Genomic DNA, 110,192 nt, shown 5'->3' with positions numbered 1-110,192 from the left:
GCGAAGGCGAAGCCCGGCGTGATGAAGATGCGCGTGTCGCCCGTGGCCTCGCCGCTCTTGGCCCACGACTCGAGCGTGCGCACCGTGGTCGTGCCCACGGCGACCACGCGACCGCCGCGTGCCTTGCATTCGGCGATGGCGCGCTGCGTGGCCTCGGGCACTTCGTAGCGCTCGGCGTGCATCGTGTGCTCGGCGATGTTCTCGGTCTTCACCGGCTGGAAGGTGCCGGCGCCCACGTGCAGCGTGACGTTGGCGCGCTGCACGCCGCGCGCTTCGAGCTCGGCCAGCAGGCCTTCGTCGAAATGCAATGCGGCCGTGGGCGCGGCCACGGCGCCGGGCACGCGTGCGAACACGGTCTGGTAGCGGCTCTCGTCGTCGGCCGAGTCGGTGTGCGTGATGTAGGGCGGCAGCGGCACATGGCCACAGCGCTGCATCAGCGCGTACGGGTCTTCGCCGGCATCGCTCTCGAAGCCGAAGCGGAACAGCGCGCCGTCTTCCTCGGGCCAGCGGCCCAGCAGCGTGGCGCGAAAGCCGCCGACCATCTCGAGCGTGGTGCCCACGGGCGGCTTCTTGCTGACCTTCATGTGCGCGACCACCTCGTGGCCCTGCAGCACGCGCTCGACCAGCAGCTCGAGCTTGCCGCCGGTCGGCTTCTCGCCGAACAGGCGCGCCTTGACCACGCGCGTGTCGTTGAAGACCAGCAGGTCGCCCGCGCGCAGCAGCGAGGGCAGTTCCTTGAAGATGCGGTCGGCCGGGGAGTTGCCGGTGCCGTCGAGCAGACGGGAGGCGGTGCGTTCGGTGGCCGGGTGTTGTGCCACCAGCTCGGGCGGCAGATGGAAATCGAAATCGGAAAGCGTGAAGGCGCGCATGGTGCTTGAGGGCCGGACGGGCCCGTGCCAAGGAGGCATGGGAAAGAGAAAAAGGCGGAGAGCGGCGATTGTCCCATGGCCCGGAATCACGGGCGCCGCCGGGGGTTGCCGAGGCAGAATCGACGCATGGTCGATTCTTCCGTCGCGCGTGTCACGCCGTCCCCCGCCCCTCCTTCCGAAGGCGAGCTCTTCAAGAAGATCCTCGGCGGCGCCTGGATGGGCCTGCACCCCGACATCCGCCGGCGCTTCGACAAGAACCCCCTGCCGGGCAAGGCGCTGCACTACCTGGGCGCGCTCAGCGAGCTGCGCTGCTCGCGCTTCGGCAAGCTGCTGGGGCACCTCACGCAGCCGATGATCCAGGGCGCGCTGATCCCCTACAGCGACAGCCACTTCCCGGTCGAGATCCAGGTCTACGCCCGGCCCGACGACCCGGCCATCTACAAGCAGCGCATCTACCGCCTGCACGGCCGCAAGCCGATCCAGTTCACCAGCTTCATGCGCGAGAGCGAGCGCGGCGAGGTGCTGGAGTACGTGGGCATGGGGCTGGGCATGAAGCTGGTGCTGAGCGTGGAGCCCAGCGGCAGCCTGCATTTCCAGAGCGACGGCTATTTCTGGGAGGTGTTCGGCTGGCGCATTCCGCTGCCGGGCCTGTTCACGCCGGGCAAGACCTTCCTCTGGCACCACAACGAGACGCCCGAGCGCTTCAACATCCGCATCGAAATCCGCCACTGCCTCATGGGCACCACCTTCACGCAGGTCGGCGTGTTCGAGGAAGTGCCGGAGCCGCAGGCGGTGTCCGCATGATCGACACGCACCTGCTGGCCCTGCAGCTCATGGCGGCGCAAGGCGCGCTGGGCGCCTTCGACACGATCTACCACCACGAAGGCACCGAGGCCCTGCCACGCCGCGGCACGGCGGGGCGCGAGCTGGCGATCCATGCCACGCGCTCGTCGATCTATTGCGCGCTGTTCCTCGGCCTGTCGGCGTGGGCCTGGCACGGCGCGTGGGCATGGGTGCTGCTCGTGGTGTTCGGCGTCGAGATCGTGCTCACGCTGTGGGACTTCGTGGTCGAAGACGGCAGCCGCCTGCTGCCGCCCACCGAACGCGTGACGCACACGGTGCTGGCCATCAACGCCGGCGCGTTCATCGCGCTGCTGGCGATGAGCGCGGTCGGCTGGGCAGCGCAACCGACGGCGATGGTGTGGCAGCCGCACGGCTGGCTCAGCGCCTTCCTGGCGTTGTGCGGCGTGGGCGTGGGTATCTCGGGCCTGCGCGACGGCTTCGCGGCGCGCGCCTTGTTCAAGCAGCAGAAGCAGGCGCAGGTGCGCGACGCCCAGGCACCGGTGCGCTTCGGCACGACACCGCAGCAGGTGCTGGTGACGGGCGGCACCGGCTTCATCGGCCAGATCCTCGTGCGCCACCTGCTGGCCGACGGCCATGCGGTGACGGTGTGGACGCGCGACGCGCGCGGCGCCGCCTGGGGCTTCGGCGGTGCGGTGCGCTGCGTGCAGTCGCTCGACCAGATTCCCGCCGCGGACGCGATCGACGTGGTCGTCAACCTCGCGGGCGCACGCATCCTCGGCCAGCGCTGGAGCGCGCGGCGCCAGCAACAGCTGCTGCAAAGCCGCGAAGGCCTGACGCAGCAGCTCGTCGCCTGGATCGCCACGCGCCCGCGCAAGCCGTGGCTGCTGCTCTCGGGCTCGGCCATCGGCTACTACGGCGTGCACCCGCAGGGCGACGCCACCGAGCTCACCGAAGACGCACCGCCGCAGGACATCTTCATGTCGACGCTGTGCCAGCGCTGGGAGCGCGCCGCGCACGCGGCGGTGGCGCACGGCGTTCGCGTGGCCTGCCTGCGCTTCGGTTTCGTGCTGGGCCACCAGGGCTCGCTGCCGCAGCTGCTGATGCCGGTGCAGCTGGGCATGGGCGGGCGCCTGGGCAGCGGGCGGCAGTGGCTGTCGTGGGTGCATGTGCACGACCTGATCCGCGCCATCGCGCATGTGTGGACGGTGACGGAGTCCGCCACCGACCCTGTCGCCGCGCAGGCCTTCAACGTCACCGCGCCGGGCGCAGTGAGCCAGGAGGCCTTCACCCGCGTCGCCGCCGGCGTGCTGCACCGCCCCTGCTGGATGCCCACGCCCGCCGCGCCCGTGAAGCTGCTGCTCGGCGAGCAGGCCGACCTGCTGCTCGAAGGCCAGCGCGTGGTGCCGGCGCAGTTGCTGCGCAGCGGCTTCCAGTTCATGTTCCCCGATGCCCGCAGCGCCTTGACGGACCTTTGCCGTCCACGCTAGAAGCCTTGTCCGTGCCCGCCAAGAAAGAACCGACTCCCCCCGCCGCACCGGCGCAACCGCCCGGCACCGGCCTGAGCCTCGTGCAGCGCGCGCTGCGCAAGCTCGGCCTCGTGCGCGACATCGACTTCGCGCTCTACCTGCCGATGCGCTACGAGGACGAGACGCGCATCGTGCGCCTGGTCGACACGCGCGACGGCGACATGGCGCAGGTCGAGGGTGTGGTCACCGAGTGCGAGGTGGTGTACCGCCCGCGCCGCCAGCTCATCGCCACCATCGACGACGGCTCCGACACCTGCCAGCTGCGTTTCTTCAACTTCTATCCGTCGCAGCAAAAGCAGCTCGCGGTGGGCGCCAAGGTGCGCGTGCGCGGCGAGATGCGCGGTGGTTTCGTGGGGCGGCAGATCATGCACCCGACCGTCAAGGCGGCCGGCACGGCGCTGCCCAACGCGCTCACGCCGGTGTACTCGACCGTGGCCGGGCTCGCGCAGCCGGTGCTGCGGCGCGAGGTGCGCTCGGGCCTGGCGCGCGCGCTGCTCGACGAGACGATTCCGGTGCAGATCGGCCTGCGCGGCGCGTGGGATCTGCGCAGCGCGCTGAGCTTCCTGCACTACCCGACGCCCGACGTGTCGATCGCCGCGCTCGAAGACCACAGCCACCCGGCGTGGCAGCGCATCAAGGCCGAGGAGCTGCTGGCGCAGCAGCTCTCGCAGCTGCAGGCGCGGCTGGAGCGCGCGGCGCAGCGCGCGCCGGTGCTGCCTGCGTCCACCGACGCGGCGGCGAGTTCGCTGCATGCGCAGTTGCTCGCCGTGCTGCCCTTCGGCCTCACCGACGCGCAGCAGCGCGTGGGCGAGGAGATCACGGCCGACCTGCACCGCCAGATCCCGATGCACCGCCTGCTGCAGGGCGACGTGGGCTCGGGCAAGACCGTGGTCGCGGCGCTGGCCGCGGCGCGCTGCATCGACGCGGGCTTCCAGTGCGCGCTGATGGCGCCCACCGAAATCCTCGCGGCCCAGCACTTCGGCAAGCTGGTCGGCTGGCTCGATCCGCTGCTGGCCGAGCGCGGCCTGCGCGTGGCCTGGCTCACGGGCAGCCAGAAGAAAAAGGAACGCGACGAGATGTCGGCCGCCGTCGAAAGCGGCGAGGCCGCGCTGGTCATCGGCACGCACGCGGTCATCTCCGAAAAGGTGCGCTTCAAGAACCTGGCGCTGGCCATCATCGACGAGCAGCACCGCTTCGGCGTCGCGCAGCGCCTGGCCTTGCGCGGCAAGGCGGGCGGCGACCTCGAACCGCACCTGCTGATGATGAGCGCCACGCCGATTCCCCGCACGCTCGCGATGAGCTACTACGCCGACCTCGATGTGTCGACGCTCGACGAGCTGCCGCCCGGCCGCACGCCCATCGTCACCAAGCTGGTGGCCGACCACCGGCGCGACGAGGTCATCGACCGCATCCAGGCGCAGATTTCACAAGGCCGGCAGGTCTACTGGGTCTGCCCGCTGATCGAAGAGAGCGAAGCGGTCGACCTGCGCAACGCCACCGAAACGCGCGACGAACTCGCCGGCACGCTGGGCGACGCCGTGCATGTCGGCCTGCTGCATTCACGCATGCCCACGGCCGAGAAGCAGGCGGTGATGGCCGCCTTCACCGCCAACGAGATCCAGGTGCTCGTGAGCACCACGGTGATCGAAGTGGGTGTGGACGTGCCCAACGCCTCGCTGATGGTGATCGAGCATGCCGAGCGCTTCGGCCTCTCGCAGCTGCACCAGCTGCGCGGGCGCGTGGGGCGCGGCGCGGCGGCCTCGGCCTGCGTGCTGCTCTATGCGCCGGGCGACAGCGGCCGCGTGGGCGAGGCGGCGCGTGCGCGGCTCAAGGCCATGGCCGAGACCGGCGATGGCTTCGAGATCGCGCGGCGCGACCTGGAGATTCGCGGGCCCGGCGAGTTCCTGGGCGCGCGCCAGTCGGGCGCGCCGCTGCTGCGCTTTGCCGACCTCGCGACCGACACGCTGCTGCTCGACTGGGCGCGCGAACTCGCGCCGGTGATGCTGCAGAAGCACCCCGAGCTGGCGCAACGCCACATCGACCGCTGGCTCGGCACGAAAGCCGAATACCTCAAGGCTTGAGCAGGTCGAGCAGCCGGTCGAGCCCGCCCTCGTCGATCGACAGCATGGCGGCCTCGCACACCAGGGGCTTGGCGTGGTAGGCCACCGACAGCCCGGCCACGCGCATCATCGGCAGGTCGTTCGCGCCGTCGCCCACGGCGATGGCCCGGGCCGGCGGGATGCCCATCGCGCGGCAGCATTCGAGCAGCTTGTCCTTCTTGGCTTCGCCGTCGCAGATGTCGCCCCAGGGCTGGGGCAGCATGCGCCCGGTGAGCCGGCCGTCTTCGATCTCCAGCACGTTGGAGCGCGTGTCGTCCAGCTTCAATCGATCGCGCAGCCGGTCGGTGAAGAAGGTGAAGCCGCCGCTCAGCAGCACCACGCGCAGGCCGGCCTGCTTGCACGCGCCGATCAGCGTCTCGGCGCCAGGGTTCAGGTGCAGGCGCTGGTCGTACACGGCCTGCAGCGCCGACAGTGGCACGCCGCGCAGCAGGGCCACGCGCCGACGCAGGCTGTCCTTGTAGTCGGTGATCTCGCCGCGCATCGTGGCCTCGGTGATGGCCGCGACCTCGGGGCCGCAGCCCGCGATGTCGGCGATCTCGTCGACCGTCTCGATGTCGATCAGCGTCGAGTCCATGTCGAAGGCGATCAGCTTGAAGTCCGACAGCCGCAGGGGAGGAAGAGTGAGCGTGGTGGTCATGGGGTGGGGCTTCCCGCGTTCCAGTGCTGCGTGCCGAGCCAGTCGACGAACTGCCGTGCCAGCGCGGCCACCGGCCCTTCGGTGCGGTACAGCGCGTAGACGCCCGAGGCCGGCAGGCGCGGTTCGGGAAACACCAGGCGCAGCCGGTCGGCGCGGATGTCTTCCTCGAGCAGGCACCAGGGCGCCAGCGCGAGCCCCAGGTCGTTCATGGCGGCCTGCATGCAAAGAAACTGGTGATCGAACACGGGGCCCGGCAGCTGGGGCGGCACGCGCACGCCGGCCAGCTCGAACCAGCGCGGCCAGTTCTCCACTTCGCCGGCGGCCTGCAGCAGCGGGTGGCCCAGGCAGTCGGCCATGCTGGCGATGCGGTGCCGTTCGATGAAGCGCGGCGACGCCACGGCCACGAGGTGGTCGTCCAGGCAGCGCACGCAGGTGTGGTCGGGGCGTTGCATGGGGATGCGGCGGATCAGCACGTCGCTGCCGGCCTCGGCCTGGTCGAAGAACTGGCGGCCCAGGGTCGACAGCTGCACGTCGGTCTGCGGCGCCAGGGCCTGGAAGCCGGCCAGCCGCGGGATGAGCCACTTCATCGCCAGCGAGGGCGTGGTGCACACGCGCAGGCTGGCGCGCTGGTGGGGTGACTTCAGCGCGGCCGTGGCGCTGGCGATGCGGTCCAGGCTGGCCTGCACCTCGGCGAAGTAGTCGCGCGCATGCGGCAGCAGCGTCGCGCCGCGGGCCTCGCGCGCGAACAGCGGCTGGCCCAGGTAGTCCTCCAGCAGGCGGATCTGCTGGCTGACGGCGCTGTGCGTGATGCTGAGTTCGTCGGCGGCCGCGGTGAAGTTGGCATGGCGCGCCGCCGCTTCGAAGGCGCGCAGCGCCTTCAAAGGGGGGAGGCGTCGGGTCACCACATGCGACCCTTGGCGAGCGGGCTTGTCTTCCTCATGTTCTTTTCGTGTTCGGTTGCGTGCCGCCCGGGGTTGGAGGCCGGCGCGCATCGTAGACCGGGAAGCCTGCAGAAAAACTAACCGGCCGCCTTAAAAAATACGGCTGGTGGCGCGCAGGGGGCGCACCTAGCATCGCGCTTCCTTCCACCCTGAACAAGAGACATGGCTTCCATCACCATCGACAACGTCGTGAAGCAGTTCGCCAACCAGACGGTGCTGCAGAACCTGTCGCTGCATGTGCCCGATGGCGCCTTCTACACCCTGCTGGGCCCCAGCGGCTGCGGCAAGACGACCCTGCTGCGCTGCATCGCGGGCTTCAACGAGCCCGACGGCGGCCGCATTCTTTTCGACAAGGACGACGTGACGCGCGTGTCCACCCACCACCGCGACATCGGCATGGTGTTCCAGGACTACGCGCTGTTCCCCGACAAGACGGCCTTCGACAACGTGGCCTACGGCCTGCGCGCGCGCAAGGTGCCCAAGGCCGAGATCGCCCGGCGCGTCAACGAGGCGCTGGACAAGGTGAGCCTGCTCGCGCTGGCCGACCGCTACCCGGCGCAGATGAGCGGCGGCCAGCGCCAGCGCGTGGCGCTGGCGCGCGCGCTGGTGATCCGCCCGCGCGTGCTGCTGATGGACGAGCCGCTGTCCAACCTCGACGCGAAGATGCGCCTGCAGATGCGCGACGTGATCCTGGACCTGGTGCGCGAGGCCGGCATCACCACCGTGTTCGTCACGCACGACCAGGAAGAGGCGCTGGCCATGTCCGACCGCATCGCCATCATGGACCGCGGCAGCATCGCGCAGCTGGGCACGCCCGAAGAGCTGTACGGCACGCCGGTGAACGCCTACGTGGCGGACTTCATCGGCTCGGCCAACGTGATCCCGGTGCCGGCCGAGTCCGCTGGCGGGGCCGCGTCGCACGTGCGCTACCAGCTGTGCGGCCAGCAACTGGACGGCAAGCAGGGGGGCGCCGCGCTGGGCGCGCAGGGCATCCTCATCGCGCGCCCCGAGGCGCTGTCGCTGATGGCGCCCGCGCCCCATGTGCCCAACGCCATCGCGGGCGAGGTGCTGCGCCGCCAGTACCTGGGCTTCAAGACCGCCTACCGTATCCGGCTGCACGACCAGTCGGAGATCCGCGTCGAGCTGCACGCCGGCAACATGGTGGCCGACTTCCAGGCCGGCGATGCGGTGCAGGTGCTGGTGCCGGCCGACAGCCGCGTCGTCGCCGCCTGAACGGATACGCACGCCATGAAAATCAACTGGTGGCCCTGGGGTTTCCTGACCCTGCTCAGCCTCGTGCTGCTGCTGTTCTTCGTGTTCTACCCGCTGGGCACGCTGTTCGTGAACAGCGTGCGCGACGAGTCGGGCGCGTTCTCGCTGTCCGGCTTCATCACCTTGCTGCAGGACAGCGAATACCTGCTCGCGTTCCGCAACACGCTGGTGCTCGGCGTGTCGGTCACGGCCTGCACCGTGGCCGTGGGCGTGCCCTTCGCGTACATGGTGGCGCGCTACGACTTCCCGCTGAAGAACCTGGTGGCGGTGCTGCCGATCATGACCATCGTGATCCCCGAGATCATCGTGGGCCAGTCGTGGCTGCTGCTGCTGGGCAACAACGGGCTGGTGACCAACCTGCTCGCCGGCGCGGGCATCACGCTGCCGACCTTCTACGGCTGGACCGGCATGGTGTTCTCCATGACGCTGGTCTACTACACCTACATCTACCTGGGCGTGCTGGCCGCGCTGCGCGGCTTCGACGGCCAGCTCGAAGAGGCCGGCCTGAGCCTGGGCACTTCGCCGCTGGTGACCAAGCTGCGCGTGCTGGTGCCGGTGATCCTGCCGGCGGTGCTCGTCAATGCGCTGGTGGTGTTCACGCTGGTGGTGGGCAACTTCGCGCTGTCGGTGGTGCTGGGCAGCAGCGTGCCGCTGCTGTCGGTCATGACGTACAACGCCTTCGTCGGCGAGATGGGCGGCAGCCCCACGCTGCAAAGCGCGATGTCGGTGGTGTCCATCGGCATCGTGGCCATCGTGCTGTTCTTCCAGAAGCGCGTGGTCGAACGCAAGATCTACACGATGACGCAGGGCCGCGCGCCCGCCGTGGTGCGCGTGCGCTCGGGCGCGGCGGTGTTCTACACGCTCAGCGTGGGCGTGATCATCGTGCTGTCGATGCTGCCGCTGCTCATCGTCTTCGTGGGCGCCTTCACCGAGACCAGCGGGCCCGTGATGCGCTGGGGCCAGTGGTCGCTGTCCAGCCTGGAGCGCGCGCTGCGCGGTGCGCCCGAGCCGATCATCAACTCGCTGAAGTTCGCCTCGATGGCCACCGTGGTGGGCGTGGCCTTCGCGGTGCTCGTGAGCTACCTGACGATCAAGAAGCGCAATCCCTTCACGCAGCTGCTGGACTACATCGTGGTGCTGCCGCTGACCATCTCGGGCACGGTGCTGGGCATTGCGCTGGTGCAGACCTTCAACACCGGCTGGCTGGTGCTGGCGGGCACCTCGGGGATCATGGTGCTGTGCTACACGGTGCGCCGCCTGCCCTTCGCGGTGCGCAATGCGTCATCGACGCTGTTCAACATCTCGGACTCCATCGAAGAGGCCTCGATCAGCCTGGGCGTGTCGCCGCTGAAGACCTTCTTCAAGGTGCTGCTGCCGGCCATGAAGGCCTCGATCATCTCGGCCGCCATCCTGATGTGGGTGACCACGATCTCGGAGCTGTCGGCCTCCATCGTGGTCTACACGGGCGGCCTGGAGACCATGCCGATCGCCATCTTCCGCCAGGTCGACGGCGGGCGCCTGGGCCTGGCCTCGGCCTACGGCGCGGCGCTGGTCAGCGTGATCCTGCTGCCCATCGTGGTGGCGATCAAGGTGTTCCGCATCAACCTCTTCTCCAGCAAATGACCCACCCATTCACTTCAACCTGCGAGGTTTTCATGTCCTTCAAGTCCCTGGCGAAATGCGCGTTCGCGACCCTGGCCCTCACGGCGGGCATCGCGGGTGCGCAGACGGTGGTGCTCTATTCGTCCAACAACACCGAGACCGTCGAGACCGCGCTGGCCGTGGTCAAGAAGAAGGCGCCCGGGCTCACGGTGCAGCAGGTCACGGGCGGCACCGGCACGCTGATGAAGCGCATCCAGGCCGAGGCCAAGAACCCGCGCGGCGACGTGCTGTGGAGCGGCGGCTTCGGCACGCTGGGCGCCTACAAGGACCAGATGGCGCCCTACAAGTCGCCCGACCTCGCGGCCGTGCCCGCGGCCTTCCGCGGCCCGAACGACCTGTGGGTCGGCACCAACGTGCACGTCATGGTGATGATGGTCAACGAGCGCCAGCTCAAGGGCGTGCCCGCGCCCAAGACCTGGTCGGACCTGATGCGCCCCGAGTGGAAGGGAAAGTTCGCCATCACCGACCCGAGCAAGAGCGCCACGGCCTACATGCTGGTGTACGGCCTGCTCAAGCAGTTCGGCCGCGACGGCCTGGGCAAGCTGGCGGCCAACGCGGTCGTCACCGCGTCGTCGGGCAGCACCTACAAGGGCGTGGCCGCCGGCGAGTACCCGGTGGGCCTGACCATCGAGTACGCGGCGCAGGAGTACGTGGCGGGCGGCCAGAAGGAGATCAAGCTGGTCTATCCCACCGAGGGCAGCTACCTGGCGCCCGAAGGCATGTTCATCGTGAAGGGCGCGAAGAACATGGACGCCGCCGTCGCGCTCTACAACGGCCTGCTGAGCAAGGAGGCGCAGCAGGAGCTGCTGGTGAAGAACTTCCGCCGTCCGGTGCGCAGCGACATCGCGGTGTCCAAGCTCACCTCGCTGCCCGACCTGAGCGCCATCAAGGTCTTCCCGCTCGACCAGGAAGCGGCCTCGGCGGAGTACGAGCAGCTCGTGGCGCTGTGGAACCTGGCGGTGAAGGCGCGGTGACAAGTACGGCGAAGGCGCCTTCGACGCCGGTCAGCGCCTTCGATCTGTTCAAGATCGGCATCGGCCCCTCGAGCTCGCACACGGTCGGGCCGATGATCGCGGCGCGGCAGTTCGCCTGCCTGCTGCAAGCGCAAGGCCTGCTGCCGCAGGTGGCCGCGCTGGTGACGCAGCTGTACGGCTCGCTGAGTGCCACCGGCCGCGGCCACGGCACCGACCGCGCCGTGCTGCTCGGGCTCGCAGGCCACCGGCCGGACCGGATCGATCCCGACACCATCGAGCCTGCCATCGCCACCATCCGGCGCGAGCGGCAGTTGCGCCTGCTCGGCACGCACGCCGTGGCCTTCGACGAGAAGGAGCACCTGCTCTTCCTGCGCAAGAGCCTGCCCCGGCATCCGAACGGCCTGCGCTTCATCGCGCTGGACGCGCAGGGCCAGACCCTGGCCGAGGCGGATTACTTTTCAGTGGGCGGCGGCTTCGTCGTCGATGCGCAGGGCGAGAGCGTGCGCAACGAAGCCGGCGTGCAGCGCCCGGCGCCGGCCGCCTTGCCCTTTGCCTTCGACACCGGCGCGGAACTGCTCGCGCAATGCCGCGCACAGGGCCTGTCGATCGCCGCGCTGATGATGGCCAACGAAGCGCAATGGCGGCCGCAGGCCGAGGTGCGGTCGGAGCTGCTGCAGGTGTGGGACGCCATGGCCGGCGCCGTGCGCCGCGGCTGCGCGAGCACCGGCACCCTGCCCGGGCGCATGCAGGTGCGGCGGCGCGCGGCCGACCTGTTCGCTCAGCTGCAGGGCAGCGGCACCGCGCAGGCCGCGCCCGACCCGCTCGCGGCGATGGACTGGGTCAACCTGTACGCCATGGCCGTCAACGAAGAGAACGCGGCCGGCGGGCGCGTGGTCACCGCGCCCACCAACGGTGCGGCGGGCGTGATCCCGGCGGTGCTGCACTACCACCAGCGCTTCTTTCCCGGCGCGGGCGACGAGGCCGTGGTCGAGTTCTTGCTCACCGCCGCGGCCATCGGCATCCTCTACAAGAAGAACGGCTCGCTCTCGGGCGCCGAGGTCGGCTGCCAGGGCGAGGTCGGCGTCGCCTGTTCGATGGCGGCCGGCGCGCTCGCCGCGGTGATGGGCGGCACGCCGGGCCAGGTCGAGAACGCGGCCGAGATCGGCATGGAACACAACCTGGGCATGACCTGCGACCCGGTCAGCGGGCTGGTTCAGATCCCGTGCATCGAGCGCAACGCGATGGGCGCGGTGAAGGCCATCAACGCGGCGCGCATGGCCCTGCGCGGCGACGGCTCGCACTTCGTGTCGCTGGACAAGGTCATCCAGACCATGATGCAGACCGGCGCGGACATGAAGACCAAGTACAAGGAAACCTCGCGCGGCGGCCTCGCCGTGAACATCGTCGAGTGCTGACCGCCGCGCGGTCGGTCACACCTTCTCAGCCCGCAGGCCGGCGCGTGAACGCGAGGATCAGCCCGAAGCCGACCATCATGCTGCCGCTGATGCGGTTGAACCAGCGCATCGCGCGGCTGCCATCGGCCAGGCGGCGCATGCGCGCGCCGAGCAGTGCATACAGCGCGATCGCGACCAGCTCGAACACCAGGAAGGTCACGCCCAGCAGCACGTAGCTCGACGCGTACGCACCGGGCACCACGAACTGCGGGAAGAAGGCGGTGAACACCAGGATGGCTTTCGGGTTGCCGGCCGCCACCGTGAACTCCTGGCGCACCAGCGCGCGCATCGACGGCGGGGCTGCTTCGTGCGCCTGCACCTGCGCGGTCGGTGCCGGCGCGCGCAGCAGCCGGACGCCGATCCACACGAGGTACGCGGCGCCGATGTACTTGATGACGTCGAAGGCCAGCTCCGACGCCACCAGCACCGCGCCCATGCCCAGGCCCGCGATGGCGATCATGACCGCGAAGGCCACCAGCCGGCCGCTCGCCGCGATCACGGCCGGCGACACGCCGTGCTTCGCGCCGTTGGTGACCGACAGCAGGTTGTTGGGGCCGAACGCCATGTTGATGGCGAAGCAGGCGGGCAGGAACAGCAGGTAGGCGGACAGGGTCATGGCGCATCCGGCGGTGGGGGTGGCGGGGTGACCATTATTTCAGCAGTCCGGGGTGGCGCGCCGCTCTGGCCGCGGTGCTCGTTTGCCCTCGCGCACAACCCACGAATCACGGAGGCACCGCTGTACGGCGTTGGCTGGTGCGTCCTTCGTCTCGCGGGTTTGCACCAATTTCATGACGAATATGGTGGGGCATCATTCGATTAATTGTTCAACAAAACATCAATCTAAGCTCAACCAAGATCGATCGGTTGAGACCTGGATACATGGTCGTGTTGACCAATTGCCGAGGCTCACGGCAACCGGCCGCGAGGCTTTCCTTGTCTGCACACACCACATTCATGGGAGCGATTCGTCATGGCAAGCGACTTTCATCCGAGCCCCTCTGCGGGGGACGACTGCGAAGCGAAGGACGCAGCGGGCGTCCCGCAGGGCGGCATCTCCTGGCGTCGGAATGCATTGGGGCTGGGCATCTGCGCGGCGGTACTGGCGGGATGCGGTGGTGGCAGCGGAAGTGGCGGGGCTGACCCGGCCACCGTCGCGGCCATTGCAGCAGCGATCGCCGCTGCCAACGCACTGCCGCCCGCACCGCCACCCACGACGAATCCCCCACCACCCGCGCCGCCGGTGATCCAGGCCAGGTGCGCGATGGACACCGGCGTCGCGGCCTCGTACGAAGAGCAGCGCCTGCCCAACAAGCTCAGCGCCAGCGATGCGACGAGCTTTTCGCAGCAGCTGCTGCAGGCCAGCGGCTTCGACAAGTTCGGGCCGGCGTTCGCACTCAAGCTGTGCAAGGACGGCCTGGCCGGCGCGTCGAGCTACGACGCGGCCGTCACCCTGCTGAAGGCCGAGGGCCAGCAGCTGTGGCAGGCCGCGGTGGACCGGGTGCAGGGCCGCAAGGTCGAGGGCAGCCTGCCGCAGAGCGACGACCGCATGCTGTACTGGGCGCGCCTGACCATGACGTTCGCGCTGCGCCAGTGGAAGCCCGACTTCCCGCTCGACGACGCACAGCGCGCCGCGCTGGAGAACGAATTCGAGCGCGCGTCGCGCGGCCAGTACGCGATCGACTTCCCGGAAGGCGCGGGCCACAAGCGCATCCTGGTCAGCGGCTTCGATCCCTTCACGCTGGGCACGCCGGGCGTTCACGACAACCCGAACATCCGCATCGGCAATCCCTCGGGCGCGACCATCCTCTCGCTGGACGGCAACACCGTGGCGCTGGGCGACGGCACCACGGCCATCATCCGCACCTTCATCCTGCCCGTGAACTACCCGCCCTTCCTGCAGGGCATGCAGGAAGACACGCTGGGGCCGTGGTTCAAGCCCGGGCCCAAGCGCGTGGACGCGTCCATCTCCATGAGCCAGGGCGGCGGTGCCTTCCACCTGGAGCACTTCAACGGCCGCTACCACCTGGCCAGCATCCCGGGCAACGACAACGTCTGGCCCGCCTGCATGGACGGCGACAGGTTCCCATCGGTGCTGGACTGCGACATCTATCCGCCGGAGCGCTGGCTCGGCTTCCTGCCGCGGCCCTGGGCCAAGGAGACGCCGCCGCAGTTCACGGTGTCGACGCTGCCGTTCCAGGCCATGATCGACGCGAAGACGGGCGAGGGCGTCATCAATCGCGACACCGGCACGCCCGGCGGCTGGGACGTGCTGCGGCGCGACACCTACTCCGTGCAGCCGTGCAAGAAAGACGCGCTGGGCCCGCTGGACAACAACTGCGCCAGCCGGGGCGGCGGCGGCAACTACCTCTCCAATGCGAGCGCGTACCGCAACACGCTGCTGCGCGACACCTTCAAGCTGAACATTCCCGCCGGGCACATCCACACGCCGGTCATGACGCGCTTCGGCGCGGGCAGCGACGGCAAGATCACGGATGCAACCTTCGAGGGCTTCCGCGATTCCATCGTGGCCCAGGGCCGCAACCTGGTGATCGCGATGGCGAAGACCCTGTCGGCGCCGGCACCCTGACAACGTTGCATCACAAGAAGGCATGGACATGAAACACCAACTCTTCATCGGCATCGTCGGCCTGGCGTTGTCGGGCGCGGCCCTGGCACAACCCACCGAGAGCTTCTACCTGATGCGCAACAAGGTCAGCGGCAAGGCCGTCTGCGCGCAGCATCCGATCAGCCCCGACTGGGTGCGCGAGGCCGGCCCCTTCAAGGACCAGGACTGCAAGGTCGCGGACAAGCCCGAGCCCCGGCGCTCCGACCTGCCGGCCAGCCCGCTCGAGCTGACCCCCAAGAAGAAGGAATAGCCGGCTTGGCCGTCGGCGCCACGGCGTGCATGGATTGCACGCCGCGGCTTCGCCTCGTTCATTCGTTTCCTCTCCCTCCCTTTTCCCTCTTTGCACTCCTGGAGCGTTTCCATGCGAAATCCCTACGCGCACGCCGTCGTCACTGCCTTCGCGGGCCTGGCCTTCTCCCTCGGCGCCCACGCCCAGACCAAGTGGGACCTGGCCAATGCCTACCCCGCGACCAACTACCACACCGAGAACATCACGCAGTTCGCCAAAGACGTGGACGCGGCCACCGGCGGCAAGCTGAAGATCACGGTGCATGCCAACGCGTCGCTGTTCAAGGCGCCCGAGATCAAGCGCGCCGTGCAAAGCGGCCAGGCCCAGGCCGGCGAGATCCTGCTGGCCAACTACGCCAACGAGAACCCGATCTACGCGCTGGACGGCGTGCCCTTCCTGGCCACCACGTACCCTGAGGCTCGCAAGCTCTACGACGCCTCCAAGCCCGCGATGGACAAGCTGCTGGCCGCCCAAGGCATCAAGGTGCTGTTTGTGGTGCCCTGGGCGCCGCAGGGCATCTACACCAAGAAGGAGATCGGCTCGGTGGCCGACCTGCGCGGCATCAAGTGGCGCGCCTACAGCCCGGCCACGGCCAAGATCGCTGAACTCATCGGCGCGCAGCCCGTGCAGATCCAGCAGGCTGAACTCAGTGCCGCCATGGCGACCGGCGTGATCGAGAGCTACATGAGCTCGGGCTCCACCGGCTACGACACCAAGACCTTCGAGCACATCAAGAACTTCTACGACACGCAGGCGTGGATTCCGAAGAACGCGATCCTCGTGAACGCCAAGGCCTTCGATGCGTTAGATGCGACCACCAAAGCAGCGGTGACCAAGGCCGCAGCCGACGCCGAGGCGCGCGGCTGGAAGGTCGCACAGGAGAAGAACGACGAGTACAAGCGCCTGCTCGCCGAGCGCGGCATGAAGGTGCACAAGCCTTCGCCCAAGCTGGACACCGACATGCGCCAGGTCGGCGGCATCATGCAGGCCGACTGGCTCAAGGCCGCTGGTGCAGACGGCGCGGCGATCGTCGACGCCTACAAGAAGAAGTAAGCCGTGAGGCGCTTCCTAGACCGCCTGTACAACGGTGCCGGCGCGCTCGGTGCGTTCTGCGTCTTCCTGATCTTCGTGCTGATGATCGTGGCCGGCGTGGGCCGGCAGATGAACTGGCACGTGAGCGGGCTCAATGACGCGGTGGCGTGGCTGTGCGCGGCGGCGGCCTTCTTCGCGATGGCGCATGCGTTCCGGCACGGCGACTTCGTGCGCGTCACGCTGCTGCTCGATGCCGTGCCGCCCAAGGTGCGCCGCGTGCTCGACGTGGCCTGCCTGCTGGTCGCCGCCGTGTCGGTCGCCTACCTGACCTACTGGGCCACCAGCTTCACCTACGAGAGCTACGAGTTCAAGGAAATGGCCACGGGCCTGCTCGTGATCCCGATCTGGATTCCGCAGTCGAGCTTCGTGATCGGCTGCTGGCTGCTCTTGATCGCCATGGTCGATGAGCTGGTGGGCGTGGTGCGCGGCGAAAAGCCCAGCTACCAGCGCGCCGTCGAAGAGCGCCACGCGGCGGGCGACTTCTCTTCCGACGTCTGAACGACAACAACAAAGACACCGATGCTCGAAACCCTTCTGATGGGCGCGCTGCTGCTCGGCATCATGCTGTTGCTGCTCGCCGGCGGCGTCTGGATCGCCATGACCCTGGCCATCGTCGGCTGGGTCGGCCAGGCCTTCTTCACCAACACGCTGCCCGGCAAGAACCTGTTCTCGGCCTTCTGGGAAAGCAATGCGAGCTGGGAGCTGGCGGCGCTGCCCCTGTTCATCTGGATGGGCGAGATCCTGTTCCGCACCAAGCTCAGCGAGGAGATGTTCGAAGGCCTGCGTCCGTGGCTCAACCGCGTGCCCGGCCGGCTCATGCACACCACCATCCTCGGCTGCGGCGTGTTCGGCTCGGTCTCGGGCTCCTCGGCCGCCACCTGCGCCACCATCGCCAAGGTGGCGCTGCCCGAGCTCAAGCGCCGCGGCTACAACGAGAAGCTGGCCATCGGCTCGCTGGCCACCGCCGGCACGCTGGGCATCCTGATCCCGCCGTCGATCACCATGGTGGTGTACGCCGTGGCAGCCGATGCTTCCATCATCCGCATCTTCCTGGCCGGCTTCCTGCCGGGCTTCTTGTTGATGCTGCTGTTCTCGGGCTACATCGGCTGGTGGAGCCTGCGCCACCCCGACCAGGTGCCGCCGGCCGACCCGCCCACCACCTTCATGGAAAAGATCAGGCTGTCGGGCAACCTCATCCCGTGCGCGCTGCTGATCGTGTTCATCGTCTGGGTGCTGGTGGCCGGCTGGGCCACGGCCACCGAGTGCGCGGCCTTCGGGGTGCTCGGCTCGCTGGCCATCGCGGCCTACGGCAAGAGCCTGACCTGGCAGAACTTCAAGGACGGGATCATGGGTGCCACGCGCACCAGCTGCATGATCATGTTCATCCTGGCCGGGGCTGCGTTCCTGACCAAGACCATGGCCTTCACCGGCATCCCGCGCGAGCTGGCCGAGTGGGTCGACAGCATGCACCTGTCGCCCTACGCGCTCATCGGCGCACTGGTGGTGGTGTACCTGGTGCTGGGCACGGCGCTGGACGGCATCTCGATGATCGTGCTGACCAGCGCGGTGGTGCTGCCGATGATCCAGAAGGCGGGCTTCGACCTGGTCTGGTTCGGCATCTTCGTGGTGCTGCTGGTCGAGATCGCCGAGGTCACGCCGCCGGTGGGCTTCAACCTGTTCGTGCTGCAGAACATGACGGGCAAGGACAGCAACGTGATCGCCAAGGCGGCCATTCCGTTCTTCTTCTGCCTCGTGCTGTGCATCGCGCTGATCACGCTGTTCCCGTCGATCGTGACGATCCTGCCTGACCTGGTGATGGGCAAGGAGCGCTAGCGCGGCAGCCCGCGCGGCGCGGGCGGATTCAACTAGTTGTCGAGTCCGCCGTCCGGCATCTGCCGCGCATACACCGCGAGCACGATGCGCTCGGAGTGGATGAGGTAGTCGTTCAGCGCCGCCGAGCCCTCGGCGAACTTGCCGGCCTCGATGAGCTCGAGCAGCTTCGTGTTCATGTCCACGTAGGGCGCGTGCAGGAACTCCGGGTCTTTCAGCAGCCCGAAGGCCAGCCGCAGCTCGACCAGGATGTGGGCGAACAGCACGTTGAGCCGCTCGCTGTCGGCCAGCTCGACGATGCCCTTGTGGAACTCCATGTTGGCCGTGCCCACGCCCAGCCAGTCGCCGGCGTCGCGGCATTTCAGCGCCATCTCGACCGCCTCGCGCATGTGCTTCTTGGCGGGGTGGCGCGGGTAGGCCTGCGCCAGCGCCTGGCACTCGATGAGCCGGCGCACGCGGTAGATGTCGATGATCGACGCGATGCTCGGCACCGCCACGAACACGCCGCGGTTCGGCGCGTGCTTGAGCAGGCCTTCCTTGGTCAGCGTGCGGAACACCTCGCGCAGGGTGTTGCGCGAAATCTCCAGGCTGTCGGCCAGCGCGGCCTCCGACAGCCGCTGCCCCGGCGAGAACTCGCCCTTCACGATCTTCTGGCGGATCAGCTCGGCCACGCGGTCGTTGAGCGTGAGCGCGCCGGCGGCCGGCGAGGCGGGGGAAGTGGGGGAATCCAGTCGGGTCATGCCGGTCGGTCGGAGGGGAAAAGAGAGGGGCGCAGCGAGCCTGCGTTGTAACAGACGGCCCCCGTGCCGCGCCGCGCCCGTGCACCGAAACGCGCCCGTTTCAGGGTTTTCATGGGGGTATTCAGGCACTGTTGTTGGGCACACTACATGAAATTGTTCAACAACTTGTTTGAAATGAGTGATTCATAAGAAATGAATTGCTCATTCATTGGCATGAGGTTTGCATCAATCGACCGCACCGGTGCCTCTGCGCCGGTGTTTTGCATTGCAACGAAAGACCAACCATGACACCTGAAGTCCCCCTGTGGCCGCTGATCGGCGTGGCCGTGATCATTGCGGGGTTCATCCTGCGCTTCAATCCGATGCTGGTCGTGATCGTCACGGCCATCGTCACGGCGTTCGCCGCCGGCTTCGGCCCGATGGCGATCCTCACGGCCATCGGCACCGGCTTCATCAAGACACGCAACCTGCCGCTGATCATTCTTCTGCCGCTGGCGGTGATCGGCCTGCTGGAGCGCCACGGCCTGCGCCAGCACGCGCAGAACTGGATCAGCCGCATCAAGTCGGCCACCGCCGGCCGCCTGCTGATCGTCTACCTCGCGGCGCGCGAACTCACGGCGGCCATGGGCCTGACCAGCCTGGGCGGCCATCCGCAGATGGTGCGTCCGCTGCTCGCGCCGATGGCCGAAGGCGCCACCGAGACGCGCTACGGCAAGCTGCCCGACCGCATCCGCCACAAGCTGCGCGCCTACGCCGCGGCCACCGACAACGTGGGCCTGTTCTTCGGCGAAGACATCTTCGTGGCCTTCGGCGCCATCGTGCTCATGACCACCTTCCTGCACGAAGCGGGCATCGACGTGGAGCCGCTGCACATCGCGATGTGGGGCATCCCGACGGCCATTGCCGCTTTCATCATCCACGCCTGGCGCCTGCGCCGGCTCGACCAGGCACTGGCCCGTGAACTGGGCGGCGCTGCAGAGGCCGACGTGCCCACCATCGCCGTGCCCGCCAAGGAAGGACGCTGAGCATCATGATCCTCTCGATCCAGCACCTGTACCTCCTGGTCGGCTTCATCCTCGCCGTCACGGCCGTGATGACGCTGGCCGACCGCCAGCACCCCAAGCGCTACACCAGCGCGCTCTTCTGGGGCATCTATGCGCTGGTCTTCCTGGTCGGCGACAAGCTGCCGCCCGCGCTCGTGGGCGTCGGCGCGATCGGCATGGCCGTCATTGCCGGCCTGCGCGGCGTCGGCGCGGGCAAGCACCGCGAGCCCACGCCCGAGCAGTACCAGGCCAGCGCCACGCGCCTGGGCAACAAGCTGTTCATTCCGGCGCTGGCGATCCCGCTGGTCACCGTGATCGGCACCGTGGGCATGAGCCACATCAAGCTCGGCGGCACGCTGCTGCTCGACCCCAAGAACACCACGCTGGTGAGCCTGGGCATCGGCTGCGTGGTGGCGCTGGCGCTGGCCTGCTGGCTGACGCGCGAGACGCCCGTGCAGGGCATGCGCGAGTCGCGCCGCCTGACCGACGCGCTCGGCTGGGCCGTGGTGCTGCCGCAGATGCTCGGCATGCTGGGCCTGGTGTTCTCCGACGCCGGCGTGGGCAAGGCGGTGGCGCACATCACCACCAGCTACATCAACATGGACATCCGCTTCGTCGCCGTGGCCGTGTACGTGCTGGGCATGGCGCTGTTCACCATCATCATGGGCAACGGCTTCGCGGCCTTCCCGGTGATGACGGGCGGCGTCGGCGTGCCGGTGCTGGTGGGCGTGTACCACGGCGACCCGGCCGTGATGGCGGCCATCGGCATGTTCTCGGGCTACTGCGGCACGCTCATGACGCCGATGGCGGCCAACTTCAACATCGTGCCCGCGGCCCTGCTGGAGCTGCCCGACAAGAACGCGGTGATCAAGGTGCAGATACCGACCGCGGCCGCGCTGCTGGTGGTCAACATCTTCCTGCTGTACTTCCTGATGTTCCGCTGAGGCACCGCGCATGACCACAGCCACCGATGCCAAGGCACGCCGCGTGCTGCTCGCGGGCTTCGAGCCCTTCGAGAACGACCCGGTCAACCCCGCGTGGGAGATCGCCCGCGCGCTCGACGGCTGGACCTGCGAAGGCGCCGTGGTGCAGGCGGTGCAGCTGCCCTGCGTGTTCGGCCGTGCCATCGACGCGCTCGACGCCGCGCTGGTCGGCCCGCCCCTGCAGCTGGTGCTGTGCATCGGCGCGGCGGGCGGGCGCACCGAGATCTCGATGGAGCGCGCCGCGCTGAACATCGACGACGCGCGCATCCCCGACAACGCCGGCCAGCAGCCCATCGACCTGCCCGTGGTCAGGGACGGCCCGGCGGCCTATTTCTCGACGCTGCCGATCAAGGCCATGGTGCGCGACATGCGCGCGGCGGGCCTGCCCGCGGCCGTGTCGAACAGCGCCGGCACCTTCGTGTGCAACCACATCTTCTACGCGCTCATGCACCGGCTCGCGACGCGCCCGGCGCTGGCGCACACGCGCGGCGGCTTCGTCCACGTGCCCTACCTGCCCGAGCAGGCCGCCTCCAAGCCCGGCGTGGCGAGCATGGCGCTGGCCGCACAGGTGGAGGCCTTCCGCGTGGCGATCCGCACCGCGCTCACCGTGCGCCACGACGTGCGCGAAACCGCCGGCCGGCTGCATTGATTCCTGAGGCGTGCGGTGCACGCCGGAGACCCCGATGAACATCGACTTGAACAGTGACCTCGGCGAAAGCCTCGGCGTCTGGCGCATGGGCGACGACGCCGCCATGCTCGACATCGTCAGCAGCGCCAACGTGGCCTGCGGCTTCCACGCCGGCGACCCCGCGGGCATCCTGCGCACGCTGCGCCAGGCGAAGGAACGCGGCGTGGCCGTGGGCGCCCACGTGGCCTACCGCGACCTCGTCGGCTTCGGCCGCCGCAACATGGACGTCGACAGCGCCGACCTGCGCGCCGACGTGATCTACCAGATCGGCGCCCTGAAGGGCCTGGCCGCCGCGGCCGGCACCGAGGTGCGCTACGTGAAGCCGCACGGCGCGCTGTACAACACCATCGCGCACGACGAGCGCCAGGCGCGCGACGTGATCGCCGCCCTGCGCGAGATCGACGCCAGCCTCGTGCTCGTCGCGCTCGCGGGCTCGCCGCTCGTGGGCTGGGCCGAGGCCCAGGGCCTGCGCGTGGTCGCCGAGGCCTTCGCCGACCGCGCCTACACGCCGCAAGGCACGCTGGTGTCGCGCCGCGAACCCGGCGCCGTGCTGCACGACGCGCACGACGTGGCCGAGCGCATGCTGCGGCTGGCCAACGAAGGCACCGTCACCGCCATCGACGGCAGCGTGGTGCGCATCCGCGCCGATTCGATCTGCGTGCACGGCGACAGCCCCGGCGCGGTCGAGATGGCGCGCCGCGTGCGCGAGCGGCTCGTGCAGGCCGGCGTGACGATCCGCCCCTTTGCCGAGGCAGCGACCGCATGACGACCTCGATGCGCTTTCTTCGCGTCAACCTGAATGCCGTGCTGGTCGAGCTCGACGACCTGGCGCAGACGCTCGCGCTGCTGGCCTCGCTGCGCGCGGAGCCCCTCGCCGGCATCGACGAGCTGGTGCCCGCCGCGCGCACCATCCTCATCACCTTCCGCCCCGCCGTGCTGTCGGCCGCCGCACTGGCACACGCCGTGCGCCAGCGAACGCTCGACGCCCGCGAGACGCGCATCGACAAGCGCATCGAGATTCCCGTGCGCTACGACGGCGAAGACATCGCCGAAGTGGCCGGCCTGCTCGGCATCACGCCCGACGAGCTGGTGCGCCGCCACACCGGCAGCGACTACACCGTCGCCTTCACCGGCTTCGCGCCCGGCTTCGCCTACCTGAGCGGCGGCCATCCGAGCCTGAACGTGCCGCGTCGCGCGGTGCCGCGCACCCGCATCCCTGCAGGCGCCGTCGGGCTCGCGGGCAGCTTCAGCGGCGTGTACCCGCAGGCCAGCCCCGGCGGTTGGCAGATCATCGGCGTGACCGACACGCCCATGTGGGACCTGTTGCGCGAAACGCCGGCGCTGCTGCAGCCGGGCGATGCGGTGCGCTTTGTCGATGTCACGTCGTTGAAGGTGGCGTTGCCTGTGGCCGAGCCCGTGGTTGCGGCGCCCGCGCCTGCGGCCGTTGAAGGCGGCAGTGCCTTCGAGGTCCGCGCCGCTGGCTTGCAAGCGCTGTGGCAGGACGGCGGTCGACATGGCCAGGCGCGGCAGGGCGTGTCCGCCTCCGGCGCGATGGACCAGCGCTCGCTGCAAGCTGCGAATCGATTGGTCGGCAATGCGTCGGATGCCGCGTGCCTCGAGCTGGCCTACGGCGGCTTCCAGTTCGTCTGCCGCGGCGACGCCGTGATGGCCGTCACCGGCGCCGACGGCCCGCTCACGCTGACCCGCGCCGACGGCGCGCAATGGCCGCTACCGCGCTACCAGCCCGTCGCGCTGGCCGATGGCGACACCGTCACCTTCGGCGAGCCCGTCGCCGGCATCCGCAGCTATCTGTCTGTGCGCGGCGGCTTTGCCGTGGCGCCCGTGCTCGGCAGCTGCGCGACCGACACGCTGGCCCGCATCGGCCCGCCGGCCGTGGTGGTGGGCGATGTGCTGCCCGTGCGCAGCGTTGCCATTGGCGCCGTCGTCGGCGCCACCGAAGCGCCGCCGAACGACCTGCCCACCGTGCAGGAAGAGGTCGTGCTCGACATCGTGCTCGGCCCTCGCACCGACTGGTTCACCGCCGACGCCGTCGAGCGCCTGTGCAGCCAGCCGTGGGTGGTGACGCCGCAATCGAACCGCGTCGGCATCCGCCTGAACGGCGAGCAGCCGCTGGTGCGTGCCAACACCGCCGAGCTGCCCAGCGAGGGCACGGCGCGCGGTTCGATCCAGGTGCCGCCCAGCGGCCAGCCCGTGCTGTTCCTGGCCGACCACCCGCTCACCGGCGGTTACCCCGTGATCGCGTCGGTCGCCACCCACCACCTGGACCGTGCGGGGCAGATCCCCGTGAACGCCCGCGTCCGCTTCCAACCGATGGACGGCTACGGCCCCATCGAACTTTGAGATCGAGAGTCCTGCGATGAAAAAAGTCCTGATTGCCAACCGCGGCGAAATCGCCGTGCGCATCGCACGCGCCTGCGCCGACCACGGCGTGCAGTCGGTCGCCGTCTACGCCGATCCCGACCTGAATGCGCTGCACGTGCGCCGCGCCGACGAGGCCTACGGCCTGGACGGCCACCGCCCGGCCGACACCTACCTGAACATTCCCAAGCTGCTGGCCATCGCCAAGCGCAGCGGCGCCGATGCCGTGCATCCTGGCTACGGCTTCCTTTCCGAAAGCGCGGCCTTCGCGCAGGCCGTGATCGACGCCGGCCTGACGTGGATCGGCCCTTCGCCCTCGGCCATCGCCACGTTGGGCGACAAGGTGCAGGCCCGCAAGCTCGCCCTGAAGGTCGGCGCACCGCTCGTCGCGGGCACGGCCGACCCGGTCAGCAACGCGGGCGAGGTGCTCGCCTTTGCCGAACAGCACGGCCTGCCGATCGCCATCAAGGCGGCCTTCGGCGGCGGCGGGCGCGGCATCAAGGTCGCGTGGCGGCTCGACGAGGTCGAAGGCCTCTACGAATCGGCCGTGCGCGAAGCCATCACCGCCTTCGGCCGCGGCGAGTGCTACGTCGAGCAATTCCTCGACCGCCCGCGCCACGTCGAGGCGCAGGTGCTCGCCGACACGCACGGCAACGTCGTCGTGCTCGGCACGCGCGACTGCTCGCTGCAGCGGCGCAACCAGAAGCTGGTCGAAGAAGCGCCCGCGCCCTTCCTGAGCGACGCACAGCGCGAGCGCATCCACCAGTCGGCGCGCGACATCTGCGCGGCCGCCGGCTACACCGGCGCCGGCACCGTCGAGTTCATGCTGAGCGCGAGCGGCGCGATTTCCTTCCTCGAGGTCAACACGCGCCTGCAGGTCGAGCACCCCGTGACCGAGGAGACCACCGGCATCGACCTCGTCATCGAGCAGCTGCGCATCGCCGAAGGCCTGCCGCTGTCCGTCAAGGAAACGCCCGCACCGCGCGGCCATTCCTTCGAGTTCCGCATCAACGCCGAAGACGTGGGCCGCGGCTTCCTGCCGACGCCCGGCCCTGTCCACGTGTTCGACGCCCCCTCGGGCCCGGGCGTGCGCGTGGACACCGGCGTGGACGCCGGCTCGCAGGTGCCCGGCACCTTCGACTCGCTGATGGCCAAGCTCATCGTCACCGGCGCCACGCGCGCCCAGGCCATCGCACGCGCACGCCGCGCCCTCAAGGAATTCCGCATCGAAGGCCTGGCCACGGTGCTGCCGTTTCACCGCGCGGTGATGGCGCACTCCGACTTCGTGTCGGAAGACGCTTTCAAGGTCCACACGCGCTGGATCGAGACCGATTTTGCGAACGACGAAGCGGCAGGCATGCGGCCTGATCCGTTGCCGGATGCGTCGCTGCACCGCACGGCCATCGAGATCGACGGGCGGCGCATGTCGCTGGGACTGCCTGCGGAGTTGCTGCGTGGGTTGGCGTCGGCGAGTGGTGGTGCTGTTGCTGCGCTTGGCGTTGTGGCGAACGCGCCGGCCGCCGATGCCGCTGCTGTGGCTGCGCCGGTGTCGGGCACCTTGCAAGGCTGGAAAGTCGAGGACGGCGACGAGGTCGCCGAAGGTGCGGTGATCGCGGTGATGGAGGCGATGAAGATGGAGATGCAGGTGGTTGCGCACCGCGCTGGGCGCATCGTGTTCGCGGCGGCGGCGGGGGGCTATGTGGCGGCTGGGACGGCGATTGCGCGCATTGGGTGAATGAGGGCGGCCGTCAAGGCTTGAGGAACAGGGCGACGAGTCCTGAAGCGATGCAAGGCGCGAACGTCACGGCGGCCATGTAGGTCTCGAGACGCGCGCTTGTATCGCGTGCGTCGATGAGTGGGTAGCGTGCTGCGGATTCTGCGAGGTGATGACAGAACCTGCAGCGGGCTTCTTCAGCTCTTGTCGAACACGCGCCGGTAGCGGCCGTGGCCGCGCGGTTCGCGCCGGCTGGCGGTGCCCAGGAGCTTCAATGCGAGCGTCGCCATCGTGCCTGCGTTGTCTCGCAGATCTTCCGCATCTGCATCCGTCATCAGAGGCAGTGTTCCCGGTTCTTTTGCATCCTGTGCGATCACGCGGCGTTCGAAGTTGTTGAGTTCATAGCCGCGGGCATAGTTGCGCAGGTTCGTCGCCCGAGAGGGGAGGGTCTCCTCTTCTGCCGCCTTCAGCAACCGGTCGTGCGTGGCTTTTTTCTGCTTGATGGCGGCCACGAAGTCCTCGCGGTTCTCCTTCGTGATGGGGCCGAGCATCCAGAACCCACCGTGCGAGTCGTGGACATACTTGTCGAAGAAGTCGTTGGCGGTTTGCGGAACATCCTTGGCGGCAGCGACGGCGCGCAGCAGGCGCTTTTCCACCTCGTTGGCGCGGGGCGGCTGGTCAACGTAGACGCCCGCTCTGGGAACGAACACCCGTCGGGGCTGGTTGGCCGCCTGGGCGGCCTTGATGTCTTCACGCCAGTCGAGTTCCGATTCCCAGAGATCTTGCTGGTCTTGCTCTTTGGATGCCTTGTAGCTCGCCATGGCCTTGAAGGTGGCATCGTCGCTCTTGGACGCACGCCAGCGCCAATACAGTTCCATGTGATAACGCATGCGGTTTTGCACGGGCTCGCCCCCGTTGGCGACGTTCTGCTTTTCCTCCGTCGTGGTCCAGGCTGCGTAGTCGCTGAAGGCTTTATCGAGCCCAGGGTCGACCTTGAAGTCTCGCTCGATCACCGCGTCCATCTCGTTCAATGGGCGGACTCGCACGCCTGCCGAAACTGCCTCGAAATACATATCCATCAAGGGAATCTGCGAGAGCAATGAGGTACGTCCGCCTACGCCTTTTCCCTGGGACTTCGACGGGTAGCCTCCGCCCAGGTCAGAGTGGGCCCCCGGATAGACGAACTCCTTGGTGTTCGGCGGGTAGCTCGTGGCCCTGATGCGCGCCGTAGACAGCGGAAACGACTGGCGTATTTCATGGGCCGCCACATAGTGAACGGTCTGTTTGACACCGTGGATGTCCATGGTGCCGTCAGCCCAGTCCTGAAAGCCTTCGCCAACGGGCGATGAATCGGCCAGCCCGACAGACGCCACGGTGTCGAAGATGCCCAGGAAATGAAGCTCCAGCGTCGCTTCGCCGATCGTCATGTTCTCGGCGACCAGCTGGATCCACTGGCAAAAGGCGCGCGCTTCGGCTGCACCACGCGAAAAGCCGAAGACCGACAGATGCATCTTGGTCACCCGCGGCCGCTGGTCCTTGATGGCTTTCAGCAGGCGCTCTTGAATGCCCCTGAAGATGCTGATCATCTTGTTGTCGCTCAAGCGCCACCAGGTCTTCAGCCGGTCGGTGCAGAGCTCCTTCATCTCGTCCGGCTGGATGAGGTCGGACGTGTGATACGCCCGATGCAATGCGTTGTAGACCTGAATCAAGGCCCAATGGATGCGTGCCTCACCACCGGTGCCGAAACGCTTGCCGTTGTCCAGTTCCTTGTCCTCGCCGATCTCGGGGAAGTGCGTGCCGACGCCGGGTATGTAGTAGCGAAAATTCTCGACCTTGTCGTCCTTGTGCGCGTTGAAGAGACTGACCACGTTCGTGTGGCTTTGGTCGCGTGTGTCGCGAATCAGGTTGTTGTTGGTGCCGTCGAAGAACAGGCCCACATGGATCTCTTTGGCGCAACTCAGGGCATCGGCCTTGCTCGGGTCGGCGCTGGCGGCGCGTTGGCACAGTTCGCGTGCGGTCAGTGTCCGGTCGGCGCGCGAGTGGTCGCCAGGCAGTGCGGGCTGGTAGTTCGCGCCGCCCGGGTCGTTGTCCCACCAGTCGCCTGTGGGCGCTGTGGGTAGCGGTCGATAGGTCGAGGACCATGTTTCGGCCCTGCCTGCCCCGTCCGACCACACCAGTATCTGCAGCCCTGTTTCCTTGAGGATGCACTCGGCTGTACAGAGTTCGATGGTCTTGAAGTAGAAGCAGCGCTTGTCGTAGGTGTTGGCGTCAAAGCTGACCTCGTACCAGCCTTCGCGAAATTCGTCCATGTGTCGCTCCCCGGGTTCTTTGGGATGTTTCTTGGCTGACCTGGCTCACCATTTCCAATTGGGTGGTTTCACGGGGTACGCAGGGCCGGGGTAGTCCTTGGCCCCTGCCCCCTTGCTGGAAATGATCAGCCGAACTTCACCTCCGGAAAGGAAGTGGATGTTGAGCGTGCTGCCCGGGACGTCATATTTTTCGATCGGGACGACTTTCTCGTGCCACTGCTGGACATACGCCTCCGGCCGCCTGTCACCGGGAATCCCGCTGGATGTAGCCCACCTCACTTTCGCGCTGAGGCCCGGACGCCATTTGGCGGGGTAGGAGATGCAGCAGACGAAGCTTCCGCCGCCACCGTAGGCGCTTGAGTGCCCGGCGAAGATGCCATCGACGTACGGTTCGATGTGGTCGCCCGTGTGGTTGTACGGGCTGAGGTTGGCGCTGTAGCTTTCTGACGTGCGCTCCTTGCTGCTGCAAGCAGCCAGCGGGAGCACCAGCAGTGCCAATGCGCAAAGTGTCAGGGTGGTCGTGCGTTTCATGACGTGTGGCCTTTCAATGCGTTCACGTGTTGTGTCTCGGGTTTCCGAAAATTCTTGCTCGCCTTGAGTCACCACTTCCAGCTCGACGGCTTCACCGGGTAGTCGGGGCCGGGGTAGCCCTTCGCGCCGGAGCCCTTGCTGGAGATGACCAATCGAACATCGCCCTCAGCCAGGAAGTGCACGTTGAGCGTGCTGCCTGGGATGTCGTATTTGTCGATCGGGACGACCTTCTTGTGCCAGTGCGGCTTGATAGCGTCGGGACGCGTATCGCCTGGAATCCCGCTCGAGGTTGTCCACTCCACCGTTGCGCTGAGTCCGGGACGCCATTGAGCCGGATAGGAGATGCAGCACACAAAGCTGCCGCCACCGCCGTAGGGGCGCGAATTGCCGCCACCTGCCCCATCCACATAGAACTCGTGGATGTAGTCCTCTGTGTGGTTGTAGGCACTGAGGTTGGCGCTGTAGCTTTCAGCTGCCGGCTTCTTGCTGCTGCAAGCTGCCAGCGGCAGTACTGCCAGTGCGCAAAGCGTCAGGAGCGCGGTGCGTTTCATGGCGCGTGGCTTTTCAAGGTGCGCATAGGTTGTTTGCCTCATGTTGCTCACCATTTCCAATCCGGCGGCTTCACCGGAGAGGCGGGGCCAGGGTAGCCCTTGGCGCCGGCCCTCATGTTGGAGACGACCAGCCGCACTTCGTGGTTCGGCAAGAAGTGCACGTTCATCAGACCACCCGGCACGTCATATCGATCGATCGGAACGACCCTCTCGTGCCAGCGGGGCGTGATGGCTTCGGGGCGCTTGTCGCCAGGAATTCCGCTCGATGTCGTCCATTTCACCGTCGCGCTGAGCCCGGGACGCCATTGAGCTGGAGCAGAGATGCAGCACACGAAACTGCCGCCGCCTCCGTACGGACTCGAGTTGCCGCCACCCGCTCCGTCCACATAGAACTGATGGATGTAGTCCTCTGTGTGGTTGTAGGGGCTGAGACTGGCGCTGTAGCTTTCAGCCGCCGACTTCTTGCTGCTGCAAGCCACCAGCACCAGCACGCAAAGAACCAGGAGAGCAAAGCGCTTCATGAAGCCTTACCCTCCAACGCCTTCCACAGTTCGTCGCTCCAGCCCTTCATCAGGCCCGACAGGCTGGTGCCTTGCGCGACGGCCTTCCATGTGGCCGACAGATCGGGATGCTGATAAAAGTCATCGCCGCAGGTCAGCGAGAGCACCACGAACTGCAGCCGGTCGGGGTTGCCTGCCACGTGCAGGCGCGTGGCAACCGCGAGCGCGCGCTGGAGCCGCTGATGAAACGCCGCCCGGTCGGTCTGCGGCACCAGCTGCGACACCGTCTCGAGCAACTGCGCAAAGATGCCGTCGGCTTCCGAGGCATCCAGGAGCGTCGCGAATTGCGATGCATCGAGTTCGAGATGGTCGCGGGCATCGGCCACACCGTCCTTCCCAGAAGCTGCAAACCAGTTGCCGACCACGGCACCGCTGCGATCGAACCACTGCCATTGCGAGATGGCCTGCGCCACGCGCCGTGCCTGTGGCTCGGCCAGCGTGGCAAGCAGCGTCGGAAGCACGCGCACATCGCCCATGCGGCAGTGCAGCTTCAAGCCGTCGTGCCGCGCCTGCGCAAGGTAGCCGAAGCAGGCCTGCAAATCCGCAGCGGCGTGGCTGGAGGCGATCCAGCTGAATGCGGGCGCCGCCGGGTCGATCGTGGCGAGGCGCCGCAAGCCCTCGGTGCGCACCTCGTCGTCCAGTGGCAGCTCCAGCAGCTGCGGTCCCCTTGCGCCATAGGCCTCCAACGGTGTGTTGGCCAGCGCATTGACGTGCGACCACTCGTTGCGGCGCAGCACCGATGCGAGGCGCGCCGGGTCGAGCAAGGCCGCATCGACCAGCAACCAGAGGCCGACGGATGACGGTTGGGCGTCGACCATCGCTTGCACGGCATGGGCAAGGTGGAGGGGGTCGATCGGATCGGTCGCGAATTCCAACGCCACGCTCACTGCAAGGCGGAGAAGGGGGCTCCGCTTTGTGCCGCCTTCAGCATGCACTCGATGCAGATGCTCTGCGGGAACAGCGGCAGCCCATACGGCGAGCTTGTCGGCCCGGCCAACTTCCGCTGCACCGAGTGATAAGTGATCTTCCCCGGACACTCGAAAGTGATGTCCCCATCCTGCAGCGTGATCGACGCGCCCTGCGCCGTCGCGATGCGGATCTTCTTCTTGGCTGCGAACTCCACCGTCTGGTCGGTGCTGGCGATCTTCAGGGCCTCTTTGGCCTGCACGCGCAGTTCGTCGTGCTGCGCCTGGAAGTCCAGGTCGTCGTTGCCCGCGATGACCGACAGGCCCGTGTCGGCATCGGCCTTCTGCGCCCCGGCCAGCACGCCGATGGCCTGACCGCTGTGCACGCGCAGCACGTCGGCCAGCGCCAGGTTGATGTCGCCGCCGCTGGCTAGCGTGGCGGTCTCGCCGCTGACGACCTGCAGCTGCTGGCCGGCCACCATCGCCAGGCCGCCGCGTGCGGCTAGCGCGATCACGGCGTCGCTCGTGTGCGGCACCTTGCCTTCGCCGGTGGCGATGGCCTTGTCTGCCGCATCTGCGTAGGCAGTGTCGAGCGCATCGGCCGTCACCATGCCGCTGGCGGTGCGCTCCATCGCGGCGTACGGGGCGCGTTCCTTGTCGAGCTGCGATTCGTTGGCCTTGCCGGCCCCGATGTGCCCTGCCATCTGCACGGTCTCGTGGGTCTTGGCCGCATCGCTCAGCGCCTGGCCCAGTTGCTGCACCTGCTTGAGCAGCGCCATGCCGGCGGCGAAGTCGCCCACGGGCTCCAGCTTCTGGCCGCCTGCGCCGTGGTACGTGCTCAGCAAGACGCCCTTGCCCCCTCGCAGCGCCGCATAGCCGTCGGTGCGCAGCTCCAGGCCCTGGCCTCGGAAGCTGCCGCGGAAGTTGTCGGCCTGGTGGATGAGGTGGCCCAGGTTCAGCTGGCTGTGGGCGGTGCTCGCATGCAGCTGCACGCGCAGCTGCTGGTTCGAATCGTCGAACACCAGCTGGCTGAAGCCCTCGCCGCCGAACTCCTTGGTCTTGAAGCCGCTCAGGGCGGCCGCATTGCGGTGGCCCTTGTCGTCGGCGCTGGCGCCGTGCCAGGGCGGGGCGTGGCCTGCCGCGAGGTTGGCCTGGGCGCTGGGCGAGGCATTGCTCGCCTGGGCGAAGACGTCGTTGTTGTCGTTGCTGCCCTGTTCGCTGTTCTCACTGGTGCGCGATGCGCCGCCGGGCGTGGGGGCGATGCCGCCGTCGCCACGGCCGTTGTACAGCGCGCCGACGATGACGGGCTGGTCCACATCGAGGTCGACGAACTTGACCAGCACTTCCTGCCCGATGCGTGGCAGCCACTGCCAGCCCATGCCGGGGCCCGCCTGGCGCTGGGCCACGCGGATCCAGCGGGTGCTGCGGTTGTCCTGGGCGCTGTCTCCATTGCTGTTGCCGTTCTCGCTCGATCCGTTCTGCCAGTGGAAGCGCACGCGCACGTCGCCGCGGTCGTTGCAGTACAGCTCGTCGGCGCCATTGGGCGAGGTCTCGCCCGAGGGGCCGACCACGATGGCGCTGTGCACGCCGCTGGCCGTGGGCCTGGCATGCAGGCGTGCGCCATCGGCCGCGGCCAGTGCCGGGCGCCAGGGGCGTGGGGCGTGCACGCCGGAGAAGCTGTTGGCGTAGCCCTGGGCCTGGGCGGTGGCCAGGCTCTGGGGCTGCGGGTAGAGGTTGTTAGCGTTGCTTGTTGCCACTGCTGCAGACACCAGCCCGAACACATCGGCTTCGGCCGTCACGGGAGCGCAGGGCTGGTCGAACACGAGGTGTTCCGTCAGCGCGCCCAGCTGCGCCTCAATCGATGCGGACGTGTCCTTGGGCAGGTTGTTGATGCCCACGTGTTCGACGGTGTCCAGCAGCAGTGCGGGCCTGGCCTGCAAGCCCAATGCGGGGGCGTCGTCGATCTCGAGGCGCGTGCCCGCGCGCAAGGTGCGCACGGTGCTGTGGCCCAGCATCAGGTCGGCGCGGCATTCGGCCGCTTCCATCATCAAGGCGGCATAGCGCTCGACGGTGCGGTTCGTGTCCCAGCCGCGGCTGCGGTCGTTCAGGCCGAGCACGTCGTCGTACTCCAGGCGCGGGGCGTTCTTGCCGCCCACGGGAAAACGCGCCGGGGCGCTGCCTGTGAGTTGGCGCTTGCCGTCGACGTTCCAGGCGCTCAGGTGCACCTGGGCCACCGACTGGCGCATGCGCCGCACCAGCGCTTGCACGGCGTCGCTGCGTTCCTGCGAACTCTTGCGGTGAAAGCGAACGGGCGAGCCTGCATCGGCGGGCTGGGTGTCGTTGGACGAGAAGATGACGAGCTTGTGGCCCGTCGGAGCCTGGGCGTCTTCCTCGATGCGCCAGGCCAGGCCTTCTTCGGCCAGCAGGCGCGAGAAGAAGTCGTAGTCGCTCTCTCGGTACTGGGTGCAGTAGGTGCGAACGGGGGCGTCGGCCAGGAAGCTGTTCACTTCGGAAGAGAAGGCCCAGCTGCCCGCATCCGCATACGGCGCGAGCACGCGTTCGATGATGTCTGCCACGCTGCGCTGCTGGAAGACCTGGCTGCGCCCTTGCTGGGTGGCCAGCCAGAGCCAGGGCACGAGCGTGAGGCGGTAGCGGGCCAGGCCGCCATCGGCGCCCAGCGATTCGACGGCGCGGATCAGGCCGGTGCGTCGGCCCATGGCGCCGTCGGCCAGCACGGTGACCAGCGTCAGCGGTTGATCAATCAGCGATGAAAGTGCCAAGTCCGCGCGCAGGCTCAGGCACACGATGCGCAGCTCGAACAGCTGCGACACCGCCTCGCGCTGCACCCAGCCTTCCACGCGCAGGGCGTCGATGCTCTCGCGCGCGGCGGACGAAGACGATGAAGCGGCGCTGGGCGCTTCGAGTCGATACAGCCGCGCCGTCTGGCTCAGCTCGGCCCACAGGGCGCTGCGGTCAGCGGAAGGCATCGGGAATTCGCTCAGGTTCGGATGCTCAAGGCTTGCAAGGTGCGCCCGGCTTGCAGTCCGCCGTTGCGGCAGTGGCCTGCGCCGACGGTGCGGGGTCGGAAGTCTTGCTGCGCTTGAGCAGCGCGGTCAGCAGGTCGGTGTCGGGATCGGGCCCCTTCGGCCGTGCCGCCGTCTGCGCGAGGTCGGTGCGCGCGGCGGGCTTCGTTGCCTTGCTGGTGTTGGCGGCGGTCTTGACCGGCTTGCCGTTCGCGGCCGTGCGCACGGGCTTCTTCGAGCCCGACGCGATGCGCTCCGGTTTCTTCGCGGCTGCGGCGCTGGCCTTGCTGTCGGCGCCTGCCTTCTTCGCGGGGGTTGCCGCTGCAACGCGCGCAGGCTTCGCGGCCGGCGGCACGGCCATGGGCTGCGCACCGATGGCTGCGAACGGCGTGGAGGCCTGTTGTTGCTGTTGCTGCTGTGGTGCCGGCGGCGGCGTGCTGTCGCCTTCGATGATGCGTGCGGGCGTGGGCTCCGGTGCCGCGGCTGCAACGGGCGCGTCGGGCTTCGGTGGTTCCTTGGCGACAGGCGCTGCAACCGGCGCAGGCGTTGCTGCCGCCACGGTCGTGGCTGCCGCATCCGCGCGCTTCGATTGCAGGTGGTAGGTCGTGGCGCCCGCCACACCGAGCAGCACCGCGAGCGAAGCCCACAGACCGGGCCGTGCGAAGAAGGAGCGCGCGCCGCTCTCGCGGCCACCGAACTGTGCGAGCACCCGCGTGGATTCACCTCCGGGTGCGGCGGTCGATGTGGCCGCGGTGGGGGCGCTCGAACCGAGCAGGCTCGGTCGGTCCTTGTGGGCGTCTGACGCGCCCATCATGGATGGGTGGTCCGGCTGGCTGCGGGCATGTGATTTCTCCCCTCGGCTTTATGTGGCGTGATCAACGCGATATCGCAATTGGGATGCAACAAGGTGCTGCGTGCGATGGGTTCAAATTTTTAAGCGACTCATACAATTGAGTGGCTCTCATTGAACACCGTTGATCTTCTTCACTCTCTTTTGTTATTTTGCCTTGATGGTGGCAGCACTTGCCATCTTCTTGTTCCCTTCTTTTCGTGACCGTGTGTTGCGAGCGACGGTCTCCATTTCTACTGCTATTGCATTCTTTTTTATTGGAATAGGACGCCGTCTTGGTTTTGTGTCCGAAGCAAGTTTTCAGTTGATGCGCGACAGCGGCTCGGGAGTGCGTACTTTTGCCGTAAGGCATCGCTACTTGTTGCTGTCGGGCATGGGTCTGCTTATCGTGCCGGTGTTGTTAAGTGTGACTTTCGGAAGTGGCCGGGTTCTGTTCTTCGATGACTGGGCTGCCACAAGCGACCCGAAGATCGAGGCCTTGCTCAAAGGCGAGCAGCTGGTGCCGCCGCAGCCGTTGCCGCCCGAGGTGTTTGCGACGGCAGAGGTGGAGCAGATTCGTCCGCTCACGAAAGAAGGCAGTCGGGACTGGGCTGTTCTCGATGTGGACTTTCGTAATCGTTTGCTGCTCGTCTACAAGATCATGAAAGAAAAGCACGGCTACGACCTCGCATTGCTCGAGGGTTATCGCAGCCCCGAACGACAAGCCAAACTCGCTGCATTGGGCAATACAGTGACCATGGCGAAGGCCAATCAAAGCTATCATCAGTATGGACTTGCGGCAGACAACGCGTTCTATCGCAATGGCAAGCTGGTGATCTCTGAAAAAGATCCATGGGCCATGGAAGGCTATCGCCTCTATGGTGAAGCGGCCGAGTCCGTGGGCTTGGTGTGGGGTGGTCGATGGTCCTTCAGGGATTACGGTCACGTGGAGTACCGCAAGCCGGGATTTAAATTGTCACGCAACTGAATGCCGAGACGACATCTGTCGCACCGGCACACCACGAGGCAATCAAGGGGGAGAGTTCAAATGGGTGAGGATCAACCCGAGGCGGACAACGACCGCCCGTGGATCGTTCTGCATGACAAGACCGACCACGGTGGCTTCGTGATCACCGCATCCGAAAACACGCACATCGACGAACGGCGCGTGGCGCGCATCGGCGACATGGTGTCGTGCCCACGGCCCGGCCATGGCATCAACCCCATCGTGACGGGCAGCGACTGCGTGTCGATCGATGGCCGTCGCGTGGCGCGCCACGGCGACCGTGCGGCCTGCGGTTGCAGGCTGTTGTCCAGCCAGATCGCCTCCGCGTCCGAATGACGGCGGTGCCTCCTTCTTCGGCTGCAGGCATGGCATGCGGTCACGCGACCGCGTGGGCCGCTGCCATCGCTATCGCCCTCGCGTGACCCAGGCGTTCGAAAACTCCGGATGCTGTCGCGACTGATCAAGCCCGTGCTCCTGGCCTGCGCCGTGTTCATCACGGTGTGGGTGCTCGTGATCGTCTACTGGCAGTACACGGCGCGCATGCCGAGCACGAGCGACATCGTGCTCTACCTCGTGGTGCTGCCGCTGGCGCTGATGCTCTTCTATGTGGTGCTGCGCCGCATCTTCACGGCCGCGCCCGCTGCTGCGCTGCCCGCAGCTGGGACAACAGTGGCCGCAGGCGCCGCGGCCTCATCGAATGCCGTAGCAACCGAGGCTTCGCAGGAGCGCCTGCAGATGGCCGTGCTGGCCTTCGCCCTTCGCACGCCGCGCGGCAGCGATGCCGATACGGTGGCCACCGCGATCGGCCAGGCACAGACGCCAGAGCTGGTTCCCGAACTGCGCGACGGCGAAGGCTTTCCCGTCATCGCGGGCCGCGTCGAAGGCATCGACGAGAACGAACTGCGCGAGCACCTGCGCGAAAGCCTGCAACCGGCCGGCGAAGCTTTCGATGTCGATGCGCTGCCCGACGACCGGCTGCGCGCCATTCACCTGATGTCCGACGTGCTGCAGGAGCTGCTGGCGTCCGCGGCCGAAGCCATCGCCAACGCGGGTGATGCGCTCGCGGTGCGTGCGCCCGGGCGCTTCGTGTCCAGCGGCGGCGTCATCCCGGGGCCGGCGGCGGCGCCGCAGCTGAACCTCTCGCTGTTGTTGCCGGGCGCATGGAGCGAGAGCGAACGCGCGATCGCCACGCAGTGGGTGCAGCAGCGCGTGCGCGAGGGCGATGCGTCGCAGCGCTGGCTCGTCGACTGCTTCAAGAGCGAAGACGGCGTGTCCGGCATGGCGCTGCTCGACCGCATCAGCCTGTCGCTGCATCGCGAGCAAAGGCCCGCGCTGTGGATCGCGCTGGCAGCCGACTCCTCGGTGTCCGAAGCCAGCATCGCGCGCTGGGAGGTCGACGGCCTGCTGTACACCGCCACGCGCCGCAAGGGCCGCGTGCCCGGTGAAGCCGCCGCGGGCCTGCTGCTCGTGCGCGCCGGCGATGCGCTGCTGGCACCGGCCGAGGCCGTGCGCCTGTCGCGCAGCGCAAGCGGCCAGCGCGAGGCCTCGGCCGACACGGCACGCACGCCCGATGCGAGCCTGCTCGATCGCTTCGCCCAGCACCTGCTCGCCACCTCGACGCTCGAGACCGCCCAGGTCGACTGGGTCGTGAGCGACGCCGACCACCGCACCAGCCGCGTCACCGAAGTGGCCAAGCTTGTGCAGGAGCGGCTGCCGCACGTGCCCTTCGAAAACAACCTGTCCGTCTGCGCCACCCTGGGTCACCTGGGGGCCGCGGCCGACATGAGCGCCGTCGTGCTCGCGTGCCACCTGGCCGCGCGCGATGCCCGGCATGTGCTCGCCATTTCCGTGCAGGACGCGCTCGCCCGGACGGCCTTGTTGGCCGGCCCGGCGAGCCCCGCGTCACCCGCTACTTAAACAGGACCGATTCCAGAAACTTCTATGCGGCGATTCTTCAGTTTCCTGGCCGATCCGCGCACCTTGTCGGTGATCGGCGCCATCGCGCTCGGCGCGTTCCTGCTGCTCGGGGCGCAGACGCTCGAAGTCGGCGCGATCTGGGCCGTCGGCATCTTCGTGGTGCTGCTGCTGTTGTGGCTGCTGGTGTGGTTCGTGCGGCGCATGCGCACGCGCGCGGCCAACCGCAAGCTCGGCGACATGCTCGAGGACCAGGCCGACGCCGCCGTGCGCGACAGCGACCCCGAGCGCAAGGCCGAGATCGACGAACTGCGCGGGCGCATGGTCGAGGCGGTGAAGACCATCAAGACCTCGAAGATCGGGCAGATGTCGGGCAGCGAGGCGCTGTACGAGCTGCCCTGGTACATGGTCATCGGCAACCCGGCCGCGGGCAAGAGCAGCGCCATCCTGAATTCGGGCCTGCAGTTCCCGTTCGCCGACAAGGGCAACGCGGTGATTCAGGGCATCGGCGGCACGCGCAACTGCGACTGGTTCTTCACCACCGAAGGCATCGTGCTCGACACCGCGGGCCGCTATTCCATTCACCAGGAAGACCGCAAGGAGTGGTTCGGCTTCCTCGACCTGCTCAAGAAGTACCGGCCGAAGGCGCCCATCAACGGGATCATCATCACGGCCAGCATTCCCGAGCTGATCGGCAGCCGGCCCGACTTCGCCATCCAGCTCGCCAAGAACCTGCGCCAGCGCATGCAGGAACTCACCGAGCGGCTCGAGGTGTTCGCGCCGGTCTACGTGATGTTCACCAAGGCCGACCTGATCACCGGCTTTGCCGAGTTCTTCGGCGACAGCGACAAGATGGAGCGCGACCGCGTGTGGGGCGCCTCGCTCCCGTACGACGGCGACGAGAAGCAGGACGCCGTGGCGCTGTTCGACAAGCGCTTCGACGAGCTCTACATGGGCCTGAAGGAAATCAGCGTCTCGCACTTCGCGAACCACCGCAGCAGCGACCCGTCGCCCGAGCTGTTGATTTTCCCGCTCGAGTTCGCGGCCATCAAGCCCGCGCTGCGCGCCTTCCTGGCCACGCTGTTCGAGAGCAACCCCTTCCAGCACAAGCCGGTGTTCCGCGGCTTCTACTTCACCAGCGCCTTGCAAGAGGGCACGATGCGCAGCCTGTCGACCGAGCGCATCGCCAAGCGCTTCGGGCTCACGCTGAGCAACGCGGCCACCAAGTCGAAGGAAATCTATTCGCAGAACGGGTTCTTCCTGCGCGACCTGTTCTCCAAGGTGATCTTTGCCGACAAGAAGACGGTGCGGCAGTTCTCCAGCCCCGTGAAGGCGCGCGTGCGCTACGTGAGCTTCTTCGCCTTCGTCGCGGTGCTGGGCCTGCTGCTGGGCGGCTGGACCTGGTCGTACCTCGGCAACCGGCAGCTGGTGGAGAACGTGCAGGCCGACCTGGACAAGGTCGTCAAGCTGCAGGCCAGCGACAACGGCCTGCGCACGCGCTTCGAGGCGCTGGGCATCCTGCAGGACCGCATCGAGCAGCTCGAGAAATTCCGCAACGACCGGCCGCTGTCGCTGTCGCTGGGCCTGTACCAGGGCAACCAGCTCGAAGACAAGCTCGTGGCCGAGTACTACGGCGGCGTGAAGCAGCTCATGCTCGCGCCGGTGTCGGACAACCTGCAGGCCTTCCTGCGCGAGGTCAATGCGCACCCCGACCGCCTGAAGCGCGCCGACGCGGTGGCCGCACTGACGGGCGGCGCATCGCCCGCGCCGTTGCCGGTCGCAGGTGCTGCGACCACCACGGCACCCGCCGCAGTGCCGGAAGGCGGCGGCCTGTATGCCGGCTCCTCGCCGGCCGACGTGCAGGACGCCTACAACGCGCTCAAGACCTACCTCATGCTGTCCGACAAGCGGCAGGTGGAAACGGCGCACCTCACCGACCAGATCTCGCGCTTCTGGCGCGGCTGGCTCGAGAGCAACCGCGGCGACATGCCGCGCGCGGCGGTCATCCGCGATGCCGAGCGCATGATCACCTTCTACCTACGCCGCGTGGGCGACGACAACTGGCCCGCGCTGGCCGACACCAACCTGGCGCTGGTCGAGCAGACGCGTGACAACCTGCGCCGCGTGGTGCGCGGCATGCCGGCGCGCGAACGCGTGTACGCCGAGATCAAGGCGCGCGCCTCCACGCGCTTCGCGCCGATGACCGTGGCGCGCATCCTCGGGGCCACGGCCAGCAGCGCCGAAGCCGAAGGCACCCTCGCCGGCAGCGTCGCCATCTCGGGCGCGTTCACACGCGAAGCCTGGCAGCAGTACGTGGACGACGCGATCCGCGACGCCGCGAACAAGGAAACCTCCAGCAAGGACTGGGTGCTCAACGTCGCCGGCAACGACGACCTGACGCTCGAAGGCAGCCCGGAGCAGATCCGCAAGACGCTGGCCACCATGTACAAGCTGGAGTACGCCAAGGAGTGGCAGCGCTTCCTGCAGGGCATCGCGGTGAAGGACATGGGCAGCTTCGAGCAGGCCGTGGTGGCGATGAACCAGCTCGGCGATCCGCAGAACTCGCCGATCCGCAAGGTCTTCGACACGGTGTACGACCAGACCTCGTGGGACAACCCCTCGCTGGTCAACGCCGGCCTGCAGCAGGCGCGCACCGGGGCCTTCAACTGGTTCAAGCGCCTCTTCAGCCGTGCCACGCCGTCGCAGGTGAACGTGAACGTCGACCTCAACGGCGGCGCCACGGAAATCCCGATGGGCCCGATCGGGCGCGAGTTCGCGGGCGTGGCGCGCCTGGTGGTCGAGCGCGACAACACCTCGCTGCTGCGCGGCTACCTGGGCACGCTGTCCAAGCTGCGCGGGCGCTTCAACCAGATTAAGAACCAGGGCGATCCCGGTCCGGGCGCGCGCCAGCTCATGCAGCAGACGCTGGAAGGCAACGGCTCCGAGCTGGCCGATGCGCTCAAGTACGTCGACGAGCAGATGCTCACCGGCATGGACGCCGCGCAGCGCCAGGCGCTGCGCCCGCTGCTCGTGCGGCCGCTGCTGCAGGCCTACGCGGTGACGGTGCAGCCGACGGCGGTGGAGGTCAACAAGATCTGGAGCGCGCAGGTGCACCAGCCCTTCCAGCAGTCGCTGGCCACCAAGTACCCGTTCTCGGCGAGCGCGAAGATCGAGGCCTCGCCGGCGGAAATCGCGCAGTTCTTCGGACCTGAAGGCGCCATCGGCAAGTTCGTGACGACCACGCTGGGCTCGCTGGTGATCCGCCGCGGCGACCTGCTGTCGCCGCGCGCCTGGGGCGACCAGGGCCTCACGCTGAGCCCCGACTTCGTGAACGGTTTTGCGCAGTGGGTGGCGCCGCTGTCGGGCGGTGCCGCGGCCGGGGCCGGCGGCAGCGCGCAGCCGCAGACGCTGTTCCAGATCCTGCCGCAGCCCGTGTCGGGCCTGACGGAATACATGGTCGAGATCGATGGCCAGCAACTGCGCTACCGCAACACGCCGCCGCAGTGGTCCAACTTCGTCTGGCCCAACGCACAGGGCACGCCGGGCGCGAAGATCACCGCCGTCACCTTCGACGGGCGCACGGTCGAGCTGATCAACGAGCCGGGCAACTTCGGCCTGGAGCGCCTGCTGAGCACGGCGCAGCGCACCAAGTTGCCCGACGGCAGCTTCGAGCTCACGTGGGCGCGCGACAACGCGAGCGTGACCGTCAAGCTGCGCGTGATCCAGAACACGCAGTCGGCCGGTTCGGGCGGCGATTCGCCGCAGGGCAAGGGCCTGCGCGGCACGGTGCTGCCGTCGACGGTCGCGGAGATCGGTGTGCCGCGCGCAGCAGCACCCGCAGCGGTTCAGGCACCGGCCCAGGCGCCGGTGCAGGCAGGGGGAGCAGGCAAATGAGCGCGCCACAACAGCTGTGCTACTTCGGCAAGTTGCCCGGACGCGGCGACTTCGTGAAGGGCCTGTACAACCCGCAGCTCATCAAGGTGTTCGACCACTGGCTGTCGCAGACCATGGAGATGCTGTCGGAAGACCCGCGCTGGAAGCTGATCTACGACAACGCGGCGCCGATGCACTTCGTGTGCCTGGGCTCACGCAGCCGCGTCGCCATTGCGGGGCACGTGCGCCCCAGCCGCGACGAGTCGTCGCGCCGCTACCCGTTCCTGGCGGCCACCTCGGTGGACGTGGACGAGGCGCTCGACTTCATGCGCGGCGCGCCGATGCTCATCGGCCCCTACTGGGACCGCATGGCGGTGCAGGTGCAGTCGCTGGCGGCCGGCACCGACCTGGACAACGAGCTGAAGAAGTTCGAGGCCATCGATCCGGCCATCGAGACCGGCTTCAAGAAGTCGGCCTCGCGCGCCACCTATGCGGCGTTCACGCGCGACACCAGCCTGCTGCGCATCGAGCAGATGCTCAACTTCGACGGCCACAAGGTGTCGCTGCGCCGCGCCATCCTGGCGCTGGGCCTGCTGCTGCAGCCGGTGATGGCCAGCGCCGTGTCGCACCTGGAAAAGGGGCTCACGCTGCCGCTGCCGCGCGACCCGGTCGACCGCTCGCTGATCGCCACCTTCTGGCTCGAGATGGTGTCGCAGTTCCTGGCCAAGGCCGACTTCGAGCTGGTGCTGCTGGTCACCGAGATCGACGGCCGCTCGCGGCTGGTGATCGGCTTCAACGGCCTGTCGCCGCGCAGCCTGCAAAGCGTGCTGCATCCGCAGGTCTACACCGAGCACAACATCGACATCGACAACCCGGAGTGGGTCGAGGACACCATCCACAGCAACTACGCGATGTTCAAGCTGGTGAGCTACCTCGACCAGCCGCAGCTGCCGCTGGACATCGTGCTCACCGCCTTTCGCGAAGTCTTCATCGGGGAATGACACGGTCATGAATTGTTCTTTGCGCGTTCTCGTGCTGTCCATGGCCTGCGGGCTCGCGCTCGTGCCGGCCGTGCAGGCCCAGCAACCCCAACAACCACCCGCGGCGGGCGCCACCGCCGCCCGCGTCGAGACCACGCCCGCGGCCGTCGGCAAGGGCGAGCCGGTCGTGGCCGGCGGGCAGGTGCCCGACGAAGCCACGCGCATCGCCGTCATCGAGGCGCTGCGCCGCGTCTACGGCCCCAGCGGCGTGATCGACAAGATCGAGGTGGTGAACACCGTCAGCATGCCGGCCAACTGGAGCGCCAACGTGCAGCGGCTGATCACGCCCTCGCTCAAGGATATCCACCGCGGCCAGCTCCAGATCGAGGGCACGCAGATGGCGCTCAGCGGCGAGGTCGGCAACGAGGCGCTGCGCCAGAAGATCGTGAGCGACATGGCGAATTCGCTCAACCCGACCTACACCATCAAGAACAGCCTGCGCGTGCCCGTGTCGGAGCAGATCGCGGTCGACCAGGTGCTGGGCAACCGCACCATCGAGTTCGAACTGGGCAGCGCCACGCTCACGGGCAAGGGCCGCGCCATCCTCGACGAGATGGCGCCGATCCTGCAGAAGCTCACGAACAAGTCGGTGGCGGTGGTGGGCCACACCGACAACGCCGGCAACCGCACGTCGAACCTGGCGCTGAGCCAGTCGCGTGCCGAATCGGTCAAGGGCTACCTGGTGGGCAAGGGCATCGACCCGATGACGCTCACGACCTCGGGCGTGGGCCCGGACCAGCCGGTGGCGAGCAACGCGACCGACGAGGGGCGTTCGCGCAACCGGCGCATCGAGTTCCGGGTGGGACGCTAAAGAAAAAGGCCCGCAACGCGGGCCTTTCTTCTTTCACTCAGCGCGAAGGCGCGAAGTCAGCGCGACTCGTCGTCGCCCTTGGGCAAGTCGAGCAGGTCCACCAACTGGGCCAACTCCTGCTCGTTCTTGATCACGTTGCGCAGCCACGCATGCAGCGGCATGTCGGCCCAGCGCGCGGCCTTGTTCGCCATGTAGGCGGCCGGGCTCGAAGGCTCGGTCTGCTCGAAATACGCCGCCACTTCCTTGAGCTGCGCGATGGCCTGCGCGCGGCTGTGGATGCCGGGCGGCAGCGCGGCGGGCACATGCACCGCCGCGTGGTAGGTAGGAGATGAATGGGGCATGGCGGCGTCGAAGACGGGTTCGATGCGGGTCGGGGCAGCCGGTGCGCTGGCGGCCGGTGCAGCGGCGGCGGCTTGCGGCGCCGCGCCGTTGTCGATCGGCACGCCGGCCTCGCGCGCAAAGCGCTCGACGGCCTGGCGGATGGACGCGGCCGCGTCTTTCGCGGCGCGAAAGCTCGGGCCGTTGGAGGCGGTGCGTTCGTCGAACACGGCCTCGAACTCGGCCAGCGCCTGCTCGCAGGCCTGCACGTCGCGGTGCGTCTTCTGCAAGAACTTCGCGGGCGTGGCGCGGCGCAGGCGGTCGAACTGCTCGAGCGTCACCTTGTTGCGCTGCAGCTCGTCGGCCTGCGCCGGCGTGCGGCGGATGGCCTGGTCGAGCGCCAGCGCGGTCTCCCACACCAGCGCGCTGTGGCCGGTGTGGCCGTCGCTCACGATGGGCGCGCGCTGCAGCAGCTCGACCGAGCGCGAGATCAGCCAGGTGACGGTGCCGATGCGCATCTCGATGTCGCCGCCCTCGGGCTGCGGATGCAGTTCGTCCCAGTACTGGCGGCACAGGCCGCTGAGCAGGCGGTAGCCGTCGGCCAGCCCCTCGAAGCCGCGCTGGCTGGCCAGCGCGTCGGTGAGCCACACGCCCAGTCGCAGGTCCTTGGTGGAGGCGCGCAGCAGCTTCTCGCACTCCGAAATCACGAAGGGCCAGTTGGCCTCTTTCAGCTCGATGACCCATTCGCCCTGTTCGAGCGAGGGGTCGTCGTGCTTGCGCGCTTCCTGGATGGCGTCGAACTCGCGCGAGAACAACATGTCCTCGCCGCAGGGCTTGGCCTCCGAGATCGGGGCCAGCAAGGCCGCGAGGTCGAGGCGGTTCGTCGCGGCCGTGGTCATGGCAGCGAGATCGTCAGGTTGGCCTGGCGCGGGCCGAGCTTCACGATGTCCTGGTAGCTCGCGAGCGCGCCCTGCGTGGTGCTGCCCAGGTGCGCCGACAGGCCGATGAAGCCCAGCAGCCCGATGAGCGCGAACAGCGCGGCCACCACCCACTGCGGCGCCTCGCGCTTGAGCGAGTGCGAGATCAGGTCGGGCAGCGGCCAGTGCGGCGCGAACGGCGTGCGCTTGCCGCGCGCGTTGGCGATCTCGTCGCCCACGCGCGCCGTGAGGTAGGCCAGCTTCTCGGTGCCGTCGATGGCGTACTTGCCCTGGAAGCCCAGCAGCAGGCACATGTAGAACACCTCGAGCGTCTGGATGCGCGCGGCGCCGTGCGCTCGCTCGACCTCGAGCATGTTGAAGAAGTTCTCGCCCGCCAGCTGGTCGCCGAACAGCGTGAGCTGCAGCGGCCGGCGCTCCCATTCGGAGCGGATGGCGAACTCGGGCGCCGAGAGCACGAACTCGTCGACCGTGGCGCAGAAGGCGTACTTGGCCGCGTGGATCTGCTCGGCCGTGGCGTCGAGCTTGCGCGCGTTGCGCTCGAACTCACCCAGGTAGTTGCGGATGCCCGTGAGGAACTGCTCGGTGGTGGCCGGCTGCTGCTTCTTCTTCAGCAGGAACAGCATCACGAAGCCGTCGTAGAGCAGGTCGAGCAGGCTCGAGTCGGCGTCGGGCGCCACGCCGGCCGGCGTGAACGAGGCCGGCGGCGCGTCGGCGCCCAGCAGGGAAGGGGCCTTGTTGAGGGTGGTGGTGTTCATACGATCGGGCGGGTGATCAGCCGGTCACGGCGATCAGTTCGAGTTGCATGTCGGGGATGCCGGCCGGCGCGTAGATGGTGACGCTCTGCGCCTGCAGCATGCGGTCGTACAGCTGGCTCTTGCTGTCGATGGAGAAGTAGCAGGCGCCCGCGCGGATCGGAATGGCCGGCGGCACCTGCGGCGCGTAGACGATGCGCACGCCCGGCATGGCCGAGAGCACGAGCTTGTCGACGTCTTCGGGCGCGCCGATCTTGAAGCGCTGCGGCACCACCTCGGCCAGCTCGGCGGCCGGCATGCTGGCGGTGACCGACATGTAGAACACGGTCTTCTCGTCGATCTTGCCGGAGTCCAGGCGCCCCAGGTAGAAGGCGTTGCGCGTCTCGGTGAGCGCGATGGCGAAGTAGCGCGTGGAGATGACGGTGTCGAGCAGGTCGCGCACGATGCGGTCGAGCTCGGCGAAGGCCGGGCCGGGCTTCTCGTGGTCGTACACCGGCAGGTCGTTCAGCGAGTAGGTCTTGGCGAAGGTCATCAGCGCGCCGGCCAGGCTCAGCAGTTCCTGGAACAGCCGCTCCGGGTGCAGCGACGGGTGATGGAACAGGTGCGAGAGCGAGGCGAACGCCGAGTTGGCCGTGTGCAGCAGCCAGAACGAGGCGATGTCGCCCGAGCGGAACTCGATGATGTTCTTGCTCGGCTCACGGTGGATGCCGTAGAGCGAATTGACCTTGGCCTGCAGCACGTCGAGCAGCCGGCGCAGCTGCTGGAACACGGTGGGCGAGGCGTCGATGCTGGTGCACGGCGGCACGAAGCTGCGGTCGATCTCGAAGCCGCCCGCGGCGGTGCGGCGGATGCGGATCACCGGGATCGACACGAACTGCTCGCGCGGCTCGGTGTCGGCCAGCAGCTTCACGCTCTTGCGCAGGAACACCACCTCGGCGCTCACGGCGTTGGTGTACAGGTCGAGCGACTGCGTCGCGTCGCTGGTGTAGCGCGCGGCAAAGCCTTCTTCGTTGGGGTCGGTGTAGTTCTTGCCGAGCTCCTTCACCGGGTGCAGCACGAGGTAGAAGGTGATCTCGTTCTGGCCCGGGCTCAGCGTGTCCAGCGAGATGGGCGGGGGCAGCGCATCGGCCTGCGGCGCCGCGTACGGCTCACCGTCGGGGAACACCAGCGACAGCTGCGAGGCGCGCAGCATGCCGCTGGCCAGCGCATCGAGGTCGAAGCTGATGGAGCGCACGCCCCAGAAGTACGGATGCAGCGTCTGCGCCGTGGCGCGCAGGCGCGCCTCGTGGTACGCGTCTTGGCGCTGGAAATGCTGGGGGCGTAGAAACAAGCCCTCTCCCCAGAGGACCTTGGCTGCGTAGCTCACGTCGGATCAACTCCCCACAATTTTTTTTGAATGTATCGCATCGTCGTGTCGACTTGAACGGCCCCGCCGTCGCTGCAGATCAGGCGGGCGAGGGCCGGCAAGTTACCGGCCCCAACAGGTTGAGCGCGCCCGTGGGGGCGGCGCCTTGTGCGTTCTGCTGGCCCACCACCGCGCCTGTCGTGACGGTAAGCGCGCAGGCATGCGCGCCCATCACGATGCCGGTTTTCTCGGCGTCGGCGGCGTTGAAGGCGAAGCGCCAGCGCTGGGCATCGGGCGAGTGGAACAGCACCACCACGGCCACCGCGTTGGCGCTGCGCGGAACCATCTCGGTCCAGGTGTATTGCTGGTCGGGAATGAGCGTGATCTCGCGGCTCTCCACGAGGTCGTCGCCCAGCTGCGTCTTGTCGCGACCCGGCGTGACGAAGGCGTCGAAGGACGACTGGTAGAAGCCCGTCGTTTCCTTCAGCTTGTAGATGCGCATCACCACGGACAGCGGGCGGTTGCGGCCGTCGGCGTTGAGGTTCTTGCCCGCGGCGATCGACATCGTCACCTTGCGCGGGGGCTTTTGCGACTCGGGCAGCTCGGGCTTCTTCAGCCCGCTCGCCTCGAGCGCGATGTTGGCGATCGTGAGCGCCGGCGAGCTGCACCCGCCGAGCATCAACGCGGCCAGCAGCGCGCCAGATGTAATTAATATTTTCATTAAAAGCGAGTCGTAACAATATTTCGATGGACCAAATAGGATTAACCGATTTCGAAAATGACTTTCGATTAGGAAATTAGCATTAATCCGCCCCCGTCATTTGCCATCCACGCGGCTGTAGTATCGTGTATTGTTATTGTCAACGGTCGCAATTTAATGAATGATTGCGGCCTGCTAAAAAGTCAGATCAGGGGGGAATGTGTCGATTCGAAAAATCATGTCGCGCACGATGATTGCCGGTGCCATTGCGAGCACCGTCTTTTTGTCGGCCTGTACCACCACGCCGGACGCGGCCGTTGCGCAGGCCACCGCGGCCTACAACAAGAGCCTGGCCGAGGTCGATGCCGCCGCGGCAGCCGCCACCGGCGACAAGGCGCCCGTCATCCGCCAGTACCAGCAGCTCGCCACCGACAACCCGACCCGCGGTGAGCCGTGGTCGCGCATCGCGCAGATCTACTTCAACGAAGGCCGCTACAGCCTGGCCATCTCGGCCGCCGAGGAGTCGCTGCGCCGCGACCCCTCCAGCCGGCAGGCCAAGAGCATCACCGCCGTGGGCGGCCTGCGCCTGGCGGCCCGCTCCATCGAGGACCTGGGCAAGGACAGCAGCCTGAGCGGCGACGCCAACGCCGACGCCTACCGCCTGGCCGCGCTGCTGCGCGAAACCCTGGGCCTGTCGGTCCTGGTGCCCGCCGGCCCCGAAGCCAAGCCGGCACCCACGCGCCGCGCCGCGGCCCCCAGCCCGGCACCCGCGCCCTCGTCGTCATCGTCCGCCGCGCCGACCCCGGTCGCCGCCGCACGGCCCGCCCCGGTCGCCGCGCCGCGCCCGGCACCTGCCGCGCCCGCCCCGCGCGCGGGTGGCGGCAATCCATTTGACGCGCTCAAGTAATTGTCCGGTTTTTGAATTGGTTTTTAAACCAATGTATTAACGAATGAGCGTGCGATCTGGAAATGGGTCGTACAACTTTTTAATTCGTTTCTCAGTCCTATTGCGAAGGTATTGAAGCTTATGGCGACCAAAAGACAGAGCGTGCAGAAGCGTCTCCAAAAAGTGCGCCCGCCGCGCGTGCAACTCACGTACGACGTGGAACTCGGTGACGCCATCGAGAAAAAGGAATTGCCTTTCGTCGTCGGCGTGATCGCCGACCTGGCGGGCCAGTCCGAGGTCGAGCAGCCCAAGCTCAAGGACCGCAAGTTCGTCAACATCGACCGCGACAACATGGACGACGTCATGAAGGGCGTGGCCCCGCGTGCCGCCTTCCAGGTGCCGAACAAGCTGGACGGGCGCGGCGGCAGCTTCGGTGTCGACCTCACCTTCAACTCGATGGACGCCTTCTCGCCCGAAGCCGTCGTCGAGCAGATCGAGCCGCTCAAGCGCCTGCTCGACGCGCGCACCAAGCTGGCCGACCTGCGCAACAAGATGGCCGGCAACAGCAAGCTCGAAGACCTGCTGGCCGACGTGCTGAACAACACCGAGCAACTCCAGCGCCTGGGACAGAGCGCCGGCAAGAAGGACGAAAGCTGAACATGACCGCGCAAGCACTTTCGGCATCGAGCGGTGCCGCTTCGTCCGAGGCCACGGTCGACCTGCTCGACCAGATCGTCGAGAAGAGCAAGGTCGCCAAGTCCGACGTGGAGCACACGCGCACCAAGGACCTCATCGGCGAACTCGTCAGCCAGGTCCTCGAGGGCTCGGTGATCGTCTCCGACAACGTGTCGGCCATGATCGACGCGCGCGTGGCCGACCTCGACGCGCTCATCTCCGCGCAGCTCAGCGCCGTGATGCACGCGCCCGAGTTCCAGAAGCTGGAGAGCACCTGGCGCGGCCTGGAGTACCTGGTCAAGGAAACGCCGACCGGCACCATGCTCAAGATCAAGGTCATCAACGCCACCAAGCGCGACCTGATCCGCGACTTCAAGGCCGCCGTCGAGTTCGACCAGAGCGCGATGTTCAAGAAGGTCTACGAAGAAGAGTTCGGCACCTTCGGCGGTGCGCCGTTCGGCGCGCTGGTGGGCGACTTCGACGTCACGCGCCAGCCCGAAGACATGTACTTCCTGGACCAGATGGCGCACGTGGCCGCTGCTGCGCACGCGCCCTTCATCGGCGCGGCCTCGCCCGAGCTGCTGGGCCTGGAGAGCTTTGCCGACCTGGGCAAGCCGCGCGACATGGCCAAGGTGTTCGACACCGTCGAGTACGCCAAGTGGAAGTCGTTCCGCGATTCGGAAGACTCGCGCTACGTCGGCCTCACGCTGCCGCGCTTCCTCGGGCGCCTGCCCTACCACCCGCGCGAAGGCACGGTGGTCGACAGCTTCAACTTCGTCGAAGACGTCGACGGCACCGACCACGCCAAGTACCTCTGGTGCAACGCCGCCTGGGCCTTCGCCACGCGCCTGACGGCCGCGTTCGACGACTTCGGCTGGTGCGCGGCCATCCGCGGCGTCGAAGGTGGCGGCCTGGTCGAAGACCTGCCCACGCACACCTTCAAGACCGACGAAGGCGAGATCGCCCTGAAGTGCCCGACCGAGATCGCCATCACCGACCGGCGCGAAAAGGAGCTCAGCGACCTGGGCTTCATTCCGCTCGTGCACTGCAAGAACTCCGACTACGCGGCGTTCTTCGGCGCGCAGTCGCTGCAGAAGGCCAAGAAGTACAACACCGACAGCGCCAACGCCAACGCGGTGCTCTCGGCGCAGCTGCAGTACATCTTCTCGGTGTCGCGCATCGCGCACTACCTCAAGGCCATGATGCGCGACAAGATCGGCAGCTTTGCCTCGGCGCACAACGTCGAACAGTTCCTGAACCGCTGGATCGCGCAGTACGTGCTGCTCGACGACAACGCGACGCAGGAACAGAAGGCCCAGTTCCCGCTGCGCGAAGCCGCCATCCAGGTCGGCGAAGTGCCCGGGCGGCCCGGCGTGTACCGCGCGGTCGCGTTCCTGCGCCCGCACTTCCAGCTGGATGAATTGTCTATTTCACTGCGCTTGGTCGCCGATCTGCCGAAGTCAGTGAATAAGTAAGGAGGCAGATCGGGTGCGCGGCCGAGGGGCCGTGCTGCAACACGTTAACTGTCAGTAATCAATCAATCAAGAAGGGGAAGAAACATGAAAGATATCTACGTCAAGTTCGGCAGCCCGGCCATCAACGGCGAGTCGCAGGACAAGGACCACAAGGACTGGATCGAAGTCAGCTCGTGGCAGCACAGCATCGTGCAACCGCGCTCGGCCACCGCGTCGACCGCCGGCGGCCACACCGCCGAGCGCTGCGAGCACGGCGAGATGATCTTCACGAAGGACATGGACGTCGTCAGCCCGCTGCTGTACCAGCACGCGTCGGGCGGCACCACCTTCGACGAAGTCACGGTGCAGTTCTACCGTGCCGACGGCGAAGGCAAGCGCGTGCAGTACATGGAGATCAAGCTCAAGTACGTGCTGATCGCCAGCGTGAACCCGAAGGTCGTGAGCACCGACGTGGCCAGCGTGCCGAGCGAGACCTTCTCGCTGAAGTACGCCGCCGTGCAGTGGAAGTACACGCAGCAGAAGATCGGCGGCAACCAGGGCGGCAACTCGCAAGGCGCCTGGAGCCTCACGAAGAACGACAAGACCTACTCGGTCTGACGCCAGTCGGGCAATGACGACCGCGGCGCAGGCCGCGGTTTCTTTTTGGCGCCGCGCCCCTCGCGCGGCGCCTTGCCCGTTGTCCGACGCGAGAGACAGGGAGTGACCCATGACAGGATTCGAACCGGGCCTGCTCGACAAGCTGTTCGATGACGACTGGCGCGGGCCGGCTTCGCCGGTGCTGCGGCACTTGTCGCTTGACGAGGTCAAGAACGTGGTCGCACGCGACCTCGAATCCCTGCTCAACACGCGCATGGTCTTCGACGACGCCAAGCTCCAGGCCTACCCCGAGTGCCGGCGTTCCGTCATGACCTACGGCCTGAGCGATTTCTCGGGCCTGAGCCTGGCCAGCCACTACGACCGTTCGTTCATCTGCCGCTCGCTGGAGCAGGCCATCGCGCGCCACGAGTCGCGCCTGCGCGATGTCTCGGTGTCGCTCGAGGTCGACGGCCAGGCCAGCACCCACATGCTCTATTTTGGAATCACCGCCCTGCTCGTGCTGCCGGAGCTGGCCGAGCCGGTGAACTTCGACGCCATGCTGCAGCCCACGACGCTGCAGTACTCCATCACCCGCGGCACCGGCAAGAGCCGGTACGCCTAGCGCCACGATCCGCGCACACGACGCACACCATGGACGAGTTGCTGCCCTTCTACGAACGCGAGCTGGCCTTCCTGCGCGGCTACTCGCAGGAGTTCGCCAAGGGCTACCCGAAGATCGCCGCGCGCCTGGCCATCTCGGCCGACGCCAGCGAAGACCCGCACGTCGAACGCATGATCCAGTCGTTCGCGCTGCTCACGGCCCGCATCAGCAAGAAGCTCGACGACGACTACCCCGAGCTCACCGAAGCGCTGCTCGAGGTGATGTACCCGCACTACCTGCGGCCCTTTCCGTCGTGCTCCATCGCGCAGTTCGACGCCGGCGGCGCGGCGCTCGCCAAGCTCAGCAAGCCCGTCACCATCGCGCGCGGCACCGAGCTCACCTCGCAGCCGGTGCGCGGCGGCGCCTGCCGCTTTCGCAGCGTGTACGACGTCACGCTGGCGGCGGTGCAGGTGTCGAACGTGGTCTACCACTCGGTGGTGAATGCGCCCGCACAGGCCTCGCTGCCGCGCAACGCCACGGGCTGCCTCTCGGTCACGCTCGAGGCCACCGGCGAGCAGAAGTCGCTCGGCACCCTGGCCCTCACGCTGGCGCGCCTGCGCACCTTCATCGACGCCGAGCCCTCGCTGGCCACGGCGCTGGCTGACGCCATCTTCCTGAAGACGGCCGCCGTCTTCGTGGAGCCCGAGCGCAGCGGCAAGTGGACGCTGGTGCAGGGCGAGGCGCTGCACCCGGTCGGCTTCGAGGAGGCCGACGCGCTCATCGAACTGCCGGCGCGCTCGCACCCGGCCTACCGCCTGCTCAGCGAGTACTTCGCGTTCCCCGAGAAGTTCAACTTCGTCGACATCGACCTGGCGAACGCGCTGCGCCACATCGGCTCGTGCCGCTCGATCACGCTGCACCTGGTGATGACCGGCGTGCGCGCCGACTCGCCCACGGCGCGGCTGCTCGAGGGCGTGTCCAGCCGCAACCTGCGGCTGGGCTGCACGCCCGTCATCAACCTCTTCAAGCAGCGCAGCGACCCCATTCGCGTCACGCACGCCGCCGCCGCGTACCCGGTGGTGGCCGATGCGCGCCGCGCCTTCGGCTTCGAGGTCTACAGCATCGACTCGGTCAAGCTCGTGAAGCAGACCGCCGAGGGCGACGCCTACATCGAGTTCCGGCCCTTCTACTCGCTGCACCACGGCGAGCATCCGAAGGAGGCCGAGCACTACTGGTTCGCGCGGCGCAACGAGCTCGTGGCGCAGCGCAGCCCGGGCTACGAGACCGAGCTCTCGATCGTCGACATCGACTTCCAGCCCTCGCTGCCGCAGACCGAAACGCTGAGCATTGACCTCACCTGCACCAACCGCGACCTGCCGCATTCGCTGGCCTTCGGCCTGCCGGGCGGCGACCTCTTCATCGAAGGCAACTCGGTGGCGCGCTCGATCCGCATGCTGCGCCGCCCGACGCAGACGCTGCGCATGCCGCGCGGCAAGGGCGTGCAGTGGCGGCTGGTGTCGCACCTGTCGCTCAACCATTTGTCGCTGGCCACCAGCGGGCTGCCGGCGTTGAAGGAGATGCTGCGGCTGTACGACCTGGGCCGCTCGGCCGTGTCGGCGCGGCAGATCGAGGCCATCACCGCGATCGAGCAGCAGGCCACCACCCAGTGGTTGCCGGGCAAGCCCTTCGCGACCTTCGTGCGCGGCATCGAGCTCAAGCTCACGGTCGACGAGACCGGCTTCGTGGGCAGCAGCCTGCAGGCCTTTGCCCGCGTGATGGACCATTTCTTCGGTCTCTATGTGCACCTGAACAGCTTCACCCAGCTGGTGATCGTTTCGGCGCGCGACAAGGAGGAGCTGGTGCGATGCAAGCCCCGCAGCGGCGAATCGATCCTCCTGTAGCCGAAAGGCTGCTGCGCGAACCCTACCGCTTCGAATTTTTCCAGGCGGTGCGGCTGATCGAGCTCATGCTGCTCAAGCGGCAGGAGCGCGACGTGCACCAGCGCCTGGTGCCCGGCGAACGCATGGTGCCGCGCTGGGTGCGCTTTCGCAGCTCCACCAGCCTGAACTTCCCGCCCAGCGAGATCGAGGCGCTGGCGGTGCGCGACGCCGTGGGCGAACTGATGTCGGGCGCGCAGCTGTGCGAGCCGCCGGCGCCGCACGAGGACGACCACGGCCTGAGCCGCATCGAACTCACGCCCGCGTCTTTCGGCATGCTGGGCGTGTCGGGCGCCTTGCCCATCGTCTACACCGAGATGCTGATGCGCCGCGAGCAGCATCTGCGCGACAGCTCGGCGCGCGCCTTTCTCGACGTGTTCAGCAACCGCGCCGCCGCGCTCTTCTATGCCGCCTGGCGCAAGTACCGCCTGCCGCTGCACTACGAGCACGAACGCAGCCGCGCCTACCTGCCGGTGCTGCTGTCGATGGCCGGGCTGGAGCACACGGCCCAGCGCGACCCGCTGACCGACGGCACGGGCACCGTGTTCGACGAGACCGTGGCCGGCTACGCCGCTGCGGTGCGCCACCGGCCGATGTCGGCGGCGTACCTGCAGCGCGTGCTGTCCGATTACTTCCGCAGCCACATCCGCATCGAGCAGTTCCTGGGCAAGTGGTACGACATGCCCGTGCAGCAGCGCTCCAGGCTGGGCGAAGGCAACGTGAGCCTGGGCCAGAACGCGATGGCGGGCGAACGCATCTGGCAGCGCGACCTGCGCATCCGCCTGTGGATCGGCCCGCTCAAGCGCAGTGCGCTGCGCGAGTTCTTTCCGGGCCGCGCGCATGCGAAGGCGCTCGAAAAAATGCTGGCGCTTCTGGCCGGCGTGACCTGCGAATACGAAGTGCGCCTGATCCTGGCGCGCGAAGAAGTCGCCGCCGTGCAGCTCAGCGACAGCGGCGGCAGCCACCTCGGCTGGGACAGCTTCATCACCACCCGTGAGGCCGAGGGCGACCGCAGCGACACGCAGTACGAGCTTCAGCCCCTGCAGTGACCCTTTCAACGAACACGACCGACAGAAGAACACCACCGCTCATGAGCACCTCGCTGAAGACACTGATCACCAAGCTCAACGCCAGCGCCCGCATGGCCACGCAGCGCGCCGCCAACCTGTGCCTGGCCCACGGCCACTACGAGGTCGACCTGGAGCACCTGTTCCTGGCGCTGCTGGAGCAGACCGACAACGACCTCGCGCGCGTGCTGCGCGCCAACCGCATCAGCGCCACCGCGATCCAGTCGGACCTGGAGCGCGAGATCCAGACCTTCAAGAACGGCAACACGCGCACGCCCGTGTTCTCGCAGCACCTGCAGCAGCTGTTCCAGCAGGCATGGCTGCTGGCCTCGCTCGACGCGCACGCGGCACAGATCCGCTCGGGCCACCTGCTGCTCGCACTGCTCACGCAGCCCGACCTCGCGCAGCTGGCGCAGCGCGGCTCTCCGTTGTTCGCGAAGATCCGCCTCGAAGACCTGAAGCACGATTTCGACAAGCTCACCGACGGGTCGAGCGAAGCGGCGGAAGCCGGCGCCTCGGGCGAAGCCGCCGAAGGCGATGCGCAGCAAGCGCCGGCCGACCCGCTGGCCGCGGGCGTGCCCGGCAAAACGCCCGCGCTCGACCAGTTCACCACCAACCTCACGCAGCGCGCGAAAGACGGCGCGCTCGACCCCGTCATCGGCCGCGACACCGAGATCCGCCAGGTCATCGACATCCTGATGCGCCGGCGCCAGAACAACCCCATCCTCACGGGCGAAGCCGGCGTCGGCAAGACGGCCGTGGTCGAAGGGCTGGCACTGCGCATCGCCGCGCAGGACGTGCCCGAGTCGCTGCGCGCCGTGGCGCTGCACACGCTGGACATGGGCCTGCTGCAGGCCGGTGCGAGCGTGAAGGGCGAGTTCGAGAACCGCCTGAAGAACGTCATTGCCGAAGTGAAGAAGAGCCCGCACCCGATCGTGCTCTTCATCGACGAGGCCCACACCATGATCGGCGCGGGCGGCCAGGCCGGGCAGAGCGATGCGGCCAACCTGCTCAAGCCGGCGCTCGCGCGCGGCGAGCTGCGCACCATCGCCGCCACCACCTGGGGCGAGTACAAGAAATACTTCGAGAAGGACGCGGCGCTCGCGCGGCGCTTCCAGGTCGTGAAGGTCGAGGAGCCCAGCGAGACGCTCGCCGCCGCCATGCTGCGCGGCATGGTGCCGCTGATGGAGAAGCACTTCAACATCCGCGTGCTCGACGAAGCCATCACCGAGGCCGTGCGCCTGTCGCACCGCTACATCAGCGGACGCCAGCTGCCCGACAAGGCGGTGAGCGTGCTCGACACCGCGTGCGCGAAAGTGGCGCTCGGCCAGAGCGCAACGCCGGCGTTGATCGAAGAGGCGAACCGCGGCCTCGAACGCATCGAGGCCGAGAGCGCCGCGCTGGTGCGCGACACCGCGGCCGGCGGGCGCCATGAAGCGCGCCTGGCCGAACTCGCGGAAAAGAAGGGCGCGCTGCAGGCCGAGCTGGCCGCGAGCCAGCAGCGCCTGGCCGAAGAGAACGCGCTGGTCGAACGCATCCGCGCGCTGCGTGCGCAACGCGACGAGTCGGCCGCGCAGCCCGAGGCCGCACCCGCCGTGGCGGAGAAAGCACCGGCCCGCGCCGCGAGCCGCAAGAAGGCCGCAACCGCCGCAGACCCCGCGCGCGACGAACTCGATGCCCTGCTGGCCGAACTGCGCGCACTGCAAGGCACCACGCCGATGGTGCCGCTGCAAGTCGATGGCCATGTCGTCGCCGAGATCGTCTCGGCCTGGACCGGCGTACCGCTGGGGCGCATGGTCAAGGACGAGATCAAGACCGTGCGTGCCCTCGATACGCTGCTGGCCGAACGCGTCATCGGCCAGGACCACGCACTCGCCGCCGTGGCCCAGCGCGTGCGCACCGCGAGCGCGCGCCTGGAAGACCCCAACAAGCCGCGCGGCGTGTTCATGTTCGTCGGCCCCTCGGGCGTCGGCAAGACCGAGACCGCGCTCGCGCTGGCCGACATCCTGTACGGCGGCGAGAAGAAGCTCATCACCATCAACATGAGCGAGTACCAGGAGGCGCACAGCGTGTCGGGCCTGAAGGGCTCGCCGCCCGGCTACGTGGGCTACGGCGAAGGCGGCGTGCTCACCGAGGCCGTGCGCCGCCAGCCCTACAGCGTGGTGCTGCTCGACGAGGTCGAGAAGGCCCACCCCGACGTGCTCGAGATGTTCTTCCAGGTGTTCGACAAGGGCATGATGGACGACGCCGAGGGCCGCGAGATCGACTTCCGCAACACGCTGATCATCCTGACCTCGAACATCGGCTCGTCGCAGATCATGCAGGCGTGCCTGAACAAGGCCGACGAGGAGCGCCCCGCGCCCGACGCGCTGGCCGAGGCCCTGCGCCCCGTGCTCATGAAGGCCTTCAAGCCGGCCTTTCTCGGCCGCATGAAGGTGGCGCCGTTCTATCCGATCACCGATGCGGTGCTCGAGCAGATCATTGCGCTCAAGCTGGGCCGCATCCGCGACCGCATCGCGACGAATCACAAGGCCGTGTTCGAGTGGGACGACGCGCTGGTCGAGGCCGTGCTCGCACGCTGCACCGAGGTCGACTCGGGCGCGCGCAACGTCGACCACATCCTCAACGGCACCTTGCTGCCCGAGATTGCCGAGGCCGTGCTCACGCGCATGGCCGACGAGACGCCGCTGACCAAGATCAAGGCCAGCTGCGGCAAGGGCGGCGAATTCCGCTACCGGATCACCTAGGCGCAGCCGCCGCGCGTGCCCACGGGAGAACAAAAACAATGACGACGACCTTCACATCGGCCTCGCTCGGCGGGCTCATGCGCGCGGGCACCACGCAGCGCGATCGCCTGCTGGTGCTGCACACGCCGCTGGGCGAGAACAAGCTGCTGGCCGAGCGCCTGGACGGCGTGGAGAGCATCGACGGCGGCGGCTTTCGCTTCGAACTCACCGCGCTGAGCGACGACGCGCACATCGAACTCAAGACCCTCATCGGCCAGGGCGTGCGGCTCGATCTGCAGACCGCGCAAAGCCGCACCGAGCTGCGCCCTTTCCATGGCCATGTGAGCGAGGCCGAGTGCGTGTCGAGCAACGGCGGCATGGCGCGCTACCGGCTCGTCATCGAACCCTGGATGGCCTTCCTGCGGTATCGCCAGGACAGCTGCCTGTTCCAGCACCAGAACGTGTTCGACATCGTCGATGCCGTGTTCAGTCGCTACCAGAGCCAGGGCCAGCTCGTGCCCCAATGGCGCTGGGAGATCGCCCAGCGCGACATCTACCCCGTGCGCGGCATTACCACCCAGTACCAGGAAAGCGACTTCGACTTCGTCGCGCGGCTGCTGGCGGAAGAGGGCCTGTGCTACTGGTTCGAACACGCTACAGGCAAGGACGGTGCGCTGGGCAGCCACACCCTCGTCATCGCCGACCACAACGGCGCTTTCCGCGCCAACGCGCAAGCCACCATCCGCTTCCATCGCGCCGATGCCAGCGAGCGCGAGGACACCATCCAGCAGTGGCGCGGCCACCGCCAGCTGCAGACCAACAGCCTCGCGCAGCAGAGCTGGGACTACAAGAGCGTGAACGCACGCCCCGTGCAACAGCAAAGCCGCGCCGCGGGCCAGCGCACCCTGCACTGGAGCGACGACCCCGGCGCCTACGGCTGGGAGACCTCCGCGCAGGGGGAGCGCCTGCTCGCCAACGCCCTGCAGGCACTGGAGCTGCGCAACAAGCGCTTCGAAGGCCGCAGCGCCGTGCGTACCCTGGCGCCCGCCACGACGTTCACGCTGAGCGGACACGAGCAGCACGACAAGGACAGCGAGCAGGACCGCCGCTTCGCCGTGCTGGCCGTGCGCCACATCGCACGCAACAACTTCGACGAAGACCTGAAGACCGGCATCGGCGAGCGACTGGGTTTGCCCGACATCGCCACCGAGCTCGACAGCGGCAATGCCGACGCAAAGGCAGACGCCGTCACCCACTACCGCAACGAATTCACCACCGTGCGCGCGGCCATCCCCTACCGGCCGCTGAGCCTGGACGGCCACGGCCAGCGCATCCATCCCAAACCCAGCGTGCACGGCAGCCAGAGCGCCATCGTCATCGGCGTGGGCGGCGCCGATGCGCCGGTGCACACCGACCGCGACCACCGCATCAAGGTGCAGTTCCACTGGCAGCGCGGCAGTGCGTCGAGCGCGCGCCAGTCGCGCACCGACGGCCAGGACAACGCGCCCGCCGCCGACCGCCTGGGCGCCTGGGTGCGCGTGGCCGCCAGCGCCGCCGGCGACAACTGGGGCCAGATGAGCTTGCCGCGCGTGGGCCAGGAAGTGCTCGTCGAGTTCCACCACGGCGATATCGACCGCCCCGTGGTCGTCGCCGCGCTGTACAACGGCGCCGGCCAGGTCGACGCCCAGCACAACCAGAAACCCGCGGGCGCCGCCCAGTCCACCGGCAATGCGCCCGCGTGGTTCGCCGGCGAAGGCAAGGGCGCCAAGGAGCACGCGCACAACGCCGTCTTCAGCGGCATCAAGACCCAGGAGCTGAGCGCCAGCCAGAGCGGCGACGGGGGTTACAACCAGCTCGTCTTCGATGACACCCCCGGCCAGGGCAGCACCAGCCTGGCCACCACCCAGGCCAGCAGCCGCCTGCACCTGGGCCACCACAAGCAGCAGGACGACAACGCCCGCGGCAAGGGCCGCGGCCACGGTGCCGAGCTGGCGACCACCGCGCAAGGCGCCATCCGCGCGGGCGCCGGCCTGCTCGTGAGCGCGTATGCCCAGCCGAACGCCAAGGGCGCGTTCATGGCGAGCCGCGAAGCACAGCAGCAGACGAAACAGGCCGAAGAACTTGCAACGTCACTCGCCCAGAGTGCGCAGACGCAGAAGGCGCAGATCAAGGGTGAAGGCGCTCCGGGCGAGCTGCCGGCCATCGCCGCGCTGAAGCATGTGGCTGAAGTGCTGGAGGCGAAGCAGGAGGGCGGTGCTGCGGCATCAAGCAACGGATCGGGCGGCGGCGAGATCAAGGCCACCGAAGGCGGCCACGGCAGCGTCACCGCCTACAGCGAGCCGCACCTGCAGTTCAGCGCGCCCATGGGCATCGGCTTCGTCACGCCGAAGGAAGTGATCGCCGTGAGCGGGCAGCACACCGCCATCGTCGCGAGCCAGGATGTCGACCTGCCCGCGCAGGGGCAGATCGCGGTGAGCGTGGCCAAGGGGGTGAGCCTGTACACCGTCGGGGCGAAGGCTGGAGAAGGCGGCGAACCGAACCAGGAGCGCGGCATTGCACTGCATGCGGCCAGCGGCAAGGTGAGCCTGCAGAGCCAGGCGGGCGCCACGAAGATCGCGGCGGACAAGAAGGTGACGATCGCCAGCACGGCGAAGGACGTGGCCGTGGAAGCGCCCAAGCACGTGCTGCTGACGAGTGCGGGGGCGTACATCAGGCTGGAGGGATCGAGCATCAAGATCCATGCGCCGGGGAAGGTGACGTTCAGGGGGATGCATAACTTCGTGGGGCCGCAAGGGGACAGCAGCAGCAACTCGCTCTCCGGCAGTGACCTGCAACCGTGCCCCAAACAAGACGACGCCGCGGCCAGCGGCGCCGTCGCCTTGTGAGGCAGCCACCCATGTTTGAACGCCTTGCCAGGCAACTGGGTGAATCATTGCAGGAGGACGAGACGCTCTCGGCCTACGTGCTGATCGACCCGATGCTGCGCGAGCCCTTTCCCGCCGAGTGGCTGGAAGCGGAGTCGCGCCAGACATGGCCTGTCCCCGTTCACCATCCGCTGCTCAAGGAAAGGCAACTCCCCCGCCTGATCCACCTGCATCCGCATGACACGCGGCTGCTCGAAGCCAGCTTGGCACAGGCAGCAGATGAACAGGCCGATCCAGACTCCGAGCGCACGCAGGGGTTCGCGCTCGGCGGATGGCTGTTGACTGCCGCGCCAGTGGACGCGCTGGTTCGCCACCTTGCACGCGTCATGCAAGGTGGGTTCTGGGGGCAACGCAGTTCGCAGCTCATCCGCTGGGCCGATCGCAGGGTCATGCAGTGGATGTGGCCTGTACTCACGCCGGCACAGCAGGCTAGCCTTCTCGGCCCGGTGCAACGCTGGTACAGCCTCGACAGGTGCACGCAGCTGGTGCTTTTCCAGTCCGATGCCAGTCCAGACCCGGCGTCGGCCCGGTTCAGCACGGCGCAATGGAACCATGCGCTCAAGAGCGAAACGGTGCACGACCTCCTGCGGGGCTGGCAGCGCTTTGCCGGCGTGCTGCCGGCCGACCACCTGCAGCAGGCGTCGCGGGCCGCAGATGCGGTCATTGCCGCAGGCGTGGTCAATCGACAGGACCGGGTCCTGCTGGGCGCCTACGTCCTGCAGATCCACCCCGAGCTGACGACACACCCGACCGTGCGCACGGCCATCGCGCGTGCCATCGGAGGCGATGCATCGCTCGCCGAGGCGCTCGACGACATTCCCGACCCTCAAGGCTGGGACGCCATCCGGGCCGAGCTCGACCCGGCGTTCGCACCGGCCTCCATCCAACAGACTGCACAGGGAGAACACCTTGGCTAGCACCATGGCCCTCAATTCCTACTCGGCGGCGGCGAACAAGGCGGCCGCCAACACGCCCGCCTGCGCGACAGGAGGTTGCCCGGCCTGCGAGAAAGCCGGCCTCCCGGTGCTTCTGGTGCGTCCTGGTGTGGCCGACAAGGCGTATGCCGAGAACGCGGCGCGCAGCGGAACGACCCGGGTGCTGATGGATTCCAAGATCCCGGCGCCGCAATTGCCAACGTCGGGGCATGTCGCCAGAACGCTGCGCCCCGGTTATGTCATTGCCTACTACGAGAAGTCGCACACCCCGACCCTGAAGAGCCAACGCGGCTGGGAAGCCTTCAAGGTGCATGAAGGTGGCTACCTCACCCCGCACCCTCTCGAAGGCTCGGCCTCGGGCAAGGACGAAGAGGCCTTTTCCTGCAGTCGCACCGCCGCGTACGCCAGCGCGATGCTGTTCGTGATCCAGGACGCCAAGAACGCCGGCAAGGTCTGGGTGGCCTACAGCGACCATCTCTGGAGCCCGGAGGTTCGGCATCTGTACGGGAACGACAAGACGCTGCGTCGCAAGCGAATGACCAAGATCGATGCGCCCGACGCATCGTGCAGCCAATCCCTGCCGTTGACCGACAAGCTGGTGCAGACCGCGGTGGCCGACTACGATCCCGGCCGCCCTGCATCGGCGCTTCGCGGCAACCCGTTTGCACCGCTGCCCGGTTCCGGAAAGCCGGGCGTGGCCCACACGCGCCCGGAAACGGCCGGCACCCTGCATACGGAGGCCCAGCGAATCCTGGCCGCCGGCAACCAGGCCAGCAAGAAGAAGCCCTACTCGCCCAACGATGTCATGATCGTCGGCCTGATCGACCCGATCGGTGCGACCGCGGAAACCGCCCAGCGTCGCATCACCCTGTGCAACGATGCCGCCGAATGGGTCATCACGCAGACGTCCGGCTACCAGAAGCTGCAAACGGCGCTGACCATCGAAGGGCTTCTCAAGCGGGCCGACGAGCAGGCGCAGGCGCGCAAGGCGCCATTGACCGATCCGCAGTACGCCGGCCTGAATGGCAAGGAGGTCGGCGAAAAGGAGTTCAAGGACATGAAGGCGGCAGGAAAGCTCCCGCCCGAAGCCACCCTGGAGCCCAAGTACGAATACAACCCCTACGACATCAATGGCGATGGCCGCACCCGCGTGTATGGGCGCGGCATCATCAGCTTCCCCAGCGCCTCGCAGATCGACCGGCAGGCCACCAGCCTGAAAGAAGACATTCTGGACGGGGTCACGGGGGGCAAGCGCAAACCCGCCCACCGCACCTTCCTGGGCAGCTACCAGACCAAGATCAAGGAAGACCGCCAACGCCTCGAACGTCTGGAGCTGGACTACCAGGTCTGGCTGCAGTCCGAGCAACGCAAGCTGATCACCGGCTTCGACTTCGACGAGGCGACACCCAGTGACGGCATCTTCTACGCCGCCGCGGTGGGCATGTGCACCCATGGCGGGCCGATCACCGACAAGGGCACCGAGTGGTTCAAGGACTTCCTGCTCAAGGACCCCAACGACAAGGAGGCATTGCTGGTGCGGTCGTTGCTGGGCAACCAGAAGTCGGCTTTCGAGAGTTTCCAGGAGGCCTTCAAACCCACCAAGGTCCACAAGGAAATCAAGAACCTCTTCAAGCTGATCGAGGAAATCGAGAAAGCGGTCGCCGCCGGCACGCCCTTGCCGGCCGGCGACAAGGCGTTGCTGCGTGCCGTGCCCGAGATACGCTGGCTCGCCCAGCAATTGCCGCTGCTGAAGAACCTGGCGTCCACCTATGGCCATCTGACCCTGACCGTCGTGGGCGCCACCTCCATGGCGCTGGACAAGCTCCAGCAACTGCCGGCGCCGCTGCGCGACAAGTTGCAGGCACTGACCGAATCGATCACCAACACGCTGGGCAAGGCCGCGGGCGTGACCGTGCACAAATTCAGCATCTCGTTGGACAAGGCGGCCGCCTACTGGCGCCAGCAGATGGGGCTGGTGCGGGGCCTGGCGCAGCGCGCTGCCGATGCGGCAGACAGCAAGCAGGTCAAGAGCCTGGTCCTGGGCGGCGCCATGTGGTTCAACGTCGGCGGCAGGCCGGGCACGGCCAACGCGCTGATCGACGTCTACGTCGCCGTGCGCCAGGGTGCCGCCGCCGCGCCGGGGGCGGTGGATGCGGCCACTGCGGCCGGGGCCAAGGCCGGCTCGGACGCGCGGGCAGCGGCCGGTGCGTCGGCCGACGCCGTGGCCGATTTCGCTCGCCGGGTCGGCAAGACGGGCTCGGACGTCATGCGCGAGAGCATGGCCGTATTCAAGCAGGGCAGTGCGACGTTTTCCGCGGCCGGCGCGCTGCTGCAGGTGCTGTCCATCAGCAAGACCTGGCACACGCTCGAGACGGGTACGCAGGAAGAGCGCACCTACGCCAGCATCACCTTGCTGACGACGGGGCTGGGCGTGACCGGCGCGCTGCTGGAAATCAGCGAGGCGTACGCGAAGCAACTCGGCAAGACGGCGTCGGCGCTGGGATTGAAATTGGTGGCGGGGAGCGCGTCGGCGATATCGCTTCTATTCGACGCTGTGAGTGCCTTCTTGCGGCACAGAAATGAAAAAGAAAAAGGAGATTCCGATGCATCGGCCCTGTATCTTGCCCAAAGCCTGTTCTTTGTCGGTGCAGCCATCGCCGGTGGAATGTACGTGGCCGGAACTGCAGGCTGGATCACGGGAACCGTGGCGGCCGGTTGGGGCTTGTCCTGGACGGGGTGGGGATTGCTGCTTCTCGGGCTGGGCTTGATTGCGGGTTTCATCGCCATGTTGCTGAACGATGCGCCCACTGTCGAATGGGTGAAGCGAAGCATCTGGGGCGAAGCCAGTGACAAGTGGGGAAATCTGCAGAGGGAACAGAATGAACTCAACAAGGTCTTGCTGGGTGTTCGCGTCGATTTCTATGCGGGAATCAAGACGACTTTGCAAGGACGCTCGGTTGGCATGGCCCCGATCCTGGTGAACGTTCCCACGGACACATACGAAGCATGGACGCGCCTGTTCATCCCGGTTCAGTTGCGTGAGCTGGTGAAATACGAACTCGGGTTTGAAGTGACTGGCACGCCGGATCAGCGCAAGCAGTGGAAATTGAACGCGCAGGACAAGATCGTCGAAGGGCCGAAGACCAAGATATTTCCGCTGGAAATCAACGATGAATCGATCACTCGACGGGTGGAAATGAGCCGCGACGCGATGAGCGGCATCAAGGGCAATGTGAGGATCTGGGATGCACCTGAAGGAGGCGAGCTCATTGTCGATGAGTCACTCGCCAAGTGACAGATCATGAGCCGTGAAAACAATCCGGACTACGACATTCGGCTGCCGCAATGGAATGCGCCCGACCCGCAGTTTGAGTTCGTCGAGAAAGTCCAGAAGAAGAGCCTGCTGGGAGGAAAGTCTCCTTGGCGCATCGCCTCGCGTGAAAAGCGCGAGCCCGTGCATGGGAAGGCGAGTTCGTGCGATTCCTTGTTGGGCATTCATCCGAACGCCATCGTTGTGGGCGCACCGGCAGGAACGACCGAAATCACATTCATGATGGGGCTGTACGCAGTCCTCGTCGGATTCGCTGCCTGCATGTTCGGATGGGGCGCGTGCGAATCCATCATGGATCTGGATTCAAGCAGGTCGGACTACGTTCTGAACTTGTTGATGTCCATGGTTTCGACGATGGCCGCGCTCTTCTTTCTGGTCGCGGCCATCTTTTTCTTCAGAGTCGGATTCCTGACGCCCCGCGATTTGCCGGTTCTCTTCAATCGCAAGACCAGGGAGGTTTCGTTCTTCACCGTCATTCCGATGAAGTTCTGGAAGGTCTGGCAGCGCGCAGGCGTTGGCGAAGTCAAGACCTGCCGCTGGGACGACGCCTATGCGCGGAGCTACCAACTCACCGAGATCACGGGCGAAGCGGCGCGCTCTTCCTATCTGCTGGCGTTGCTGTGGGGCGACCCCAGGCAACCCAGGCAATGCCAGGAGATCGTGACCATTGGCTACAAGGGCTGGTGGGAGGATGAATTGCTCTGGCGCCTGTACGAGCACATTCGACGCTACATGGAAGAGGGCGGCCCGCCGATCCAGCCGGGCGAGAGCCTGCGGCGCTCGGGAACGGGCAAGTTGCCGCAATTCCCGCCAGAGGTCATCGCCGCCGCTGGCGGGTTGGCCTTGAGCGAAGAAGAGGTGCGTCGTTCGGCAGGCATTCGCGAATGACGGACGCCTGCCATGCGAGACAGCCCTTTCATGTCCCAGATCAGTGGAGGCAATGACCGTCATGACATCCGCCGACCGTATTCCCGCGCCATGCGGCGCCCGCGGCCTGTGAAGAGATTCGCGCTGCTTGCTGCGGGTGCTGTAGCACTCCTTATTGCATCGGCGGTGGCCTATCGCGGCTATAGGGTGAACGTGAGCACCTCCGACATATCCACCGCGGTATCGAGCGACGAGAGCCGGGCCCAGGGGAGGCTGCTGGCAAAGCTTCGTTTCGATGCGCCGTCTTTTGGTGATTGCTCGGTGCATGACGCGTGGCTGGAAAAGTCCTCCACGTTTGTGACGCGCAGCTGGTTCGGCATTCGTCTGGGCAAAGAGACCATTCCTACAGCCGCCATCCATGTGGTCCTCAACATTCCCAAGGACCCATTCCAGTCTGCGGAAAGCTTGAGCTTCGACGAGACGAATCCGACCGCCTCCGACTTGGGGCTGACAGGCTCGTTCACTCAGACCGTCACGATCAATGCAAGGCGCTACTGGCTGTTCGGATCGAACACCGTGTTTCCGCCGCCTGCGGTCATGACATTCAGCTGTGGCACAGCAAACGCACATGCAACGTTGGCGAACTAGGATTTTTCCGGTCCACGCGATGTCGATCGACCAACCCCTGAACCGACAGGGCGAGAAGATCGCGCGCGGCCATGCATCGAACGAAGGCCGGCACGACCGGCACTGACACCAGGGAGGTGGATATCCATGTCATCAGACACATCAAGCAGCTTCATGCCGACGCCATGGAAACTCGAAGGCCTGAACGTCGCGCGGCTCTCGGAGCAGGCGCGGCTCATCAAGCTGCAGCTGCCCGCGTCGGCGCCGCAGAACGCCGTCGTCGTCGAGCGCTTCACCGGCAGCGAAGGCGTCAACGAGCTCTTCGACTTCACCATCGACACCCTCGCCACCTCGAGCGAGTTCGACCCGTTCGCGCTGATCGGCGAAGAGCTGAGCCTGCGCCTGCTGCTCGCCAACGGCAGCTTTCGCACCTGGCACGGCTACCTCACGGCCGTCGATGCGTTGGGCGGTGACGGCGGCCTGGCGCGCTACCGGCTGCATCTGCAACCCTGGCTCGCCGCGCTGGGCCTGCGCCGCGACAGCTTCGTGTACGCCGCCAAGCACGTGCAGGACATCGTCAGCGAAGTGTTCGCCGATCACACGACCGCGAGCTTCAGTTTCGACGTCACGCAGGAGATGCCGGTGCGGCCCACCTGCGTGCAGTACCGCGAATCGGACCTGGCCTTCGTGTTGCGCCTGCTGGCGGAAGAGGGCCTGAGCTTTCGCTTCGAGCATGAGCAGCAGTCGACGGGCAGCGGAAGCGGCAACACCACGCCTTCGCACCACCGCCTGGTGATCTTCGACCGCGCGGCAACCCCGCCCGACTGCGCCTTGTCGCAGATCCGCTTCCACCGCGTCGACGCCACCGAAGCGACCGACGCCATCACCGCCTGGAGCAGCCGGCGCCAGGTCACCACCAACGCCGTCATGCGCAACGCCTGGGACGCCAGCGTGCTGCAAGCCCCCACCGGCGCGGTGCAGAGCGCGCTGGCCATGGGCGAGGTGCCCGTGCTGGAGCACTACGACGGCGCTGGCGCGCAGCGCTACGCCGACAGCGCCACCGCCGCCCGCCGCGCCGAGCAGCAGCTGGTGGCCTTCGAATCGCGCATCAAGCGCTACGGCGCCGCAGGCAGCGTGCGACAGCTCGGTGCCGGCGAGCGCTTCACGCTCACGCAGCACGACCGCTACGACGGCCGCAAATTCCTCGCACTGCGCGTGCGCCACGAAGCGGCCAACAACCTCGGCGCACAGGCCGCGCAGGTGCTCGAGGCCGGCGAACTCGAGAAGGGCAGCTACCGCAACAGCTTCGAGGCCCAGCCGGCCGAGGCGCAGGTCGTGCCGCTGTGGCGACCCAAGCCTACGGCCCCCGAGGCCATGGTCGCGCTCGTGGTCGGCGGCGATGACGACGAGGCGCCGACCGCCGTTCACACCCAGCGCGACCATCGTGTGCAGGTGCGCTTCCATTGGCAGGCCCAGCGTGCGGGCCAGCCGCAATCGACGGGCAGCGGACAAGGCAGCCTCGTCGCCGCCGGTCGCCACGCGAGCAACCGCCAGTCCGTCTGGCTGCGCGTGGCTGCACCCGTTGCCGGCCCGAACTGGGGCGCACACCACCTGCCGCGCGTGGGCTCCGAGGTGCTCGTGTCCTTCATCGAAGGCGACATCGACCGGCCGGTGGTCGCTCAGCAGCTGTACAACGGACAGGACCTACCGCCCTGGTCGGCTGGCGCCGATTCATCCGCCAACCATGCGGGCGTGCTCTCGGGCTGGCACAGCCGCGCGCTCGACGGCAGTGGCTACAACCAGTGGATCGCCGACGACGCGCCCGGACAGGTGCGCACCCGCCTGGCCAGCTCGCACGCGGCCAGCCAGCTCAATCTGGGCCACCTCAACGCCCAGTCGCCCGACGAGAGCAGCCGCGGCGCCTGGCGCGGCAGCGGTGCCGAGCTGCGCTCCGACGCCTGGGTCGCCACGCGCGCCGGTGAGGGCCTGCTGATCTCCACGCTGGCCCAGGAACGCGCGGCGGGCAGCGTTCAGGACACCACCAGCGTGCGCGACCAGCTCGCGGGCGCGCTGCGCGAGGCGCAGAAGCTGTCTGATGCGGCCGGCGGTGCGAAGGCGCTGGCGCTGAGCGCCACGGCGCTGCTGCAGCCGCTCATCGACGACATCGATCCGCAGAAGAATGGGCACTATCCCGGCAACGTCAACGGACAGGACGCGCGCGAGCCGAAAGGTGGAGAGGGCGCAGATTCACGTGAAGGGCAAGACCCGGTGCCCGCCTTCGCCCGGCCGCTCATGGTGCTCGATGCAGCCATGAGCCTGAACATGGCCACGCCCGCCAGCGCGACTGTGTACGCCGGCGAGGCGATCCACTGGACTGCGCAGGCACAGGCCCACATCGCGGCGGGCAAGACCGTGAGCTTTGCGGCTGCCAAATCCGTGGGACTCTACAGCCACAAGGGCGGCATCCAGGTCATCGCGCAAGACGGGCCGGTGAGCGTGCAGGCGCACACCGACGAACTCGAATGGCTGGCCAAGGAAGGCTTCACGGTCACCAGCAGCAATGACGAGATCCACGTGCTGGCGCAGCAGAAGGTAACGCTCAAGGGGGGGCAGACGAGCATCGAACTGGATGGGATGAACATCACGTTGAAGATGCCGGGGCTACTGGATGTGAAGGGAACGAGCAAGAGTTTTGTGGGGCCTAAGGGAAATCCGGCGGAGTTGCCGGTGCTGCCGGTGGGGAAAACCGAACTTACGGAGTCCCGCCTGGATCAGGGGCCCTACAAGGCCGACTATCAACTGTTCAAGACTGACAACCGCCCGTTTGAGCTCTACGCTTACGAAATTCATGGCCGGTATCATGAACTGTTGGAGAGTGGCGACACCTCCAAGGCAGGTCAGACCAGCATGATCAACAGCGAAGTGTCCATTGGCTTGAAGGGCTACAAGTCCATCATGCGTGAAAGCGAACGAGTGACCGAGAGCTGGTCGTCGGTGCTCGATTCCAAGGCTCGGGAAGCTGAGACGCGAAGCGCGGCGGCATTGAACGGTGGTTCCGAAAGCGAGGCAGCGTAATGCCCGTACCTGCCATCGTCTGGGGCGTTCTCGAACTGATCGCCCTTGCCATCACGGTTCATGAATTGGGGGAGTTGGCCGAAGATCTGTACGAGGGCGTCCAGAAATACAAGGGCGACATCGGCAAGGCCAAGGAAGAGGTTCGCAAGGTCATCCAGAGTATCCAGGAAGAGATTGCTCAGAAGATCGAGGAAAAGGAAGAAGTTGCGATTCTGCTGGCCCTCGAGGCGGCCGATCCGCAGGGGCAGAACACCCGCAAGGCCACAGGCCGGGGCGCGACGGAAGCCACCATCAACGCGGCCATCGAGCAGAAGATTCCATTTCGTGATGCGATCAGCCAGGTGTGCGCCGCTGCCGACCGCATGCCCATCCTGAGTCTGCGGAGAAAAAAGGGGGTATCGATCAAGGATCTGCCCAAGGCCAAGCGCAAGGTCCTCGAAGAATTGCTGGCACTGTCGGTCGAGGAACTGAGCGACATAGAGCTCGACGCATTCCTGGTGATCCGGCTGAAGCAGTTGGCGGTCAACCTGTTGTTCGAGTTCGTGGACGAGTGCCTGAGTTGGGCAAGCCCTCTGAAATGCGAGGTCAACTTCGGGCCTCCCCCCGGGTTCGAAGATCATCCTGCGGAGGGCACCTCCAAGCTCAAGCGGCTTGGCAAAATCAACCCCTTCTACCCGAGCCCGTTTCAATATCGCAAGGGCAGTATTGCGGCCGACCTGATGATTTCAGAATATCGCCATCAGCGACCTGACAAGGGCAACATCTTTGCCATCGTGGAGATCAAGTTTCCGGGGGATCGAATTGAGGCGAAGCAGTTCGAAGCGTACAAATTCATGCTTGAAGGGGCAGCCAAAGTCAAGACCCGCCGTGCGCCCGTCACGTTTCAGGGCAAGCCCGTCAGTTCTGGCGGTCGATTGTCGCTGTTTCGATACCCCGAGGACATTGCGGTGCACGGGAAAAAGGACCCGGACCAGCACAGCAAAAAAGAGGAAACCCAGCAGGAGCAGAGAAAGCCTGGCGGGCGCTCACCACACGGTAAGAAGAGAGGTTTTTGATGAGCACTGCGCGAAAGTATTTGAACGACGAAGAGATTGCGGAATTCATCCGTGAAAGCAAGATTGCCCCGCAGTGGTTCTACGGCAATGAAGGGCGGGAACTTGCCATATGTCCCTATGTGACGCTGTATGTCTATCACCAGCCCGAAGATTACATGGCGGTGGCGGAAAAGTTCATCAGCGTATGGGAGCGCTTTGGCCAGCTCATCGATGAGCCTTTCAGGACTCTATTCAAGTCACGCACGCAGGTATGGCTCAAGGCGGGGGACAGTCGATTCCCGGCCGACCTGCGAGCTGAAGCTGTGCATCATCAAAAGGAGTTCGAAACCTTTTACTTGATGGCGACCGACATGGAGTCACCGGATGCTTCACCGTTGTGGTCCTATTCATCACGTGTTTGCCATGTGCCCCAAATGGGCTACAGCACGCTAAAACTGACCTTCAGCTACGACTGGTATAAGAATCGCCATCAGCCGCGATGGAGCGAGTTTGTACTCGACTGCATCAAGTCGCTTCGCCCAGAGCAGGCATACATGGGACATGAGGTTGGCAACGGCGGCCTCAGCGTGATGGGGGCCTACGAGTCCGATGTACTCGAACGCATTTGTGCTGACTACTTCTATGGACTTGACATTGATCACCCGTCGACCATGGGTTTTCACGCCAACGATGATGACGATGGCTATGTCAATCCGGCTCGACTTGGCGCTGGCCTGCGGCCACCGACCTGGTGCTTCATGCTCTCGCCGGTATGGCAACGCAAGCTGGGCAAGGCCGAGCATCAGATTCGCGCCGAACTGGCCGACCCACGCATCAAGATCACTGCGGTGTCCTATCCGCGGGATAAGCTCAACCCCGATGGTGCCAACGCTCTCTGGATTGAATTGGGAGAGCTCGACCTATATCCCGTAGAAAACGGTGTGCCGGAACTGCTGGTCAAGGCCAACCGCCTGATCCGACCGATCCGCTGCGACGAACTGAACCTCAATACGCTCGATCCCTGGGACGGCGATCCGAACCCCCGGTTCGGCTACGAGAGTTCGCTGCGCTGGATGCGTCGCTTCGACGACGACAGCGACTGGCCCAGTGCCGAGCAAAGGGGCAAGCTCGCGCCTGAGAGGGACGAACAGAAACCGCCCGCTTCTGTTCCCGGTGGTCAGCTGTGTCCCCAAACGGGTTGGTGGCTCACTCCGGCCAAGACGAGCAGCCGCAGGTATTTCAAGGCTGGCGATGTCATGTCTGCGATCGAAGGCAGCGACTATGGCTCGACGTTCTGGCATTGGGACTTGGATCAGTCTGCACCGAACCTCTGAAATTCAGGACGGCCCCATAGCGCGCGAAGCCTTGGTCGCGCTCGTGGCCGGCGTGGATGGCGACGACTGTCCCTCCCCAGTGCACACGCTGCATGATCGCCGCGTGCAGGTGCGTTTTCATGGCAAGCGCAGCGCCAGCAAACAGGGCACGGCACGCAAGGCAGCTTGGTCGCGGCTGGCCGGTCGGCATGCGAGCAACCGTCAGTCGGTGTGGCTGCGCGTGGCAGCACCGGTGGCCAGCGTCGTTCATCGAAGGCGACATTGACCGGCCGGTGCTGAGCGAGCAGTTCTACAGCGGGCAGGACTTGCCGCCATGGTCCGCGGGCAATCGACAAGCCGCTGCAGGCGAGATATGACTTTGCCGAAAAACCGCCGGTCGGTACCTATCCGAAGTTCGTGGTGTTTGAGGCCAAGAATCGGCTGAAGAACACTTGTGATGGGCAGCAGTTGGGGGTGAAGTGGACGGAGAACCGTATTCCGCTGGCGTTGGAGCGGCAGTATCCGAAAGCGGAAAACAAGGCGTTTCGGCGAGCAAAGATCGATCAGATTGACGATACGGGATACGCCCGCTGGCTCTTCGTTTGTCTCCCCGGCGCTGCAGGCAGTAACACCAAGCTCTACGTCCTTATTGACGTAGTGGCCTCAGGTATGGACTTGGAGAGCATGACGCCGAAGCCGCGCAAAGGATCAACCGGCGGTGGTGGTATCTAGCACAGGAAACGATATGGCATTCAAAGATGTACGACGACAGCGGTTTCTCAGTGAGGATCATGCCAAGGGGCGTGATCTGGATTTGGTCGAGGATATTGCGCACTACACAAAGAGATCGGGCGACTCCGAGCTTCGCGAGCAAGCTCGCAGGAGTGCCGCATGGCGAGTTGCGTCGTACTCCCTTGAACCCCTCATCCTTCGCTACACCGCAGGCCATCCTATCGAGAGCCTGTCGCGCGAGCTTCCATCCGTCATCGAAGCATTTGACCGATACATCCCCTTTCAACAATCCGCCTCCAAGCGAAGCCCGCACCCTCACCATCACGCAGATCGAGGCCTACGTCTATGTCATGTGGCTTCTGGCCCTGTGTAAGCTGCTGGGCCATCCCGATTTGGTACCCAAGGTTCTGAGTTGGCTGAACATTGGCCGTGAATTCAGCCGGAACCGTGACACCCTTTTCGAACAGATCGTGGGCGAGCCACGGGCGCGATGGAAGATCCGGGGCGCTACATCCTGCACCTTGCACCTTACGCTCCGTTGGGCAAGGCCGTGATCGCAGAGCATGCCGAGGACCGCCCCGCACTGGTCAAGGAGTTCCTGGACGGTTGGTACAAGGGAATGAAGGAGTGCTACTGGCACGGCACCCACACGGACCAAATTGGCTGTTTCGGTTACTGGGCCTTCGAGGCTGCGCTTGTTACGGTGCTCTGGAATATTGACGACAGCAGCTATCGAGACCACTTGGTCTATCCGAAAGACCTCGTGGATTGGGCGCGTAAGCATCGAGCCGAAGCTTTGCCGTCCGGTCCGAATCGCACACCTGGCGGCGAGTTGTGCCCGCAGGCAGGTTGGTGGTTCACTCCGGCCTCGAAGGGAAGCCGGCGCTATTTCACACAAGGCGACGTGATGCCAGTCATCGAGGGCAGCGACTACGGCTCGACCTTCTGGCAATGGGACGTTGATCAATCCTCCCCGAAGCTCTGACAGCTGAGCTCAGGGTGATGAAAGAGGTGAAACCAGGAGGAGGTCCCGATCCGAAAGTCGCGATCGGACCACCGCCTGAGCGGTCCGCGTGGCAAAGCGCCGCAGCATTCGAAGGCGAGTACGTGCCCTACTACGGCTACTGGTCCTTCGAAGCCGCTGCCGTCTGCGTGATCCACGACATCGACGACAGCAGCTTTCGTGATCATCTGCTCTACCCCAAGGACCTTGCAGACTGGGCACGGGCCAATCGCTCGCTGGAGCGCCTCAAGCCAGGCGCCTAGATGAGGCAAGGAAAGATGCCACTGGACCCTGTCGAGAGCAGAATGAAGAAATAGTCCCATGTGGCTCTACCTGCATCACACCGCCTCCGACCTCATCGACCTGGACCCCACAACCGGCCGCTGGCGCCCAGTCGACGACGCCGAGAAACCCCCAGGCGCATCGGTACTCGCCGACCTCCCGGTCAAAGGCGGCTACACGATCGAGAACGACAAGCGTTACTACAGCTACTGGACGTCCGACGAGAAGTTCGTCTTTCGCACCGAGGACGGTGCCGTGTTCGAGATCTGCCAAAAGCGCGACGACGGCTCCGTGGTGATGCTCCCGCCCGTCCTGCGCAGCGAGATCGCGCCTTCGCGGTATGGCGATGGGCGTTTGCGGCAAGGCTTCAGTCAGTTCCGGTTGATGGATGCTGCGACCGGCCAGGTCGTTTTCGAACTGGACTACTACGCCGAGCGCTATCAGCGCCTGTACCAGTCCGACTTCACCGCCGCAGCGACCGAGCATGATCTGTCCGACTGGGATTTCTTCATCGCCCTGCAAGGCGCCATCGAGATCTTCGAAGAGCGTGCCGTGTCCGGCCGCGTCGCGTTCTCCGTGCAGGACGATGGCTCGGCGCAGGTCCAGGGGCACCGCATGCGCCGCGATGAGCTGCTGTTTGCGGACACGGGCCAAAAGTGCCCCCGCTCGGGCATCTGGGCCTGCCTGACCGACCTGCGTGTGAGCGCGGCGGTCACGAAGGGCGAGCCAATGTCTTCGAGCGGCGGGCAGCCGGTGCAATGGGTCTGGAGCCGCACCGACTGAGCGCAGCGCAGCCCGCGGCTTTTAACCCCGCCCCAGCCGGGTCACAGACCCTTGCGCATAATTGACGCAAGCTATGACTCTCACCGAACTCAAATACATCGTCGCAGTCGCCCGCGAGCGGCACTTCGGCAAGGCGGCCGAGGCCTGTTATGTGTCCCAGCCGACGCTTTCGGTGGCCATCAAGAAACTCGAGGACGAACTCGAGGTCAAGCTCTTCGAGCGCAGCGCCGGTGAAGTGACCGTGACGCCGCTCGGCGAGCAGATCGTCCAGCAGGCGCAGAGCGTGCTCGACCAGGCCGCCAGCATCAAGGAGATCGCCAAGCGCGGAAAAGACCCGCTGGCCGGCCCGCTGAACCTGGGCGTGATCTACACGATCGGCCCGTACCTGCTGCCCGACCTGGTGCGCCAGGTGATCGCGCGCACGCCGCAGATGCCGCTGGTGCTGCAGGAGAACTTCACGGTCAAGCTGCTCGAGATGCTGCGCGCCGGCGAGATCGACTGCGCGATCATGGCCGAGCCCTTTCCGGACACGGGCCTGGCGATGGCGCCGCTGTACGACGAGCCCTTCATGGCGGCGCTGCCCGTGAAGCACAAGCTGGCCGACCGCGAGTCGATCACCTCGGAAGAACTGCAGAGCGAGACGATGCTGCTGCTGGGCACGGGCCACTGCTTCCGTGACCACGTGCTCGAGGTGTGCCCCGAGTTCGCGCGCTTCTCGAGCAACGCCGAGGGCATCCGCAAGAGCTTCGAGGGCTCGTCGCTGGAGACGATCAAGCACATGGTGGCCTCGGGCATGGGCGTGACGCTGGTGCCGCGCCTGTCGGTGCCGGCCGAGGCACTCAAGCCGAAGGTCAAGGGCCGCAAGGAGCCCGAGCAGATGGTGCGCTACCTGCCCGTGCGCGACGCGCAGGACCGCGACCCGCCGATGCGCCGCGTGGTGCTGGCCTGGCGTCGCACCTTCACGCGCTACGAGGCGATCGCGGCGCTGCGCAACGCGATCTACGCGTGCGAGCTGCCGGGTGTCAAACGACTCTCCTAGCGATTCGGGGCCTTCGCCTACGCGCGGGCTGTTTGGGATCGCTGATCGCTGGGATAGAGTGAAGCTGTTGCGAAGCCGCCTGCCGGCTTTCAGAATTTCGGTGTTGTCACCCAACTTCAAGAAAGACCCCTCCGCCATGGCCAAACCCTCGAAGAAAACCAAGTCCCCGTCGCCCGCAGCTTCCGCCGGCAAGGTGCCCAAGAAGGGCGGCGCCGTCGTCTCGCAGGAGTCGGGCAGCCGCAACGCGCCGATCATCAACATCGGCATCGAACGCCAGGACCGCGCGGCCATCGCCGAAGGCCTGAGCCGCGTGCTGGCCGACACCTACACGCTGTACCTCACGACCCACAACTTCCACTGGAACGTGACGGGGCCGCACTTCAACTCGCTGCATGCGATGTTCATGACGCAGTACACCGAGCTGTGGGGCTCGACGGACGTGCTCGCCGAGCGCATCCGCGCGCTGGGCCACTACGCGCCGGGCTCGTACGCCGAGTTCAGCAAGATCGCCACCGTGCCCGACGTGCCGCAGACCCCGCCCAAGGCGATGGAGATGGTGCGCATCCTCGTGAAGGGCCACGAAACGGTGTCGCGCATCGCACGCGAGTTCATCCCGGTGGCCGAAGAGGCCGGCGACGATCCGACCGCCGACATGCTGACCGCGCGCTGCACGGTGCACGACCAGACGGCCTGGATGCTGCGCTCGCTGCTCGAGGACTGATGACGTCTTCCTGATGCTCTCCCGGTGCGCCGGGAGTCCCTTCAAGAGCGGCACAATGGCCGCTCTTTTTTCGTCTGCCCGTCCGCCGCATGCCTCTCGCCCGCCGTTTTGCGCTCTACCTCGATCTGATCCGCTGGAACCGGCCGGCCGGCTGGCTGCTGTTGCTGTGGCCCACGCTGGGCGCACTCTGGTTCGCGGCCGACGGCTGGCCCGGCTGGCACCTGCTCGCGGTGTTCACGCTCGGCACCTTCCTCATGCGCAGCGCGGGCTGCTGCGTCAACGACGTGGCCGACCGCGACTTCGACCGCCATGTGAAGCGCACGGCCCAGCGGCCCGTGACGAGCGGTGCGATGTCGGTCAAGGAGGCGCTGGGGCTGGGCGCGGTGCTGGCGCTGCTGTCCTTCGGGCTGGTGCTCACCACCAACCGCACGACGGTGCTGTGGTCGTTCGCGGCGCTGGCGATCACGCTGATCTACCCGTTCGCCAAGCGTTTCGTGTCGATCCCGCAGGCGGTGCTGGGCATCGCCTTCAGCTTCGGCATCCCGATGGCCTTTGCCGCGGTGCAGTCGACGGTGCCGGCCTTTGCCTGGTGGCTGCTGGCGGGCAACCTGTTCTGGGTGCTGGCCTACGACACCGAGTACGCGATGGTGGACCGCGACGATGACCTGAAGATCGGCATGAAGACCTCGGCGATCACCTTCGGTCGCTTCGACGTGGCGGCGGTGATGGCCAGCTACGCGATCTTCCTGGCGGTCTGGATCTGGGCGGGTGCCAGCCGGTCGCTGGGGGTTCTCTTCTATGTAGGCATTGCCGCGGCGGTGGCGCAGGCGCTCTGGCACTGGCGCCTGATCCATGACCGCACGCGGGAAGGCTGCTTCAAGGCCTTCCGCGAAAACCACTGGCTGGGCTTCGCGGTGTTCGTGGGCATCGTGGCGGGCTACGCCCTCCGATAGCCCACCGGGCGGGTCAGCCGCGCCCGAATTCCTCGCCCAGCTCGGCCGCGCGCTTCTGCGCCGCGCGGATGGCGGTCTTGAACTGGCCCTTCACATCGGAGGCTTCGAGCGCGCTCAGGGCCGCGTAGGTCGTGCCGCCCTTGGAGGTCACGCGTTCGCGCAGCACCGACGGCGGCTCGGTCGCACTGTGCGCCAGCGCCGAGGCGCCGGTGAAGGTGCCGATGGCCAGCCGCTGGGCCTGGTCGGGCGTGAGGCCCATCTCGACGCCGGCCTCGGTCATCGCCTCGATGAAATAGAACACGTAGGCCGGGCCGGAGCCCGACATGGCGGTCACCGCGTCGAGCGCGGGTTCGGCGTCGACCCAGATCAGCTCGCCGGTCGGCGCCAGCAGCTGGCCGACGCGTGCGCGGTCCGCGCTTTCGACGCCGGGCCGCGCGAACAGGCCGGTCATGCCCTTGCCGACCAGGGCCGGCGTGTTGGGCATGGCGCGCACCACGCGCTCGGTACCGAGCCAGCGGGCGATGCTGTCGGACGGAATGCCCGCCGCCACGCTCAGGTGCAGGGCGTCGCCGGCAAAGGCGCGCACCGGGCGCGTGGCTTCCGCGAAGGTCTGGGGCTTGACCGCCCACACCACCACGGCGCAGCGCGCGAGGGCCTCGGTGGCCTCGGCCTTGGCGACGATGCCGTAGGACTGGGCCAGCCTGGTGCGGGCCTCCTCGAAAGGCTCGACCACTTCGAAGTTGTCGGCCGCGACGCCTTGCTGGATCAGGCCGCCGATGATGGCGCTGGCCATGTTGCCGCCGCCTATGAAGGCGATGGGGGGCAGGGGGCCCGGCGCGGTGCGGGGCAGGAAGGTCACGGCGATGGTCATGGTCGGTCGGTGTAGGCGAAGGCGGCGAACTGCGTCACTTGCAGCGGGTTGAAATTGTCGTCGCTCACGACCACCAGCAGGCGGCGGCCGTCGGGCAGCGGTGGGCCCCAGCACATGCCCTCGGTGTTGTCGAGGCGCGAGAGGCCGAGGGTGGCGAAGTCGGCCACGAGCGTCTTGGCGGCCGGGCGGTGGTTGCCGGGGGCGAGGGCGTCGATGGCGAGCACGTCGTCGGCGGCCCGGGTGTCTATTTCATACAGGCGCAGCGAATTGCCGGCGCCGGTGGCGTAGGCCCGCTCCAGCACCAGCATGCGGTGGGCGTCGAGCATGAGCACCTCGCTCACGCCGTTGTCGGCGTAGGTGCCCGGCACCAGCGGGCGCAGCGGGATGGCGTCGGGCACATAGGCGATCTGGCGCACGGCGCGGCCGGTCGCGAGGTCGACCTGGGTGAAGCGACAGGGGCCGCCGGGGGCGGTGGTGGTCGGGACGGGGCCGTCCTGGACCAGGGCGTTTTCCATTGCAAGCCAGGCCGACCGGTCGTCGGGCGTGAGGGCCAGGCCCTCGAGTGTCTGGTTGTCGCGCGGGCCGCGGCGCTGGGCCGGGTCCGGGGCAAACATCGCCGGCAGGGTGAATTCGCGCAGGAAGCGGCCATCGCGCGCCGATTCATACAGGGCGGGGCCGAAGCCGCGGGCGATGTCGCCTTCGCTGGTCCAGAGCAGGGTGCCGGCCGAGGGGCGCAGGCGCAGGGCCTCGGGGTCGGGAACGGGCAGGCCGTCGACCGCCTGGCGCCGGCCGGGCCAGGGGCCGCCGCCGGGGCGTTGCAGTTGGACAACGCCGGTGGGTTCCGGGGCTGCGTCGGCCGGCTGGGGCCAACGTGCGGTGTAGCAGCGCACGGGGCTCAGATCTGACCGGTCATCGCTGAGAAGCAGGTACTCACCTTTGATGGGGTCGTAGTCGATGCCGGAGAGGCCACCTGCCGTGGTGCTCTCTATAGAGCGTCGGTGCGCCCAGCGGGCTTCCCCCAGGCGCTGCAGCTGGCCGGTGTCCGGCGCCGGTGTTGCGCTGCGGCAACCCGCAAGCCCCAGCGATCCCAGCCCGAGCAGGCCCGCGCCGCCCGCCAGCAGGCGTCGGCGCAGCAGGGAAGGCGGCGAAACGAGGGGGTGGTTGGGGGCGCGCACGCCACAAAGTCTAGCGGCTGTCGAAGTTCGCGTGATGAGGCAGTTGACATCGCCCGGCATGGGTGCCACAATCGCGGGCTTCGCTTTCAAAAGGCGAAGCTTTCAGCCCAAAGCGGAAGCGTCTCGAGTGGTTCGAGGCGTGGACGACGGGCCCAAGACTGACCGCGGTGTCTCCCTCCTGGAGGCTCACCGGTACAAGTTGGGAATATCAAGAAATGATCCAAACTGAATCCCGGCTCGAAGTGGCCGACAACACGGGCGCGAAATCCGTCCTGTGTATCAAGGTGCTCGGTGGCTCCAAGCGGCGTTACGCCAGCGTGGGCGACGTCATCAAGGTCAGCATCAAGGAAGCCGCTCCGCGTGGTCGCGTCAAGAAGGGCGAGATCTACAGCGCAGTGGTGGTCCGCACCGCCAAGGGCATCCGTCGTGCTGACGGTTCGCTCGTCAAGTTCGACGGCAATGCCGCCGTGCTGCTCAACGCCAAGCTGGAGCCCATCGGCACCCGCATCTTCGGACCGGTCACGCGCGAACTGCGCACCGAGAAGTTCATGAAGATCGTGTCGCTGGCACCCGAAGTTCTCTAAGGACACAACGCCATGAACAAGATTCGCAAAGGCGACCAGGTCATCGTGTTGGCCGGTCGTGACAAGGGCAAGCGCGGCGTCGTGTCGCTGCGCGCAGACGATTCGCATGTGATCGTCGACGGCATCAACCTCGTCAAGAAGCACACCAAGCCGAACCCCCTCAAGGGTACGACCGGTGGCATCGTCGAGAAGACCATGCCGATTCACCAATCCAACGTGGCGATCTTCAATGCCGCGACCGGCAAGGCCGATCGCGTGGGCATCAAGGTCACCCAAGGTGCCGACGGCAAGCGCGTGGCTGTTCGCGTCTTCAAGTCGAGCGGCGACGAAATCAAGTTCGCCTAAGAGGTACTCACATGGCACGTCTCCAACAACACTATCGCGAAAAGATCGCGAAAGACCTGACGGAAAAGTTCGGCTACAAGTCGCCGATGCAAGTTCCGCGTCTCACCAAGATCACCCTGAACATGGGTGTGGGTGAAGCAGTCGCCGACAAGAAGGTCCTCGACAACGCCGTCGCCGACCTGACCAAGATCGCCGGCCAGAAGCCTGTGGTCACCAAGTCGAAGAAGGCCATCGCCGGCTTCAAGATCCGCGAAAACCAGCCGATCGGCTGCATGGTCACGCTGCGTGGCGTGCACATGTACGAGTTCCTGGACCGTTTCGTCACCGTGGCCCTGCCCCGCGTGCGTGACTTCCGTGGTATCTCGGGTCGCGCATTCGACGGCCGTGGCAACTACAACATCGGCGTCAAAGAGCAGATCATTTTCCCTGAGATCGAGTACGACAAGGTCGACGCCCTGCGCGGTCTCAATATCAGCATCACGACGACGGCCAAGACCGACGAAGAAGCCAAGGCGCTTCTCGCTGGCTTCCGTTTCCCGTTCAAGAACTGAGGCGAACCATGGCCAAACAATCTTTGATCCAGCGCGAACTCAAGCGCGACAAGCTGGTTGCCAAGTTCGCTGCGAAGCACGCGGAACTGAAGGCAATTTCCAACGACGCGAAGAAGAGCGACGAAGAGCGCGCAGCAGCCCGCCTGGGCCTGCAGAAGCTCCCGCGCAACGCGAACCCCACGCGCCAGCGCAACCGTTGCGAAATCACCGGTCGCCCCCGTGGCACCTTCCGTCAATTCGGTCTGGCTCGCGCCAAGATCCGTGAACTGGCTTTCGCTGGCGACATCCCCGGTGTCACCAAGGCCAGCTGGTAAGCCAGGCAGGAGCAAACAACATGAGCATGAGTGATCCCATTGCCGACCTGCTGACGCGTATCCGTAACGCGCAGATGGTGGCGAAGCCCACCGTGTCGGTCCCGTCTTCCAAGGTGAAGATCGCGATCGCACAAGTCCTGAAGGACGAGGGCTACATCGACGGCTTCCAGGTCAAGACCGAAGCCGGCAAGAGCGAACTTGAAATCTCGCTGAAGTACTACGCTGGCCGCCCGGTCATCGAGCGCATTGAGCGCGTGAGCCGCCCCGGCCTGCGCGTCTACAAGGCCAGCACTTCCATTCCGCAAGTCCAGAACGGCCTCGGCGTTGCGATCGTCACGACCCCCAAGGGCGTGATGACCGACCGCAAGGCGCGCGCCACCGGTGTCGGCGGCGAAGTTCTGTGCTACGTCGCCTAACCGAGACATCGAGGAGTTACTGAAATGTCCCGAGTAGGAAAAATGCCGGTCGCCATCCCCGCAGGCGTGGATGTGTCGATCAAGGAAGACCAGATCAGTGTCAAGGGCACGGGCGGCACGCTCAGCCTGGCTCGCAATGCGCTGGTGAATGTCGTCAACAAGGACGGCAAGCTGAGCTTCGAGCCCGCCAACGATTCGCGTGAAGCGAATGCGATGAGCGGCACGATTCGCCAGCTGGTGAACAACATGGTGGTTGGCGTGACCAAGGGCTTCGAGAAGAAGCTCAACCTGGTCGGCGTCGGCTACAAGGCTGCAGCGTCCGGCGCCAAGCTGAACCTGCAAGTCGGTTACTCGCACCCGGTCAACATCGACATGCCGCAAGGCATCACGGTGACCACCGCGACCCCGACCGAAGTGGTGATCAAGGGCGCTGACCGTCAACGCGTCGGCCAGATCGCCGCTGAGATCCGCGCTGTTCGTCCGCCAGAGCCCTACAAGGGCAAGGGCATCCGCTATGCGGACGAGAAGATCGTGATCAAAGAGACCAAGAAGAAGTAAGGGGCAGCAAAATGATGTTGACCAAAAAAGCACAGCGTCTTCGCCGCTCGCGCCAGACCCGCATCCGCATTGCGACGCAGGGCGTGGCTCGCCTCACGGTGAACCGCACCAACCTGCACATCTATGCCACCGTCATCTCCGACGACGGCACCAAGGTGATCGCAACCGCATCGACCGCCGAAGCCGAAGTGCGCGCAGCACTCGGCGCCTCGGGCAAGGGTGGCAATGCCGCCGCTGCCACCGCCATCGGCAAGCGCATCGCTGAAAAGGCGAAGGCTGCCGGCGTCGAGAAGGTCGCTTTCGATCGCGCAGGTTTCGCCTACCACGGCCGCGTCAAGGCGCTGGCCGAGGCAGCCCGCGAAGCCGGTCTGCAGTTCTAATCGGACACGAGATTCAAAATGGCAAAGATTCAAGCAAGAACGCAGAACGAAGGTCCTGAGGACGGTCTGCGCGAGAAGATGATCGCGATCAACCGCGTCACCAAGGTGGTGAAGGGTGGTCGTATCCTCGGTTTCGCAGCGCTGACCGTGGTCGGTGACGGCGATGGCCGCGTCGGCATGGGCAAGGGCAAGTCCAAGGAAGTGCCTGCTGCCGTGCAGAAGGCAATGGAAGAAGCCCGCCGCAACCTGTTCAAGGCTCCGATCAAGAACGGTACGCTGCATCACCAGGTGCAAGGTCACCACGGTGCTGCCACCGTCGTGATGTACCCGGCTCCCAAGGGTACCGGCATCATCGCCGGCGGCCCGATGCGCGCCGTGTTCGAAGTCATGGGCATCACCGACATCGTGGCCAAGAGCCATGGTTCGTCGAACCCCTACAACATGGTTCGCGCCACGCTCGACGGGTTGAAGAACTCGACGACGGCCGGCCAAGTGGCTGCCAAGCGCGGTCTCACCGTCGAAGAAATCTTCGCCTGAGCGCAAGCTCTCGCAAGGCTGAAGGAAGCATTCAAATGACGCAACAACAAACCCTCAAGGTGCAGCTGGTGAAGAGCCCGATCGGCACCAAGGAATCGCATCGCGCGACCGTGCGTGGCCTCGGCCTGCGCAAGCTCAACAGCGTGAGCGAGCTGCAAGACACGCCCGCAGTGCGCGGCATGATCAACAAGATCAGTTATCTGGTCAAAGTTCTGTAAGAGAGACTGATATGGAACTCAATGGCATCAAGCCGGCAGCTGGCGCCAAGCACGCCAAGCGTCGCGTTGGCCGCGGTATCGGCTCCGGCATCGGCAAGACCGCAGGTCGCGGTCACAAGGGCCAGAAGTCGCGCGCAGGCGGTTTCCACAAGGTCGGCTTCGAAGGCGGTCAAATGCCGCTGCAGCGTCGCCTGCCCAAGCGCGGCTTCAAGTCGCACCTGCTGAAGTACAACGCCGAAGTCACGCTGACTGCTCTCGAGCAGCTCGGCCTGGCCGAAGTCGATGTCCTGGCACTGAAGCAAGCCGGCCTCGTGGGCCAGCTCGCCAAGGTCGTCAAGATCATCAAGACCGGCGAACTCACCAAGGCCGTCAAGCTGACGGGCGTGGGTGCGACCGCTGGTGCCAAGGCTGCGATCGAAGCAGCCGGCGGCAGCCTCGCCTGATCACCATCGGACTGAAAGAAGTTCTTCGTGGCAACTAACGCGGCAACGATCGCAAAAACAGGCAAGTTCGGCGACCTCCGTCGTCGGCTCGTCTTTTTGCTGCTCGCGCTCGTGGTCTACCGGATTGGCGCGCACATTCCTGTGCCGGGTATCAACCCGGACCAGCTGGCAGCGTTGTTCCAGGGCCAGCAGGGCGGCATTCTGAGCCTGTTCAACATGTTCTCGGGCGGGGCGCTGTCGCGTTTCACCGTGTTCGCGTTGGGGATCATGCCGTACATCTCGGCGTCGATCATCATGCAGCTGATGACCTACGTGCTTCCTACCTTCGAGCAATTGAAGAAGGAAGGCGAGGCCGGTCGCCGCAAGATCACGCAGTACACGCGCTATGGCGCGCTCGGCTTGGCTCTGTTCCAGTCGTTCAGCATCGCAGTGGCCCTCGAATCGTCGGCTGGTCTGGTGATCGCCCCCGGTTTCGGCTTCCGCCTGACCGCCATGGTGAGCCTGACGGCAGGTTCGATGTTCCTGATGTGGCTCGGCGAGCAGATCACCGAACGCGGCCTGGGCAACGGCATCTCGATCCTGATCTTTGCAGGTATCGCGGCCGGTCTGCCCGGTGCGATCGGCGGCCTGGCTTCGCTGGTGACGACCGGTGCGATGAACCCCATCGTTGCGCTCTTCATCATCGCGGTCGTGGTGCTGGTCACCTACTTCGTGGTGTTCGTGGAACGTGGTCAGCGCAAGATCCTCGTGAACTATGCGCGGCGCCAGGTCGGCAACAAGGTCTACGGCGGTCAGTCGTCGCACCTGCCCCTGAAGCTGAACATGGCCGGTGTGATTCCTCCGATCTTCGCGTCGTCGATCATTCTGCTGCCGGCAACGGTGGTGGGCTGGTTCAGCGCCGGTGACGGTGGCTTCCGCTGGATCAAGGACATCGCCAGCGCACTGCGTCCGGGCGAGCCGATCTACGTGCTGCTGTATGCCGCTGCGATCGTTTTCTTCTGCTTCTTCTACACGGCACTCGTGTTCAACAGCAAGGAAACGGCCGATAACCTGAAGAAGAGTGGTGCGTTCATTCCTGGCATTCGCCCGGGTGACCAGACCGCTCGCTATATCGACAAGATTCTGGTTCGCCTGACGTTGGCTGGCGCGGTGTACATCACCTTCGTCTGCCTGCTGCCCGAGTTCCTGATCCTGAAGTACAACGTGCCGTTCTACTTCGGTGGTACCTCCCTGCTGATCATCGTGGTCGTCACGATGGACTTCATGGCCCAGGTGCAAAACTACATGATGTCCCAGCAGTACGAATCGCTGCTGAAGAAGGCGAACTTCAAGACATCGTAGGGCTGTGAGTTTCAGTATTGAGTCCGGGCGGTAGACCGCCACGTTAAACAGTTTTAGGAGAATGAAATGAGAGTTTCGGCTTCGGTCAAAACCATCTGCCGTAATTGCAAGGTCATCCGCCGTAAAGGTGTGGTGCGTGTGATTTGCACCGACCCGCGCCACAAGCAGCGCCAGGGTTGATTGAAGAGTATTAGAGGACGCACATGGCACGTATTGCTGGCATCAACATCCCGCCGCACAAGCACGCTGAAATCGGCCTGACCGCCATTTTCGGTATCGGTCGCACCCGCGCCCGTCAAATCTGCGAAGCGAGCGGCATCGAATATTCGAAGAAGATCAAGGATCTGACCGACGCCGATCTCGAAAAGATCCGCGACCAGATCGCTCTGTTCACGATCGAAGGCGATCTGCGTCGCGAGACGACGATGAACATCAAGCGTTTGATGGACATCGGCTGCTATCGCGGCTTCCGTCACCGTCGCGGCCTGCCGATGCGCGGCCAGCGCACGCGCACCAACGCCCGCACCCGCAAGGGTCCGCGCAAGGCTGCGCAGTCCCTGAAGAAATAAGGATAGACAAGCATGGCTAAAGCACCTGCAAACAACGCCGCACAGCGCGTTCGCAAGAAGGTTCGCAAGAACGTTGCGGACGGTATCGCCCACGTGCATGCCTCGTTCAACAACACCATCATCACGATCACCGATCGCCAGGGCAACGCCCTGTCGTGGGCTTCGTCGGGTGGCCAGGGCTTCAAGGGCTCGCGCAAGTCGACCCCGTTCGCTGCGCAGGTCGCTTCCGAAGTGGCCGGCCGTGCTGCTGTCGAACAAGGTATCAAGAACCTCGACGTCGAGATCAAGGGCCCCGGTCCTGGTCGCGAGTCGTCGGTGCGCGCACTGGCTGCGCTCGGCATCCGGATCAATTCCATTGCCGACGTGACGCCCGTTCCGCACAACGGCTGCCGTCCCCAGAAGCGTCGCCGCATCTGATCGTCAGTCCGCAAGGCGCAGCCAGCTTTCGAGCGGCTGCGCATTTGTTTTTTCACTAAGCCCACCGCCATCGGCATATCCGCCGACGGCTCCCGCAGGTAACTGCGGCAGATGACACCAAGGAAATACCGTGGCACGTTACCTCGGCCCCAAGGCCAAACTTTCCCGCCGTGAAGGCACCGACCTGTTCCTGAAGAGCGCCCGCCGCTCCATTCAAGACAAGGCCAAGTTCGACTCCAAGCCCGGCCAGCATGGCCGCACCTCGGGTCAGCGCACCTCCGACTACGGTCTGCAGCTGCGTGAGAAGCAGAAGGTCAAGCGCATGTACGGCGTGCTCGAGAAGCAGTTCCGCCGCTACTTCGAAGAAGCTGATCGTCGCCGTGGCAACACCGGTGCCAACCTGCTGTTCATCCTCGAGTCGCGCCTGGACAACGTGGTCTACCGCATGGGCTTCGGCTCGACGCGCGCCGAAGCACGTCAGCTCGTGTCGCACAAGGCGATCACCGTGAACGGCCAGTCGGTCAACATCCCGTCGTACCTGGTCAAGACCGGTGACGTGATCGCCGTGCGCGAAAAGTCCAAGAAGCAGAACCGCATTGTCGAAGCGCTGCAACTCGCCCAACAAGTCGGCATGCCGGCTTGGGTCGATGTGAACGCCGACAAGGCCGAAGGCACCTTCAAGAAGGTCCCGGATCGCGACGAATTCGCAGCCGACATCAACGAATCGCTGATCGTCGAACTGTATTCGCGTTGATTTTCTCTACCCGCCTGCGCGTCCTTGCGCCGGCGGGAGATTGATATTGTTGTTCACGTTCCTGCTCCGCACTCTGTTGCGGATCAGGCGCTTCACCAGCCTTACCGGTGTAACGAGCCGGGGGTATTGAGAGGAAGTCTGCATGCAAACCACCCTGCTGAAACCCAAGACCATCCAGGTCGAGCAACTTGCCGCCAACAAGGCCAAGGTCACGCTCGAGCCTTTCGAGCGCGGCTACGGCCACACGCTCGGCAACGCGCTGCGTCGCGTTCTGCTGTCGTCCATGGTCGGCTACTCGGCCACCGAAGTCACGATCGCTGGCGTTCTGCATGAGTACTCGTCGATCGACGGCGTGCAGGAAGATGTCGTCAACATCCTGCTGAATCTCAAGGGCGTGGTGTTCAAGCTCCACAACCGCGACGAAGTCACGCTGAGCCTGCGCAAGGACGGCGAAGGCCCGGTCCTCGCATCGGACATCCAGACCCCGCACGACGTCGAGATCATCAATCCTGACCATGTGATCGCGCACCTGTCGCAAGGCGGCAAGCTCGACATGCAGATCAAGGTTGAAAAGGGTCGCGGCTACGTGCCCGGCACGATGCGCCGCTACGCGGACGAGCCGACCAAGTCGATCGGCCGCATCGTCCTCGACGCATCGTTCTCGCCCGTCAAGCGCGTGAGCTACACGGTCGAAAGCGCCCGCGTCGAACAGCGTACCGACCTGGACAAGCTGCTGGTCGAGATCGAGACCAACGGTGCGATCAGCGCCGAAGATGCGGTTCGCGCATCGGCTAAAATCCTGGTCGAACAGCTCGCCGTGTTCGCGCAGCTCGAAGGCGGCGAACTCGCTGCATTCGATGCACCCGCACCGCGCAGCGCCCAGCAGTTCGATCCGATCCTGCTGCGCCCTGTCGACGAACTCGAACTGACGGTGCGTTCGGCCAACTGCCTGAAGGCCGAAAACATCTACTACATCGGTGACCTGATCCAGCGCACCGAGAACGAGCTGCTCAAGACCCCGAACCTGGGTCGCAAGTCGCTCAACGAAATCAAGGAAGTCCTCGCTTCGCGCGGTCTCACCTTGGGTATGAAGCTCGAAAGCTGGCCGCCGGCCGGTCTCGATAAGCGTTGATTTTTGTTTTGAATTGAGCCCATGAGGGCTCGTGCCCGGGCAGTACCTGATACGGCTGCCTGTTTAATAAAGTAAAGGAAAAAGCACCATGCGTCACGGACACGGACTTCGCAAACTCAACCGCACCAGCTCGCACCGCCTCGCGATGCTGCAGAACATGATGAATTCGCTCATCGAGCACGAAGTCATCAAGACCACGGTCCCCAAGGCCAAGGAACTGCGCCGCGTCATCGAGCCGATGATCACGCTCGCCAAGAAGCCCACGCTCGCCAACAAGCGCCTGGCCTTCGACCGCCTGCGCAGCCGCGACAGCGTCGTCAAGCTCTTCGGCGAACTCGGCCCGCGTTTCGCAGCGCGTCCGGGCGGCTACACCCGCATCCTGAAGATGGGTTTCCGCGTGGGCGACAACGCCCCGATGGCGCTCGTCGAACTGGTCGACCGTGCTGAAATTAAAGATGCTGGCGCTGAGCAAAACGCCGCTGAATAAGCTATAATTTATACTTGCCGCGCGATGGAGCAGCCTGGTAGCTCGTTGGGCTCATAACCCAAAGGTCGCAAGTTCAAATCTTGCTCGCGCAACCAATTTAAAAGGCCCTTTGAGAAATCAAAGGGCCTTTTTCTTTGTCCAAATTCTTTTGGAAATTCCTGGTCGAAATTCGACACGAAAAAGAGCCCTCGCGAAGAGGGCTTTTCTGTTTCTGGACCCGCCCCGCAAAGAGGCCGGTCTCGGGAACGTGCGCCGCAGCGGCGCCTGAAGACTGCGCTGGCGCGCAGCCCAAGCGCAGGATCAGTCCGGAATGACCGCCGTCACCTCGATCTCCACCTTCGCGCGGTGCTCCACCAGCGCCGCCACCTGCACGCAGGTCATGGCCGGGAAGTTGCGGCCCAGCGCGTCGCGGTAGACCGGGCCGAGCTCGGACAGGCGGCGGCTGTACTCGTCGCGGTCCGTCACGTACCAGGTCATGCGCACCATGTGCTCGGGGCCGGCCCCGGCTTCGCGCAGCACCTCGGCGATGTTGCGCAGCGCCTGGCCGCACTGGTCGATGAAGTCGTCGGATTCGAACTGCTGCTGGGCATTCCAGCCGATCTGGCCGCCGACGAACACCTGGGTGCCGCGCGCCGCGATGCCGTTTGCATAGCCCTTCGGGGGCAGCCAGCCCGGAGGCTGAATGAGTTTGTTCGTCATGATGGTGTGTTGCTGTTGAGTTGTCTCAATTTGAAGCGCTGGAGTTTGCCGGTTTCGGTGCGCGGCAGCGCCGTCACGAACTCGATCTCCCGCGGGTACTTGAAGGGGGCGATGGTGGCTTTCACGTGGTCCTGGAGGGCCTTCACCATCGCTGCGTCGCCGGTGTTGCCGGGCTTGAGCACGCAGAAGGCCTTCACGATCATGCCGCGGTCGGTGTCGGGCTTGCCGATCACACCGCACTCGGCCACGGCCGGGTGCTTGAGCAGCGCATCCTCCACTTCCGGGCCGCCGACGTTGTAGCCGGCCGTGATGATCATGTCGTCCGCACGCGCCTGATAGAAGAAGTAGCCGTCGTCATCCTGCACGAACGAGTCGCCAGGGTAGTTCCAGCCGTTCTTCACGTAGTCGGCCTGGCGCGGATCGTCGAGGTAGCGGCAGCCGACCGGGCCTTGCAGCGCAAGCTTGCCGACCGTGCCGCGCGGCACTTCGTTGCCCTGGTCGTCGACCACCTTGGCCGTGAAACCCGGCACCGCCTTGCCGACGGCGCCGCGGCGCACCTCGTCGCCGGCGGCCGAGATGTAGATGTGGAACACCTCGGTGCCGCCGATGCCGTCGAGCATCTCGATGCCGGTGGTCTCCTTCCAGAGCTGGCGCGTGGCGTCGGGAAGCGCCTCGCCTGCGCTCACGCAGATGCGCAGGCTCGGCGCCCCGTGCTGCCGGACGAAGGGCGCCATCTGGCGATAGAAGGTGGGCGCGGTGTAGCAGATGGTCGCGCCGACCTCGTTGATGAGCTTCACGAGCGCTTCGGGCGAGAAGGCGCCGTCGGGAAAGTACACCGACGCACCGGCCCACATCGGGAAGATCAGCAAGCCGCCGAGCCCGAAGGTGAAGGCCAGCGGCGGCGTGCCGACCACGATGTCGTCGCTGCGCGCGCGCAGCACGTGGCGCGGCCAGGTCTGGCACATGGCGACCACGTCGCGGTGCGTGGTGACGGGCGCCTTGGGCTTGCCCGTGGTGCCCGAGGTGAAGGCGAGCAGCGCGATGTCGTCGGCCGCCGTGGGGCAGGCGGTGAACATGCCGCTCTTGCCGGCCGCGCGCGCCGACAGCGAATCGGGTGCGTCGGGCTGGTTGAAGGCAATCACCGTCGCGAGCACCGGGTGCGCCTTCTGCGCGGCTACCAGCTCCTCGAGCAGGCGCCCTTCGCACAGCGCGGCCACGGGCTGCGATTTCTCGATGATCTCGCCCAGCTCCTTGGCGCGCAGCAGCGGCATCGTCGCCACCGCGATCAGCCCGGCCTTGACCACGGCGAGCCACGACAGCGCCATCCACACCGAGTTGCCGCCGCGCAGCAGCACGCGGTTGCCGGGCACCAGCCCGAGATCCTCGACCAGCACCTGGGCGATGCGGTTCACCTCGACGCCCGCCTGGGCGTAGGTGAGCACGCCAGCGGGCGAACGCAGCATCGGGCGGTCGCCGAAGCCCTTGGCGACCGCCTTGTCCAGCAGCTCCTCGACCAGGTTCAGCTGGTCGGGGAACTGCAGTTCGGGCAGGTCGTAGCGAAAGACCGGCAGCTGCGCGGCGGGCGGCAGGCGGTCATGAACGAAGCGATCGACTTGGGCAGACACGGTTTCACCCCCGCAAAACGGATTTGCCGATGATCAGTTGCTGGACTTCCGTCGCGCCTTCATAGATGCGCAGCGAGCGGATGTCCCGGTACAGGCTTTCGATCTTGGTGCCGACCTTCACGCCGAGTCCCCCATGCATCTGCAGCGCCATGTCGATCACGCGGCTGGCGTTCTCGGTGGCGCACATCTTGGCCATGGCGGCAGCGGCCGACACGTCGCCGACTGCCGGCGCGCCGCGGCGCTCCGCGTCGTCGCGCATCCACGCAGCGCGGTAGGTGAGCAGCGCGGCGCTGTCGATCAGCGCGGCCATCTCGCCGAGCTTGGCCTGCGTGAGCTGGAAGTCGGCCAGCGTCTGGCCGAACATGCGGCGGCCCTTGGCGTGTGCGATGGCTTCGGCCAGCGCGCGACGCCCCATGCCGAGCGCGGCGGCAGCCACCGAGGCGCGGAAGATGTCGAGCGTGCGCATCGCGAGCTTGAAGCCGCCGTTGAGCGTGCCCAGCTGCGCCGTGCGCGGCACGATGCAGTTGTCGAAGCGCAGGGTGGCCAGCGGGTGCGGCGCCATCACGTCGATGTGGGCCGAGGTGTCGAGCCCCGGCGTCGTTGCGTCGACGATGAACACCGTGATGCCGCGCGTGCCGGCCGTGGGGTCGGTCTTGGCGAACACGCAGTAGAAGTCGGCGATGCCGCCGTTGCTGATCCAGGTCTTCTCGCCGTTCAGGCGCCAGCCGTCGGCGGTGGGCTCGGCGCGCATCGCCATCGCTGCCACGTCGGAGCCGGCTTCGGGTTCGCTGAGTGCGAAGGCCGCGATCTTCGCGCCCTTGCCGACGGCCGTGAGGTACTGCGACTGCTGCTCGGGCGTGCCGTCCAGCGTGATCGCACCGCTGCCCAGGCCCTGCATCGCGAAGGCGAAGTCGGCCAGTGGCGAGTGGTAGCCCAGCGTTTCGCGCAGCAGCACGAGCGCGCGCGAATCGAGGCGCTCGAGCGCGCCGCCGGCACTGCCGGGCACCGCATAGCGCAGCCAGCCGGCGTCGCCGAGGCGGCGCACCCATTCGTGGCAAGCCGCGCGGTCGTCGCGCTCATCGATCTCCTGGGCGGCGCACCAGGGCAGCAGGTCGTTGGCGAGCGCGCGGTGCGCGTCGTCGAAGAACGGCAGCGCGAGGTGCGCGGTCGACGGTGGGGCAGGAATCTTGGTCATCATGCGCGTCAGTCTCCGCCGAACACCGGCTTGCGCTTGGCCGCGAAGGCCTCGTAGGCGCGCTTGAAGTCTTCGGTCTGCATGCAGATCGCCTGCGCCTGCGCTTCGGCCTCGATGGCCTGGTCGATGGTCATCGACCATTCCTGCGACAGCATGGTCTTGGTCATGCCGTGCGCGAAGCTCGGGCCTTCGGCCAGGTCGCGCGCGACCTTGGTGGCGGCGTCGAGCAGCGAGGCACTGTCGTGCAGTGCGTTGAAGAAGCCCCAGGCCTGGCCTTCTTCGGCGGTCATGGCGCGGCCGGTGAACAGCAGCTCCGAGGCGCGGCCCTGGCCGATCACGCGCGGCAGCAGTGCGCAGGCGCCCATGTCGGCACCGGCCAGGCCCACGCGGGTGAAGAGGAAGGCGGTGCGCGTGGCGGGCGTGCCGTAGCGCAGATCGCAGGCCAGCGCGATCATCGCGCCGGCACCGGCGCACACGCCGTCGATCGCGCCGACGATCGGCTGCGGGCAGTTGCGGATGGCCTTCACGAGGTCGCCCGTCATGCGCGTGAACTCGAGCAGCTCGGGCATGCGCATGCCGGTCAGCGGGCCGATGATTTCATGCACGTCGCCGCCCGAGCAGAAGTTGCCGCCGGCGCCGGTGACGACGATCACCTTCACGTCGGTCGCGTAGGTCAGCGCGCGGAACAGGTCGCGCAGCTCGGCGTACGAATCGAAGGTCAGCGGGTTCTTGCGCTCGGGGCGGTTCAGCGTGATGGTGCCGACGCCGGCTTCGTAGCGCCAGGCGAAGTGCTCGGCCTTGTAGTCGGCCTTGGGTTCGAATTGCGCGCGCATGGGATTGCTTGCGCCGATGTAGTGCTTCATGCGGTCTCCGCCAATTGGCTGCTGTGGGAATGTTGTTTGACCTTGCCGAGCAGCTTGTGAAGCTGCGCGATCTCCTTGGGGTTGAGGCTCGAGAACGCCTCGACGATCCAGTCTTCGTGCTGCTGCGCCATCTCGTTGAAGAGCTTGCGTCCGCGCGGCGTGAGGCGCACGCGCCAGGCGCGGCGGTCGCCCTCGACGTTGATGCGCTCCACCAGCCCTTCGGTCACGAGCTGGTCGGTGATGCCGGTGACGTTGCCACCCGTGACCATCATGCGGCGCGAGAGTTCGTTCATCTTCAGGCCGTCGGGCGAGCGCTCGAGCTGCGACATGAGATCGAAGCGCGGCAGCGTGGTGGCGAACTGCGCGCGCAGGCCGTTGCGCACCTGCTTTTCCACCAGCTGCGTGCAGGTGAGCAGACGCAGCCAGAGGCGCAGCGCCTCGGGGTGCTCGCTGTGGGCGCGTGCTTCGAGGTCCATGTCAGTGCGTCTCTTCGGCGTCGGCCGCGCGGCCCGCGGCAGCGGTGGCCGCGGCGATCTGCTGCTGCTTGGCGATCTCGCGGTACATCTGGTCGCGGCCGCTCAGGTACTGCTTGGGCCAGTCGACGTCGCGGCTTTGCAGCTTGGCGGCTTCGTGCAGCGTCCAGGCCGGGTCGGCCAGGTGCGGGCGCGCCACGGCGCACAGGTCGGCGCGGCCGGCCGCGATGATGCTGTTGGCCTGGTCGGCGTCGGTGATGGCGCCCACCGCGATGGTCGAGATGCCGACCTCGTTGCGGATGCGGTCGGCGAACGGCGTCTGGTACATGCGGCCGTACACGGGCTTGGCGGCGCGCGTGGTCTGGCCCGAGGACACGTCGATGAAGTCGGCACCGGCCTCCTTGAAGAGACGCGCGACCACCACGGCATCGGCATCGGTGTTGCCGCCAGGCGCCCAGTCGTGCGCGGAGATGCGCACGCTCATCGGCTTGTCGGCCGGCCACACGGCGCGCATCGCGCGGAACACTTCGAGCGGGTAGCGACAGCGTGCTTCGATGTCGCCGCCGTACTCGTCGGTGCGCAGGTTGGTGAGCGGGCTGATGAAGGCCGACAGCAGGTAGCCGTGCGCGCAGTGCAGCTCGAGCCAGTCGAAGCCGCACTCGACCGCGCGGCGCGTGGAATCGACGAACTGGTCGCGCAGCGTGTCCATCTCGGCGCGCGTGATCGCGGCCGGCAGCTGGTTCTGTTCACCGTAGGGCAGGGCGCTCGCGCCGAGCACCGGCCAGTTGCCGCTTTCGAGGGGTTCGTCGGTGCCTTCCCAGCCCACGCGCGTCGAGCCCTTGGGGCCGCTGTGGCCGAGCTGGATCGCGATCTTGGCGCTCGACTGCGTGTGCACGAAATCGACGATGCGCTTGAACGCGGCCTGCTGCGTGTCGTTGTACAGGCCCGTGCAGGCGGGCGTGATGCGGCCTTCGGGCGTCGGGCTCGTCATCTCGACGCACACCATCGCGGCGCCGCCGAGCGCGCGCGCGCCCAGGTGCACCAGCAGGAAGTCTTGCGGCACGCCGTCGACCGCGCTGTAGGTCGCCATCGGCGAGACCACGATGCGGTTCTTGAGTTCGAGGCCGCGCACCTTCAGTGGCATCAGCATCGGCGCCACGGCCTTGCCGCCCGCCAGCCACTGCTCGTAGCCGCCGAGCCATTGCGTGTCGCGCACGCGCAGGTTCTCGTGGCTGATGCGCTGCGAGCGCGTGAGCAGCGAGTAGGCGAACTGCTCGATCTCCATGCCCGTGTAGCGCGGCACGTTCTCGAACCATTCGGTCGAGTTGCGCGCGGCGTTCTGGATCTTCAGCACCTCGACGCTGCGGCGTGCTTCATAGCCCTTGAGTACGTGGTCGACGGTGCCGCCCTGCGCGAATTCGTTGGCCAGGTCGATCGCGTCCTCGAGCGCGAGCTTGGTGCCCGAGCCGATCGAGAAGTGCGCCGTGTGCGCGGCGTCGCCCATGAGCACGACGGGCACCGAGCGGCCTTCGACGTCGATGCGGTGCGTCCAGCGCTCGCACACCACGCGCGGAAAGCGGATCCAGTTGGCCGAGCCGCGCAGGTGCGTGGCGTTGCTGATGAGCGAATGGCCGCCCAGGTACTTGGCGAACAGCTTCTCGCAGAAGGCGATGGCCTCGGGCTGCTCCATCTGGTCGAGGCCGTGGGCCTTCCACACGGCCTCGGGCGTCTCGACGATGAAGGTCGAGGTCTTGTCGTCGAACTGGTAGGCATGCGCCTGGAACCAGCCGTGCTCGGTCTGTTCGAAGGCGAAGGTGAAGGCGTCGAAGGTCTGGTGCGTGCCCAGCCAGACGAAGCGGCAGTTGCGCAGGTCGATGTCGGGCTTGAACACGTCGGCATAGCGCTGGCGGATGCGGCTGTTGAGGCCGTCACTGGCAATGACGAGGTCGGCCTTGTACTGCGCGGCAATGGCCTGGTCGTCGGTGGCGTCGGTCTCGAACACCAGCTCCACGCCGAGTTCGAGGCAGCGCTCCTGCAGGATGTTCAACAGGCGCTTGCGGCCGATGCCGCAGAAGCCGTGGCCGCCGGAGCGCACCTGGCGGTCCTTGAAGAACACCTGGATGTCGTCCCAGTGGTGGAACTCGTTGCCGATGAGCGCGGCGGTCGGGCCGTCGGCCTCGCGCAGGTTGCCCAGCGTCTGGTCGCTGAGCACCACGCCCCAGCCGAAGGTGTCGAAGGGGCGGTTGCGTTCGACCACCGTGATCTGCAGTGCCGGGTTGCGGGCCTTCATCAGCAGGGCGAAATACAGGCCGGCTGGACCCCCACCGATGCACAGGATGCGCTGGAGGTCCGAGGCGGGCGCGAGGCGGGGGGAGGTCAAGCTGTTCATGGTTGAATAGTTTAGGCATAAACAATCTGTTGTCAACGAGGGCTTCTCTGCAGAGGCCCTGGGCCCGCGCGGCGCGTGATGTCATGCAAATCCTTGGAAAAATCAATACCATGGACGCATGCAACACTTGATACCCAAGATCGAGTCGCAGCTGGCCTCGCTGCCCGTGCCCATCGCACTGGAGTTGCCCGACGGGCGCCGGGTCGCCCAGGCGGGTTCACGCGTGACGCTGGCTTTCAAGGAGTGGTCGGTGCTGGCCAAGCTGGCCGGCCGGCAGGTCGGGGCCATCGGCGAGGCCTACGTCGAGGGCAAGGTGCAGATCGAGGGCGCCATGCGCGACCTGATCGACGCCACCGTCGGCCTGTTGCCCGGCAACCCGGCCGAGACCGACACCACCTGGTGGAGCCGCCTGCAGCGCCGCGCCAAGTCGCGCGGCTCGCACTCGCTGCGCAAGGACGCCGCGCAGATCGAGTTCCACTACGACGTCTCCGACGATTTCTACGCGCTGTGGCTGGACCCGCGCCGCGTCTATTCATGCGCCTACTTCCGCACCCCTGAGCTCACGCTGGCGCAGGCGCAGGAGGCCAAGCTCGACCACATCTGCCGCAAGCTCATGCTGCAGCCCGGCGAGCGCTACCTGGACATCGGTTCCGGCTGGGGCGCGCTGCTGCTGTGGGCAGCCGAGCACTACGGCGTGGACGCCACCGGCATCACGCTGTCGAAGAACCAGCATGCGCACGTGCAGCGGCTCATCGAAGAAAAAGGGCTGCAGGGCCGCGTGCGCGTGGAGCTGCGCGACTACCGCGAGCTGCCCGATGACCAGCCCTTCGACAAGATATCGTCGGTGGGCATGTTCGAGCACGTGGGCGCGGCCAACATGCCGACCTACTTCCACAAGATCCACACCCTGCTCAAGCCGGGCGGGCTGGTGCTCAACCACGGCATCACCTCGGGCGAGCTGAACTACCGCCAGCTCGGCGCGGGCATGGGCGACTTCATCGAGAAGTACATCTTCCCCGGCGGCGAGTTGCTGCACGTGACGCACGTGCTGCGCGAGACCGCGGCGGCCGGGCTGGAGATGGTCGACACCGAGAGCCTGCGCCCGCACTACGCGCGCACGCTGTGGGCGTGGTCGGATGCGCTCGAGGCGCAGCTCGATGCCGCGCGCGAAGTGCTGGGCCGCAGCGGTGGGCGTCAGGGCGAGAACGCCGAGCGCATCCTTCGCGCCTACCGCCTGTACCTCGCGGGCTCGGCGATGAGCTTCGAGCAGGGCTGGATCTCGCTGCACCAGATGCTGTCGACCAAGCCCGACGGCAAGGTCGAACACGGTGCCTTGCGCGGTGCGCAATCGGTGTACCCTTTTGCCCGTGACTACATCTACAAATAAGTGAGGACACCACCACCATGCTCTACCGCTTCAAATCCCGGGCCGCCCCAGACTTCGTGATGCTCGAGGTGCACGCGCGCCAGCTGCTCGACATCGTCGGCAAGCCGGCCGCGCCGCAGGGCATCATCACGGTCGAGCAGATCCCCGGCGCCATCGCTGCCCTCGAAGCCGCACTGGCGCTCGAAAGCAGCAAGCCTGCGCCGCACAACCACGACGAACACGTCGTCGAAGGCCACGACGCCGACGCCGAGAAGCAGCATGTCGGCCTGCACCAGCGCGCCGCGCCGTTGCTGCACATGCTCAAGGACTCGCAGGCCGAGAGCAAGGATGTGACCTGGGGGACCTGAGCTCCCCTGATCCTTCGCAGTCGTCACCCCACTCCCTCCCAGAAACACCGCGGAACCGGCTTTGCCGGGCCGCTGGTGTTGCCCCCTGCAAGGGGGTTGGCGTAGCGACACGAAGTGCGCGAAGACTGGGGGTTAGTCCACCTTCGCGCCCGAATCTTTCACGACCTTCGCCCACTTCACATGCTCACTCGCAATGAGCTTCGTGAAGTCCGCCGGCGAATTGCCGCTCGGGATCGCGCCCTGGGCCAGCATCTTTTCCTTGATCGCCGGCGTGCCCAGCGACTTCGCGACTTCCTGCTGGATGCGGTTCACGATCTCCGGCGACGTGCCGGCCGGCGCCAGCAGCCCGAACCATGAGCTCGCCTCGTAGCCCTTGAGCGCGGGGCCGCCGGCTTCTGCCACCGTCGGCACATCGGGCAGCGCGGGCGAGCGCTGGGCGCTGGTCACGGCCAGCGGCGTGAGCTTGCCGCCCTTGATCTGCGCCATCGACGAAGGCAGGTTGTCGAACATCAGGTCGGCGCTGCCGCCCACCAGGTCGAGCAGCGCCGGGCCCGAGCCCCTGTACGGGATGTGCGTCATGAAGGTGCCCGTCATGCTCTTGAACAGCTCGCCCGCCAGGTGGATCGACGTGCCGCTGCCGCTCGAGGCCATGTTGAGCTTGCCCGGGTTGGCCTTGGCGTACTTGAGGAAGTCCTGCACGTTGCGGATGTTCAGCGACTTGGCTTTTTCGGCGTTCATCTCCATCACGTTCGGCACCGCGGCCACCAGGGTGATCGGCGCGAAGTCCTTGATCGGGTCGAAGGGCAGCTTGGGGTACAGCGCGCGGTTGATGCCGTGCGTGCCCACCGTGCCCATCAGCAGCGTGTAGCCGTCGTTGGCCGAGCGCGCGACGATCTCGGCGCCCACGTTGCCGCCGGCGCCCGCGCGGTTGTCCACGATGAACTGCTGGCCGAAGGCCTTCGAGAGTTCGGGCGCTACCGCGCGCGCCAGGATGTCGGTGGTGCCGCCGGCCGCGAAGGGCACGACGATGCGCACCGGCTTGGTCGGCCAGGTGGCCTGTGCGTGCGCGGCGCCGCCCAGCAGCGCGAGGGTGGCCGCCGCCGTGGCGACGAGCGCGAAGCGGCGGGTGGAGGAAGTGACGGAAGAAGAAGAGCGGGAGATGGAAGTCATGCGCGCCTTTGTACAGGGGGGCGCCAAAGGCGTCGCGAGTAAAAACCCCGGCCTTCGATGGACATCGCCGCTCAACCCACCTGCATCCGCTGCGCGAACTTCGCCTCGCGAAAGCGCGCCAGCACGAAGTCGACGAACACCCGCGTCTTGGGCGGCAGCAGCTTCTTGCTCGGGTAGTAGATCCACACGGCGCCCGAATCCTGGTACCACCCGGGCAGCAGCCGCACCAGCGCGCCGCTGCGCAGGCCGCGTTCCACGAAGGGCATCGGCAGCATCGCCACGCCGAGCCCCAGCAGCGCCGCCTGCGCGATCGCCTCGGGGTCATTGAAGATCGCGCGCGGGCGCGCCGGCAGGTCGACCATGGTTTCCTCGCCGCTCGCATGCCGCAGCGTCCACGGTCGCAGCCGGCCCGTGGGCGAGGAGCGGCGCAGCAGCACGTCGAAGCGCGCCAGCTCGGACGGATGCGCGGGCAGCGCGCGCCCCGCCAGGTAGGCCGGCGCCGCCACCGCGACCACGTGGATGCGCGCCAGCTCGCGCGCCACCACGCCGGGCGACAGCGCAATGCCGCCGCCGATGGCCGCGTCGAAGCCCTCGCCGACCAGGTCGACCTGCTGGTTGTCGAAATGCCAGTCGGGCACGATGCCCGGGTAGCGCGCCAGGAAGTCGCCCATGAACGGCAGCACATGCTCGCGCCCGAAGGCCTGCCCCATGCTCACCTTGAGCGTGCCCGAGGGCTGGCCGTCGTCCTGCGCGAGGCCGGCCACCGCGTCCTGCAGCGTGGCCAGCGCGCCGCCGACCTGCGCCAGGAAACGCTCGCCGGCCTCGGTCAGCGTGAGCCGCCGCGTGCTGCGCTGGAACAGCCGCACGCCCAGCCGCGCCTCGAGCCGCGCCACGTTCTTGCTGACCGCCGCGGGCGTGAGCCCCAGGCGCCGTGCGGCCGCCGAGAAGCTGCCGCCCTCGGCGCTCTGCACGAAGGATTCGAGGTGATTGAGCGGTTCCATGCCGCCATTCTGGCGTTCATCTTCAACTTTGGGTTGAATCTGATCGGGCCGATTGATGGCTACCGCAAAGGGAATGGAATTCCGACACTGAAGGCCTCCCTCCTCCAACTGATCGGAAAAATCATGGCTTCCACCTCTGTTTCCTCCTCCCCCGTCCTGGCCGGCAAGGTCGCCTTCGTCACCGGCGGCTCGCGCGGCATCGGCGCCGCCATCGTGCGCCGGCTGGCGCGCGACGGCGCGGCCGTGGCCTTCACCTACGTCAGCGCGCAGGCCGAGGCCGAGAAGCTCGCCGGCGAGATCCAGGCCGCCGGCGGCCGCGCGCTGGCCATCCGTGCCGACGCCGGCGACGCCGCCGCGCTCACGGCCGCCATTGCCCAGGGCGCGCGCGCCTTCGAGCGGCTCGACATCCTGGTGAACAACGCGGGCGTGTACCTCGGCGGCGAGCTCGACACCTTCTCGCTCGAAGACTTCGACCGCACCATCGACGTCAACGTGCGCGCCACCTTCGTGGCCGTCCAGGCCGCCGCGCGCCACATGGGCGATGGCACGGGCCGCATCGTCAACATCGGCAGCATCAACGCCGAGCGCGTGCTGGATGCGGGCGCCAGCGTCTACGCGATGAGCAAGGCCGCCATCGTCGGCCTCACGCGCGGCTTGGCGCGCGACCTCGGCGCGCGCGGCATCACGGTCAACAACGTGCAGCCCGGCCCCATCGACACTGCCATGAACCCCGCCACCGGCCCGCGCGCCGCCTCGATGCACGACGTGATGGTGCTGCCGCGCCACGGCCGCGCCGAAGAAATCGCCGGCATGGTCGCCTACCTCGTGGGCCCGGACGGCGGCTTCGTCACCGGCGCCAACCTGAGCGTGGACGGCGGCTACACCGTCTGATCGGCTGCGCCGGGGTCGGGCGCGCGCTCCACCGCGCGGATCAGCGTGTCGAGCGTGTCGCTCAGGCGGGCCAGCTCGCCCGCATCGACGCCCGCGAACAGCTCGGCCTCGCGCTGCCGTCCCAGCGCGCCGACGGTGGCGTGCAGCGCCTTGCCGGCGGCCGTGAGGTACAGGCGGCTGCAGCGCTGGTCGGTCGGGTCGCTGCGGCGCTGCACGCGCTGGTGGCGCTTCAGGCCCGCCAGCGCGCGGCTCACGGCCATCTTGTCCAGGCCGGTGAGGTCGGCGACCTGCGTGGCGCTCAGCCCCGGTTGCGCGGCCAGCACGGCCATCGCGCGCCACTCGTTCAGCGTGAGCTGGTGCTCGCGCCCCACGCGCTCATGGAACGGCCGCGCCGTGAGGTTGACGACCCGCACCAGCTTGAAGAAGAGCGGGTCCATGGCCGTTTGTGCTCTTGTGGTTCAGCCGGCCAGCTTCTTCGCCGTCGCCACGATCGCGTCCACGCCCACGCGCGACTGCGCCTCCAGCACCGGCGCGTAGCCGACCGGAATGCGCGGCGCGCCCAGCCGCGCGACGCGGCAGCCCGTGGCCTCGGCCGCGCTCGCGGCGATCTCGGCGCCGAAGCCCGCGGCCTGCACCGCCTCGTGCACCACCAGCAGCCGCCCCGTGCGCGCGCACGACGACAGCACCGTCTCGCGGTCCCACGGCCACAGCGTGCGCAGGTCGATCAGGTCGACCGCGATGCCCTCGGCCGCCAGCGCGTCGCAGGCGGCGGCGCAAGGCTGCATCTGCTTGCTCCAGCTCACGAGCGTGAGCGCGTTGCCCTCGCGCACGCGCGCCGCCTGGCCCAGCGGCACGACCAACGTGTCGTCCACCTCGCCGCGCACGCCCCACAGCGTCTTGTGCTCGATGTAGACCACCGGGTCGCCGCACTGCAGCGCCGCACGCAGCAGGCCGTGGTTGTCCTGCGGCGTCGACGGGCTCACCACCACCACGCCCGGCAGGTGCGCGAACCAGGCCTCGAGCGACTGCGAATGCTGCGCCGCCGACGCGTCCCAGATGCCGCCCGGCATGCGCGCCACCAGCGGCACGCGGCCCTGGCCGCCGAACATGAAGCGGTTCTTCGCGGCCTGGTTCACCAGCTCGTCCATGCCGCACAGCGCGAAGTCGACCACGCGCATCTCGACCACGGGGCGCAGCCCCGCGAGCGCCATGCCCACGCCGGCGCCCATGATCGCGGCCTCGCTGATCGGCGTGTCGATCACGCGTTCGGCGCCGTACTGCTGCTGCAGCCCCTTGTACTGGCCGAAGATGCCGCCGCGGCCCACGTCCTCGCCGAGCACGACCACACGCGGGTCGGCGTCCATCTCCTGCTGCAGCGCGCGCACGGCGGCTTCGGAATAACTCAGCGTCGTCACAGCCATTGGCCTGCTCCCGTGGTCTGCACGTCGGTGAAGGCGGCGCTCGCCTCGGGCCAAGGCGCGGCGTCGGCCACGGCCAGGGCCGTGTCCACCTCGTCGCGCGCGGCGTTCTCGATGGCGTCCAGCGTCGCGGCAGCCACGCCGGTGTCCAGCAGGTGGCCGCGGGCGCGCGCGATCGGGTCGGTTTCCAGCGCGGCGGCCAGCTCGGCCGGGTCGCGGTAGGCCGCGAGATCGACCGACACGTGGCCCTTCACGCGGTAGGTGAGCGCGTGCAGCAGGCGCGGCCCCGCACCGCTGCGCACCTCGGCCACCAGACGCGCCGCGGCGGCATGCACCGCGAACACGTCGTTGCCGTCGACCTGCGTGGCCGCGATGTCCATCGACGCGGCGCGTGCCGAGGCGCCGTCGCCGGCGGTCATCGGGCCGCTCGCGGTCGTGGCGCTCCAGCGGTTGTCCTCGCAGACGAAGAGCACGGGCAGGTCGTACACGCGGGCCCAGTTCAGCGCTTCGAGGAACGGACCGCGGTTGATCGCGCCGTCGCCGAAGAAGCAGACCGTGATGTCGTCGCCTCGCTTCAAGAGTTTTTGCGCATGCGCCGCGCCCACCGCGATCGGCAGCCCCGCCGCGACCACGCCGTTGGCGCCCAGCATGCCCACCGAGAAATCCGCGATGTGCATCGAGCCGCCCTTGCCGCCGTTGAAGCCCGTGGCCTTGCCGAACAGCTCGCACATCATCCGCGTGAGGTCCGCGCCCTTGGCCAGTGTGTGGCCGTGGCCGCGGTGCGTGGAGGTGAGGTAGTCGCTCGCGCGCAGGTGGGCGCACACGCCCGCCGGCACCGCTTCCTGCCCGGTAGACAGGTGCAGCGGCCCGCGCACCTTGGCGGCGCCGCCCGCCTGCTGGCCGTAGGCGCTGACCCCGCCCTGGCTGGCGGTCTCGGCGGCGTTCTCGAAGGCACGGATGCGCACCATGACGCGGTACAGCGCCTCGCCGGCGCCTGGGGGGTTGCTCGGGTCCATCTTGTCTCCAACGCCCTGGGGATCGGCGCTTTGAGAAAAATCGTATCAACCGAGACGGATTCGACCTATCGGGCTAACCCTTCGACCCCTCGCCCGGCCTCTTTTTCGGGCGCGGGCTTCCTGCTCTCTTCTCTATTTATTCTTCTTATTTAAGTTAGTAGTAGTAGATAAGGGTAAACCCGCCCTGTGGACAGGGCACTTTTTCCCTTGCCTGACAACAACTTGTCACACCCCGGACACTGTGTGCTCCTGTGCTTTCGCGGTGCTATCAAAACAGGAACAACTTGGGCGAGGTCGCTCCCGCTGTGGATAACAGGGGGCTTGTCCGGAAACTGTCCCCAGAGTTTTCCTGTGAGGAGGCCGGGCCCTGCCGCCCGGCCTCCGGGTCAGAGCGAAATGTCCGCGACGATGCGTGAGACCTGGCGTTCCACGAGGCTGTGTTCCGCGGCCAGCGCGCGGATGGACTTGCCCGTGCTGTAGTCCGTGCGGATCTGTTCGTTGCGGATGGCGTCGAGGGCCCGTTGGGCCTTGGGCAGCACGAAGCGAAGCCCCGTGCCGTCGACGGCGTACTCGGCGCTGAGGGCGCGCAGGTTGTCGAAGCCGATCAGCGCGGCGAACGGATGGTCGGGGGCCGGGTTCGCCGGAATGTAGATCCGCAGGCCGCCGTAGCGCGCGACGAAGGACATGGTGGCCGACAACCCGATCAGGCGGGCGAACTCCCGCAACCGGGGCGGCAGCAGATCGCGCGCCGGCGCGGCCCTGCGCGGCCACGGCGCGATCGTGTGCGTTGGAAACGGCACGGTGCTGACGAACTCGGGAGGGCTCATGGGATGGGGCTCCGTTTCAGATGTCGGTGGGACCGATCTGCACCTTGGCGGGCGGGCGCTCCCGCATCGCCGAAGGTTCGACCAGGCCCGCGGCTTCGAGCTGCGGCCGGCACGCGTCGCAGGCGATCTCGTGCAGGCTGGCGCCGGGCGCCATGCACCAGGCGCAGAAAGAGGGCTCGGTGATGCGCATGCTCATACGGCGGCCACGTCCAGGTTGATCGGCGTGTACTCGCCGGTGACGTCGTTGCGCTCGTAGAAGCGGATGTAGGGCTTGGTGCTGGCGATGCGCATGCTGTCGCCGATCGCCCTCATCGCCTGCTGCCACTTCGCGTCGGAGATGTCGTGCCGGCGCAGGCCGAGCACGCGGGCGGTGCTGATCTTGCCCTGCTGGTCGACGTGGAATGCATCGTTCACCAGCACCTTGATGTTGGCGTTGCTGCCCTTGCTCCAGCTCTGGATGCACTCGTCGATGAGCGCCTTGGCCGCCTGCAGCCGTTCGTCGAAGACGACGGTGTCCTGCATCCGGCGTTCCACCTTGTGCTTGCCGTCGAAGCTCACGAGCGTGACGTTGCCCTTGCGGCCGCCCTGCTTCACGTCGTAGGCCGCCAGGCTGCGCTCGATGAACGCATGCACCGCGTTCATGGCGGCCACCTTGAAACCGATCAGCGCCGCGCTCTGCTGGCGGGCCTGCTCGCAGAGTTCGCTGACGACGGCATGGCGGTCCTTGTCGATGGGCTTGATCTTCGACACCGGGATCAGCGCGTCGTTGGCGTCTTTCCAGTAACCCGGGTGGTGTGCGATGGCTTCTTGCATGGAATGTCCTTTCAGGAGTTGGCGTTGTTCTTGGGGGTGTCGTTGTCGGAAAGGGCGAGCTGCCCGAGCAGGGCCGCCAGCGACACCTGGCGCAGCCGGCTTTCGATGCGCAGGCCGGAGACGGCACGGCTGCGCAGGTAGCGGCAGGTCTCGTCGAGCTCGGCCGCCGTGGCGGCCATGAAGTAGCCGGTGTCAGGCTTGCCGCAGATGTGCTCGCCCTGCAGCCGCAGCGCGGCGACGTGTTCGCGCGCGCGGCGTTCCTGGGCGGGCGCCGGTGTCGAGCGGCCGGTGATGCGGGCGACGAGATCGCGCACGTGCAGGCCGTGCGCGCGCCCGACGCAGGTCCGCAGTTCGGCCAGCACCTGGGCGGCGGTGAGGGTCGGGTCGGCGCTGCTCATTGCGCGGACCCCCAGAAGCCGAACCGCGTGCCGAGCAGCAGGCTCGGCACCCGCGTGAAGTCGAGCGCGCCCGGCCGCACCACGGGGCTGTGCATGGGCATGTAGACGCTGGTGTCGAGCCGCGTCACGCGGCGCGCCGAGGCCATGCGCTCGGCCACGGGCCCGGGGCCGCATCGCCAGCGTCGCCGCCCGCCGACCGTCACGGCGTGGACGTGGCCGCCGTCCGCCAGCCGCGCCAGTTGCCGGCGAAGCGCCGGGCTGCCTGGCTCGGGCCGGTAGCCCGCGAGGTGGTGCGCCAGCATGCGGTCGAGTTCCCCGGCCGATGCCGTGCCGTGCGCTTCGAGGTGCGCGGCAACGGCCCGTGCGAGTCGCTGCTCCCATGCGCGATCCGTGCGATCTGCCTGATCCGTGGTGTCGTTCATGCGGGGTGTCCTTCCCTGGCCGTGCGTTGCGGCGGCGTGGCGCCCACGTCGCGCTGAAGCACGTAGCGTTTCAACCCGTCGACGCGGCGCGCGCCGATGCGCACGTCCTTCGGACGCTGCCGCGACCACGACAACATCAGTGCGCCGGCCTGGCGCCGGGCCTCGGCCACGTCGTCGTCCGCATCGGCCAGCAGGCTCGCGGCTTCGTCGGCGGTCAGTGCGCGGCGGATGCGCAGCAGGCGCCACAGGCGTTCGGCGAAAGGGGCGCCGTCGCCCGCCATCGGCTCGGCCGTGTCGTCGGGCGGCGGTGGTGGCGCGGCCGCTTCGGCCTGCGCGTTCGCAATGCGCTGCTCGGCGAGTGCCAGCAAGGCCTTGGCGACGAACCATTCGGAAGAAGAGGCGGTGTCCTGCATCACGCACCTCCTGCCAGTCGTTCGAAGCGCATCGCGCCGTCGAACGCGGTCTTTTTCTCGGTCTTGACGAAGCCTTTTCTCACAGTACATTTCTCCTCGCTCGTGGCACTGCTCAGTTCACTGGCACGCCCGGTGAAGGCTGCAACCTTCATCGGGCACTCTTGAAATCACGCGTTTCTTCTTCCTCCTCCGCACACGCCAGACCCTGGCGAGCCAAGCCGGGCAACCCGGCCAGGTCCCGTGCGGTGCGCCCGCTGGCCAGGCTCAGTCCGGCCCTTCGCCGGGAGGCGCCAGCGCATGCGGATTGCGCGTCATCGCAATGCCGCGGTGGCGCGGACGCCGGTAACGGCTGGGCCAGATCGCTTCGGGTTCCAGCGCCAGCGCGCGGGCCACGATGCGCTCCGCCGCAACCCAGGGGCGGTACAGAACTTCATTGATGTGCGCGTATTTGTGTTCTTTGGCCAACTTCGACAGGTTGGTTCCGACCATTGCAAGTGCAGCTTTAACCTGAGCCGGGTGCCAGTCCATCGAAAAATCTCGTTTTGTGTTGATAGCCTCGATTATGCACACAAAATAGGTTTTGACAATCTAAAAAAACACGCAAGGCGATATTTCTTGTTGGAGAAACACTTTTTAGGTTGAGAAAGTACCCTTGTGTGTTTAATATGTGCGCCTTCGCACAAAGCAGAGTGATCGTGACGTCGCCCACCCCTACCCCTTTCGACGACACCCAGGTGACCGCCCGCGTCAACGAGCTGGCCCTTGCACAGGGCGCGCGGTTGCGGGATCTGCGCAAGCGCAAGGGCCTGACCATCGACGACCTCGCGCAGCGCAGCGGTCTTCACTTCAATACGGTGGGGCGCATCGAGCGGGGCGTCAGCGACGCGAGCCTCGCGCAGCTGTATGTGATGGCCCTGGCGCTGGGCGTCGATCCGGCGGAGCTGAATCCTTTCCAGACCGCCCAGCCGGCCAGCCCGCTGTCGAACGGGCTCGACGACGAGACCTTCGTGCTGGTGGAACTGCTCGACGTGCGCGTGAGCGCCGGCGGGGGCTCGTACAACGGCTCGCAGGAAGACATGGGCCGCTTCGCGTTCAACCGGGCCTGGATGGCGCGCAAGGGCGTGAAGCCGGCCTATGCCCGCATCGTCCATGCGCGCGGCGACTCGATGGCCGACAAGATCAACAACGGCGACATCCTGCTGGTCGACACCGCCACCAAGTCGCTCGACCAAGACGGCGTGTACGTGATCCAGCTCGACGGCCACGACTACGTGAAGGTGCTGCAGCGCGACTTCTCGACCGGCGGCCTGCAGATCATCAGCTACAACCCCGCCTACAAGCCGCAGGTGCTCAGCGCCGAGCAGGCGGCCGAACTGCACATCAGCGGCCGCGTCGTCTGGCACGGCGGCGAGATCTGACCCGCGCGTTCCCGCGATCGGCGGGCAGGCCAGTGTAGGCAGCGCCCCGCGCGGAAAAGGAGGTTGGCGGATGTCGACCTCAGCCGATCGGCCCCCGCGCCCGACCATCAGGGCATGGGCAATGACATCTTTCGAAGGTTCCGGCGGCGACCTGCGTCCGCCGAAAAAGGGGGCGCGTCCCCGCGCCAACTGCTGACCGTCCTCGCGCTCAGCGCGGCCGGGCTGGTGGGCATCGTCGCGCGCGAGGGCTACAGCGACAAGGCCTACCCCGATCCCGTGCACGGCACCGCGGTGCCGACCATCGGCTTCGGCACCACCGGCGGCGTGCGCATGGGCGACACCACAGCGCCCGTGCCCGCGTTGCAGCGCGCGTTGCGCGATGTGCAGACGTATGAAAGCGCGCTCAAGCAGTGCGTGCAGGTGCCGCTGCACCAACACGAGTACGACGCCTATGTGAGCCTGGCCTACAACATCGGCGCCTTCAACTTCTGCACGGGCGGCCGCGCGGGCCACACCTCGGTGCTGGTGCAGCGGCTCAACCGCGGGGACTACGCAGGTGCATGCGACGCCATCCTTGGCTGGAAGTACGCGGGCAAAACCGATTGCTCTGCGCCCGGCAACAAGACCTGCGGCGGACTCTGGCAAGACCGTCTGCGCCTGCATGCGCAATGCCAGGGGAATGTGCCATGACCTTCGGCACACGACTTTCCGTGATCGCCGTGGCCGTCGGTGCGGGCGCATTGCTGCTCGCCGTCGGCGGATGGGCGGTGCACGACGCAGGCCGCACCAAGGAGCGTGTCCTCTGGCAGGACAAGGAAGCGCAGCGCGCCGCGCAATTCGCGAAAGACCTCGAAGCCGAGTACGCGCGCGGGCGCGCCGCATCGACCCGCTACCAGCTCGGCGCCAGCGCCCTGCAGGCCCGCTACTTCACCCTCGAAGGCCCGTCCCATGATCTACGCCGGCGCGTTTCTCTTGTCGTTCCTCCTGCTGTTCCTGATCGCCGCGCTGAGCGGCCTGGCGATCCTGCGCGACCTGTCGCGCCGCGAGCGGACCCGGATGCTGTCGCGCCTGGCGATGCACAGCGCGACCCTGTCGACCGCGGTCATCGCCTCAGCCTTGCTGCTGTCTGGCTGTGGAACAGCGCCCTCGCGGGCACGGACGTTCCCGCCGGTGCCTGCGGACTTGCTGACACCTCCGTCGAAGCCTGTGCTGCTGACGCCGGTCTCACCGTCGACGACGCCTGGGACAACCACCACCTCAACGCGAAATCCTGCGCGGCCGATCGCCTCCGGCATCGCGCGCTGATCGAGTTCATCACAGAAAGGCCCGCCCCATGAGCGACTCCCACGCCCGCGCACAGGAACTGCTGTTGCTCGGCCAGATCCACGGCCTCGTGCAAGCCCTGAAGGAGGGGCAGGACCAGCAGAACCGGCGCATGGACAGCTTCGATGCGCGCTTCGATGCACTCGACGGAAGGCTGCGTGCCGTCGAGCAGCGCGCGGCCGTGTTCGGTGCCGCCTCGGGCGGCGCGATGGCCATCGGCACCGCACTGCTCATCGAAGCCATCAAGCAGTGGTTTCGCGGTGGGGGTCCCGGTGCGAACTGAACGCATGAACGAGGGCGCGCGCCGCCGTCATTTCGCACCAGGGGCCGACAGATGTCGGCCTTTTGCATTTCGGGCCCGGCCGCGACAGTTGATTCACCAACCAACGCAGCCAACGATGCACACCACTTCCATCCACACGATCTTCACGCCGCAGCATTCGGCCGGAGCCGCGGCATGAGCGGCCTCGACACCTTGCGCGCGGCCATTGTCCAGACGCTGAACGGCGTGCCGCAGATCGGTCGCGTTCACGATCGCGAGCGCTTCGCGAGCGACGAGGCCGCGCTGCGCGCGCTCTACCTTCACACGCTGCCCGGCGGCGCACAGCAGCTGCGCGGCTGGTGGCTGCGCCGCGACGCCACCGAGGAGCGCAGCCTCAATGTCGGGCGCACCCTCAGCGTCGACACCTGGACCTTGCACGGCTACATGGCCGTCGACGACACCGCCGCTTCGGAGCTTGTCTTCGACGCATTGATCGAGGCCGTGCGCGACGCCGTGCGCGCGGACCCGAGCTTCGGCGGCGCATGCGCTCCCAGCCCGATCAAGGACGAGAAAGCCACCGACGGCATGCAGGTCGGCGGCACCGGTGCGGTCAGTTTTTGCGGCGTGCAGTGCCACGGCGCCTCCCTGCAGTTGCGGACCTGGCGCTACCTCTGAGCCAGGCCCTCTGTTCATCAGTCCCTTCCATCAACCAACCAACCAATCTACGGAGAACGCCAACATGGCAAAACTCATGCGCAAGATGGCCATCCTGGCCAAGCCTGAAACGGTACGCGGTACCGACGCCCTTCCCACCGGTGCGGCCAACGCAATCCTGGTCAGCGAAGTCACCCTGACCCCCATCGAAGGCGATGTGGTCCAGCGCGACAACGTGCGACCCTACTTCGGCTCGCGTGGCTCCGTGCTGGTGACCCAGTACAGCAAGATCGCCTTCTCGGTCGAGATCGCGGGCGTCGCTGCCGCCGGCGACGTGCCGGCCTACGCTGCGCTCATGCGCGGCTGTGCGATCGCCGTCACCACGGCCGCTGGCGTCAGCACCACCTTCGCACCAGCCACCGACAGCCTCGAGTCGCTCACCATCTACGGCAACGTCGACGGCACCGTCTACAAGATGACCGACGCGCACGGCAACGTGAAGGCCACCATCGACGCCAAGGGCATCCCGAAGTGGCAGTTCGAGTTCACGGGCCTGTTCGTGCCTGCCGCCGATGCACCGCTGCCCACGGCCGACTACACCAAGTTCATGGACCCGCTGGGCGTGAACAAGGCCAACACCACCTTCACGCTCGACGGCCTGGGCGTGGCGGCCAGTGCCTTCAGCTTCGATGCCGGCAACACCGTCGTGAAGCGCGACCTCATGACCGTCGACTCGGTCGAGATCACCGCCCGCGTCTCCACCGGCTCGGTCACCTTCGAAAACACCTCGGTGGCCACCAAGGACTGGATCGGCATGGCGCGTTCGAGCAAGCGCGTGCCCCTGGCCCTCAAGCACGGCCAGGGCGCGACCAACGTGGTCGAGTTCCTCTCGCCGCGCGCGCAGATCGGCAAGCCCACCTACAGCGACGTCGACGGCGTGCAGATGGTCACCGTGCCGCTCGAGTTCGTGCCCAGCGGCTCGGGCAACGACGAGTGGTCGATCGTCGTGCGCTGAGCACGGCCTTCTTCTTCATTCGCTGACCCGGTCATTCACTCATTCATTCAAGACACAAGGAAGAAAACCCGATGCCCCAGAAGCTCAAGATCGCCGTGAAGCCCACCTTCATCGCCCCCGTGGTGATGCGTGTGCCCGGTGACGGCCAGGTCGAGGAGGTGCGTTTCGACGCCGTCTTCAAGCGCCTGTCCAAGACCGACAACGAAACGCTGCAGGCGCGGCTGGACGCGCGCAGCCTCACCGACCGCGAACTGCTCGACATGGTGCTGGCCGACTGGAAGGGCCTGGAGGGCGAAGACAACGCGCCCTTCATCTGCACGCCCGACAACCGTGCCGCCGCAGCCGAGGACTGGCCGACTTTCGAGGCGGCCATTGCCTACAGCTACTTCGAGCACGCGTACCCGGCCGCCGTAAAAAACTGAGGGGCGCCGCGCGCTTCGTGCTCGGAGTCGCGCATCGCGTCCATGACGA

Annotated in this window: 113 protein-coding genes and 1 tRNA gene (2 of these 114 only partly in view); 77 read left to right on the top strand and 37 right to left on the bottom strand. The window is 66.8% G+C overall.

What is annotated here, in order from left to right:
• On the bottom strand, positions 1–869 hold the 5' portion of the coding sequence (queA, locus tag AC07OX_RS12455; RefSeq protein WP_495261395.1) for a tRNA preQ1(34) S-adenosylmethionine ribosyltransferase-isomerase QueA. Its footprint begins 175 nt before the window's first position; 869 of the gene's 1,044 nt are visible here — the first part of the coding sequence; its start codon is at positions 867–869; its stop codon lies beyond the left edge, outside the window.
• A 126-nt stretch (positions 870–995) separates the two neighbouring features.
• Between queA and AC07OX_RS12450 the strand changes: the two genes are divergently transcribed.
• From AC07OX_RS12450 to recG, 3 genes are read left to right on the top strand one after another with little or no spacing between them, the layout of a single operon-like run.
• Positions 996–1,673, top strand: coding sequence for a DUF4166 domain-containing protein (locus tag AC07OX_RS12450; protein ID WP_495261396.1), 678 nt, complete (start codon positions 996–998; stop codon positions 1,671–1,673).
• Positions 1,670–3,160, top strand: coding sequence for a TIGR01777 family oxidoreductase (locus AC07OX_RS12445; protein ID WP_495261397.1), 1,491 nt, complete (start codon positions 1,670–1,672; stop codon positions 3,158–3,160). The genes AC07OX_RS12450 and AC07OX_RS12445 overlap by 4 nt, the downstream gene beginning before the upstream one ends.
• An 11-nt stretch (positions 3,161–3,171) precedes the next feature.
• Complete coding sequence (gene recG / locus AC07OX_RS12440) at positions 3,172–5,280, top strand: ATP-dependent DNA helicase RecG (protein ID WP_495261398.1); 2,109 nt, start codon at positions 3,172–3,174, stop codon at positions 5,278–5,280.
• Here recG and serB read toward each other — a convergent pair.
• Positions 5,270–5,956 (bottom strand): phosphoserine phosphatase SerB, encoded by a 687-nt coding sequence (serB, locus tag AC07OX_RS12435; protein WP_495261399.1) that lies wholly within the window; start codon positions 5,954–5,956, stop codon positions 5,270–5,272. The genes recG and serB overlap by 11 nt on opposite strands.
• Positions 5,953–6,861, bottom strand: a complete 909-nt coding sequence (locus tag AC07OX_RS12430; protein ID WP_223301447.1) for a LysR substrate-binding domain-containing protein — start codon at positions 6,859–6,861, stop codon at positions 5,953–5,955. Before AC07OX_RS12430 ends, serB begins: the two co-directional genes overlap by 4 nt.
• Before the next feature lie 198 nt (positions 6,862–7,059).
• On the opposite strand from AC07OX_RS12430, the gene AC07OX_RS12425 reads away from it, so the two are divergent.
• Genes AC07OX_RS12425 through AC07OX_RS12410 form a run of 4 tightly spaced genes read left to right on the top strand, consistent with a single transcriptional unit; the run spans position 7,060 to position 12,220 of the window.
• On the top strand, positions 7,060–8,130 hold the full coding sequence (locus AC07OX_RS12425; RefSeq protein WP_062477439.1) for an ABC transporter ATP-binding protein: 1,071 nt from the start codon (positions 7,060–7,062) through the stop codon (positions 8,128–8,130).
• Between the two features lie 15 nt (positions 8,131–8,145).
• A complete protein-coding gene (locus AC07OX_RS12420; RefSeq protein ID WP_062477436.1) occupies positions 8,146–9,792 on the top strand; it encodes an ABC transporter permease in 1,647 nt (548 codons plus the stop codon).
• Between the two features lie 32 nt (positions 9,793–9,824).
• The gene (locus AC07OX_RS12415; protein ID WP_495261400.1) at positions 9,825–10,805 is read left to right on the top strand and encodes an ABC transporter substrate-binding protein; all 981 of its coding nucleotides are present in this window, start codon (positions 9,825–9,827) and stop codon (positions 10,803–10,805) included.
• Entirely contained in the window at positions 10,802–12,220 is a 1,419-nt protein-coding gene (locus AC07OX_RS12410; protein WP_495261401.1) for an L-serine ammonia-lyase, read from the top strand. The genes AC07OX_RS12415 and AC07OX_RS12410 overlap by 4 nt, the downstream gene beginning before the upstream one ends.
• A gap of 25 nt (positions 12,221–12,245) precedes the next feature.
• Here the strand turns inward: AC07OX_RS12410 and AC07OX_RS12405 are convergent, their stop codons facing one another.
• Complete coding sequence (locus AC07OX_RS12405; protein ID WP_495261402.1) at positions 12,246–12,875, bottom strand: LysE family translocator; 630 nt, start codon at positions 12,873–12,875, stop codon at positions 12,246–12,248.
• 354 nt (positions 12,876–13,229) lie between these two features.
• Here AC07OX_RS12405 and AC07OX_RS12400 point away from each other — a divergent pair, with 354 nt between their 5' ends.
• The 5 genes from AC07OX_RS12400 to AC07OX_RS12380 all read left to right on the top strand — a co-directional run bounded on the left by AC07OX_RS12400 (position 13,230) and on the right by AC07OX_RS12380 (position 18,099).
• Positions 13,230–14,846: a PA0049 C-terminal domain-containing protein gene (locus AC07OX_RS12400; RefSeq protein WP_495261403.1), complete on the top strand. Its 1,617-nt coding sequence runs from the start codon at positions 13,230–13,232 to the stop codon at positions 14,844–14,846.
• 28 nt (positions 14,847–14,874) lie between these two features.
• A complete protein-coding gene (locus AC07OX_RS12395) occupies positions 14,875–15,135 on the top strand; it encodes a hypothetical protein (RefSeq protein ID WP_495261404.1) in 261 nt (86 codons plus the stop codon).
• Between the two features lie 111 nt (positions 15,136–15,246).
• Positions 15,247–16,227: a TRAP transporter substrate-binding protein gene (locus AC07OX_RS12390; protein ID WP_495261405.1), complete on the top strand. Its 981-nt coding sequence runs from the start codon at positions 15,247–15,249 to the stop codon at positions 16,225–16,227.
• Between the two features lie 3 nt (positions 16,228–16,230).
• The gene (locus tag AC07OX_RS12385; protein WP_062468676.1) at positions 16,231–16,764 is read left to right on the top strand and encodes a TRAP transporter small permease; all 534 of its coding nucleotides are present in this window, start codon (positions 16,231–16,233) and stop codon (positions 16,762–16,764) included.
• 21 nt (positions 16,765–16,785) lie between these two features.
• Positions 16,786–18,099: a TRAP transporter large permease gene (locus AC07OX_RS12380; RefSeq protein WP_495261406.1), complete on the top strand. Its 1,314-nt coding sequence runs from the start codon at positions 16,786–16,788 to the stop codon at positions 18,097–18,099.
• 32 nt (positions 18,100–18,131) lie between these two features.
• On the opposite strand, the gene AC07OX_RS12375 is transcribed toward AC07OX_RS12380, so the two are convergent.
• Positions 18,132–18,836, bottom strand: coding sequence for a GntR family transcriptional regulator (locus tag AC07OX_RS12375; RefSeq protein WP_235944293.1), 705 nt, complete (start codon positions 18,834–18,836; stop codon positions 18,132–18,134).
• Between the two features lie 284 nt (positions 18,837–19,120).
• Between AC07OX_RS12375 and AC07OX_RS12370 the strand changes: the two genes are divergently transcribed.
• Genes AC07OX_RS12370 through AC07OX_RS12345 form a run of 6 tightly spaced genes read left to right on the top strand, consistent with a single transcriptional unit; the run spans position 19,121 to position 25,664 of the window.
• On the top strand, positions 19,121–19,861 hold the full coding sequence (locus tag AC07OX_RS12370; protein ID WP_495261407.1) for a DUF969 domain-containing protein: 741 nt from the start codon (positions 19,121–19,123) through the stop codon (positions 19,859–19,861).
• Positions 19,862–19,866: 5 nt separating this feature from the next.
• Positions 19,867–20,823: a DUF979 domain-containing protein gene (locus tag AC07OX_RS12365; RefSeq protein WP_095747223.1), complete on the top strand. Its 957-nt coding sequence runs from the start codon at positions 19,867–19,869 to the stop codon at positions 20,821–20,823.
• A 10-nt stretch (positions 20,824–20,833) separates the two neighbouring features.
• Positions 20,834–21,511 (top strand): pyroglutamyl-peptidase I, encoded by a 678-nt coding sequence (pcp, locus tag AC07OX_RS12360; RefSeq protein ID WP_495261408.1) that lies wholly within the window; start codon positions 20,834–20,836, stop codon positions 21,509–21,511.
• A gap of 34 nt (positions 21,512–21,545) precedes the next feature.
• Entirely contained in the window at positions 21,546–22,316 is a 771-nt protein-coding gene (locus tag AC07OX_RS12355) for a LamB/YcsF family protein (protein ID WP_495261409.1), read from the top strand.
• Between the two features lie 8 nt (positions 22,317–22,324).
• On the top strand, positions 22,325–23,911 hold the full coding sequence (locus AC07OX_RS12350; RefSeq protein ID WP_495261517.1) for a 5-oxoprolinase subunit B/C family protein: 1,587 nt from the start codon (positions 22,325–22,327) through the stop codon (positions 23,909–23,911).
• A 16-nt stretch (positions 23,912–23,927) separates the two neighbouring features.
• Positions 23,928–25,664 (top strand): acetyl/propionyl/methylcrotonyl-CoA carboxylase subunit alpha, encoded by a 1,737-nt coding sequence (locus AC07OX_RS12345; protein ID WP_495261410.1) that lies wholly within the window; start codon positions 23,928–23,930, stop codon positions 25,662–25,664.
• A gap of 176 nt (positions 25,665–25,840) precedes the next feature.
• On the opposite strand, the gene AC07OX_RS12340 is transcribed toward AC07OX_RS12345, so the two are convergent.
• The 7 genes from AC07OX_RS12340 to AC07OX_RS12310 all read right to left on the bottom strand — a co-directional run bounded on the left by AC07OX_RS12340 (position 25,841) and on the right by AC07OX_RS12310 (position 34,336).
• On the bottom strand, positions 25,841–27,952 hold the full coding sequence (locus tag AC07OX_RS12340) for a T6SS phospholipase effector Tle1-like catalytic domain-containing protein (RefSeq protein ID WP_495261411.1): 2,112 nt from the start codon (positions 27,950–27,952) through the stop codon (positions 25,841–25,843).
• A 45-nt stretch (positions 27,953–27,997) separates the two neighbouring features.
• The gene (locus AC07OX_RS12335) at positions 27,998–28,483 is read right to left on the bottom strand and encodes a DUF3304 domain-containing protein (RefSeq protein ID WP_159279246.1); all 486 of its coding nucleotides are present in this window, start codon (positions 28,481–28,483) and stop codon (positions 27,998–28,000) included.
• A gap of 68 nt (positions 28,484–28,551) precedes the next feature.
• The gene (locus AC07OX_RS12330; RefSeq protein WP_495261412.1) at positions 28,552–29,034 is read right to left on the bottom strand and encodes a DUF3304 domain-containing protein; all 483 of its coding nucleotides are present in this window, start codon (positions 29,032–29,034) and stop codon (positions 28,552–28,554) included.
• A 47-nt stretch (positions 29,035–29,081) separates the two neighbouring features.
• Entirely contained in the window at positions 29,082–29,555 is a 474-nt protein-coding gene (locus tag AC07OX_RS12325) for a DUF3304 domain-containing protein (RefSeq protein WP_495261413.1), read from the bottom strand.
• Entirely contained in the window at positions 29,552–30,469 is a 918-nt protein-coding gene (locus tag AC07OX_RS12320) for a DUF4123 domain-containing protein (RefSeq protein ID WP_495261414.1), read from the bottom strand. The genes AC07OX_RS12325 and AC07OX_RS12320 overlap by 4 nt, the downstream gene beginning before the upstream one ends.
• Positions 30,470–30,477: 8 nt before the next feature.
• Positions 30,478–33,486 (bottom strand): type VI secretion system Vgr family protein, encoded by a 3,009-nt coding sequence (locus tag AC07OX_RS12315; RefSeq protein ID WP_495261415.1) that lies wholly within the window; start codon positions 33,484–33,486, stop codon positions 30,478–30,480.
• Between the two features lie 25 nt (positions 33,487–33,511).
• Entirely contained in the window at positions 33,512–34,336 is an 825-nt protein-coding gene (locus tag AC07OX_RS12310; protein WP_495261416.1) for a hypothetical protein, read from the bottom strand.
• Between the two features lie 160 nt (positions 34,337–34,496).
• On the opposite strand from AC07OX_RS12310, the gene AC07OX_RS12305 reads away from it, so the two are divergent.
• The 6 genes from AC07OX_RS12305 (at position 34,497) to AC07OX_RS12280 (ending at position 42,995) form a co-directional block, all read left to right on the top strand.
• Complete coding sequence (locus AC07OX_RS12305; protein WP_370681903.1) at positions 34,497–35,339, top strand: M15 family metallopeptidase; 843 nt, start codon at positions 34,497–34,499, stop codon at positions 35,337–35,339.
• Positions 35,340–35,399: 60 nt separating this feature from the next.
• Entirely contained in the window at positions 35,400–35,693 is a 294-nt protein-coding gene (locus AC07OX_RS12300; RefSeq protein ID WP_062481115.1) for a PAAR domain-containing protein, read from the top strand.
• Between the two features lie 108 nt (positions 35,694–35,801).
• The gene (locus AC07OX_RS12295; RefSeq protein WP_495261417.1) at positions 35,802–37,274 is read left to right on the top strand and encodes a hypothetical protein; all 1,473 of its coding nucleotides are present in this window, start codon (positions 35,802–35,804) and stop codon (positions 37,272–37,274) included.
• Between the two features lie 24 nt (positions 37,275–37,298).
• The gene (gene tssM, locus AC07OX_RS12290) at positions 37,299–41,165 is read left to right on the top strand and encodes a type VI secretion system membrane subunit TssM (protein WP_495261418.1); all 3,867 of its coding nucleotides are present in this window, start codon (positions 37,299–37,301) and stop codon (positions 41,163–41,165) included.
• Entirely contained in the window at positions 41,162–42,145 is a 984-nt protein-coding gene (tagF, locus tag AC07OX_RS12285) for a type VI secretion system-associated protein TagF (RefSeq protein WP_095950376.1), read from the top strand. Before tssM ends, tagF begins: the two co-directional genes overlap by 4 nt.
• Positions 42,146–42,152: 7 nt before the next feature.
• Positions 42,153–42,995, top strand: coding sequence for an OmpA family protein (locus AC07OX_RS12280; protein WP_492686886.1), 843 nt, complete (start codon positions 42,153–42,155; stop codon positions 42,993–42,995).
• 56 nt (positions 42,996–43,051) lie between these two features.
• On the opposite strand, the gene tssA is transcribed toward AC07OX_RS12280, so the two are convergent.
• The 4 genes from tssA to tssJ all read right to left on the bottom strand — a co-directional run bounded on the left by tssA (position 43,052) and on the right by tssJ (position 47,069).
• Complete coding sequence (tssA, locus tag AC07OX_RS12275; RefSeq protein WP_495261419.1) at positions 43,052–44,212, bottom strand: type VI secretion system protein TssA; 1,161 nt, start codon at positions 44,210–44,212, stop codon at positions 43,052–43,054.
• On the bottom strand, positions 44,209–45,006 hold the full coding sequence (icmH, locus tag AC07OX_RS12270) for a type IVB secretion system protein IcmH/DotU (RefSeq protein ID WP_062481127.1): 798 nt from the start codon (positions 45,004–45,006) through the stop codon (positions 44,209–44,211). Before icmH ends, tssA begins: the two co-directional genes overlap by 4 nt.
• 16 nt (positions 45,007–45,022) lie before the next feature.
• Positions 45,023–46,369: a type VI secretion system baseplate subunit TssK gene (tssK, locus tag AC07OX_RS12265; RefSeq protein WP_062481129.1), complete on the bottom strand. Its 1,347-nt coding sequence runs from the start codon at positions 46,367–46,369 to the stop codon at positions 45,023–45,025.
• A 79-nt stretch (positions 46,370–46,448) separates the two neighbouring features.
• A complete protein-coding gene (gene tssJ, locus AC07OX_RS12260; protein WP_062481131.1) occupies positions 46,449–47,069 on the bottom strand; it encodes a type VI secretion system lipoprotein TssJ in 621 nt (206 codons plus the stop codon).
• A gap of 217 nt (positions 47,070–47,286) precedes the next feature.
• On the opposite strand from tssJ, the gene AC07OX_RS12255 reads away from it, so the two are divergent.
• The 24 genes from AC07OX_RS12255 (at position 47,287) to ubiA (ending at position 76,610) form a co-directional block, all read left to right on the top strand.
• Positions 47,287–47,955, top strand: coding sequence for a tetratricopeptide repeat protein (locus tag AC07OX_RS12255; RefSeq protein WP_157755218.1), 669 nt, complete (start codon positions 47,287–47,289; stop codon positions 47,953–47,955).
• Positions 47,956–48,075: 120 nt separating this feature from the next.
• Positions 48,076–48,591 (top strand): type VI secretion system contractile sheath small subunit, encoded by a 516-nt coding sequence (gene tssB, locus AC07OX_RS12250; protein WP_070062960.1) that lies wholly within the window; start codon positions 48,076–48,078, stop codon positions 48,589–48,591.
• A gap of 2 nt (positions 48,592–48,593) precedes the next feature.
• Positions 48,594–50,084 (top strand): type VI secretion system contractile sheath large subunit, encoded by a 1,491-nt coding sequence (gene tssC / locus AC07OX_RS12245; RefSeq protein WP_095747207.1) that lies wholly within the window; start codon positions 48,594–48,596, stop codon positions 50,082–50,084.
• Positions 50,085–50,168: 84 nt separating this feature from the next.
• Complete coding sequence (locus AC07OX_RS12240) at positions 50,169–50,681, top strand: Hcp family type VI secretion system effector (protein ID WP_062474768.1); 513 nt, start codon at positions 50,169–50,171, stop codon at positions 50,679–50,681.
• A gap of 109 nt (positions 50,682–50,790) precedes the next feature.
• Positions 50,791–51,282, top strand: coding sequence for a type VI secretion system baseplate subunit TssE (gene tssE / locus AC07OX_RS12235; protein WP_062474770.1), 492 nt, complete (start codon positions 50,791–50,793; stop codon positions 51,280–51,282).
• Positions 51,283–51,311: 29 nt separating this feature from the next.
• Positions 51,312–53,162 carry a type VI secretion system baseplate subunit TssF gene (gene tssF / locus AC07OX_RS12230; RefSeq protein WP_070062961.1) on the top strand — a complete coding sequence of 617 codons (1,851 nt, stop codon included), beginning with the start codon at positions 51,312–51,314 and terminating at the stop codon, positions 53,160–53,162.
• Positions 53,126–54,247: a type VI secretion system baseplate subunit TssG gene (tssG, locus tag AC07OX_RS12225; RefSeq protein WP_495261420.1), complete on the top strand. Its 1,122-nt coding sequence runs from the start codon at positions 53,126–53,128 to the stop codon at positions 54,245–54,247. The genes tssF and tssG overlap by 37 nt, the downstream gene beginning before the upstream one ends.
• 41 nt (positions 54,248–54,288) lie before the next feature.
• Positions 54,289–57,012 (top strand): type VI secretion system ATPase TssH, encoded by a 2,724-nt coding sequence (gene tssH, locus AC07OX_RS12220; protein ID WP_495261421.1) that lies wholly within the window; start codon positions 54,289–54,291, stop codon positions 57,010–57,012.
• Positions 57,013–57,050: 38 nt separating this feature from the next.
• Positions 57,051–59,876 carry a type VI secretion system Vgr family protein gene (locus tag AC07OX_RS12215; RefSeq protein WP_495261422.1) on the top strand — a complete coding sequence of 942 codons (2,826 nt, stop codon included), beginning with the start codon at positions 57,051–57,053 and terminating at the stop codon, positions 59,874–59,876.
• A gap of 11 nt (positions 59,877–59,887) precedes the next feature.
• Positions 59,888–60,832 carry a DUF4123 domain-containing protein gene (locus AC07OX_RS12210; protein ID WP_495261423.1) on the top strand — a complete coding sequence of 315 codons (945 nt, stop codon included), beginning with the start codon at positions 59,888–59,890 and terminating at the stop codon, positions 60,830–60,832.
• Positions 60,825–64,145: a T6SS effector BTH_I2691 family protein gene (locus AC07OX_RS12205; protein ID WP_495261424.1), complete on the top strand. Its 3,321-nt coding sequence runs from the start codon at positions 60,825–60,827 to the stop codon at positions 64,143–64,145. Before AC07OX_RS12210 ends, AC07OX_RS12205 begins: the two co-directional genes overlap by 8 nt.
• 6 nt (positions 64,146–64,151) lie before the next feature.
• On the top strand, positions 64,152–65,069 hold the full coding sequence (locus AC07OX_RS12200) for a DUF6708 domain-containing protein (RefSeq protein ID WP_495261425.1): 918 nt from the start codon (positions 64,152–64,154) through the stop codon (positions 65,067–65,069).
• 30 nt (positions 65,070–65,099) lie between these two features.
• Positions 65,100–65,696, top strand: coding sequence for a hypothetical protein (locus AC07OX_RS12195; RefSeq protein ID WP_495261426.1), 597 nt, complete (start codon positions 65,100–65,102; stop codon positions 65,694–65,696).
• A 153-nt stretch (positions 65,697–65,849) separates the two neighbouring features.
• Positions 65,850–68,750, top strand: a complete 2,901-nt coding sequence (locus AC07OX_RS12190) for a type VI secretion system Vgr family protein (RefSeq protein ID WP_495261427.1) — start codon at positions 65,850–65,852, stop codon at positions 68,748–68,750.
• Positions 68,750–69,805 (top strand): VRR-NUC domain-containing protein, encoded by a 1,056-nt coding sequence (locus tag AC07OX_RS12185; RefSeq protein ID WP_495261428.1) that lies wholly within the window; start codon positions 68,750–68,752, stop codon positions 69,803–69,805. The genes AC07OX_RS12190 and AC07OX_RS12185 overlap by 1 nt, the downstream gene beginning before the upstream one ends.
• Positions 69,805–71,118, top strand: a complete 1,314-nt coding sequence (locus AC07OX_RS12180; protein ID WP_495261429.1) for a type VI immunity family protein — start codon at positions 69,805–69,807, stop codon at positions 71,116–71,118. Before AC07OX_RS12185 ends, AC07OX_RS12180 begins: the two co-directional genes overlap by 1 nt.
• 31 nt (positions 71,119–71,149) lie before the next feature.
• A complete protein-coding gene (locus AC07OX_RS12175; protein ID WP_495261430.1) occupies positions 71,150–71,383 on the top strand; it encodes a hypothetical protein in 234 nt (77 codons plus the stop codon).
• A gap of 134 nt (positions 71,384–71,517) precedes the next feature.
• Positions 71,518–71,829: a hypothetical protein gene (locus AC07OX_RS12170; protein WP_495261431.1), complete on the top strand. Its 312-nt coding sequence runs from the start codon at positions 71,518–71,520 to the stop codon at positions 71,827–71,829.
• A gap of 490 nt (positions 71,830–72,319) precedes the next feature.
• Entirely contained in the window at positions 72,320–72,814 is a 495-nt protein-coding gene (locus tag AC07OX_RS12165) for a PoNe immunity protein domain-containing protein (protein WP_495261432.1), read from the top strand.
• A gap of 17 nt (positions 72,815–72,831) precedes the next feature.
• Positions 72,832–73,095 (top strand): PoNe immunity protein domain-containing protein, encoded by a 264-nt coding sequence (locus AC07OX_RS12160; RefSeq protein ID WP_495261433.1) that lies wholly within the window; start codon positions 72,832–72,834, stop codon positions 73,093–73,095.
• Between the two features lie 58 nt (positions 73,096–73,153).
• Entirely contained in the window at positions 73,154–73,897 is a 744-nt protein-coding gene (locus AC07OX_RS12155; RefSeq protein WP_495261434.1) for a hypothetical protein, read from the top strand.
• Positions 73,898–73,970: 73 nt separating this feature from the next.
• Positions 73,971–74,936 (top strand): LysR substrate-binding domain-containing protein, encoded by a 966-nt coding sequence (locus AC07OX_RS12150; RefSeq protein ID WP_062474802.1) that lies wholly within the window; start codon positions 73,971–73,973, stop codon positions 74,934–74,936.
• 136 nt (positions 74,937–75,072) lie between these two features.
• Positions 75,073–75,657 carry a Dps family protein gene (locus AC07OX_RS12145; RefSeq protein ID WP_495261435.1) on the top strand — a complete coding sequence of 195 codons (585 nt, stop codon included), beginning with the start codon at positions 75,073–75,075 and terminating at the stop codon, positions 75,655–75,657.
• A gap of 89 nt (positions 75,658–75,746) precedes the next feature.
• Positions 75,747–76,610 carry a 4-hydroxybenzoate octaprenyltransferase gene (gene ubiA / locus AC07OX_RS12140; protein ID WP_369645545.1) on the top strand — a complete coding sequence of 288 codons (864 nt, stop codon included), beginning with the start codon at positions 75,747–75,749 and terminating at the stop codon, positions 76,608–76,610.
• A gap of 13 nt (positions 76,611–76,623) precedes the next feature.
• Here ubiA and proC read toward each other — a convergent pair whose 3' ends face one another.
• Together proC and AC07OX_RS12130 are read right to left on the bottom strand one after the other, a co-directional pair.
• Entirely contained in the window at positions 76,624–77,481 is an 858-nt protein-coding gene (gene proC / locus AC07OX_RS12135; RefSeq protein ID WP_495261436.1) for a pyrroline-5-carboxylate reductase, read from the bottom strand.
• Positions 77,478–78,656, bottom strand: coding sequence for an esterase-like activity of phytase family protein (locus AC07OX_RS12130; RefSeq protein ID WP_495261437.1), 1,179 nt, complete (start codon positions 78,654–78,656; stop codon positions 77,478–77,480). The genes proC and AC07OX_RS12130 overlap by 4 nt, the downstream gene beginning before the upstream one ends.
• Before the next feature lie 215 nt (positions 78,657–78,871).
• Between AC07OX_RS12130 and rplN the strand changes: the two genes are divergently transcribed.
• The 18 genes from rplN (at position 78,872) to AC07OX_RS12040 (ending at position 87,797) form a co-directional block, all read left to right on the top strand.
• Positions 78,872–79,240, top strand: coding sequence for a 50S ribosomal protein L14 (gene rplN / locus AC07OX_RS12125; protein WP_009124801.1), 369 nt, complete (start codon positions 78,872–78,874; stop codon positions 79,238–79,240).
• Positions 79,241–79,252: 12 nt separating this feature from the next.
• The gene (gene rplX / locus AC07OX_RS12120) at positions 79,253–79,585 is read left to right on the top strand and encodes a 50S ribosomal protein L24 (protein ID WP_062474813.1); all 333 of its coding nucleotides are present in this window, start codon (positions 79,253–79,255) and stop codon (positions 79,583–79,585) included.
• Between the two features lie 11 nt (positions 79,586–79,596).
• Positions 79,597–80,136 carry a 50S ribosomal protein L5 gene (gene rplE / locus AC07OX_RS12115; RefSeq protein ID WP_056576993.1) on the top strand — a complete coding sequence of 180 codons (540 nt, stop codon included), beginning with the start codon at positions 79,597–79,599 and terminating at the stop codon, positions 80,134–80,136.
• An 8-nt stretch (positions 80,137–80,144) separates the two neighbouring features.
• Complete coding sequence (rpsN, locus tag AC07OX_RS12110) at positions 80,145–80,450, top strand: 30S ribosomal protein S14 (RefSeq protein ID WP_489061237.1); 306 nt, start codon at positions 80,145–80,147, stop codon at positions 80,448–80,450.
• A 20-nt stretch (positions 80,451–80,470) separates the two neighbouring features.
• Positions 80,471–80,866: a 30S ribosomal protein S8 gene (rpsH, locus tag AC07OX_RS12105; RefSeq protein ID WP_062474816.1), complete on the top strand. Its 396-nt coding sequence runs from the start codon at positions 80,471–80,473 to the stop codon at positions 80,864–80,866.
• 24 nt (positions 80,867–80,890) lie between these two features.
• Positions 80,891–81,424, top strand: coding sequence for a 50S ribosomal protein L6 (gene rplF / locus AC07OX_RS12100; protein ID WP_062474819.1), 534 nt, complete (start codon positions 80,891–80,893; stop codon positions 81,422–81,424).
• Positions 81,425–81,438: 14 nt separating this feature from the next.
• Entirely contained in the window at positions 81,439–81,804 is a 366-nt protein-coding gene (gene rplR / locus AC07OX_RS12095; protein WP_056577252.1) for a 50S ribosomal protein L18, read from the top strand.
• A gap of 18 nt (positions 81,805–81,822) precedes the next feature.
• Positions 81,823–82,341: a 30S ribosomal protein S5 gene (gene rpsE / locus AC07OX_RS12090; protein WP_056576983.1), complete on the top strand. Its 519-nt coding sequence runs from the start codon at positions 81,823–81,825 to the stop codon at positions 82,339–82,341.
• Between the two features lie 35 nt (positions 82,342–82,376).
• Complete coding sequence (gene rpmD / locus AC07OX_RS12085; RefSeq protein ID WP_019653974.1) at positions 82,377–82,559, top strand: 50S ribosomal protein L30; 183 nt, start codon at positions 82,377–82,379, stop codon at positions 82,557–82,559.
• A gap of 11 nt (positions 82,560–82,570) precedes the next feature.
• Complete coding sequence (gene rplO, locus AC07OX_RS12080) at positions 82,571–83,002, top strand: 50S ribosomal protein L15 (protein ID WP_056576982.1); 432 nt, start codon at positions 82,571–82,573, stop codon at positions 83,000–83,002.
• Between the two features lie 27 nt (positions 83,003–83,029).
• Positions 83,030–84,343, top strand: a complete 1,314-nt coding sequence (gene secY, locus AC07OX_RS12075; RefSeq protein WP_056576979.1) for a preprotein translocase subunit SecY — start codon at positions 83,030–83,032, stop codon at positions 84,341–84,343.
• 66 nt (positions 84,344–84,409) lie between these two features.
• On the top strand, positions 84,410–84,523 hold the full coding sequence (gene rpmJ / locus AC07OX_RS12070) for a 50S ribosomal protein L36 (RefSeq protein ID WP_013544106.1): 114 nt from the start codon (positions 84,410–84,412) through the stop codon (positions 84,521–84,523).
• Between the two features lie 23 nt (positions 84,524–84,546).
• Positions 84,547–84,912 carry a 30S ribosomal protein S13 gene (rpsM, locus tag AC07OX_RS12065; RefSeq protein WP_013544105.1) on the top strand — a complete coding sequence of 122 codons (366 nt, stop codon included), beginning with the start codon at positions 84,547–84,549 and terminating at the stop codon, positions 84,910–84,912.
• A 12-nt stretch (positions 84,913–84,924) separates the two neighbouring features.
• Positions 84,925–85,329, top strand: coding sequence for a 30S ribosomal protein S11 (gene rpsK, locus AC07OX_RS12060; RefSeq protein ID WP_009124825.1), 405 nt, complete (start codon positions 84,925–84,927; stop codon positions 85,327–85,329).
• Positions 85,330–85,459: 130 nt separating this feature from the next.
• Positions 85,460–86,083: a 30S ribosomal protein S4 gene (gene rpsD / locus AC07OX_RS12055; RefSeq protein WP_056576976.1), complete on the top strand. Its 624-nt coding sequence runs from the start codon at positions 85,460–85,462 to the stop codon at positions 86,081–86,083.
• Positions 86,084–86,225: 142 nt separating this feature from the next.
• Positions 86,226–87,215, top strand: coding sequence for a DNA-directed RNA polymerase subunit alpha (locus tag AC07OX_RS12050; protein WP_056576973.1), 990 nt, complete (start codon positions 86,226–86,228; stop codon positions 87,213–87,215).
• 88 nt (positions 87,216–87,303) lie between these two features.
• A complete protein-coding gene (gene rplQ / locus AC07OX_RS12045; protein WP_056576970.1) occupies positions 87,304–87,702 on the top strand; it encodes a 50S ribosomal protein L17 in 399 nt (132 codons plus the stop codon).
• 18 nt (positions 87,703–87,720) lie between these two features.
• Positions 87,721–87,797: transfer RNA gene (locus tag AC07OX_RS12040), tRNA-Met, on the top strand.
• Between the two features lie 205 nt (positions 87,798–88,002).
• Here the strand turns inward: AC07OX_RS12040 and AC07OX_RS12035 are convergent.
• From AC07OX_RS12035 to AC07OX_RS12010, 6 genes are read right to left on the bottom strand one after another with little or no spacing between them, the layout of a single operon-like run.
• Positions 88,003–88,401 carry a RidA family protein gene (locus tag AC07OX_RS12035; protein WP_056576966.1) on the bottom strand — a complete coding sequence of 133 codons (399 nt, stop codon included), beginning with the start codon at positions 88,399–88,401 and terminating at the stop codon, positions 88,003–88,005.
• Positions 88,398–90,026 (bottom strand): AMP-binding protein, encoded by a 1,629-nt coding sequence (locus tag AC07OX_RS12030; RefSeq protein WP_495261438.1) that lies wholly within the window; start codon positions 90,024–90,026, stop codon positions 88,398–88,400. The genes AC07OX_RS12035 and AC07OX_RS12030 overlap by 4 nt, the downstream gene beginning before the upstream one ends.
• 4 nt (positions 90,027–90,030) lie before the next feature.
• Positions 90,031–91,224, bottom strand: a complete 1,194-nt coding sequence (locus AC07OX_RS12025) for an acyl-CoA dehydrogenase family protein (RefSeq protein WP_495261439.1) — start codon at positions 91,222–91,224, stop codon at positions 90,031–90,033.
• Positions 91,225–91,229: 5 nt separating this feature from the next.
• Positions 91,230–92,084: an enoyl-CoA hydratase family protein gene (locus AC07OX_RS12020; protein WP_095747155.1), complete on the bottom strand. Its 855-nt coding sequence runs from the start codon at positions 92,082–92,084 to the stop codon at positions 91,230–91,232.
• Complete coding sequence (locus AC07OX_RS12015; protein WP_056576953.1) at positions 92,081–92,560, bottom strand: MarR family winged helix-turn-helix transcriptional regulator; 480 nt, start codon at positions 92,558–92,560, stop codon at positions 92,081–92,083. The genes AC07OX_RS12020 and AC07OX_RS12015 overlap by 4 nt, the downstream gene beginning before the upstream one ends.
• 1 nt (position 92,561) lies before the next feature.
• Positions 92,562–94,946, bottom strand: a complete 2,385-nt coding sequence (locus AC07OX_RS12010; RefSeq protein ID WP_495261440.1) for a bifunctional salicylyl-CoA 5-hydroxylase/oxidoreductase — start codon at positions 94,944–94,946, stop codon at positions 92,562–92,564.
• Between the two features lie 118 nt (positions 94,947–95,064).
• Between AC07OX_RS12010 and AC07OX_RS12005 the strand changes: the two genes are divergently transcribed.
• Together AC07OX_RS12005 and AC07OX_RS12000 are read left to right on the top strand one after the other, a co-directional pair.
• The gene (locus AC07OX_RS12005) at positions 95,065–96,333 is read left to right on the top strand and encodes a class I SAM-dependent methyltransferase (RefSeq protein ID WP_062474832.1); all 1,269 of its coding nucleotides are present in this window, start codon (positions 95,065–95,067) and stop codon (positions 96,331–96,333) included.
• A gap of 17 nt (positions 96,334–96,350) precedes the next feature.
• The gene (locus AC07OX_RS12000) at positions 96,351–96,680 is read left to right on the top strand and encodes a DUF1840 domain-containing protein (protein WP_070062980.1); all 330 of its coding nucleotides are present in this window, start codon (positions 96,351–96,353) and stop codon (positions 96,678–96,680) included.
• Positions 96,681–96,812: 132 nt separating this feature from the next.
• Here the strand turns inward: AC07OX_RS12000 and AC07OX_RS11995 are convergent, their stop codons facing one another.
• Entirely contained in the window at positions 96,813–97,850 is a 1,038-nt protein-coding gene (locus AC07OX_RS11995) for a Bug family tripartite tricarboxylate transporter substrate binding protein (RefSeq protein ID WP_495261441.1), read from the bottom strand.
• 71 nt (positions 97,851–97,921) lie between these two features.
• Entirely contained in the window at positions 97,922–98,851 is a 930-nt protein-coding gene (locus AC07OX_RS11990) for a LysR family transcriptional regulator (RefSeq protein WP_390347979.1), read from the bottom strand.
• 123 nt (positions 98,852–98,974) lie between these two features.
• Between AC07OX_RS11990 and AC07OX_RS11985 the strand changes: the two genes are divergently transcribed.
• Positions 98,975–99,742 carry an SDR family oxidoreductase gene (locus AC07OX_RS11985; protein ID WP_495261442.1) on the top strand — a complete coding sequence of 256 codons (768 nt, stop codon included), beginning with the start codon at positions 98,975–98,977 and terminating at the stop codon, positions 99,740–99,742.
• Here AC07OX_RS11985 and AC07OX_RS11980 read toward each other — a convergent pair.
• From AC07OX_RS11980 to AC07OX_RS11930, 11 genes are all read right to left on the bottom strand, one after another.
• Positions 99,730–100,179, bottom strand: a complete 450-nt coding sequence (locus AC07OX_RS11980) for a MarR family winged helix-turn-helix transcriptional regulator (RefSeq protein WP_492683425.1) — start codon at positions 100,177–100,179, stop codon at positions 99,730–99,732. The two genes, AC07OX_RS11985 and AC07OX_RS11980, sit on opposite strands and share 13 nt — an antisense overlap.
• A 21-nt stretch (positions 100,180–100,200) precedes the next feature.
• On the bottom strand, positions 100,201–101,163 hold the full coding sequence (locus AC07OX_RS11975) for an alpha-ketoacid dehydrogenase subunit beta (RefSeq protein WP_495261443.1): 963 nt from the start codon (positions 101,161–101,163) through the stop codon (positions 100,201–100,203).
• Entirely contained in the window at positions 101,154–102,176 is a 1,023-nt protein-coding gene (locus AC07OX_RS11970; protein ID WP_354347747.1) for a thiamine pyrophosphate-dependent dehydrogenase E1 component subunit alpha, read from the bottom strand. The genes AC07OX_RS11975 and AC07OX_RS11970 overlap by 10 nt, the downstream gene beginning before the upstream one ends.
• 386 nt (positions 102,177–102,562) lie before the next feature.
• Positions 102,563–103,003: a Mor transcription activator family protein gene (locus tag AC07OX_RS11965; RefSeq protein ID WP_492741839.1), complete on the bottom strand. Its 441-nt coding sequence runs from the start codon at positions 103,001–103,003 to the stop codon at positions 102,563–102,565.
• Between the two features lie 16 nt (positions 103,004–103,019).
• Positions 103,020–103,199, bottom strand: coding sequence for a hypothetical protein (locus AC07OX_RS11960; RefSeq protein WP_159274836.1), 180 nt, complete (start codon positions 103,197–103,199; stop codon positions 103,020–103,022).
• The gene (locus AC07OX_RS11955) at positions 103,196–103,816 is read right to left on the bottom strand and encodes a DUF3164 family protein (protein ID WP_495261444.1); all 621 of its coding nucleotides are present in this window, start codon (positions 103,814–103,816) and stop codon (positions 103,196–103,198) included. The genes AC07OX_RS11960 and AC07OX_RS11955 overlap by 4 nt, the downstream gene beginning before the upstream one ends.
• 11 nt (positions 103,817–103,827) lie before the next feature.
• Positions 103,828–104,214: a hypothetical protein gene (locus tag AC07OX_RS11950; protein ID WP_139700595.1), complete on the bottom strand. Its 387-nt coding sequence runs from the start codon at positions 104,212–104,214 to the stop codon at positions 103,828–103,830.
• On the bottom strand, positions 104,211–104,636 hold the full coding sequence (locus AC07OX_RS11945) for a hypothetical protein (protein ID WP_495261445.1): 426 nt from the start codon (positions 104,634–104,636) through the stop codon (positions 104,211–104,213). The genes AC07OX_RS11950 and AC07OX_RS11945 overlap by 4 nt, the downstream gene beginning before the upstream one ends.
• Positions 104,633–105,049, bottom strand: a complete 417-nt coding sequence (locus tag AC07OX_RS11940) for a hypothetical protein (protein WP_495261446.1) — start codon at positions 105,047–105,049, stop codon at positions 104,633–104,635. The genes AC07OX_RS11945 and AC07OX_RS11940 overlap by 4 nt, the downstream gene beginning before the upstream one ends.
• Complete coding sequence (locus AC07OX_RS11935; protein ID WP_185993763.1) at positions 105,049–105,201, bottom strand: hypothetical protein; 153 nt, start codon at positions 105,199–105,201, stop codon at positions 105,049–105,051. Before AC07OX_RS11935 ends, AC07OX_RS11940 begins: the two co-directional genes overlap by 1 nt.
• A 112-nt stretch (positions 105,202–105,313) precedes the next feature.
• A complete protein-coding gene (locus AC07OX_RS11930; RefSeq protein ID WP_159274832.1) occupies positions 105,314–105,577 on the bottom strand; it encodes a helix-turn-helix domain-containing protein in 264 nt (87 codons plus the stop codon).
• Between the two features lie 167 nt (positions 105,578–105,744).
• Here AC07OX_RS11930 and AC07OX_RS11925 point away from each other — a divergent pair, with 167 nt between their 5' ends.
• The 8 genes from AC07OX_RS11925 to AC07OX_RS11890 form a co-directional block, all read left to right on the top strand.
• Entirely contained in the window at positions 105,745–106,467 is a 723-nt protein-coding gene (locus AC07OX_RS11925; protein WP_495261447.1) for an XRE family transcriptional regulator, read from the top strand.
• Between the two features lie 63 nt (positions 106,468–106,530).
• The gene (locus AC07OX_RS11920; RefSeq protein WP_495331081.1) at positions 106,531–107,157 is read left to right on the top strand and encodes a lysozyme; all 627 of its coding nucleotides are present in this window, start codon (positions 106,531–106,533) and stop codon (positions 107,155–107,157) included.
• Complete coding sequence (locus AC07OX_RS11915; protein ID WP_235944288.1) at positions 107,154–107,804, top strand: hypothetical protein; 651 nt, start codon at positions 107,154–107,156, stop codon at positions 107,802–107,804. Before AC07OX_RS11920 ends, AC07OX_RS11915 begins: the two co-directional genes overlap by 4 nt.
• On the top strand, positions 107,801–108,073 hold the full coding sequence (locus tag AC07OX_RS11910) for a hypothetical protein (protein ID WP_235944287.1): 273 nt from the start codon (positions 107,801–107,803) through the stop codon (positions 108,071–108,073). The genes AC07OX_RS11915 and AC07OX_RS11910 overlap by 4 nt, the downstream gene beginning before the upstream one ends.
• 174 nt (positions 108,074–108,247) lie before the next feature.
• Positions 108,248–108,727, top strand: coding sequence for a hypothetical protein (locus AC07OX_RS11905; protein WP_495261448.1), 480 nt, complete (start codon positions 108,248–108,250; stop codon positions 108,725–108,727).
• A 64-nt stretch (positions 108,728–108,791) separates the two neighbouring features.
• The gene (locus AC07OX_RS11900) at positions 108,792–109,721 is read left to right on the top strand and encodes a hypothetical protein (protein WP_495261449.1); all 930 of its coding nucleotides are present in this window, start codon (positions 108,792–108,794) and stop codon (positions 109,719–109,721) included.
• Positions 109,722–109,792: 71 nt separating this feature from the next.
• On the top strand, positions 109,793–110,143 hold the full coding sequence (locus AC07OX_RS11895) for a hypothetical protein (protein ID WP_095950412.1): 351 nt from the start codon (positions 109,793–109,795) through the stop codon (positions 110,141–110,143).
• 17 nt (positions 110,144–110,160) lie between these two features.
• Positions 110,161–110,192: the beginning of a DUF1799 domain-containing protein gene (locus tag AC07OX_RS11890; protein WP_495261450.1), read on the top strand. Its footprint extends 319 nt past the window's final position; the window shows 32 of its 351 coding nt (coding positions 1–32); its start codon is at positions 110,161–110,163; its stop codon lies off the right edge, out of view.

This window comes from Variovorax sp. GW821-FHT09D07 (assembly GCF_059416345.1).
Note: the sequence above shows the minus strand (reverse complement) of the source record. Positions and strands in the feature narration are given on the sequence as shown.

What these genes read in the sequence shown, in the direction of transcription:
- AC07OX_RS12450 (WP_495261396.1), top strand. Translation starts at nt 996, where the DNA reads ATGGTCGATTCTTCCGTCGCGCGTGTCACGCCGTCCCCCGCCCCTCCT.
- AC07OX_RS12445 (WP_495261397.1), top strand. Translation starts at nt 1,670, where the DNA reads ATGATCGACACGCACCTGCTGGCCCTGCAGCTCATGGCGGCGCAAGGC.
- serB (WP_495261399.1), bottom strand. Translation starts at nt 5,956, where the DNA reads ATGACCACCACGCTCACTCTTCCTCCCCTGCGGCTGTCGGACTTCAAG.
- AC07OX_RS12425 (WP_062477439.1), top strand. Translation starts at nt 7,060, where the DNA reads ATGGCTTCCATCACCATCGACAACGTCGTGAAGCAGTTCGCCAACCAG.
- AC07OX_RS12420 (WP_062477436.1), top strand. Translation starts at nt 8,146, where the DNA reads ATGAAAATCAACTGGTGGCCCTGGGGTTTCCTGACCCTGCTCAGCCTC.
- AC07OX_RS12415 (WP_495261400.1), top strand. Translation starts at nt 9,825, where the DNA reads ATGTCCTTCAAGTCCCTGGCGAAATGCGCGTTCGCGACCCTGGCCCTC.
- AC07OX_RS12405 (WP_495261402.1), bottom strand. Translation starts at nt 12,875, where the DNA reads ATGACCCTGTCCGCCTACCTGCTGTTCCTGCCCGCCTGCTTCGCCATC.
- AC07OX_RS12400 (WP_495261403.1), top strand. Translation starts at nt 13,230, where the DNA reads ATGGCAAGCGACTTTCATCCGAGCCCCTCTGCGGGGGACGACTGCGAA.
- AC07OX_RS12395 (WP_495261404.1), top strand. Translation starts at nt 14,875, where the DNA reads ATGAAACACCAACTCTTCATCGGCATCGTCGGCCTGGCGTTGTCGGGC.
- AC07OX_RS12390 (WP_495261405.1), top strand. Translation starts at nt 15,247, where the DNA reads ATGCGAAATCCCTACGCGCACGCCGTCGTCACTGCCTTCGCGGGCCTG.
- AC07OX_RS12380 (WP_495261406.1), top strand. Translation starts at nt 16,786, where the DNA reads ATGCTCGAAACCCTTCTGATGGGCGCGCTGCTGCTCGGCATCATGCTG.
- AC07OX_RS12375 (WP_235944293.1), bottom strand. Translation starts at nt 18,836, where the DNA reads ATGACCCGACTGGATTCCCCCACTTCCCCCGCCTCGCCGGCCGCCGGC.
- AC07OX_RS12370 (WP_495261407.1), top strand. Translation starts at nt 19,121, where the DNA reads ATGACACCTGAAGTCCCCCTGTGGCCGCTGATCGGCGTGGCCGTGATC.
- AC07OX_RS12365 (WP_095747223.1), top strand. Translation starts at nt 19,867, where the DNA reads ATGATCCTCTCGATCCAGCACCTGTACCTCCTGGTCGGCTTCATCCTC.
- pcp (WP_495261408.1), top strand. Translation starts at nt 20,834, where the DNA reads ATGACCACAGCCACCGATGCCAAGGCACGCCGCGTGCTGCTCGCGGGC.
- AC07OX_RS12355 (WP_495261409.1), top strand. Translation starts at nt 21,546, where the DNA reads ATGAACATCGACTTGAACAGTGACCTCGGCGAAAGCCTCGGCGTCTGG.
- AC07OX_RS12350 (WP_495261517.1), top strand. Translation starts at nt 22,325, where the DNA reads ATGCGCTTTCTTCGCGTCAACCTGAATGCCGTGCTGGTCGAGCTCGAC.
- AC07OX_RS12345 (WP_495261410.1), top strand. Translation starts at nt 23,928, where the DNA reads ATGAAAAAAGTCCTGATTGCCAACCGCGGCGAAATCGCCGTGCGCATC.
- AC07OX_RS12340 (WP_495261411.1), bottom strand. Translation starts at nt 27,952, where the DNA reads ATGGACGAATTTCGCGAAGGCTGGTACGAGGTCAGCTTTGACGCCAAC.
- AC07OX_RS12335 (WP_159279246.1), bottom strand. Translation starts at nt 28,483, where the DNA reads ATGAAACGCACGACCACCCTGACACTTTGCGCATTGGCACTGCTGGTG.
- AC07OX_RS12330 (WP_495261412.1), bottom strand. Translation starts at nt 29,034, where the DNA reads ATGAAACGCACCGCGCTCCTGACGCTTTGCGCACTGGCAGTACTGCCG.
- AC07OX_RS12325 (WP_495261413.1), bottom strand. Translation starts at nt 29,555, where the DNA reads ATGAAGCGCTTTGCTCTCCTGGTTCTTTGCGTGCTGGTGCTGGTGGCT.
- AC07OX_RS12315 (WP_495261415.1), bottom strand. Translation starts at nt 33,486, where the DNA reads ATGCCTTCCGCTGACCGCAGCGCCCTGTGGGCCGAGCTGAGCCAGACG.
- AC07OX_RS12310 (WP_495261416.1), bottom strand. Translation starts at nt 34,336, where the DNA reads ATGATGGGCGCGTCAGACGCCCACAAGGACCGACCGAGCCTGCTCGGT.
- AC07OX_RS12300 (WP_062481115.1), top strand. Translation starts at nt 35,400, where the DNA reads ATGGGTGAGGATCAACCCGAGGCGGACAACGACCGCCCGTGGATCGTT.
- AC07OX_RS12295 (WP_495261417.1), top strand. Translation starts at nt 35,802, where the DNA reads ATGCTGTCGCGACTGATCAAGCCCGTGCTCCTGGCCTGCGCCGTGTTC.
- tssM (WP_495261418.1), top strand. Translation starts at nt 37,299, where the DNA reads ATGCGGCGATTCTTCAGTTTCCTGGCCGATCCGCGCACCTTGTCGGTG.
- tagF (WP_095950376.1), top strand. Translation starts at nt 41,162, where the DNA reads ATGAGCGCGCCACAACAGCTGTGCTACTTCGGCAAGTTGCCCGGACGC.
- AC07OX_RS12280 (WP_492686886.1), top strand. Translation starts at nt 42,153, where the DNA reads ATGAATTGTTCTTTGCGCGTTCTCGTGCTGTCCATGGCCTGCGGGCTC.
- tssA (WP_495261419.1), bottom strand. Translation starts at nt 44,212, where the DNA reads ATGACCACGGCCGCGACGAACCGCCTCGACCTCGCGGCCTTGCTGGCC.
- icmH (WP_062481127.1), bottom strand. Translation starts at nt 45,006, where the DNA reads ATGAACACCACCACCCTCAACAAGGCCCCTTCCCTGCTGGGCGCCGAC.
- tssJ (WP_062481131.1), bottom strand. Translation starts at nt 47,069, where the DNA reads ATGAAAATATTAATTACATCTGGCGCGCTGCTGGCCGCGTTGATGCTC.
- AC07OX_RS12255 (WP_157755218.1), top strand. Translation starts at nt 47,287, where the DNA reads ATGTCGCGCACGATGATTGCCGGTGCCATTGCGAGCACCGTCTTTTTG.
- tssB (WP_070062960.1), top strand. Translation starts at nt 48,076, where the DNA reads ATGGCGACCAAAAGACAGAGCGTGCAGAAGCGTCTCCAAAAAGTGCGC.
- tssC (WP_095747207.1), top strand. Translation starts at nt 48,594, where the DNA reads ATGACCGCGCAAGCACTTTCGGCATCGAGCGGTGCCGCTTCGTCCGAG.
- AC07OX_RS12240 (WP_062474768.1), top strand. Translation starts at nt 50,169, where the DNA reads ATGAAAGATATCTACGTCAAGTTCGGCAGCCCGGCCATCAACGGCGAG.
- tssE (WP_062474770.1), top strand. Translation starts at nt 50,791, where the DNA reads ATGACAGGATTCGAACCGGGCCTGCTCGACAAGCTGTTCGATGACGAC.
- tssF (WP_070062961.1), top strand. Translation starts at nt 51,312, where the DNA reads ATGGACGAGTTGCTGCCCTTCTACGAACGCGAGCTGGCCTTCCTGCGC.
- tssG (WP_495261420.1), top strand. Translation starts at nt 53,126, where the DNA reads ATGCAAGCCCCGCAGCGGCGAATCGATCCTCCTGTAGCCGAAAGGCTG.
- tssH (WP_495261421.1), top strand. Translation starts at nt 54,289, where the DNA reads ATGAGCACCTCGCTGAAGACACTGATCACCAAGCTCAACGCCAGCGCC.
- AC07OX_RS12215 (WP_495261422.1), top strand. Translation starts at nt 57,051, where the DNA reads ATGACGACGACCTTCACATCGGCCTCGCTCGGCGGGCTCATGCGCGCG.
- AC07OX_RS12210 (WP_495261423.1), top strand. Translation starts at nt 59,888, where the DNA reads ATGTTTGAACGCCTTGCCAGGCAACTGGGTGAATCATTGCAGGAGGAC.
- AC07OX_RS12200 (WP_495261425.1), top strand. Translation starts at nt 64,152, where the DNA reads ATGAGCCGTGAAAACAATCCGGACTACGACATTCGGCTGCCGCAATGG.
- AC07OX_RS12195 (WP_495261426.1), top strand. Translation starts at nt 65,100, where the DNA reads ATGTCCCAGATCAGTGGAGGCAATGACCGTCATGACATCCGCCGACCG.
- AC07OX_RS12190 (WP_495261427.1), top strand. Translation starts at nt 65,850, where the DNA reads ATGCCGACGCCATGGAAACTCGAAGGCCTGAACGTCGCGCGGCTCTCG.
- AC07OX_RS12185 (WP_495261428.1), top strand. Translation starts at nt 68,750, where the DNA reads ATGCCCGTACCTGCCATCGTCTGGGGCGTTCTCGAACTGATCGCCCTT.
- AC07OX_RS12180 (WP_495261429.1), top strand. Translation starts at nt 69,805, where the DNA reads ATGAGCACTGCGCGAAAGTATTTGAACGACGAAGAGATTGCGGAATTC.
- AC07OX_RS12165 (WP_495261432.1), top strand. Translation starts at nt 72,320, where the DNA reads ATGGAAGATCCGGGGCGCTACATCCTGCACCTTGCACCTTACGCTCCG.
- AC07OX_RS12160 (WP_495261433.1), top strand. Translation starts at nt 72,832, where the DNA reads ATGAAAGAGGTGAAACCAGGAGGAGGTCCCGATCCGAAAGTCGCGATC.
- AC07OX_RS12155 (WP_495261434.1), top strand. Translation starts at nt 73,154, where the DNA reads ATGTGGCTCTACCTGCATCACACCGCCTCCGACCTCATCGACCTGGAC.
- AC07OX_RS12150 (WP_062474802.1), top strand. Translation starts at nt 73,971, where the DNA reads ATGACTCTCACCGAACTCAAATACATCGTCGCAGTCGCCCGCGAGCGG.
- AC07OX_RS12145 (WP_495261435.1), top strand. Translation starts at nt 75,073, where the DNA reads ATGGCCAAACCCTCGAAGAAAACCAAGTCCCCGTCGCCCGCAGCTTCC.
- ubiA (WP_369645545.1), top strand. Translation starts at nt 75,747, where the DNA reads ATGCCTCTCGCCCGCCGTTTTGCGCTCTACCTCGATCTGATCCGCTGG.
- proC (WP_495261436.1), bottom strand. Translation starts at nt 77,481, where the DNA reads ATGACCATCGCCGTGACCTTCCTGCCCCGCACCGCGCCGGGCCCCCTG.
- rplN (WP_009124801.1), top strand. Translation starts at nt 78,872, where the DNA reads ATGATCCAAACTGAATCCCGGCTCGAAGTGGCCGACAACACGGGCGCG.
- rplX (WP_062474813.1), top strand. Translation starts at nt 79,253, where the DNA reads ATGAACAAGATTCGCAAAGGCGACCAGGTCATCGTGTTGGCCGGTCGT.
- rplE (WP_056576993.1), top strand. Translation starts at nt 79,597, where the DNA reads ATGGCACGTCTCCAACAACACTATCGCGAAAAGATCGCGAAAGACCTG.
- rpsN (WP_489061237.1), top strand. Translation starts at nt 80,145, where the DNA reads ATGGCCAAACAATCTTTGATCCAGCGCGAACTCAAGCGCGACAAGCTG.
- rpsH (WP_062474816.1), top strand. Translation starts at nt 80,471, where the DNA reads ATGAGCATGAGTGATCCCATTGCCGACCTGCTGACGCGTATCCGTAAC.
- rplF (WP_062474819.1), top strand. Translation starts at nt 80,891, where the DNA reads ATGTCCCGAGTAGGAAAAATGCCGGTCGCCATCCCCGCAGGCGTGGAT.
- rplR (WP_056577252.1), top strand. Translation starts at nt 81,439, where the DNA reads ATGTTGACCAAAAAAGCACAGCGTCTTCGCCGCTCGCGCCAGACCCGC.
- rpsE (WP_056576983.1), top strand. Translation starts at nt 81,823, where the DNA reads ATGGCAAAGATTCAAGCAAGAACGCAGAACGAAGGTCCTGAGGACGGT.
- rpmD (WP_019653974.1), top strand. Translation starts at nt 82,377, where the DNA reads ATGACGCAACAACAAACCCTCAAGGTGCAGCTGGTGAAGAGCCCGATC.
- rplO (WP_056576982.1), top strand. Translation starts at nt 82,571, where the DNA reads ATGGAACTCAATGGCATCAAGCCGGCAGCTGGCGCCAAGCACGCCAAG.
- rpmJ (WP_013544106.1), top strand. Translation starts at nt 84,410, where the DNA reads ATGAGAGTTTCGGCTTCGGTCAAAACCATCTGCCGTAATTGCAAGGTC.
- rpsM (WP_013544105.1), top strand. Translation starts at nt 84,547, where the DNA reads ATGGCACGTATTGCTGGCATCAACATCCCGCCGCACAAGCACGCTGAA.
- rpsK (WP_009124825.1), top strand. Translation starts at nt 84,925, where the DNA reads ATGGCTAAAGCACCTGCAAACAACGCCGCACAGCGCGTTCGCAAGAAG.
- AC07OX_RS12050 (WP_056576973.1), top strand. Translation starts at nt 86,226, where the DNA reads ATGCAAACCACCCTGCTGAAACCCAAGACCATCCAGGTCGAGCAACTT.
- rplQ (WP_056576970.1), top strand. Translation starts at nt 87,304, where the DNA reads ATGCGTCACGGACACGGACTTCGCAAACTCAACCGCACCAGCTCGCAC.
- AC07OX_RS12035 (WP_056576966.1), bottom strand. Translation starts at nt 88,401, where the DNA reads ATGACGAACAAACTCATTCAGCCTCCGGGCTGGCTGCCCCCGAAGGGC.
- AC07OX_RS12025 (WP_495261439.1), bottom strand. Translation starts at nt 91,224, where the DNA reads ATGATGACCAAGATTCCTGCCCCACCGTCGACCGCGCACCTCGCGCTG.
- AC07OX_RS12020 (WP_095747155.1), bottom strand. Translation starts at nt 92,084, where the DNA reads ATGAAGCACTACATCGGCGCAAGCAATCCCATGCGCGCGCAATTCGAA.
- AC07OX_RS12015 (WP_056576953.1), bottom strand. Translation starts at nt 92,560, where the DNA reads ATGGACCTCGAAGCACGCGCCCACAGCGAGCACCCCGAGGCGCTGCGC.
- AC07OX_RS12010 (WP_495261440.1), bottom strand. Translation starts at nt 94,946, where the DNA reads ATGAACAGCTTGACCTCCCCCCGCCTCGCGCCCGCCTCGGACCTCCAG.
- AC07OX_RS12005 (WP_062474832.1), top strand. Translation starts at nt 95,065, where the DNA reads ATGCAACACTTGATACCCAAGATCGAGTCGCAGCTGGCCTCGCTGCCC.
- AC07OX_RS12000 (WP_070062980.1), top strand. Translation starts at nt 96,351, where the DNA reads ATGCTCTACCGCTTCAAATCCCGGGCCGCCCCAGACTTCGTGATGCTC.
- AC07OX_RS11995 (WP_495261441.1), bottom strand. Translation starts at nt 97,850, where the DNA reads ATGACTTCCATCTCCCGCTCTTCTTCTTCCGTCACTTCCTCCACCCGC.
- AC07OX_RS11990 (WP_390347979.1), bottom strand. Translation starts at nt 98,851, where the DNA reads ATGGAACCGCTCAATCACCTCGAATCCTTCGTGCAGAGCGCCGAGGGC.
- AC07OX_RS11985 (WP_495261442.1), top strand. Translation starts at nt 98,975, where the DNA reads ATGGCTTCCACCTCTGTTTCCTCCTCCCCCGTCCTGGCCGGCAAGGTC.
- AC07OX_RS11980 (WP_492683425.1), bottom strand. Translation starts at nt 100,179, where the DNA reads ATGGACCCGCTCTTCTTCAAGCTGGTGCGGGTCGTCAACCTCACGGCG.
- AC07OX_RS11975 (WP_495261443.1), bottom strand. Translation starts at nt 101,163, where the DNA reads ATGGCTGTGACGACGCTGAGTTATTCCGAAGCCGCCGTGCGCGCGCTG.
- AC07OX_RS11970 (WP_354347747.1), bottom strand. Translation starts at nt 102,176, where the DNA reads ATGGACCCGAGCAACCCCCCAGGCGCCGGCGAGGCGCTGTACCGCGTC.
- AC07OX_RS11965 (WP_492741839.1), bottom strand. Translation starts at nt 103,003, where the DNA reads ATGAGCCCTCCCGAGTTCGTCAGCACCGTGCCGTTTCCAACGCACACG.
- AC07OX_RS11960 (WP_159274836.1), bottom strand. Translation starts at nt 103,199, where the DNA reads ATGAGCATGCGCATCACCGAGCCCTCTTTCTGCGCCTGGTGCATGGCG.
- AC07OX_RS11955 (WP_495261444.1), bottom strand. Translation starts at nt 103,816, where the DNA reads ATGCAAGAAGCCATCGCACACCACCCGGGTTACTGGAAAGACGCCAAC.
- AC07OX_RS11950 (WP_139700595.1), bottom strand. Translation starts at nt 104,214, where the DNA reads ATGAGCAGCGCCGACCCGACCCTCACCGCCGCCCAGGTGCTGGCCGAA.
- AC07OX_RS11945 (WP_495261445.1), bottom strand. Translation starts at nt 104,636, where the DNA reads ATGAACGACACCACGGATCAGGCAGATCGCACGGATCGCGCATGGGAG.
- AC07OX_RS11940 (WP_495261446.1), bottom strand. Translation starts at nt 105,049, where the DNA reads ATGCAGGACACCGCCTCTTCTTCCGAATGGTTCGTCGCCAAGGCCTTG.
- AC07OX_RS11935 (WP_185993763.1), bottom strand. Translation starts at nt 105,201, where the DNA reads ATGAAGGTTGCAGCCTTCACCGGGCGTGCCAGTGAACTGAGCAGTGCC.
- AC07OX_RS11930 (WP_159274832.1), bottom strand. Translation starts at nt 105,577, where the DNA reads ATGGACTGGCACCCGGCTCAGGTTAAAGCTGCACTTGCAATGGTCGGA.
- AC07OX_RS11915 (WP_235944288.1), top strand. Translation starts at nt 107,154, where the DNA reads ATGACCTTCGGCACACGACTTTCCGTGATCGCCGTGGCCGTCGGTGCG.
- AC07OX_RS11910 (WP_235944287.1), top strand. Translation starts at nt 107,801, where the DNA reads ATGAGCGACTCCCACGCCCGCGCACAGGAACTGCTGTTGCTCGGCCAG.
- AC07OX_RS11905 (WP_495261448.1), top strand. Translation starts at nt 108,248, where the DNA reads ATGAGCGGCCTCGACACCTTGCGCGCGGCCATTGTCCAGACGCTGAAC.
- AC07OX_RS11900 (WP_495261449.1), top strand. Translation starts at nt 108,792, where the DNA reads ATGGCAAAACTCATGCGCAAGATGGCCATCCTGGCCAAGCCTGAAACG.
- AC07OX_RS11895 (WP_095950412.1), top strand. Translation starts at nt 109,793, where the DNA reads ATGCCCCAGAAGCTCAAGATCGCCGTGAAGCCCACCTTCATCGCCCCC.